Annotated in this window: 97 protein-coding genes, 1 riboswitch and 2 other annotated features (1 of these 100 only partly in view); of the genes, 61 read left to right on the top strand and 36 right to left on the bottom strand. The window is 37.4% G+C overall.

Translation table 11 applies throughout. The features are described 5' to 3' along the window. Positions 1 to 155 precede the first annotated feature (155 nt). From NY607_RS08195 to leuS, 4 genes are all read left to right on the top strand, one after another. A complete protein-coding gene (locus tag NY607_RS08195; RefSeq protein WP_048391096.1) occupies positions 156 to 1334 on the top strand; it encodes an MDR family MFS transporter in 1179 nt (392 codons plus the stop codon). A gap of 147 nt (positions 1335 to 1481) precedes the next feature. Further along, the gene (locus NY607_RS08190) at positions 1482 to 1829 is read left to right on the top strand and encodes an ArsR/SmtB family transcription factor (protein WP_131521271.1); all 348 of its coding nucleotides are present in this window, start codon (positions 1482 to 1484) and stop codon (positions 1827 to 1829) included. Positions 1830 to 1885: 56 nt separating this feature from the next. Beyond that, the gene (locus tag NY607_RS08185) at positions 1886 to 3628 is read left to right on the top strand and encodes a SulP family inorganic anion transporter (RefSeq protein ID WP_131521272.1); all 1743 of its coding nucleotides are present in this window, start codon (positions 1886 to 1888) and stop codon (positions 3626 to 3628) included. Between the two features lie 65 nt (positions 3629 to 3693). Next, positions 3694 to 3904 (top strand) — a binding site (T-box leader). An 86-nt stretch (positions 3905 to 3990) separates the two neighbouring features. After that, positions 3991 to 6408, top strand: coding sequence for a leucine--tRNA ligase (gene leuS / locus NY607_RS08180; protein ID WP_131521273.1), 2418 nt, complete (start codon positions 3991 to 3993; stop codon positions 6406 to 6408). A 140-nt stretch (positions 6409 to 6548) separates the two neighbouring features. Here the strand turns inward: leuS and NY607_RS08175 are convergent, their stop codons facing one another. Then, positions 6549 to 7730 carry a NupC/NupG family nucleoside CNT transporter gene (locus tag NY607_RS08175; protein WP_131521274.1) on the bottom strand — a complete coding sequence of 394 codons (1182 nt, stop codon included), beginning with the start codon at positions 7728 to 7730 and terminating at the stop codon, positions 6549 to 6551. A 348-nt stretch (positions 7731 to 8078) separates the two neighbouring features. Here NY607_RS08175 and NY607_RS08170 point away from each other — a divergent pair, with 348 nt between their 5' ends. Together NY607_RS08170 and NY607_RS08165 are read left to right on the top strand one after the other, a co-directional pair. Then, positions 8079 to 8600, top strand: a complete 522-nt coding sequence (locus NY607_RS08170; protein WP_131521275.1) for a sigma-70 family RNA polymerase sigma factor — start codon at positions 8079 to 8081, stop codon at positions 8598 to 8600. Continuing rightward, complete coding sequence (locus NY607_RS08165; protein ID WP_259419436.1) at positions 8587 to 9522, top strand: DUF4181 domain-containing protein; 936 nt, start codon at positions 8587 to 8589, stop codon at positions 9520 to 9522. The genes NY607_RS08170 and NY607_RS08165 overlap by 14 nt, the downstream gene beginning before the upstream one ends. Positions 9523 to 9557: 35 nt before the next feature. Here the strand turns inward: NY607_RS08165 and NY607_RS08160 are convergent, their stop codons facing one another. From NY607_RS08160 to NY607_RS08130, 7 genes are read right to left on the bottom strand one after another with little or no spacing between them, the layout of a single operon-like run. Then, positions 9558 to 10796 carry a permease gene (locus tag NY607_RS08160; RefSeq protein WP_259419435.1) on the bottom strand — a complete coding sequence of 413 codons (1239 nt, stop codon included), beginning with the start codon at positions 10794 to 10796 and terminating at the stop codon, positions 9558 to 9560. Positions 10797 to 10815: 19 nt separating this feature from the next. Next, the gene (locus NY607_RS08155) at positions 10816 to 11517 is read right to left on the bottom strand and encodes a response regulator transcription factor (RefSeq protein WP_131521278.1); all 702 of its coding nucleotides are present in this window, start codon (positions 11515 to 11517) and stop codon (positions 10816 to 10818) included. 38 nt (positions 11518 to 11555) lie between these two features. Then, a complete protein-coding gene (locus tag NY607_RS08150; protein WP_131521279.1) occupies positions 11556 to 12308 on the bottom strand; it encodes a sensor histidine kinase in 753 nt (250 codons plus the stop codon). Between the two features lie 37 nt (positions 12309 to 12345). Continuing rightward, positions 12346 to 13338 carry an ABC transporter ATP-binding protein gene (locus NY607_RS08145; RefSeq protein ID WP_259419434.1) on the bottom strand — a complete coding sequence of 331 codons (993 nt, stop codon included), beginning with the start codon at positions 13336 to 13338 and terminating at the stop codon, positions 12346 to 12348. Then, positions 13335 to 14348, bottom strand: coding sequence for an ABC transporter ATP-binding protein (locus tag NY607_RS08140; protein ID WP_259419433.1), 1014 nt, complete (start codon positions 14346 to 14348; stop codon positions 13335 to 13337). The genes NY607_RS08145 and NY607_RS08140 overlap by 4 nt, the downstream gene beginning before the upstream one ends. 15 nt (positions 14349 to 14363) lie before the next feature. Beyond that, entirely contained in the window at positions 14364 to 15284 is a 921-nt protein-coding gene (gene nikB, locus NY607_RS08135) for a nickel ABC transporter permease (RefSeq protein WP_131521282.1), read from the bottom strand. Positions 15285 to 15298: 14 nt separating this feature from the next. Further along, positions 15299 to 16201 carry an ABC transporter permease gene (locus tag NY607_RS08130; protein WP_131521283.1) on the bottom strand — a complete coding sequence of 301 codons (903 nt, stop codon included), beginning with the start codon at positions 16199 to 16201 and terminating at the stop codon, positions 15299 to 15301. A 181-nt stretch (positions 16202 to 16382) separates the two neighbouring features. Here NY607_RS08130 and NY607_RS08125 point away from each other — a divergent pair, with 181 nt between their 5' ends. From NY607_RS08125 to NY607_RS08110, 4 genes are all read left to right on the top strand, one after another. Further along, positions 16383 to 17942 carry a glutathione ABC transporter substrate-binding protein gene (locus tag NY607_RS08125; protein WP_131521284.1) on the top strand — a complete coding sequence of 520 codons (1560 nt, stop codon included), beginning with the start codon at positions 16383 to 16385 and terminating at the stop codon, positions 17940 to 17942. 43 nt (positions 17943 to 17985) lie between these two features. Continuing rightward, positions 17986 to 19236: an amidohydrolase family protein gene (locus tag NY607_RS08120; protein WP_131521285.1), complete on the top strand. Its 1251-nt coding sequence runs from the start codon at positions 17986 to 17988 to the stop codon at positions 19234 to 19236. Then, entirely contained in the window at positions 19233 to 20444 is a 1212-nt protein-coding gene (locus NY607_RS08115; protein ID WP_131521286.1) for an amidohydrolase, read from the top strand. Before NY607_RS08120 ends, NY607_RS08115 begins: the two co-directional genes overlap by 4 nt. A gap of 157 nt (positions 20445 to 20601) precedes the next feature. Further along, positions 20602 to 21501, top strand: a complete 900-nt coding sequence (locus NY607_RS08110; protein WP_259419432.1) for a DMT family transporter — start codon at positions 20602 to 20604, stop codon at positions 21499 to 21501. A 20-nt stretch (positions 21502 to 21521) separates the two neighbouring features. Here NY607_RS08110 and NY607_RS08105 read toward each other — a convergent pair whose 3' ends face one another. The 7 genes from NY607_RS08105 to NY607_RS08075 form a co-directional block, all read right to left on the bottom strand. Continuing rightward, a complete protein-coding gene (locus NY607_RS08105; protein ID WP_259419431.1) occupies positions 21522 to 22733 on the bottom strand; it encodes an MFS transporter in 1212 nt (403 codons plus the stop codon). A gap of 9 nt (positions 22734 to 22742) precedes the next feature. Further along, the gene (locus NY607_RS08100) at positions 22743 to 24011 is read right to left on the bottom strand and encodes a TRAP transporter large permease (protein ID WP_048391134.1); all 1269 of its coding nucleotides are present in this window, start codon (positions 24009 to 24011) and stop codon (positions 22743 to 22745) included. Next, positions 23992 to 24489: a TRAP transporter small permease gene (locus NY607_RS08095; protein ID WP_048391136.1), complete on the bottom strand. Its 498-nt coding sequence runs from the start codon at positions 24487 to 24489 to the stop codon at positions 23992 to 23994. Before NY607_RS08095 ends, NY607_RS08100 begins: the two co-directional genes overlap by 20 nt. Positions 24490 to 24734: 245 nt before the next feature. After that, on the bottom strand, positions 24735 to 25781 hold the full coding sequence (locus NY607_RS08090) for a DctP family TRAP transporter solute-binding subunit (protein ID WP_131521289.1): 1047 nt from the start codon (positions 25779 to 25781) through the stop codon (positions 24735 to 24737). A 57-nt stretch (positions 25782 to 25838) separates the two neighbouring features. Next, entirely contained in the window at positions 25839 to 26873 is a 1035-nt protein-coding gene (locus NY607_RS08085; protein WP_131521290.1) for a DctP family TRAP transporter solute-binding subunit, read from the bottom strand. Between the two features lie 280 nt (positions 26874 to 27153). Beyond that, positions 27154 to 27822, bottom strand: coding sequence for a response regulator (locus tag NY607_RS08080; RefSeq protein ID WP_131521291.1), 669 nt, complete (start codon positions 27820 to 27822; stop codon positions 27154 to 27156). Beyond that, positions 27819 to 29306, bottom strand: coding sequence for an ATP-binding protein (locus tag NY607_RS08075; RefSeq protein WP_131521292.1), 1488 nt, complete (start codon positions 29304 to 29306; stop codon positions 27819 to 27821). Before NY607_RS08075 ends, NY607_RS08080 begins: the two co-directional genes overlap by 4 nt. 915 nt (positions 29307 to 30221) lie before the next feature. Here NY607_RS08075 and NY607_RS08070 point away from each other — a divergent pair. Together NY607_RS08070 and NY607_RS08065 are read left to right on the top strand one after the other, a co-directional pair. Next, positions 30222 to 31490 carry an L-lactate MFS transporter gene (locus NY607_RS08070; RefSeq protein WP_004226054.1) on the top strand — a complete coding sequence of 423 codons (1269 nt, stop codon included), beginning with the start codon at positions 30222 to 30224 and terminating at the stop codon, positions 31488 to 31490. A gap of 269 nt (positions 31491 to 31759) precedes the next feature. Beyond that, positions 31760 to 32452 (top strand): AIM24 family protein, encoded by a 693-nt coding sequence (locus NY607_RS08065; protein WP_036118779.1) that lies wholly within the window; start codon positions 31760 to 31762, stop codon positions 32450 to 32452. A 41-nt stretch (positions 32453 to 32493) separates the two neighbouring features. Here the strand turns inward: NY607_RS08065 and NY607_RS08060 are convergent, their stop codons facing one another. After that, positions 32494 to 33744, bottom strand: a complete 1251-nt coding sequence (locus NY607_RS08060) for a BaiN/RdsA family NAD(P)/FAD-dependent oxidoreductase (RefSeq protein ID WP_259419430.1) — start codon at positions 33742 to 33744, stop codon at positions 32494 to 32496. A 287-nt stretch (positions 33745 to 34031) separates the two neighbouring features. Here NY607_RS08060 and asnB point away from each other — a divergent pair, with 287 nt between their 5' ends. The 4 genes from asnB (at position 34032) to NY607_RS08040 (ending at position 40167) form a co-directional block, all read left to right on the top strand. Further along, complete coding sequence (asnB, locus tag NY607_RS08055) at positions 34032 to 35882, top strand: asparagine synthase (glutamine-hydrolyzing) (RefSeq protein ID WP_131521294.1); 1851 nt, start codon at positions 34032 to 34034, stop codon at positions 35880 to 35882. Positions 35883 to 36144: 262 nt separating this feature from the next. After that, the gene (locus NY607_RS08050) at positions 36145 to 37758 is read left to right on the top strand and encodes a putative polysaccharide biosynthesis protein (protein WP_081011001.1); all 1614 of its coding nucleotides are present in this window, start codon (positions 36145 to 36147) and stop codon (positions 37756 to 37758) included. Between the two features lie 10 nt (positions 37759 to 37768). Beyond that, on the top strand, positions 37769 to 38482 hold the full coding sequence (locus NY607_RS08045) for a pseudouridine synthase (RefSeq protein ID WP_048393477.1): 714 nt from the start codon (positions 37769 to 37771) through the stop codon (positions 38480 to 38482). Positions 38483 to 38649: 167 nt separating this feature from the next. Then, a complete protein-coding gene (locus tag NY607_RS08040) occupies positions 38650 to 40167 on the top strand; it encodes a GGDEF domain-containing protein (protein WP_237898492.1) in 1518 nt (505 codons plus the stop codon). Between the two features lie 58 nt (positions 40168 to 40225). Here NY607_RS08040 and NY607_RS08035 read toward each other — a convergent pair whose 3' ends face one another. Both NY607_RS08035 and NY607_RS08030 read right to left on the bottom strand, forming a co-directional pair. Further along, on the bottom strand, positions 40226 to 41395 hold the full coding sequence (locus tag NY607_RS08035; RefSeq protein ID WP_004226066.1) for an MDR family MFS transporter: 1170 nt from the start codon (positions 41393 to 41395) through the stop codon (positions 40226 to 40228). Between the two features lie 394 nt (positions 41396 to 41789). Continuing rightward, complete coding sequence (locus NY607_RS08030) at positions 41790 to 42011, bottom strand: DeoR family transcriptional regulator (RefSeq protein ID WP_004226074.1); 222 nt, start codon at positions 42009 to 42011, stop codon at positions 41790 to 41792. Positions 42012 to 42368: 357 nt separating this feature from the next. Here NY607_RS08030 and pepV point away from each other — a divergent pair, with 357 nt between their 5' ends. The 7 genes from pepV (at position 42369) to NY607_RS07995 (ending at position 49794) form a co-directional block, all read left to right on the top strand. Then, positions 42369 to 43775 (top strand): dipeptidase PepV, encoded by a 1407-nt coding sequence (gene pepV, locus NY607_RS08025; protein WP_115674511.1) that lies wholly within the window; start codon positions 42369 to 42371, stop codon positions 43773 to 43775. A gap of 27 nt (positions 43776 to 43802) precedes the next feature. Continuing rightward, positions 43803 to 44657, top strand: a complete 855-nt coding sequence (gene dat, locus NY607_RS08020) for a D-amino-acid transaminase (protein ID WP_048393484.1) — start codon at positions 43803 to 43805, stop codon at positions 44655 to 44657. Between the two features lie 223 nt (positions 44658 to 44880). Then, complete coding sequence (locus NY607_RS08015) at positions 44881 to 45885, top strand: nuclease-related domain-containing protein (protein ID WP_054549930.1); 1005 nt, start codon at positions 44881 to 44883, stop codon at positions 45883 to 45885. A gap of 3 nt (positions 45886 to 45888) precedes the next feature. Continuing rightward, the gene (locus NY607_RS08010) at positions 45889 to 46818 is read left to right on the top strand and encodes a diacylglycerol/lipid kinase family protein (protein ID WP_259419429.1); all 930 of its coding nucleotides are present in this window, start codon (positions 45889 to 45891) and stop codon (positions 46816 to 46818) included. 96 nt (positions 46819 to 46914) lie between these two features. Next, positions 46915 to 47565 (top strand): tRNA (guanosine(46)-N7)-methyltransferase TrmB, encoded by a 651-nt coding sequence (gene trmB, locus NY607_RS08005; protein ID WP_016991781.1) that lies wholly within the window; start codon positions 46915 to 46917, stop codon positions 47563 to 47565. Between the two features lie 11 nt (positions 47566 to 47576). Continuing rightward, entirely contained in the window at positions 47577 to 48440 is an 864-nt protein-coding gene (locus NY607_RS08000; protein ID WP_048393489.1) for a YtnP family quorum-quenching lactonase, read from the top strand. A gap of 127 nt (positions 48441 to 48567) precedes the next feature. Next, positions 48568 to 49794, top strand: coding sequence for a carboxylate--amine ligase (locus NY607_RS07995; protein WP_259419428.1), 1227 nt, complete (start codon positions 48568 to 48570; stop codon positions 49792 to 49794). Between the two features lie 217 nt (positions 49795 to 50011). On the opposite strand, the gene NY607_RS07990 is transcribed toward NY607_RS07995, so the two are convergent. Then, on the bottom strand, positions 50012 to 50326 hold the full coding sequence (locus NY607_RS07990) for a hypothetical protein (protein ID WP_259419427.1): 315 nt from the start codon (positions 50324 to 50326) through the stop codon (positions 50012 to 50014). Positions 50327 to 50491: 165 nt separating this feature from the next. On the opposite strand from NY607_RS07990, the gene NY607_RS07985 reads away from it, so the two are divergent. The 9 genes from NY607_RS07985 (at position 50492) to NY607_RS07945 (ending at position 60472) form a co-directional block, all read left to right on the top strand. Beyond that, positions 50492 to 51568 carry a M42 family metallopeptidase gene (locus NY607_RS07985; RefSeq protein WP_004226091.1) on the top strand — a complete coding sequence of 359 codons (1077 nt, stop codon included), beginning with the start codon at positions 50492 to 50494 and terminating at the stop codon, positions 51566 to 51568. Positions 51569 to 51627: 59 nt separating this feature from the next. Then, positions 51628 to 52149, top strand: a complete 522-nt coding sequence (locus NY607_RS07980) for a DUF84 family protein (protein WP_131521304.1) — start codon at positions 51628 to 51630, stop codon at positions 52147 to 52149. Positions 52150 to 52243: 94 nt separating this feature from the next. Further along, on the top strand, positions 52244 to 52762 hold the full coding sequence (locus NY607_RS07975) for a hypothetical protein (protein WP_131521305.1): 519 nt from the start codon (positions 52244 to 52246) through the stop codon (positions 52760 to 52762). A gap of 70 nt (positions 52763 to 52832) precedes the next feature. Then, on the top strand, positions 52833 to 53651 hold the full coding sequence (locus NY607_RS07970; protein ID WP_237898482.1) for a DUF1444 domain-containing protein: 819 nt from the start codon (positions 52833 to 52835) through the stop codon (positions 53649 to 53651). 2 nt (positions 53652 to 53653) lie between these two features. Next, on the top strand, positions 53654 to 54268 hold the full coding sequence (gene ytpR, locus NY607_RS07965) for a YtpR family tRNA-binding protein (RefSeq protein ID WP_131521307.1): 615 nt from the start codon (positions 53654 to 53656) through the stop codon (positions 54266 to 54268). Between the two features lie 262 nt (positions 54269 to 54530). Next, positions 54531 to 57680, top strand: a complete 3150-nt coding sequence (locus NY607_RS07960) for a DNA translocase FtsK (protein WP_259419426.1) — start codon at positions 54531 to 54533, stop codon at positions 57678 to 57680. Between the two features lie 229 nt (positions 57681 to 57909). Next, positions 57910 to 59223 carry a UDP-N-acetylmuramate--L-alanine ligase gene (murC, locus tag NY607_RS07955; protein ID WP_004226102.1) on the top strand — a complete coding sequence of 438 codons (1314 nt, stop codon included), beginning with the start codon at positions 57910 to 57912 and terminating at the stop codon, positions 59221 to 59223. 109 nt (positions 59224 to 59332) lie between these two features. After that, positions 59333 to 59836, top strand: coding sequence for a DUF948 domain-containing protein (locus NY607_RS07950; RefSeq protein WP_115674508.1), 504 nt, complete (start codon positions 59333 to 59335; stop codon positions 59834 to 59836). Positions 59837 to 59971: 135 nt separating this feature from the next. After that, on the top strand, positions 59972 to 60472 hold the full coding sequence (locus NY607_RS07945) for a YtxH domain-containing protein (protein WP_259419425.1): 501 nt from the start codon (positions 59972 to 59974) through the stop codon (positions 60470 to 60472). A gap of 53 nt (positions 60473 to 60525) precedes the next feature. Here the strand turns inward: NY607_RS07945 and pilM are convergent, their stop codons facing one another. Continuing rightward, the gene (pilM, locus tag NY607_RS07940) at positions 60526 to 62679 is read right to left on the bottom strand and encodes a pilus assembly protein PilM (RefSeq protein ID WP_259419424.1); all 2154 of its coding nucleotides are present in this window, start codon (positions 62677 to 62679) and stop codon (positions 60526 to 60528) included. A gap of 173 nt (positions 62680 to 62852) precedes the next feature. On the opposite strand from pilM, the gene NY607_RS07935 reads away from it, so the two are divergent. Both NY607_RS07935 and ccpA read left to right on the top strand, forming a co-directional pair. After that, the gene (locus NY607_RS07935; protein WP_004226108.1) at positions 62853 to 63938 is read left to right on the top strand and encodes a bifunctional 3-deoxy-7-phosphoheptulonate synthase/chorismate mutase; all 1086 of its coding nucleotides are present in this window, start codon (positions 62853 to 62855) and stop codon (positions 63936 to 63938) included. A gap of 174 nt (positions 63939 to 64112) precedes the next feature. After that, a complete protein-coding gene (gene ccpA, locus NY607_RS07930) occupies positions 64113 to 65117 on the top strand; it encodes a catabolite control protein A (RefSeq protein WP_048393506.1) in 1005 nt (334 codons plus the stop codon). 179 nt (positions 65118 to 65296) lie between these two features. Here the strand turns inward: ccpA and NY607_RS07925 are convergent, their stop codons facing one another. The 3 genes from NY607_RS07925 to NY607_RS07915 are packed head-to-tail and all read right to left on the bottom strand — an operon-like array spanning position 65297 to position 67761. Continuing rightward, on the bottom strand, positions 65297 to 66457 hold the full coding sequence (locus tag NY607_RS07925) for an acetoin utilization protein AcuC (RefSeq protein ID WP_237898476.1): 1161 nt from the start codon (positions 66455 to 66457) through the stop codon (positions 65297 to 65299). Then, a complete protein-coding gene (locus NY607_RS07920; RefSeq protein ID WP_131521314.1) occupies positions 66457 to 67104 on the bottom strand; it encodes an acetoin utilization AcuB family protein in 648 nt (215 codons plus the stop codon). Before NY607_RS07920 ends, NY607_RS07925 begins: the two co-directional genes overlap by 1 nt. 24 nt (positions 67105 to 67128) lie before the next feature. Further along, a complete protein-coding gene (locus NY607_RS07915) occupies positions 67129 to 67761 on the bottom strand; it encodes a GNAT family N-acetyltransferase (protein ID WP_131521315.1) in 633 nt (210 codons plus the stop codon). 321 nt (positions 67762 to 68082) lie between these two features. On the opposite strand from NY607_RS07915, the gene acsA reads away from it, so the two are divergent. From acsA to NY607_RS07890, 5 genes are all read left to right on the top strand, one after another. Next, a complete protein-coding gene (gene acsA / locus NY607_RS07910) occupies positions 68083 to 69810 on the top strand; it encodes an acetate--CoA ligase (protein ID WP_371824157.1) in 1728 nt (575 codons plus the stop codon). 237 nt (positions 69811 to 70047) lie between these two features. After that, positions 70048 to 71082: an N-acetyl-gamma-glutamyl-phosphate reductase gene (argC, locus tag NY607_RS07905; protein WP_193767384.1), complete on the top strand. Its 1035-nt coding sequence runs from the start codon at positions 70048 to 70050 to the stop codon at positions 71080 to 71082. Positions 71083 to 71138: 56 nt separating this feature from the next. Further along, complete coding sequence (argJ, locus tag NY607_RS07900; protein WP_131521317.1) at positions 71139 to 72371, top strand: bifunctional glutamate N-acetyltransferase/amino-acid acetyltransferase ArgJ; 1233 nt, start codon at positions 71139 to 71141, stop codon at positions 72369 to 72371. After that, complete coding sequence (gene argB, locus NY607_RS07895) at positions 72334 to 73119, top strand: acetylglutamate kinase (RefSeq protein ID WP_131521318.1); 786 nt, start codon at positions 72334 to 72336, stop codon at positions 73117 to 73119. The genes argJ and argB overlap by 38 nt, the downstream gene beginning before the upstream one ends. Positions 73120 to 73191: 72 nt before the next feature. Continuing rightward, entirely contained in the window at positions 73192 to 74322 is a 1131-nt protein-coding gene (locus NY607_RS07890; RefSeq protein ID WP_259419423.1) for an acetylornithine transaminase, read from the top strand. A 109-nt stretch (positions 74323 to 74431) separates the two neighbouring features. Here NY607_RS07890 and NY607_RS07885 read toward each other — a convergent pair whose 3' ends face one another. Beyond that, positions 74432 to 75313 (bottom strand): NAD-dependent epimerase/dehydratase family protein, encoded by an 882-nt coding sequence (locus NY607_RS07885; RefSeq protein WP_066037564.1) that lies wholly within the window; start codon positions 75311 to 75313, stop codon positions 74432 to 74434. A gap of 135 nt (positions 75314 to 75448) precedes the next feature. After that, positions 75449 to 78481, bottom strand: coding sequence for a transglycosylase domain-containing protein (locus NY607_RS07880; protein WP_131521320.1), 3033 nt, complete (start codon positions 78479 to 78481; stop codon positions 75449 to 75451). A 102-nt stretch (positions 78482 to 78583) separates the two neighbouring features. Continuing rightward, positions 78584 to 78792, top strand: a binding site (T-box leader). An 83-nt stretch (positions 78793 to 78875) separates the two neighbouring features. On the opposite strand from NY607_RS07880, the gene tyrS reads away from it, so the two are divergent. Continuing rightward, a complete protein-coding gene (tyrS, locus tag NY607_RS07875) occupies positions 78876 to 80144 on the top strand; it encodes a tyrosine--tRNA ligase (protein ID WP_131521321.1) in 1269 nt (422 codons plus the stop codon). A 47-nt stretch (positions 80145 to 80191) separates the two neighbouring features. Here tyrS and NY607_RS07870 read toward each other — a convergent pair whose 3' ends face one another. Then, positions 80192 to 80995 carry a cobalamin-binding protein gene (locus NY607_RS07870; protein ID WP_131521322.1) on the bottom strand — a complete coding sequence of 268 codons (804 nt, stop codon included), beginning with the start codon at positions 80993 to 80995 and terminating at the stop codon, positions 80192 to 80194. A 139-nt stretch (positions 80996 to 81134) separates the two neighbouring features. Next, positions 81135 to 82340 (bottom strand): iron-containing alcohol dehydrogenase, encoded by a 1206-nt coding sequence (locus tag NY607_RS07865; protein WP_004226138.1) that lies wholly within the window; start codon positions 82338 to 82340, stop codon positions 81135 to 81137. A gap of 926 nt (positions 82341 to 83266) precedes the next feature. Between NY607_RS07865 and NY607_RS07860 the strand changes: the two genes are divergently transcribed. Together NY607_RS07860 and NY607_RS07855 are read left to right on the top strand one after the other, a co-directional pair. Beyond that, the gene (locus NY607_RS07860) at positions 83267 to 83854 is read left to right on the top strand and encodes a TetR/AcrR family transcriptional regulator (RefSeq protein ID WP_237898463.1); all 588 of its coding nucleotides are present in this window, start codon (positions 83267 to 83269) and stop codon (positions 83852 to 83854) included. 2 nt (positions 83855 to 83856) lie between these two features. Beyond that, positions 83857 to 84717 carry a CPBP family intramembrane glutamic endopeptidase gene (locus NY607_RS07855; protein WP_259419422.1) on the top strand — a complete coding sequence of 287 codons (861 nt, stop codon included), beginning with the start codon at positions 83857 to 83859 and terminating at the stop codon, positions 84715 to 84717. A 700-nt stretch (positions 84718 to 85417) separates the two neighbouring features. Here NY607_RS07855 and rpsD read toward each other — a convergent pair. After that, complete coding sequence (gene rpsD / locus NY607_RS07850) at positions 85418 to 86020, bottom strand: 30S ribosomal protein S4 (protein WP_016991579.1); 603 nt, start codon at positions 86018 to 86020, stop codon at positions 85418 to 85420. Positions 86021 to 86488: 468 nt separating this feature from the next. Between rpsD and NY607_RS07845 the strand changes: the two genes are divergently transcribed. Beyond that, a complete protein-coding gene (locus tag NY607_RS07845) occupies positions 86489 to 88372 on the top strand; it encodes a sensor domain-containing diguanylate cyclase (RefSeq protein WP_259419421.1) in 1884 nt (627 codons plus the stop codon). Between the two features lie 89 nt (positions 88373 to 88461). Here NY607_RS07845 and NY607_RS07840 read toward each other — a convergent pair whose 3' ends face one another. Then, positions 88462 to 88941: a GAF domain-containing protein gene (locus tag NY607_RS07840; protein ID WP_259419420.1), complete on the bottom strand. Its 480-nt coding sequence runs from the start codon at positions 88939 to 88941 to the stop codon at positions 88462 to 88464. Between the two features lie 25 nt (positions 88942 to 88966). Next, entirely contained in the window at positions 88967 to 89761 is a 795-nt protein-coding gene (gene hisJ / locus NY607_RS07835; protein ID WP_131521327.1) for a histidinol-phosphatase HisJ, read from the bottom strand. 163 nt (positions 89762 to 89924) lie between these two features. On the opposite strand from hisJ, the gene ezrA reads away from it, so the two are divergent. The 5 genes from ezrA to NY607_RS07810 all read left to right on the top strand — a co-directional run bounded on the left by ezrA (position 89925) and on the right by NY607_RS07810 (position 95013). Beyond that, entirely contained in the window at positions 89925 to 91625 is a 1701-nt protein-coding gene (gene ezrA, locus NY607_RS07830; RefSeq protein WP_054549944.1) for a septation ring formation regulator EzrA, read from the top strand. An 89-nt stretch (positions 91626 to 91714) separates the two neighbouring features. Next, positions 91715 to 92182 (top strand): GNAT family N-acetyltransferase, encoded by a 468-nt coding sequence (locus tag NY607_RS07825; protein WP_054549945.1) that lies wholly within the window; start codon positions 91715 to 91717, stop codon positions 92180 to 92182. A gap of 106 nt (positions 92183 to 92288) precedes the next feature. After that, positions 92289 to 93440: a cysteine desulfurase family protein gene (locus NY607_RS07820; RefSeq protein ID WP_066037557.1), complete on the top strand. Its 1152-nt coding sequence runs from the start codon at positions 92289 to 92291 to the stop codon at positions 93438 to 93440. Then, a complete protein-coding gene (thiI, locus tag NY607_RS07815; RefSeq protein WP_048393538.1) occupies positions 93441 to 94649 on the top strand; it encodes a tRNA uracil 4-sulfurtransferase ThiI in 1209 nt (402 codons plus the stop codon). A gap of 145 nt (positions 94650 to 94794) precedes the next feature. Then, entirely contained in the window at positions 94795 to 95013 is a 219-nt protein-coding gene (locus tag NY607_RS07810; RefSeq protein ID WP_004226165.1) for an alpha/beta-type small acid-soluble spore protein, read from the top strand. Between the two features lie 70 nt (positions 95014 to 95083). Here the strand turns inward: NY607_RS07810 and thiE are convergent, their stop codons facing one another. Genes thiE through thiM form a run of 3 tightly spaced genes read right to left on the bottom strand, consistent with a single transcriptional unit; the run spans position 95084 to position 97297 of the window. Beyond that, the gene (gene thiE / locus NY607_RS07805) at positions 95084 to 95728 is read right to left on the bottom strand and encodes a thiamine phosphate synthase (RefSeq protein WP_259419418.1); all 645 of its coding nucleotides are present in this window, start codon (positions 95726 to 95728) and stop codon (positions 95084 to 95086) included. Further along, positions 95718 to 96542 (bottom strand): bifunctional hydroxymethylpyrimidine kinase/phosphomethylpyrimidine kinase, encoded by an 825-nt coding sequence (thiD, locus tag NY607_RS07800; protein ID WP_054549947.1) that lies wholly within the window; start codon positions 96540 to 96542, stop codon positions 95718 to 95720. Before thiD ends, thiE begins: the two co-directional genes overlap by 11 nt. Next, positions 96530 to 97297: a hydroxyethylthiazole kinase gene (thiM, locus tag NY607_RS07795; RefSeq protein WP_048393544.1), complete on the bottom strand. Its 768-nt coding sequence runs from the start codon at positions 97295 to 97297 to the stop codon at positions 96530 to 96532. The genes thiD and thiM overlap by 13 nt, the downstream gene beginning before the upstream one ends. An 83-nt stretch (positions 97298 to 97380) precedes the next feature. Next, a riboswitch (TPP riboswitch) is annotated at positions 97381 to 97478 on the bottom strand. Between the two features lie 190 nt (positions 97479 to 97668). Between thiM and mbcS the strand changes: the two genes are divergently transcribed. From mbcS to NY607_RS07770, 5 genes are all read left to right on the top strand, one after another. Next, a complete protein-coding gene (gene mbcS, locus NY607_RS07790; RefSeq protein ID WP_054549948.1) occupies positions 97669 to 99252 on the top strand; it encodes an acyl-CoA synthetase MbcS in 1584 nt (527 codons plus the stop codon). Positions 99253 to 99437: 185 nt separating this feature from the next. Next, the gene (sppA, locus tag NY607_RS07785; protein ID WP_048393549.1) at positions 99438 to 100451 is read left to right on the top strand and encodes a signal peptide peptidase SppA; all 1014 of its coding nucleotides are present in this window, start codon (positions 99438 to 99440) and stop codon (positions 100449 to 100451) included. A 13-nt stretch (positions 100452 to 100464) separates the two neighbouring features. Then, entirely contained in the window at positions 100465 to 101091 is a 627-nt protein-coding gene (locus NY607_RS07780) for an RDD family protein (RefSeq protein WP_054549949.1), read from the top strand. Positions 101092 to 101215: 124 nt separating this feature from the next. Next, positions 101216 to 101719 (top strand): thiol peroxidase, encoded by a 504-nt coding sequence (gene tpx, locus NY607_RS07775; RefSeq protein ID WP_004226187.1) that lies wholly within the window; start codon positions 101216 to 101218, stop codon positions 101717 to 101719. Positions 101720 to 101808: 89 nt separating this feature from the next. Continuing rightward, on the top strand, positions 101809 to 102738 hold the full coding sequence (locus NY607_RS07770; RefSeq protein WP_259419417.1) for a class I SAM-dependent methyltransferase: 930 nt from the start codon (positions 101809 to 101811) through the stop codon (positions 102736 to 102738). Between the two features lie 61 nt (positions 102739 to 102799). Here the strand turns inward: NY607_RS07770 and NY607_RS07765 are convergent, their stop codons facing one another. After that, a complete protein-coding gene (locus NY607_RS07765; protein ID WP_004226191.1) occupies positions 102800 to 103249 on the bottom strand; it encodes a universal stress protein in 450 nt (149 codons plus the stop codon). Positions 103250 to 103670: 421 nt separating this feature from the next. On the opposite strand from NY607_RS07765, the gene ald reads away from it, so the two are divergent. Continuing rightward, entirely contained in the window at positions 103671 to 104786 is a 1116-nt protein-coding gene (gene ald / locus NY607_RS07760; protein ID WP_259419416.1) for an alanine dehydrogenase, read from the top strand. Positions 104787 to 104837: 51 nt separating this feature from the next. On the opposite strand, the gene NY607_RS07755 is transcribed toward ald, so the two are convergent. Then, positions 104838 to 105926 carry a M24 family metallopeptidase gene (locus NY607_RS07755; RefSeq protein ID WP_004226198.1) on the bottom strand — a complete coding sequence of 363 codons (1089 nt, stop codon included), beginning with the start codon at positions 105924 to 105926 and terminating at the stop codon, positions 104838 to 104840. A gap of 233 nt (positions 105927 to 106159) precedes the next feature. On the opposite strand from NY607_RS07755, the gene NY607_RS07750 reads away from it, so the two are divergent. Both NY607_RS07750 and NY607_RS07745 read left to right on the top strand, forming a co-directional pair. Beyond that, positions 106160 to 106843, top strand: coding sequence for a metal-dependent hydrolase (locus NY607_RS07750; protein WP_016994815.1), 684 nt, complete (start codon positions 106160 to 106162; stop codon positions 106841 to 106843). A 152-nt stretch (positions 106844 to 106995) separates the two neighbouring features. Beyond that, the gene (locus NY607_RS07745) at positions 106996 to 108303 is read left to right on the top strand and encodes a DRTGG domain-containing protein (protein WP_004226205.1); all 1308 of its coding nucleotides are present in this window, start codon (positions 106996 to 106998) and stop codon (positions 108301 to 108303) included. 55 nt (positions 108304 to 108358) lie between these two features. On the opposite strand, the gene NY607_RS07740 is transcribed toward NY607_RS07745, so the two are convergent. Beyond that, positions 108359 to 108664 carry a YtpI family protein gene (locus NY607_RS07740; RefSeq protein ID WP_048393558.1) on the bottom strand — a complete coding sequence of 102 codons (306 nt, stop codon included), beginning with the start codon at positions 108662 to 108664 and terminating at the stop codon, positions 108359 to 108361. Positions 108665 to 108754: 90 nt separating this feature from the next. Between NY607_RS07740 and NY607_RS07735 the strand changes: the two genes are divergently transcribed. From NY607_RS07735 to NY607_RS07715, 5 genes are all read left to right on the top strand, one after another. Further along, on the top strand, positions 108755 to 109699 hold the full coding sequence (locus NY607_RS07735; protein WP_259419415.1) for a DHH family phosphoesterase: 945 nt from the start codon (positions 108755 to 108757) through the stop codon (positions 109697 to 109699). Between the two features lie 22 nt (positions 109700 to 109721). Next, entirely contained in the window at positions 109722 to 112805 is a 3084-nt protein-coding gene (dnaE, locus tag NY607_RS07730; protein WP_259419414.1) for a DNA polymerase III subunit alpha, read from the top strand. Between the two features lie 132 nt (positions 112806 to 112937). Further along, complete coding sequence (locus NY607_RS07725) at positions 112938 to 113579, top strand: FadR/GntR family transcriptional regulator (RefSeq protein ID WP_259419413.1); 642 nt, start codon at positions 112938 to 112940, stop codon at positions 113577 to 113579. A gap of 24 nt (positions 113580 to 113603) precedes the next feature. Then, positions 113604 to 114461, top strand: coding sequence for an acetyl-CoA carboxylase, carboxyltransferase subunit beta (gene accD, locus NY607_RS07720; protein ID WP_048393568.1), 858 nt, complete (start codon positions 113604 to 113606; stop codon positions 114459 to 114461). After that, on the top strand, positions 114454 to 115343 hold the 5' portion of the coding sequence (locus NY607_RS07715) for an acetyl-CoA carboxylase carboxyltransferase subunit alpha (protein WP_004226227.1). The gene runs 67 nt beyond the window's last position; the window shows 890 of its 957 coding nt (coding positions 1–890); the start codon lies at positions 114454 to 114456; its stop codon lies off the right edge, out of view. Before accD ends, NY607_RS07715 begins: the two co-directional genes overlap by 8 nt.

Here is a 115343-nt window from a genome sequence, read left to right as displayed (position 1 = left end):
TGATTTGGATAAAGAAAAATGGAAAGGAACAAAACTAAATACGATTGAAAATAGGATAGAAGTCTTGTAAAAAAGGTAAAATTATTTTCCTTGTACTTTTAAGTATTTCAGCATACACTAACTATTTAGAGAAGCGAAATAATGGAGGTCATCCTATGCCAAAACGTGTTTGGTTTTTAATTATCGGAATGCTTGTGAACACAACAGGCAACTCTTTTTTATGGCCTTTGAATGCCATTTATATGCATGATTATTTAGGCAAATCTTTAGCTATGGCTGGTTTTGTCTTAATGCTGAATTCTGCTGCTGGAGTATTAGGTAATCTATTAGGTGGTTACTTATTTGATAGAATTGGTGGCTATAAAGCTATTATGCTTGGTATCCTGTTAACGATTGCTTCATTAATTGGCTTAACAATTTGGCACGGTTGGCCACATTATGTGTGGTTTTTAACGATACTAGGCTTTAGTGGGGGTATTGTTTTCCCAGGTATGTTTGCCTTAGCTGGGGCTGCCTGGCCAGAAGGTGGACGTAAGGCTTTTAATACTATCTATTTAGCACAAAATGTCGGTGTTGCCGTAGGTCCTGCCCTTGCCGGTATAGTGGCAGATTATCAATTTGACTATGTGTTTAAAGTGAATTTAGGTATGTATATTTTATTCTTTTTCATTGCCTTATTTACATTTAAGCGTTTGGAGGCGGGCAGTATTGCACCTAAAAATGTCTTGAGCGAAAGTAAGCGAATCGTAAACAAGGCACCTTTCTATGCTTTGTTAATAATTAGTGCATCCTCCGTTTTATGCTGGCTAGCATATTCTCAATGGAGTGCAACCATTTCATCTTATACACAAGATTTAGGATTGGGATTAAAGCAATATAGCTTACTTTGGACAATCAACGGTCTTCTAATTGTCATTGGGCAACCGCTCATTGCACCGCTCGTAAAGCGGTGGGAACACAATTTAAAACGTCAGTTAGTATTTGGTGTAACGCTGATTGCACTTTCCTTTGGTATTATTGCCTTTGCAAACGATTTTAAAATGTTTGGAGCAGCGATGCTTGTCTTAACATTTGGCGAAATGTTTTATACGCCAGCGTTACCAACGATTGCTAATCAACTGGCACCAAAAGGTCGACAAGGGTTCTATCAAGGCATTATCAATAGTGCTGCCACTGGAGGACGGATGATTGGTCCACTATTTGGCGGTATTATGGTGGATCAATTTGGCATGATTCCTCTTGTTTTAACATTAGTAGTTATTGTACTATTGGCGATTATTCCATGTTTAACATACGATTATCCTTTAAAGAAGAACAAAATAGTAGCAGATTAATAATGTCGCACTGAAAAGAGCAAAAACGAGTATTAAGTACTTGTTTTTGTTCTTTTTTTATAGCAGATATTGAAAAAATGTTGTGACAGGATTACAATCATACATATTCAAATATTTGAATATGTAGTTATATGGAGGGGTTTTTTTATGGAAGAGGGCTTACAACAGTTTAAAGCGGATTTTTTCAAAGCATTAGCACATCCGTTACGCATCCGAATACTTGAACTCCTTGTAGATGGACAGAAAAGTGTCAATGAGATTCAAGATTGCTTGGAGAAAGAGGGTTCTGCTGTTTCTCAGCAATTAAGTGTATTGCGTGCTAAAAATATTGTTTATGGCGTGAAGGAAGGGAAAAAAGTTTACTATTCTTTAAGTGACCCAATGATTGGTGCATTACTTGGGGTGGCAAAGGATATTTTTAATAACCATTTGGTTAATACCATTTCTAGATTAGAGGAAATGACGAGTAATGAAGGTGACGAAGAGAATAAGTAAATCAATGATGATGACAAATTGAGCTTTGCTTATTATTTCGAAGGGAAGATTTATCTATGAAGTCACTGTTTACAGGACGCTTTGAAGGATATTCAGTTCAACATGTAAAGAAGGATTTATTGTCAGGGATTATTGTGGGAATCGTTGCTATTCCACTTGCCATGTCCTTTGCCATAGCATCGGGTGTGAAACCTGAATATGGGATTTATACAGCTTGCATTGCAGGTATTCTTATTTCTCTCTTTGGAGGTTCCAAATATCAAATAGGTGGGCCTACGGGGGCGTTTGTGCCAATTCTATTGGGGATTGTTCTTACCTATGGCTATGAAGATTTATTACTAGCGGGTTTAATGGCAGGGGTATTGCTTTGTGTCATGGGCTTTTTTAAGTTAGGGACTTTAATTAAGTTTATTCCACGTCCTGTAACAGTTGGTTTTACAGCAGGGATAGCAGTGATTATTTTTACAGGTCAAATCGCTAACTTTCTAGGGCTCACAAATGTTAAAAGGCATGAATATTTTATCGCCAACATACAGGAAATTATTAAGCAGCTTGATACGACAAATACGTATAGTATTCTTACTGCCGCGGTATGCTTGGTGACAATCGTGATAACACCAAAGTTTTTTCCAAAGGTTCCTGGAGCATTAGCGGGTATCGTTGTCTCTACACTTATAGCAACCTTCTTCTTTTCAGGACAAGTTGCTACCATTGCAACGGCCTATGGGCAAATTCCTAATACATTACCTCATTTCGCCTTACCGAACATCACGCTCGAACGATTACAACAACTTATTGGTCCAGCGTTTGTCATTGCAATGCTAGGTGGTATTGAGTCTCTATTATCGGCAGTTGTGGCGGATGGGATGACAAATAGTAAGCATAACAGTAATCGTGAGTTAATTGGTCAGGGAATTGCTAATATTGTGACGCCTTTATTCGGTGGTATTCCAGCAACAGGTGCTATTGCACGCACAGCGACCAATATCAAAACAGGAGCAGTATCCCCTATGTCGGGTATCATTCATGGTGTGTTTGTTTTAATCACATTATTGTTATTAGCTCCATATGCATCTCATATTCCGTTAGCAAGCATGGCTCCGGTACTGATGGTCGTAGCTTGGAATATGAGTGAACGACATCATTTCTCACATATCGCAAAATTAAAATCAGGCGACTCACTGGTATTATTGATTACCTTTTTATTAACGGTATTCACTAGTCTTACGTTAGCAGTTGAGGTTGGGCTTGTGCTGGCTGTGCTATTATTTGCGAAACGCATGAGTGAAAAGCTTGTTGTTACAAAAGTACTTCCAGATCATTCAAATAAAAGTGAAAAGGTACAGCCACATGTAGTGCATCAGCAGCATGATTGCCCGCAAATTAGTATGTACACCATTGAAGGGCCGTTGTTTTTTGGTGCTGCACAAATGTTTGAGCAAACGATTGAAAGTACTCTGCATCAGCAACCAAGAGTTTTGATATTACGGATGGGGAAAGTGCCCTTTATGGATTCTACTGGAGAAGCATATTTTAGTAATATCATAGAAAATTATAAAGCACAGGGCGGTACTATTTTGGTAACGGGTGTGCAAGGTGATTTAAAGGGTGCTCTTCAGCACAATGGTCTTTACGATAAAATAGGCGCGCAACATTTTTTTCAGCATACAGGAGAAGCGATTACAAAAGCTTTCCATTATTTGAACGCCAATCAATGCATTGGTTGTCAGCATTTTGCTTTTCATGAATGTAAGGATTTATCAAAGTCTAAGGAAGAAAAGGATTTAATTGTTCAGTAATGGGTAAGCTGTAAACAAAGGCTTGTGCTTTTCAATACTTTCCATTAGAATAAATGCAATATCATGTAAAGACTGTGATGAGGAATAGTAAATTTGTGGTTCTTTTTAGAGAGCTAGCGGTTGGTGGAAGCTAGTAAGAATGCAAGTTGAACTCGCCTTCTGAGTCTGCCCGCGTGAAACAGCGTGTGTCGTTTCTTCCGCGTTAAGGAAGCTTGAGCCGAGTGTAATCACTAATTTGGGTGGTACCGCGGGAGTACAAATTCTCTCGTCCCTTCTATAAGATAGGGGCGAGTTTTTTTATTTTTTAAATATTTTGTCAATTATAATGGAGAGCAGCACGATCAATCGAAGGAGGAAAAAAAATGAGTTTTAATCATGAACAAATTGAAAAAAAGTGGCAGCAATACTGGGCTGATAACAAAACATTTAAAACTGAAAATGAAACAGCAAAGCCTAAATTTTATGCATTAGATATGTTCCCATATCCATCAGGCGCAGGACTTCATGTAGGCCATCCAGAGGGCTATACGGCAACTGATATTCTATCGCGCTTTAAACGTATGCAAGGCTATAATGTACTTCATCCAATGGGCTGGGATGCTTTTGGTTTACCAGCAGAACAATATGCACTTGATACAGGGAATGATCCAGCTGAATTTACAGCTAAAAATATTGCAACATTTAAACGTCAAATTCAAGAGCTAGGCTTCAGCTATGATTGGGATCGCGAAATTAACACAACTGATCCAGAATATTATAAATGGACACAATGGATTTTTATCCAGCTTTATAAGAAAGGTTTAGCCTATGTGGATGAAGTAGCTGTTAACTGGTGTCCAGCACTTGGCACGGTATTAGCTAACGAAGAAGTAATTGATGGGAAATCAGAGCGTGGTGGTCATCCAGTAGAACGCAGACCAATGAAGCAATGGATGCTTAAAATTACAGCCTATGCTGATCGTTTAATCGATGACCTAGAAGAAGTTGATTGGCCTGAATCTATTAAAGATATGCAACGCAATTGGATTGGCCGTTCAGAAGGGGCAGAAGTGACATTTGCCATTGACGGTTCAGATCAAAACTTCACAGTTTTCACAACGCGCCCTGATACATTATTTGGTGCTACATACTGTGTGCTTGCGCCAGAGCATAAATTAGTGGAACAAATAACAACAGCTGACCAACGCCAAGCTGTTGAGACTTATTTAGAGAAAGTTAAAATGAAATCTGACCTAGAGCGTACAGATTTAGCGAAAGAAAAAACAGGCGTATTTACAGGCGCTTATGCAGTGAATCCGATTAACGGTAAAAAAGTGCCAATTTGGATTGCTGACTATGTGTTAGTGTCTTATGGTACAGGTGCTATTATGGCGGTGCCAGCACATGATGAGCGTGACTATGAATTCGCGACTGAATTTGGCCTAGACATCGTTCCTGTACTTGAAGGTGGAGACATCAGTAAAGAAGCATTTACAGGTGATGGTCAACATATTAACTCTGAATTCCTGAATGGCTTAAATAAAGCAGATGGCATTGCGAAAGCCATTGAATGGTTAGCGGAAAAGGGTGTGGGAGAGAAGAAAATTTCTTACCGTCTACGTGACTGGTTATTCTCCCGTCAGCGTTATTGGGGTGAACCAATTCCAATGATTCATTGGGAAGATGGCACGATAACGCCAGTTCCAGAATCAGAATTACCTCTAATGCTACCAAAAACAGATAATATCCGTCCATCAGGTACTGGTGAATCACCATTAGCAAATATTGAAGAATGGGTAAATGTTGTCGATCCAGAAACAGGTAAAAAAGGGCGTCGTGAAACAAATACAATGCCGCAGTGGGCAGGTTCGAGCTGGTACTTCCTACGCTATATCGACCCTACAAATACAGAGGCGATTGCAGACCCAGAGTTACTAAAACGTTGGTTACCTGTTGATATTTATATTGGTGGTGCGGAGCATGCTGTATTACATTTACTATACGCTCGCTTCTGGCATAAAGTTCTCTATGATTTAGGCGTTGTCCATACAAAAGAACCATTCCAAAAGTTATTTAACCAGGGAATGATTCTAGGTGAAGGTAATGAGAAAATGTCTAAATCTAAGGGCAATGTTGTCAATCCAGATGAAATCATTACGTCACATGGTGCCGATACATTACGTTTATATGAAATGTTCATGGGCCCACTAGAGGCTTCTGTTGCATGGTCTACAAATGGTTTAGATGGAGCACGTCGCTTCTTAGACCGTATCTGGCGTCTATTTGTCAGTGAAGAAGACGGCGCAATTTCAGCAAAAATTCAAGTGTCTAACGATCAATCACTTGAAAAATCATACCACCAAACAGTGAAAAAAGTGACAGAGGATTATGAAGGCATCCGCTTTAACACAGCTATTTCACAAATGATGGTCTTTATTAATGATTGCTATAAAGCTGATGTGATACCAACGACTTATGCTGAAGGCTTTGTGAAAATGCTAGCTCCAATCGCTCCGCATATTGCAGAAGAATTATGGCAACTATTAGGACACGATTCCACTCTTTCATATGAGCAATGGCCAACATATGATGAAGCAAAGCTTGTGGATGATGAAGTAGAAATTGCTGTACAAGTTGCTGGTAAAGTACGTGCTAAGATCGTCGTAGCAAAAGATGCTTCAAAAGAGGATATTGAAAAAGTAGCACTTGCCGATGAAAAGGTTCAAGAATACATGGCAGGAAAGAGCTTAGTGAAAATCATCGTTATTCCAGGCAAACTTGTCAATATTGTCGTAAAATAAAGAGATATAAAGTAAAAATGTACATTACTAAATTCAATTTTAGTAATGTACATTTTTTAATTTGGAGTAATCTTAAGCGATAAAATAAGGACTGCACCCATCTAACTGAGTGCAGTTCATTAAATAGTTCCAGATACAATTTAAATAATCAATCCCACAATAATAGCTGTTAGGATACTTACGAGCGTAGCGCCGTACAACAACTTTAAACCAAATCGAGCAACGACATTCCCTTGCCTTTCATTCAAACCTTTTACAGCACCCGAAATAATCCCGATTGATGAAAAGTTGGCAAAAGATACGAGGAATACAGAAATAATACCTAATGTACGTTCACTCATGGACTCAGCAACATCGCCAAGATTAATCATAGCAACAAATTCGTTTGTTACTAATTTGGTTGCCATAATACCGCCAGCTGCCACAGCATCTGCCCATGGGATACCCATTAGGAAAGCGATTGGCGCAAAGATATAGCCTAATATTTCTTGGAAAGAGATGCCGATAATTATATCGAATAATGAATTGATTAAATCCATTAATGCTACGAAACCAATAAGCATCGCCCCAACAATGATGGCTACTTTAAAGCCATCCATAATATATTCACCAATCATTTGAAAGAACGCTTGCTTATGTTCATCTTCAATTGTTAAGATATCTTCTTTTTCATCTACAGTATATGGATTAATAATGGAAACAATAATAAATCCACCAAACAGGTTTAATACAATGGCCGTAACAACATACTTTGGCTCAATCATCGTCATATAAGCGCCAACTACTGACATCGAAACAGTCGACATAGCAGAAGCGCATAATGTATACATACGTTGTGGTGCAATCTTATCTAATTGCTTTTTAACAGTTATGAACACTTCGGATTGGCCTACCATAGCAGAGGCAACAGCATTATAGGATTCCAATTTCCCCATACCACTTACTTTACTTAAAAATAAACCTACCCATCTCATTAGAAAAGGAAGAATTTTGAAATGCTGCAAGATCCCAATCAGAACAGATATAAAGACGATTGGTAATAAAACGGCTAAAAAGAAGGGTGATTCTCCTTCATTTGCTAAGCCACCAAAAACAAATGATATACCTGCATTTGCATAGGACAATAAGTGATCAAACACTTTGGTGATTCCTTTGATTAGGACATAGCCGACCGTTGTATTAAGTAGTAAAGCTGCCAATAAAAATTGGATGATCAACATAATCACTATATATTTATATTTTATTTCTTTTTTGTTTTTACTCATTAATAAAGCTAAGGCAAAAACAAGTAACAATCCACAAAAGGATATTAAGTATCTCATAAGTTCCTCCATAAGTATCTGTGATATTTTGTCCTGATGTTCCAATTTCAGAAGAACAGCTAAAGATCTTAATTAGTCAGACGTCAGACAAACAATCTCACTATAACAGTTTTTTTGCTAGTTATTCAATAGATAATAGAAAAAAAGTATGCAACATGGCATACAAACAAATTCATTCTAAAAATGTAGGCTATTTCTTTAGGAGTTACTATTCATAAAAATACCCTCTTATTGTGTGAGGATTTTTTCTTTTTATGACCTTCATGTTAACGAAACTTTTTCGATTTTTTTGAAACCAACTAAGTTCCGATTACGACTATAGGGTGAATGTTTAGAGGAGGTGTTTAGATGAGTGAGCATTTGGTGGCCATTATGGAAGAACACGGAGAATATTGCTTACGAGTGGCTTATCTTTATGTAAAGGATTGGGCGATGGCAGAAGAAATAGTCCAGGATGTCTTTTTTTCTTATTATCGGCAGCAGGATCGCTTCGAACAAAGAGCATCTCTAAAGACCTATTTAGTTAAAATAACTGTACATAAAAGTCATGATTATTTGCGAAGCTGGAAAAATAAACGCCATCAACTGTTGGAAAAATTGCATATTGGTGCAAGTAAACGAACACCTGAAACGATGCTATTAGCACAGGATGAACGGACAACATTAACAAATGCTTTATTTGAATTACCTATTACTTATAGAGAAGTCGTCATCCTTTATTATTATCAGGAATTAAAGATTAGAGAAATTGCAGATATTCTTACATGTGCAGAAAATACAGTTAAAACCAGATTGCATCGAGCAAGGAAAATGTTACAGGAAAAATTAGCGAATAGTAAGTGGGAGGTGTTAATGAATGACAACTTTTAAAGAGAAATTGGATCAAGAACTTGGCGAAGCACCACGATTTACGAAATCCTTACAGGAGGATATTTTACGGCAAGTGCGGCAAACAAAAAAAACAAGACGCTGGTCTTACCCATTGATCATCATAGGCACGATTTTCATGTTTCTATTGATAATAGAAATCGGTCCATTGGGGCAGATAGAGCAAACGCAGCATGCTTCAATTGTTCAATTAGCACAGCAGCAATCTATAAAAAAATATACAATGATTTACAATTCAGATGAGGAGATCTTTAAGGCTGGTAGACCTGGGTGGGTCATTGGACAACGAGTAATGGAGCAAAGTTCAGAAAAGGAGTTATTACAACAACTATTACAGCAAGCTACAGTGACACAAATGAATGAGCGTATTTTTTTTAGATTACAACGTGATGTCTGGGTAGAGTTTGAAAAAGGTCAGGTTATGAAGCTGAAAATGTTCATAAACGAGGAGGATATCGGAATTGTTGATTATGACAGCAATTCATTTTATAAAGTAGATAATAAAGAGTTGGCCAAGGCTTATTTAGATCTTGCTCTCAAAGAAGATGCTAAATTTGGAATGTCAGGTTTAATCGTTATGCTAGTTTTTCTCATAGCTATCCAAATGCTTGTCGATAAACTAATGAGGAAAAAATTTACTATACCAAAGGAGTATGTCAATAGTCATCATAGACGTGCTGTTTGGGCTATTAAAATTTTGAATACCATGATGCTCATGGTGATCATAATTAAAGGGTGGATTTTATTTACTGTTATCATTGGAGGATATTTGGCTGTCAGCCTTTTCAGCTCTATTTTCATTGACTATTACTATGGTCGAGAGGAAAAAAGACATTATCTTTCCATTAGTTCGGCCATTGTTGGCTTGCTAGTACTAATCCTATTTTTATTTTATATCAGTTAAATAACTTATAAACCTGAACCCGAATAATATCGAGTTCAGGTATTTTTTTCAATTGTTTCAGTCTGAAGCATTAATTGATAAATACTTGAGATCATAAAGCTGGTAGCTAATCCGTAAAGCGTATTAAAGCTTAAACCAACACCAATTCCAATGATGATGGATAGTAGGATGACAAGCCAGCTATGCTTATGAATATGGCGATTCGTAAATAAAAGGATTAACAAAAACGGTAGCATGGTAATGTGCAGAAAGGCAAAAGAATAAATAACACCTAAAATCGTTAAATCGATAGATAAGAAACAGGTGAATAAAATAATCATCAGGCCAATCAAATAGAAATAATAGGGTCTTTTCGTCACAAAAAAACGTTTCGTTGCCCGCATGTCTACAAGCAAAGTTGTGACAATGGCTAATAGGACAATGACGAGAAAAGCAAATGTCAGAAAGCCTGGTTGTACTTCATATAAAAACGTAAAAATCAGTACTTGGAATTGGCCAAATGATCCGCTGTATAGGGCAATCATTAAAATTGCCGTAAATGATAGCGTTAATAACGCTAAAATTACACCTGAGGAAAACAGACTGCTACGTACTTTTTTAGGTTTTATAAAGGCAATTAAATACCATGTTGATTTATCAAAAAATACTTGTCCTAAAACGGCTAGTTGAATAATGACATAGAACAGCAGAATTTCGCTATTTTTAAAATAAAATAAATAAGGGTGATATAAGCGAATACCCTCATATACGGTGCTTGCCCCATTTAGTACAAAGTAATAAATAGGGATAAAAATAAGTAATGAAAAAAGAGCAATAATAAATAAAATTTCAAACCATAGTATACTTTTCACTGACATGATGCGGTCAAGAAGTAAGATGCCGATTAAAAAGAAAAAAAGTGTAATAGGGACTGGAATATTTAACATAATTTCAGACAATACACTAATGCTTATTAATTGAATAAGCCAAAGTTCAATACCTGTTAGCAGGTAAAATAGACGTATAACCTTTAAATTCATTCCAGACAATTTACGCTGTATGGTAAAGAGCAAAAAGCTTTGTGTATGCTGATTTTGTGTGTAATCGCTCTTCTTCAGCAATGAACCAAGTATGATAAATGAAATAGCTGTTGCTAATGTATAACAAATGCCCGCCATAAAACCAAAAGAAATAAGGGCTGAAGGAGAGGATAATAATAAATTACCATTAATCCATCTAGCTAAAAGAATAATGACTCCTGCTGCTGTGCTTAAACTTGCAAATGGAACAAGCAATGAAAACTTCCTTAGCATACTAGTAAAGACCTTTACTCATTTTAGAGGATTTATATTGTCTTGGTGATTGATTATATTTTTTCTTAAACGCAACGCTAAAATAGTGCTGACTATTAAAACCACAGCTCTCAGCAATTGCAGACATACTTGTGTCTAGATTTTCATTGATTTTCTTTACAGCCATTTCTAGGCGATAATTATTAATGTATTCATTAATGCCAATAGACTGCTCCTCCAAAAATTTACGACTTAAATAGCTCGGATTTAAATGAATTTTTTCAGCAATAATATTGAGACTCAGTTTTTCATAATAGTTTTCATGAATATAGGAAAGTGCGCTTTGAATCGCATCATGGTTAGAACTCCACACCTTATATTTCTCCACAATAGCATCTAATTCACTTGCAATGACTGGTTTTGTAAGATAATCCTTTACCCCGATACGCAATGCTTGTTGGGCATATTCAAAGGTTTGATAAGCTGTTACCATGATGATGTCTACCTCATAAAGCGCTTTTAATTCCTTGCTCAACGTGATTCCATCTTTCCCAGGCATTTGAATATCCAAAAAGGCGATAGTCATACGGTGCTTCTTAGCTAATTGCAGAGCTTGTGAGGCATCTTGGGCAGTATGGAAGGTCCAATTTGGAAAATGTGGCTTTAATAAATAAATCATTTGCTCAAGCTCTAATGGCTCATCATCTGCGATTAAAATATTCATGGTGAGTTTCTCCTTTCTCCTTCCAATTGATAGAAAGCCTAAGCGGGAACATGGATGGTAACAGTGTAATGCTGTTCATTGTTTTGAATCGAGAATAAAATATTTTCGAGCCCATAAATGAGCTCAAGCCGTTTTCTAATATTTTCGAGCCCATAACCTTGCTGCAGTTCGTCTACTACCTGTTCAGTAGTCATTTCTATTTTTTCTAAAGGCTGTGTATTTTTAATTTCAATTAATAAGCTATTAGCCATTTTTTTGATTGTAATGGATAGCTCTGCAGGTCCTATATGCTTTTCAAAGCTATGTTTATAGGCATTTTCAATAATAGTCTGCAGAATAAAAGGTGGTATTTGGACGGATAGTGCTTCATCATCAACATATTTATTTACAGTCAAACGATGGCCAAATCGTAATTGTTGAATATTTAAATAACTATCGACAAATTGTACCTCGTTCTTTAACGCAATTAACACCTCATGATTATTGTATTTAAATTTAAAAAATGTTGCCAAAGCCTCAATGCCCGCAACCAAATCTTCCTTCCGATTGATGCGAGCTAGGCTTAATAATGAATTTAATGCATTAAAAAAGAAATGTGGCTGTATTTGCTGATTCAACTGGAGAATATTTGCTCTTTGTAAATCCTGCTCAAGCTCTAAATTTCTTTTTTCCTCCTCAAGGCTATCGATTTGCTTTTCGAAAATAAATATAAAAGTAAGCAGAAAAGCTCCAATAATTGGAGCAATTACACATAGGAGAATATATATGTTGAAGGTTTCTGGTTGTAACATAATGACCTCTCCGTTTATTTTATAAGTGTAAGATACATTAAACTAAATTTTCTGCGAAATGGCAAGCTACCTTATGAGTTGCAGTGATCGCTCGTAGTGCTGGTACTTCTGCTTTACATTTATCTGTTGCGAATGGGCAACGTGTGTGAAAGCTACAGCCAGTAGGGGGACTAAGAGGTGATGGTAAGTCACCTTTTAAAATTATACGCTCCTTCCGATGCTGCTTATCAATGACAGGTATAGAAGAAAACAGTGCTTTTGTATAAGGATGATGTGGCTGAGTAAAAAGGGTATGCTTATCAGCAATTTCTACGACCTTTCCAAGATACATCACCATAATACGGTCTGAAATATGTCGAACAACACTTAAATCGTGTGAGATAAATAAAAAGGTTAAATCTAAATCTCTTTGTAGTTGTTTTAGTAAATTTAGTATTTGAGCTTGAATGGAAACGTCTAGTGCAGAAACAGACTCATCACAAATAATAATTTTAGGATTAACAGCAAGGGCTCTGGCAATACCAATCCGTTGACGCTGACCACCAGAAAATTCATGTGGATAACGCTCTAAGTATTCAGGACGTAACCCAACAAGGGACATTAATTCAATCATGCGTGCTTCTTGTTGCTCAGGTGGTACAATTTTTTGAATAGACATGGCCTCTGTTAACATTTTACGAATCGTTCTTCGTGGGTTAAGGGATGCATAGGGATCTTGGAAAATAATTTGAATGTCCTTGCGTGCAGCACGAAGCTCTTTTTTGTTCATATTCACTAAATTTTTACCGAATAACAATACCTCTCCAGCAGTAGGCTCATCTAATCTTAAAATAGAACGACCAGTTGTTGATTTTCCACAGCCAGATTCTCCGACAATACTGAGCGTCTCACCAGGCATGATATCGAAAGACACCCCATCCACAGCTTTTACAACCTGCTGTGGACCGAAGAGCTTTTCTTTTTTTAAGAAAAAATGCTGCTTTAAATCATTTACTTGTAATAGTGGTTGTGTGTGTTGTGCTGTTGTCATACTGTCAGCTCCTTCAAAAGTGTTTCTCCTTGCCATTCATTACTGTACATCCAGCACCTTACCTTTTTTCCTTGCTCAACAGTCAAAAGCTCAGGCTGTTGTTCACGACATAAATCTGTAGCAAATGGGCAGCGTTCTGCATAACGGCAGCCAATTGGGTAATTATAGGGACTTGGAACAGTTCCGTGAATAGTAGATAATTCTTCTTGATCTTCGTATAGCTTAGGTAATGATTGAATTAATCCATTTGTATAAGGGTGTAGCGGCTTTTCAAAAAGACTTTCTGTTGTGCCTTCTTCTACAACCTGCCCCGCATACATAACAGCAATTTTATCGCAGATTTCTGCTACAACACCAAGGTCATGGGTAATGAAGATAATGCTCATGCCTAGTTGTTTTTGCAGGTTTTGAATAATATCAATAATTTGAGCTTGAATGGTTACATCTAGAGCAGTCGTTGGTTCGTCAGCAATTAACACATCTGGTGTACACGCTAGTGCCATGGCAATCATAATACGCTGTCGCATCCCACCACTTAACTGATAAGGTTCCTGCTTCGCTCTTTTTTCGGGTGCAGGAATCCCAACTAGGCGAATCATATCGACAGCCTTTTGCCATGCTTCTTTACGTGATAAGCCTTGGTGCAATCGAATGGATTCAGCAATTTGCTCTCCAACGGATAATACAGGATTTAAGCTTGTCATAGGCTCTTGGAAAATCATCGAGATTTTATTGCCCCGAATTTTACGTAGCTCTTCATCTGAGAGCTTCAAAATGTCTGTATTATTTAATAAAATTTCGCCATTGATGATTTTACCTGGGGGCGATGGTACTAAACGAAGTAATGACAGGGAAGTCATGGATTTCCCACAACCAGATTCACCAACAATGCCCAGTGTTTCTCCTTTTTGAAGAGTAAAGGATACCCCATCGACAGCTTTGGCAACCCCTTCACTCGAATAAAAATAGGTTTGTAAATTTTTGACTTCCAACACGGTTTCTTGTTTCATCCGTTTTTCCCCTCCTTAGTTTAAATCCATTCGTTTATTAAAGAATCGGTACATTATGTCTACAAAAAGATTTATGAAAACAAATATTAATGAGGCAACAAGAACGCCACCTTGTACGACTGGTATATCCCGTGTTCGAATGGCATCTACAATCATTCGTCCTAATCCGTTTACAGCGAAAACAGATTCAACTAAAACTGTTCCGCCAAGTAAACTACCAAACTGTAAGCCTACTACTGTAATAACTGGAATCAAGGCATTGCGTAATGCGTGCTTTAAAATGATGATGTATCCCTTTAAGCCTTTTGCTTTCGCTGTTCGTATATAGTCTTGGTTTACAACCTCTAACATACTAGAGCGAGTCATACGAGCGACGATGGCAGCTCCACCAGCACCAAGTGTGACAGCTGGTAGAATAATATGTTTGGCACTATCCCAGCCTGCTACAGGAAGCCAGTGTAACTGTACAGAGAATACATACATTAATAAAATTCCTAACCAGAAGCTTGGAAGGGAAATCCCTAATAAAGCGACAACCATTAATCCTACATCCATCAACGAATAAGGACGGATAGCGGAGATAATACCCGCAATAAGCCCCAGAACGATGGTGATTAAAATACTATAAAAGGCTAGCTCGATGGTAATTGGTAATCGGGAGGTAATTTCCTCGAATACTGGTTGATTATTTTTTAAAGAGTGACCCATATCTCCTTGAAGAAGGTTTTTAATATAGTCTGTATATTGAACTGCTAATGGTTTATTGAGCCCTAAATTTTCACGTAATTCGGCAACTGTTTCTTGAGAAGCCCCTTCCCCTGCTAAAATAATCGCTGGGTCTCCAGGAATCATCTGCATAATGAGAAAAACAACAAGCGTTACACCAAGTGTTACAGGAATAATTTGAGCTAGTCGTTTTAAGATAAATAATGTCATGTGTCTTCTCTCCTTTAATTTTTCATTCTTGGATCAAGTGCATCACGTAAACCGTCACCAAATAAGTTAAAGCCTAATACAAGTATAGAAATCATAATACCTGGGAATAGCGCCATATAAGGAGCAGTAAATAGGAAATCTCGTCCATTAGAAAGCATGGCACCCCATTCAGGCGATGGTGGCTGAGCACCTAAACCTAAGAATGATAGACCTGCTGCAGATAGAATAGCAGTTGCTAAGCGCATAGATGCTTGTACAATAATGGGAGATAAAATATTTGGGAAAATATGCTTAATTAAAATTGTCATATCATTTGCTCCAAGTGTTTTGACAGCATCGATATATTCTAATTTTTTAACTTCCATTGTGGAGCCACGTACAATACGAGCAAACATAGGAATAGAGAAAAACCCAACAGCAATTGTGACATTGATAAGGCTTGGCCCCAATGCACTGACAATCGCTAAAGCTAGCAAAATACCTGGGAAGGCAAGCATGATATCTAACATTCGACTAATAATAGAATCAACCCATCTGCCATAATAGCCAGCAATAAGACCTAAGAAAGTGCCGATTGTACCACCGAATAAAACAGCTGAAATACCAACACCAATTGATAAACGTGACCCATATAAAATTCGACTTAAAATATCTCGCCCTTTGTCATCTGTTCCCATTAGATGTTCAACGCTTGGTCCTTGTAATTTTTGATCTAATTGTACGTCGTAGGGATCGTAAGGGGCTAAAATGGGCCCGATAAGAAACATCAATATATATAGAAGTATGATGATGCCTCCTACGACAGCTGCTTTATTTTTTTTGATTTTGTTGAGGAAAGAAACAAGATTCTTTTTTCTAGATGCCTTGCGTGCATTCACTAAAACAGAACGATCGATAGTAGTTGTTACTTTATTCATATCGAAACTCCTTTTCTATTTGATTTGATTTCAATTTAGTGAAAAGCGTAAAGAATGTAAATATTTTATGGTCTATTAGTCAGAAAATTTAAAAAACACGTAAAAATATTAAAAAACAAGTGAATTTTATTTCTTTATAATTCGAAATGTAAGGAACAAATCACATAAGGAGGAAATGTTGATGAAGAAAATGAAGTTGTTTTTATTCATGGCACTAATGACTGTACTTATTCTGCAAGCATGCTCTACTGCTAGCAATAATAGTACAGAAGGTTCCAAAGAGGGATCAAAAAGCGTAGGAGGAGAATTAGTTGTTCTAAGAGCAGCAGATGCGACAAGTCTTGATCCTCACTTTATTACAGATATTCCATCAGCAAATATTATTCATGGCAAGGTATATGAAACACTTGTCGCTTTCGATAGAGATCGTAAAATTGTTCCATTACTTGCAAAAGAGTGGGAGCAAAAAGATGAAATCACTTGGACATTTACATTGAATGAAGGCATTAAATTCCATGATGGAGCAGATTTTAATGCAGAGGCTGTAAAAGCGACATTTGACCGAATTCTAGATCCTGCAACTGGATCACCACAGCGTGATAAATTATCTATGATTAGTGAAGTAGTGGTAGATGATGAATATGTTGTAACGTTGAAATTAAAAGAACCATATGCTCCGCTTCTATCTATTTTAGCAAGTCAAGAGGGTAGTATGATGAGCCCGAAAGCGATAGCTGAAGCAGCGGACGAATTAGCAACTCATCCAGTAGGGACAGGCCCATTTGTATTTGAAACTTGGAAATCTGGTCAAGAAATTACTTTAATTTCCAACAAAGACTATTGGGGAACTGTACCAAAAGTAGATAAAGTAACATTTAAAGTTGTACCAGAGGATTCTACTCGTCTAGCAATGATTGAAAGTGGAGAAGCACATATTGCTGAACAAGTACCTGTGACAGAGATTGATCGAATTGAAAATTCTTCAACGATGAATTTATTCCGTGCAGAAGGACTAGCAGTAGAATTTATCGGATTCAACGTAAAAGATACATTATTATCGGATGTAAAAGTACGTCAAGCTATTAGCTATGCTGTTGACCGTGAAGCAATTATTAGCGGTATTTATGATAATGTAGGGACACTTGCAAATTCTGCAATGAGTCCAAAAATTATTGGATATTCTAGTGAAACGAAACCGTATGACTATGATGTAGTGAAGGCAAAAGAATTGTTAAAAGAAGCTGGCGTTCAAGAGGGAACAAAAGTTAAATTACTGACAAGTGATCGTAAAGAGCGTATTAATATGGCGGAGGTTATTCAATCTCAATTAAAAGGAATCGGATTAGATGTTGATATTCAAGTAATGGAGTATGGTGCATTTATTTCTGAAATTACGAAAGAACAGCACCAAATCTTTATTAGTGGCTGGGGTAATGCAACGGGGGATGCTGATTATAACCAATACAATCTATTCCACACTGCTTCTATGGGACCTCCAGGAAACCATTTCTACTATTCAAATCCAGAAGTAGACAAGCTAATTGAGCAAGGGCGTTCTGAAGCAAACCAAGAGGCACGTAATGAAATCTACAAAAAAGCAATGCAAATCGAGTTAGACGAAGCTGTCTATATTCCAGTGCGTAACTATGAGCATTTAGCAGTCTACAGCAATGCTGTAAAAGGTTTTTGGTTAGATGCATCTAACTACACGATGATCAGTGGCGTTGAAATTGTAGAGTAAATAAATTTGGGGATAGACGGAAAATACCAATTGGGAGGAAACTATGAGTAAACTATTGCTGAAAAATGTGAGATTAGAAGAAGCATATGAGCGCGAAAATGAACACATTGTTGCTACTCGTACAGGTATTTATGATGTTCTAATCGAAGATGGGCATGTTCAACAAGTAGATAAGGATATAGTGGCTGATAAAGATGTAGAAGTAATAGATGCACAACAGCAACTATTAGTCCCTTCATTCCGAGAGATGCATATTCATATTGATAAAACGTATTTCGGCGGAGAATGGCAGGCACCAAGACCCATTACTAAAGGGATTTTAACACGCATTGAAGAGGAAAGAACACTACTACCTAAACAATTGCCGACAGCTGCTTATCGAGCTGAGGAAATGGTGAAGTGGCTCATTTCCCAAGGACACACACATATTCGTTCACATTGTAATGTTGACCCACAAATTGGGACAAAGCATATTGAAATTACAAAGCAGGTTTTAGCAAACTATCAAGATCAAATCACCTATGATATTGTAGCCTTTCCACAGCATGGCTTATTACGCTCCAATGTAGAGGGACTCGTCCGTGAGGCAATGGCAATGGGAGCAACGCTTGTTGGAGGCGTTGACCCATCCATTGTAGATCGCAATATCGAAAAGTCATTGCAAGCAACAATGGGTATTGCACAAGACTATAATGCAGGGATCGATATTCATATTCACACAGCGAACACCCTAGGCGAATTTGAATTTTATAAACTGATAGAGTTAACGAAACAAGCGAAAAAAGAAGGACAAGTCACAATTAGCCATGCGATGGCACTTGCTGATTTAGAACAGTCACGTTTAGAAAATTTAGTTCAAGCAATGGCTGAGGTACAAATGGATGTAACAACAACTGTACCAATTGATTTGAACCGTTCGACAATTCCAATCCCTTATCTTTATAACAATGGTGTAAAGGTATCAGTCGGACATGATAGCTTAACAGATCATTGGTCACCATATGGTACTGGTAATACGATTATGAAATTAAATGTCATGGCGGAGAGATTCCGTTTTATTGATGAATACTCATTAAGTCGAGCTTGGAAATACGCCTCTGGTGGTATCACACCCTTAAATGATGCTGGAGAACGTGTTTGGCCACAAGTTGGTGATAAAGCGAATATGCTGTTAGTGGATGGCGTGAGCACTGCCCATGTGATAGCAAGAAGATGCCCAATTACTACGGTCATTTCACAAGGCAAAATGATTCACCAACAGGATGTAGGAGAGTTGAAAGGAGAATTCAGATGAAGCACTGGCTTACAAATGTTCTACTTGAAACAGGAGAATATCTAAAGGAAAATGATACAGTTGGAACGAAAGTGGAGCTTTTTCACCTTGAAATTACAGATGGCTTCATTTCGCAAATTGTACCCGCAACAGACGCAATTGATTCTCCAAACGAAGTCACAGATATGAAAGGGAAGCTGCTATTACCTGCCTTTAAGGAAATGCATAATCATTTAGATAAAACATACTTATCTTTACCGTGGAAGGCTTGTGTGCCCGTAAAGAATTTAAAGGAACGACTTGAACGTGAAGCACAAGAGTTATCCGTTCTTGCTACAACAGGAAAACAACGTGCGGCTGCAATGATTGAAAAAATCCTTAAGAATGGTGCGAATCATATTCGTACACATGTCAATATTGATCCATACATTGGATTAAAAAATTTAGAAGGTGTTCTAGCGGCATTGGACGATTATAAAGATGTCGTGACATCCGACGTCATTGCCTTTCCACAGCATGGTCTATTAAGAGATGATGTCCCTAAATTATTGCGTGAAGCTTTACGCAATGGAGCGACGATGATTGGTGGCCTAGATCCAGCAGGCATCGATAACTCAATCGAGCCTTCTCTTTATGAAGTGATGGATATTGCACAGGAATTTAATGTTGATGTCGATATTCATTTACATGATGGTGGCCATGTTGGGTATTATACAATCGATAAATGGATAGATATCGTGGAGGATGCCAAATATCAGGGTAGAACGGCAATAAGTCATGCGTTTTCACTTGGTGATGTATCGATCATGGAACAGCATAAAATTGCAGATCGTTTAGCACAACAACAAGTAAAAATAATGTCAACGGTGCCATTTGATTTGCGACGATTAATTCCACCGATTGAATTACTAACAGAGCACGGCGTGGATGTCCATTTTGGTTGTGACGGCTTTTATGATTCTTGGAGTCCTAATGGCTCAGGAGATATTTTAGAAAAAGCGACTACTTTTGCAGATATTTCTCGTAAACTTGACGAACGCTCTATTCGACGAACATTAAAATATATTACAGGTGGTGTCACGCCATTAGATGCAAATGGTCAGAAGGTTTGGCCGAATGTGAAGGACGAAGCAAGTTTTGTATTCTTTGACGCAGTATCAAGCGCGGAAGTTATTGCACGTAAACCATCCAACCGAGTGGTTATGTCTAAAGGAAAGTTTATCAACTAAGCATAAATCTAAATCCCCCTTATTTAGATAACATAGCAAACTAGAAATTTTCTAGTTTGCTATACTTATGTTTTAATAGAAAAGATGAATAAAGGAAAGGAAAGTAGATTTGCCATTACTTATGTAGAAATCTCTTTATTTGCGGGTGCGATAAAATATGAAACAACTAATGATCTATATGATTTTATTTAGCTGTGTATTTTTTTGGGCCAGTAACTTCATTATTGGCTCTATTTTAATTGACCATTGGGATCCTTTAACGGTCGCCATTTTTAGGTTAATTGTCATTGTTCTCTTTTTAGGGGGGATTAGTTGGAAAGCAATTTGCCGAACAACATTTACAAGAAAGGATCTATTGTTATTGATTCTGGCAGGAATACTGGGCGTTTCCATTAATCACTATAGCTTTTATGCTAGTCTTCAGCACACTTCTCCTATCACTGCGGCTTTAATATTAGCCTGTGCACCGATTGTTACATCTCTACTGAATAAAATGATCTATCATGAATCACGTAACGGCATATTTTGGCTAGGTGCGGTACTTTCATTTGTTGGTGTTGGCCTCATCATTACAAAAGGGGCACTTATCACCATTTCAATCGGTGTGGGTGAAGTGTTGAGCTTAATTACAATGCTAAGCTTTGCTTTGTTTCTCATTATTGTCAATCATCTTAGTAAGAAAATGTCAGCCCAGTCGATTACGTTCTATACAAATTTAATAGGTTTACTAGTGCTCGTACCGTTTTCATTTACTATTTTGCCACAGACGAATTGGCAAGTTGCAATGCCCTACTGGTTTTTGCTCATTTTATCAGCGATTATTATTCACGGAGTAAGCAATTTAATGTGGAATCAAAAAATGAAGGAGGTCGGCTCAACAAATGCGTCGCTGTTGTTAAACTTTGAGCCAGCTATAGCTATGCTATTGAGTGCGGTATTTTTAAAACAATTCCCTACAAGTGTTCAATTATATGGCTCTTTATTAATTTTAGTAGGAATTTTACTGTGCATATATTATAAAGAAATTAAAGCAATTGTCCTTGTAAAAAAACAATGAATTAGCAAAAAAAGAGATGCTCATTTTTTGAGTACATCTCTTTTTTGCTGTTTCTGTAGCGAATTTAAAATAAATAGGTATGTTATTGGCAGAAAAGCAGTAATGGTCACGATACCATGCCATTGAAATAATGACCAAACAGGGCTTAGTATTGTACTTCCAGAGGCCACCCCAAGGTAATAAGCGACCAGATATAGACTAGAGGCGCTTCCTTTTTGGTAAAGAGCTAGCCGACTTACCAATGAGGAAGTTAATGCATGAGCAGTAAAAAAACCTAAACATGCTAGACAAAGTCCCATGACAATAATGAAAAGTGACTTGCTTAATGTAAAAAGTATTCCCACAGTTAATAAACAAACACCAAATGTTCGAATGGTGTGTAATCCAACTTTTCCTGCGAGTGCATTAGCAAAAGGCGAACCAATAATACCTAAACCATACGCTAAAAAAATAAAAGAAATGCTTTGTAAAGATAATAGAAAAGGAGGGGCTGTTAAGTAATAGGGAATAAATGACCAAACTCCAGTAAAGGATAATTGTAAAATAACTCCTAATCCAAAAAGCATCAATAAATGAGGGTTTTTCAAATGAAACCAAAAGCCTTGTAAATCCTGTTGAATCGTACGCTGTTGTACCGAAAAATTTTTGGATTTAGGTAGCATCCACCAGACAATTACCATAACGATGCATCCCATAATGGCTAATGAAACAAATGCCATTTTCCATGAAAAATATTCAGTGACATACCCCATCATGAGTCTACCAATTGTTCCGCCTAGTGCATTACAAGAAATATACAATGCAGTGGCAAAGCCCATTGATTGTTGATCAATTTCTTCGCTAAGATAGGCAAGTGCTGCTGCAGGTACACCTGCAATAGCAAAGCCCTGAATAAAGCGTAATAAAATAATAGTAGAAAAAGAATCAGTTAGTGGCATGAAAAAAAAAGGTATGACAGTAAAAACTATGGATAAATGAATGAACAAAACTCTTCCATAACGATCTGATAAAAAACCTAGCACGATTAATCCAAGAATTACTGATAGAGTAGTCATAGATACGGATAGACTTGCCACGGATACAGAAATATGAAATTGTTCTGTAAAGAAGGGGAGCAGGGGCTGAACAGAATACATTGCTGCAAATACAAAAACAGAAGCCCCGCCCAAACTAATGACAATTGTCCAAAAAGAGCGATCTCTTATTGAATAACCCTTTGTATTTATACCCATCTTAAAACCTTATTTCATTTGCTCTGGTAACCAGAGAGAAAGTTGTGGGATTAAGACAACAAGTGCTAAGAAGATAATCATTAAAATGATAAACGGTATAACGCCTTTTACCACTTCCCCAAGTTTTTCTTTTGCAATACCGCTAACCACGAAGAGATTCAATCCAACTGGTGGAGTGATCATTCCTAATTCCATATTAATCGTCATAATAATGGCAAAGTGGATTAAATTTATATCGAAGTGTGCAAGGATTGGTAATAAAATTGGTAAAGTAATTAGAATAATGGAGACGGCTTCTAAGAACATACCCATGATAAAGAACAAAATATTGACAACTATCATAAAAATCCACTTATTTAAATCACTTTCTGCAATCCATGCACCCACTTGCTGTGGTACTTGTGCATTTGTTAAATAGAGTCCAAATAACGAAGCGGCACCTATTATTAAGAAAATCATAGCGGTAATATTAATAGATTCTACTAATACTTCGCGGAAATCCTTTAGCTTCATTTCACGATAGATAAACAAGGATACAATAAGACCATAGAAAACAGCTATCACCGCTGATTCAGTTGGTGTCACAACTCCTGAATAGATTGTTCCTAAAATTAAAAAAGGTAAAAATGCTCCCCAAATGGCTTTTAAAGATTTACGCCCACGTTCTTCCCAAGAAGCTGGTTGATCTCCATTAAATCCATTGCGTTTCGCATAAACGATAGCAGCAATAATTAAGATTCCTGTTAAAGCTAATCCAGGAAGAACCCCAGCCATAAATAATTCACCAATTGATTGCTCTGAGGTGATACCATAAATAATTAATGGAACACTCGGTGGAATTAAAATGCCTAATGTACCACCTGCTGCCACAAGTCCCATCGAATAACGTTTTTTATAGCCTGCTGAAATCATTGCTGGGATCATAATAGAGCCGATTGCTGCTGCTGTGGCAGGTGAAGAGCCTGAAATAGCGGCAAAAATAGCACAGGCAACAATTGTAACAACTGCAAGACCACCTGGCAGGTGACCAATCCATGCACGTAAAGCTTCAATTAAATATTTGGATATCCCCCCCCGCGCCATTAATACGCCAGCCAGCACGAATCCTGGGATGGCCATCATAGGGAAGGAATCTAATGCAGTAAAAATGCGCTGTGGAATCATATTCATATTAAAATCTATTTGGAAGAACACTAGAATTGTTGATAGTGCTAAGCTAATAGCAACAGGTACTCGTAGAAATAATAGCAAAAAGAAACTAAGTAAGAGGATTAGCATATTCTTCATCCTTTCCTCGTAGAATATTAACTAATCGTTCTACGAATCTTAGTAAAAATAAAATACCTGAAAGAGGTAGGACTAAATATACAATCCACATTGGAATCCCGATATCAAGTGAAACCATACCAGATGTATAGCGATTTTCCACTAAAACAAAACCATAGTACGTGTAAATTAAGCAAAAGGCGATGCTCAAGCCTGTTGCTACTAAATCTAATAGACGTTTTTTCGATGGCTTTAATTTGTCATATAGAATATCCACCTGTATATGCTGATTGTGGCGAAGAGCTAAGCCAAATCCCAAAAATGTACCCCAAATTATAGAATAGCGTGCTAATTCCTCTACCCATGCTTGTGGTTCATTGAATATGTAGCGCATAATAACCCCGTAAAAAATGAGTACAACACCTGCTACGAAAAAAATTCCAGCAAGAATTTCTTCTAAGTAGCCCCATATTTTATAAACGGCCTTCATGTTGATGCCTCCTTTATTTAAAGTTAAAAACGGATGCTTTTATTCCCACTGTAAATGTTGCAGTTTGAAGTGAGCTTCTTAGCACCCGTTTGTAAGTAAGCGATATACTAATAAAATTATTGATATTGACGATAACTCACTACTACGGGCAACTTCCTAACAAAGAATACCCAAGAAATTGTTGCAATTTCCTATTCCTTACATCAACTAATTGTTGGAATAGTAAGTTTTTTTAAGAACTCTGTTTATTTTAAATCACGAATACCATTAATTAGTTCTTCTGTGATAACATCAGTAAACTCTTCATAGACTGGTTCCAGTTGTTTTTTGATGGCTTCTTTTTCAGCATCTGATAGCTCAATGACCTCAATACCAGAGTTTTTAATGTTTTCGAATGATTTTCCGTTTTCTTCCGCAGCTAAATCCCAAGCTAACGTTGTTGCCTCATTCAATGATTCTTCAACTGCTGTCAATAGCTCTGAAGGTATTTTTTCCCAGAATGTTTTGTTTACAAAGATGGCATAGTCTAGACGACCATGTTCAGATACGGAGAAGTATTTTTGAACTTCTTGATATTTTTGAGTATCAAAGTTATTAAATGTGTTTTCTTGTCCATCTACTGTTCCTTGTTGTAGGGCAGCGTATGTTTCACCAAATGCAATTGTCGCAGAACCAGCATTCAAAGCTTTAAACTGCGATTCTAAAACTTTACCTGCTTGTGCTCTGAATTTTAGTCCTTTAAAATCGTCCACTGTCACAAGTGGGTGTTTGTTATTGGAAAAGTGTTTAAAGCCATTTTCCCAGAAAACGAGACCTTTAATATCGTTAGCTGCTAGTTGGTCAGATTCTAGAATCAGCTTTGCAACATCTGAATTAAAGAACTTACGAGCATGCTCTTGATTTTCAAAAAGGTAAGGCATATCAACATATTGCCAACGAGGATCGATTTTTACCATTTTCGTTACAGAAGGAGCAATCATATGCACATTTCCTGATACTAAGGCATCTAATTCATCATTATCTCCATATAGTTGTGAGGATGGATAAACCTCAACTTTCACTTTACCTTCTGTTTTTTCATCCACTAGTTTTGCAAATGCCTCAGCTGCTTTACCTTTAACACTATCAATTGAAGTTACATGAGAGAATTTAATAACAAGAGGTTTTTCTTTGGTGTAGCCACCATCTCCCTCAGCTGCTGGAGCAGAAGCTGCTTCTTTTTTTTCGCCACCACAAGCCGCAAGTACGACTAAAAGCAAAGCCATGAATGACATGAAAAGCCATTTTTTCATTCTATATCCCCCTAAAATTTATATTTATAGTTAAAAGGGCAACCTTTTAAACCTTAGTTAATGAAATTGATTTTTAGGAAGTGCCTCAATATATTTAAAACCATAATTTTCTGCATAATAGTCGTATACAGGTTTAAAGGCGTTCTCCCAATCCTCTATTTCTTCCTCCGTTAAATAATGAATTTGTATACATTGACATGCTTCCATTTCCTGAAGTCTTTCCGTACTTAAATTCTCTGCTTGTTGCCACTCCCATTTTTGTACTTCCTCAAGAGTATCAATCAAAAGCTCCTGTACATTTTTAGGGAGGGAATTCCAAAATTCATTATTCATTAATAACAAATAGCCTAGATAACCATGATTACTAATAGTTAAGTAATCTTGAAGTGAATGTAGATTTTTGCTTGTAATATTAGTGAGCGTATTTTCTTGCCCATCAACATTGCCTTTTTGTAGTTGATGGAAGACCGTATTAAAATCAATTCGTCTAGGATAGGCACCGGCAATGGAAAATTGCTCAGCTAAAATATCACTTGGCATTATTCTCATGCGTAAGCCTTGTAGATCAGTTAAGTTTTGGATGGGACGAATACTATTACTTAACTGTTTAAAGCCACTATCCCATACGCCCATCGAGATTAGATTGTGTTTATTTAATCTCTTCATTAATGATTGTCCAACTTCGCTTTCAACATATGTATGAACTTCTTTTGCATTTTTAAATGCATAAGGTAAATCCATGACAGACCATTCGGGTACAAACGTAGTTATTTTTGAAATGGCAGGGGCAATCATCTGAATATCTCCTCTTAAAAGAGCATTCATCTCCTCGCCATCCTTGTACAGTACGCCATTCGGGAAAACTTGAATTTCTACATGACCATTACTTCGTTCCTTAATAAGCTCTGCAAATTTAATTGCTGCCATTCCTTTAGGTGTGTTTTCACCTACAACATGTGAAAAGCGAATGACAATTTGTTCTTCATGACTTAATTGCTCATTGTCAGTTGGATAGGTCTGCTGTTGACAACCTATGAGGATGGTTAAAAAACATAAGTTTAAGAAAAGTACTTTTATAGGACTACGCCACATGTCTATTCACTCCTAACTGTATAAGATGTGAACGCTTTCTATTGTATTTTATACGAATAAATATTCAATATTATGGTTTTAATGAACATTTTGGTATTTATGGTATATAACAATTAGTTATATTGATAAATTGTTATAATACAAGATAATTGCTAGAGAAAAAAGAATCTGCTTACTTTTCTTTTATTAATGTGCATAGTAAAGCATCATAAAGCTATGCATAATAAGAAAAATAGCAGATTCTATATGAGTTTTTATTTTAATAACTATTTATGCTCAATTATTTTATGGAATAATATTTCGTTGGTCGTCCAACTGTTCCATATTGTAGTTCAATGCTAACAGTTCCTTTAGTTGCTAAAAAATCTAAATATTTCCGAACTGTAACCCTTGCCATTCCAACATTTTGGGCCAGCTGCTCGGAGGTTATAGCTACTCGATATGTTGTTAAATAATCTAATATTTGTTTCATCGTTAAATTGTTTAAGCCTTTAGGTAATTCATTTGACTCTTGTTGTATACCTAGCCAACTATCAATATCCTCTTGATTTAAGGCTGTGCAATTAGTAAACAATTTAGAGCTATTTTTATATTGCTGTAAAGCTTTTTCAAAACGTTCGAAGCGAAAGGGCTTAATGAGATAATCGCTTGCACCAAATCGTAAAGCCTCTTGAACAGTCGGTGCATCTCGCGCAGCAGTTATCAGAATAATATCTGAAGGAATTCTTTCTGAACGGAGTTTTAAAAATAAATCCATACCGGTCATATCTGGTAAAAACATGTCTAGTAAAATTAAATCTGGTTTTTTTACTTTAATTTTTTCGTAAGCATCACGACCAGTGATAGATTCGCCTACAAGCTGAAAACCAACCATTTTATTTAAAAAACCTTTATTTATTTCAAGCACCATTGGATCATCTTCTACAATAAAAACTGAAAGTTTACTCATTGTTCTTCTATCACCCCTACCTCAATAGTAATATTTGTACCAATATTGAACGTTGATTCAACTTGTATATTTCCGTTATTAGATTCTACAATTTGTTTAACAAGTGCAAGGCCAATACCATGTCCTTCCTTTTGTTTGGTAGTAAAACCATATTCGAAAATTCGTTTCGGTAAACCTATTATCCCCATGCCACTATCCTGTACTTCTATATATAGATAATGCTTATCGCCAATTAACGTTAATCGTACATCTTTATACGTACACTCAAAGCATGCTTCCATCGCGTTATCAAGCAAATTCCCAATTATAGTTACCAAATCACCACTAGAAAAACCGCTCATAATATCGTCTAGTTTTGAATCATCATCAATGGTCAGTTCCACGCCGAGTTCTTTTGCTCGCGAGTACTTCCCAAGTAGTAAACCTTGAATCGAGTAATCAAGTATTTTATCATGTAAAATTTGTATAATTTCCTCTTCATCCGTAATTTCATCAATAATAAGACTCAGAGCTTCATCATTACGGTCTAGTTGAATTAATCCTGCAATACTATGTAAACGGTTCATATATTCATGCTGTTGAGCTCGTAAGGAATCCACAAGCATTTTAATCCCTGTTAATTCTTCAGCTAACATATTTGCCTCTTTACGATCCGTTAACATTATAAGGTATCCGGCATTTTGATCTAAAATTCGAATAGGGAAGGTGCGTACTAAATACATCTGGTCATGTATAAGTAAAGGTCTATATATTTCATGCTGCTGTAAAATGTCTTCCGCAAGCCATGTCCCATTAAATAATTCTTTGCGAGAAATTCTCTGTTCAAAGAAATGAGTATATTGCCTTGCGAGGCGGTTAATAAATGATACATTACCGCTTTCGTCGGTTGCTAATATACCAATATCCATTGCCTGTATAATGCCAGATCGCTCTTCCACTAAGCGAGCGATTTCGTATGGCTCTAAATTAAATGTTTGACGCTTTAGGTGATTAGCTACCCAGACTGAACCACCTAATCCAATAGCTAGTCCCCAAAAAAGAGAAATCAATATATCAAATTGATATTCATCTAGTAGGTTGTACCATTTTGGGGTAAGTAACCCAACTGTAATAACACCAACTTGTTGTGTACCTTCTTCATTCATGATAGGAACGAATGCACGGATGGAATAGCCAAGCACTCCCTGAGCTTTTGATATGTATTCATGCTGTGAAAAAGCTTCTATTTCGTCTCCACCCTCAAAAACTGTGCCGAGTTTGCTCTCAGAAGGGTGAGAATAGCGGATTTTCTTCATATCAATAATCACGATATAATCAACATCAGTTGTTAAACGAATTCTCTCTGCAATGGGTTGAATAACTTCAAATCCATTCGGCTTCCCAACATTATTTTGTACCTCTGTCAGTTGTGAAACGGTTCTCGCGATAGCAATGGCTCGTGCTCCAAATTCTTTCTCAAATGCACCCGAAAGGTTATGGATCATGATAGCACCACTTGTTGCTATAGAAAAAAGGACAATAATAAATGAAAAAATAAACATTTTTAGACGTAAAGATATATTTTTCATAGACATATAAAAGAGCGATAGCTATTAGCTTTCTTTTATACATTCATCACCCCTATTCTACAAAATAAGCATGTTTACCTTAAAACATACTAAAAATTCTTAGTTTATACTAAATTACCATAAATAACATAGCTGTTGTAATACAAGATTTGTTGAAGAGCATTTTTATTATTGTGTAGTATAACAAAACGAATGATAAATATGATTTATCTTGTTGTAGTGGCGTATATATGCCAGAAAATTGCACTCTAATATATATATTTGAATAATAAAAAATAGTTCACTTTCAATAAATAATTTGAAATATACATTGATTGTATTGTTGATTTTTTGAATAAGATAAAAAATATGGAAATAAAAGACGGGAATCAGCTTTTCATTCATACATATAAAAGTGAAAATCTTGTAGAAAATAGTTCCGAATTTCTCTTCTGTTCTTAAAAATTCTAGCGTAAATAAACTAAAGAAAACGTTCTTTCTGTAGATAAATAATAGAATTAATATTCTAATTAAGATTTTATTCATAAACAGTATGTGAATATATACACAAAATTAATTATTCAAGAATAATTAATATATAACGATAAAGTAGAGTAGAAAAATAATAAAATCTAGTATATGTAGATTTTTTAGTTTGTAAAACTTTATTTTTCTTAGAGGCTGTAAGGTTTGTTTGATTTTAATTTTTAAGAAAAGAATAAAAAACTTTTTGGAGAAATAATATTTTTTAGAAAAACATCTTGCATTTGAATAATTCTAAGTGGTAAATTGTTTTACATGGACGTTCATAGAATTTTCACAGGTAGCAAAAGAGGGGAGAAATGAGAATTTATGAATAAAAATAGATGGTTAATTGCATTATCTGCAATCGCTATTCACCTTTCAATCGGTGGAGCCTATGCATACAGTGTATACAAGCTACCGATTGTCACAGAAATGGGATGGAGTGAAACAAAGGTAACGATTGCCTTTACCATTATGATGGGATTAGCTGGTTTCTCAGCTGCATTATTTGGTAGTTTAGTAGAAAAAATGGGACCACGTAAATCGGCGATGGTAGCAGCTGTCTTATTTGGAGCAGGACAAGCTGGTGCTGGTGTAGCCATTTCAATGGATTCTGTTGTCATGTATTGGTTAACATATGGTGTTCTTAGTGGATTAGGAATGGGGATTGGCTATATTGCACCTGTATCAACACTTGTAAAATGGTTCCCAGACCGTCGTGGTCTAGCAACAGGTATGGCCGTACTTGGTTTTGGATCGGGTGCACTTATTACAGCACCAGTCGCAGCCAACTTAATGGAGGCAGTTGGCATTTCTACAACATACTTTATTCTAGGGGCAAGTTACTTCACGTTAATGATTTTAGGGGCTTCATATATAGCACCACCTAAGCCAGGTTATATGCCTGCTAATATGAAAGCAGCTGCCAATAATGGTAAGGACGTAGTGAAGAAAGATTTAGCTGTTATGTCAGCACGAGAAGCTGTTAAAACAAAGCACTTCTGGATGCTTTGGTCCATGCACTTAGTTAATGTAACAGCAGGGATTATGATGATTTCTGTTGCTTCACCAATGGCACAGGAAATTGTCGGTCTATCAGTAGCAGGTGCTGCCGCAATGGTAGGAATTATGGGGTTATTTAATGGTGGTGGTCGTTTAATCTGGGCCGCTGTGTCTGATTATATCGGTCGTTCTAACGTTTTCGTTATTTTCTTTACTGCACAGCTAATCACATTTATCGTTTTACCACATACAACTAACGTAATTATTTTCCAAGCACTTATCTTCTTAGTTGTTAGTTGCTATGGTGGTGGGTTCTCAAATCTACCTGCATTTGCAAGTGATTTATTTGGCACAAAGCAACTTGGTGTGATTCATGGCTATTTATTAACAACATGGTCATTGGGTGGAGTTTTTGGACCATTGTTAGTAAGTGCAATCAAAAATGCGTATGGAAGCTATATTCCTGTATTCTATGTATTCGCAGGTTTAATCGCAGCTTCATTGATTATTTCCTTAACGTTACGTGCAGATGTACGTAAGCAAACAGCTTTAAAAGCAGCACAAAATGTTGGAGATGTATCTGCTACACAATAATATGAACTTTCAATTTACTATATAGGTGTCATTTCGTGGATGGCACTTATATAGTTATTTTTTCGAAGTGCTTGTTATATAACAAGCGTATTTTCTTTGTTTAATGTATAACAGCACATGTCTGATGTCAATAACATTACTGGAAATAAAGTGATTTCGTTATTAAAAGAGATATTTTGTAACGAAATGTACAGTGAGGAACAATCCATTAAAAATTGAATCTTTTCTCAAAGATCAACGTATATAAAGTAATTAGGGAGGGATCAATCATGGGGAAATTTTCTTTAGATGAATTTGTTCATAAAACACAGCAGGACGATAATGAGAATGATTATTTTGAATTGGAAACTGAACGTGTATTAGAGGTTAATCTAAACGGTGAAGTGTGGTCAAAAATGGGCGCTATGATTTCCTACACAGGTGATATTAAATTTGAACGTGAGCGTGTGTTAGAGCATGGTCTTGGCAAAATGTTTAAAAAGGCTTTAACGGGTGAAGGTACGCAATTGATGAAAGCTAGCGGAAAGGGCAGACTCTATTTAGCGGACCAAGGGAAGAAAGTAACTGTTTTTGATTTGAAAAACGACAGTATTTGTGTCAATGGCAATGATTTACTTGCCTTTGAGCCTAGCATCGAATGGGATATACGTTTGATGCGTAAAATGGCTGGCATCATGTCAGGTGGCTTATTTAATGTAACCCTTCAAGGAACAGGGAAGGTTGCGATTACAACTCATTTTGAGCCACTGACATTATTAGTGAAACCAGGTGAAACTGTATATACAGATCCACATGCTACTGTCGCATGGTCAGGCAACTTAACACCTGAATTTAAAACAGATATTAGCTTCCGTACATTTATCGGCCGAGGCAGTGGAGAATCCATCCAAATGGCGTTTTCTGGTGAGGGCTTTGTTATTATCCAACCATTTGAAGAAGTTTATATGTCTAGTGAAAGCTAAAAAAGCGTGTCCGTTGTTCCACGGACACGCTTTTTCTCCTATTATAATGCCGCATGCATTCCTGCAATACGTCCCGTTACGAGGGCTGAAGTGATGTTATAGCCGCCTGTATAGCCATGAATATCAAGAATTTCTCCACAAAAGAACAGTCCTTCTTTTTTCTTTGAGGCCATTGTTTTTGGCTCGATTTCTTTTACAGAGACACCGCCACCTGTTACAAACGCCTTATCAAGTGACTGTGTGCCACTCACTGTTAACGTGAAGTTTACTAGTAAACGTGCTAGCTGACGAATTTTCTCTTGGGATAATTCAACGCCCGTCAATTGAACATCAATATGTGCTCGCTCACATAAGAACAAGAGCCATCGTTCAGGTGCTATGCCTTTCCAAACATTTTTCACAGCCTTTTTCGGATCTTCTTTTATTAATTTATTTAAATATTGTAGACATGTTTCTTCATTATAATGTACCAGTGTTTGAATACGCATTGTCACGGGCTCATAGCCTGTTTTCATTAATTCTTTCACAACGAATTGACTACAACGCAAAATAGCAGGACCACTTAAACCAAAATGGGTAAAGAGCATATCCATTTGATGGGTGACGAGTATCTTGCCTTTTTTATTTAGCACGGAGACAGCAACATCACGCAATGCTAGTCCTTGTAGCTCACGTGCTTGAATAAAATCTTCTTTTGAAATAACAGGAACTTCTGTTGGGAATAAGGTAGTGATTGTATGACCCGCACGTTCAGCCCAAGGATAGCCATCACCTGTTGAGCCTGTTTGTGGAACCGCCTTGCCCCCAACGGCTACAACGACTGCTTGACTACGGACTTCGGTGCCATCAGCAAGACGTACACCCAAAATTTTATCTTCATCCATTAGAAGCTTACTGACAGCTGTGTGTAAACGAACTTCAATATGAAGACGTTGTAGCTGTCTAATCAGCGCATCAACGACATCTTGTGCGCGATTGGATACAGGGAACATTCTACCGTGGTCCTCTTCCTTTAGGGCGACACCAAGCCCTTCAAAAAATGCAATTATATCTTCATTATTATAAACGGTAAATGGACTATAGAGAAAACGGCCATTACCGGGTATATGCTTCACAATTTCTTCAACAGGCAAACGATTTGTAACATTACAGCGTCCTCCGCCAGAAATGGCCAATTTCTTGCCTAGTTTTGTGCCTTTTTCTAACAATAACACCTTCTTTTTGCGCTCTCCAGCAGCAATCGCCGCCATTAAACCAGATGGGCCACCACCAATCACGATTACATCATACATAGTTAGAAACTCACTTTCTGTTCAAATTAGGAATCTTTCCTATTATACATGAAGTCTATATAGAGAGGGACTTTCTTTGACATTGAAAATAATAGAAAAGTGTTTTATAATTCTTTATCTCTTCTTTTGGGATGAAGAGCTTATACAGTAGAATGAAACACAATATTCTTTGTTATACAATTGGATGAATGAAAGTTTTCCTTTATTAGCATTGTCAGCATGAAATGAATGTCTTTTCGTGCTATTATGGTAAAGGTTATGCACTAAATTATGAGGTGAAAAATAGAATGTGCGGATTTATAGGTTATATTAATGGAACAAATGTGATTGATCATCATCAGACGATAGAAAATATGATGAATACAATTATTCACCGTGGACCAGATAGCGGTGGTATTCATAGTGACGATAAAGTAACGTTAGGTTTCCGTCGATTAAGTATTATTGACTTATCAGACGTAGCAAATCAACCATTATATAGTGCAGATGGTAATATTGTGCTTGTATTTAATGGAGAAATTTTTAACTTCCAAGAGCTGCGTGCAGATCTTATTGAAAAAGGTCATACGTTTAAAACGCAGTCGGATAGTGAAGTCATTATTTATGGCTATGTAGAATATGGCGTAGATTTTGTGAAGAAACTGCGTGGGATGTTCGCCTTCTGTATTTGGGATAAAAAGAATGATTTACAATTCATTGCGCGCGATGGCTTTGGGATCAAACCATTGTATTATTCTGAGCATACAACAGACGGTACGTTTATCTTTGGCTCTGAGATTAAATCGTTTTTACCACACCCATCATTTATTAAAGAGTTAAATAAACAGGCACTTCGCCCATATTTAACATTCCAGTATTCATCTATGGATGAAACATTCTTTAAAGGTGTCTTTAAATTACCACCAGCACACTATATGCTGATTCAAAATGGACAAAAGCAAATCGTGCAATATTGGGATAAAAAATTCCATGCAAAAGAAGCACCAATCGAAAAATATATTGAAGAAATTCGTTCAACTGTTAAAGAATCTGTAGAGGCCCATCAAATCAGTGATGTAAAAGTAGGTTCATTCTTATCGGGTGGTATTGACTCTAGTTATATTACGTCTTTATTACGCCCAGATAAATCCTTCTCAGTCGGGTTTGCGGACTATGAAGATATGTTCAATGAGACAAATCTTGCAAAAGATTTATCAGATACGTTGAATATTCAAAATGAACGTAGATACATTACCGCAGATGAGTGCTTTGAAGCGCTACCTAAAATTCAATGGCATATGGATGAACCACAATCCAATCCATCCTCAGTGCCACTTTACTTCCTTTCGGAGCTTGCTTCAAAAGATGTAACGGTTGTCCTATCAGGTGAAGGTGCTGATGAAATTTTTGGTGGGTATGCTTGGTATCAAAACTCTGGAAGAATGCAAAAATATGAAAAATTACCATTAGGTCTTCGTAAAACATTACGTGGAATGGCAGAAGCCCTACCGAAAAATCAATACACGAATTTCCTTATCAAAGGTGCTCAAACAGTAGAAGAGCGCTTTATTGGGGAAGCGGTAGTTTGGGATGAAGTGGATGCTATTAATGTTTTAAAGCCAGCTTATAAAAATGCGCCATCTGTAAAATCGATTACAAAACGTATTTATGATGAAGTACCTGGCGATGATGATGTGACAAAAATGCAGTATCTAGATCTAAATCTTTGGATGCCTGGTGATATTTTATTAAAGGCAGATAAAATGAGTATGGCACACTCAATTGAATTACGTGTACCATTTTTAGATAAAGAAGTAATGGAGTTAGCGAAAAATATTCCATCACGATACCGTGTGAATGATATCGATACAAAATATGTTCTACGTCAAGCTGCGCATCAGGAATTGCCAGAAGAATGGGCAAAGCGTCCGAAGCTTGGATTCCCAGTGCCAATTCGTCACTGGTTACGTGAAGAAAAGTATTACAGTATGGTAAAAGAAATGTTTACAACTGACTTTGCAAATGAATTTTTTGATACAAAACAATTAGTTGGCTATCTAGATGAGCACTACGAAGGGAAAGCAAATCGCGGTCGTTATATTTGGACAGTTTATGTATTCCTAGTATGGTACAAAAAGTTCTTTGTGGACATGGTATAAGAAATACCTAATCGGTGGGGATGTTCAATTCCTCACCGATTATTTTAAGGCCTTTTTTCATCAAGTTTCTTTATGAATGAACTTTTTGGTGTTTTTATGCGTCTCATTTCCTATAAATATGTTAAGATTACAGTTGGTTTACTTTATTGCTTTTAGAGTGACAGCGCTTGCATATCGTTTGTTTTAAAACGAAAAAGTTTTATAAGTATGCTTTGAAGTGTTACGATAATAATATTGATTTTACAATGAATGGATGGGTATGATGTCCAATTTAATGAAAGGTACTGCGATATTAACAATGGGGATGTTTTTATCGAAGGTACTCGGATTAATTTATATTTTTCCGTTTTATGCAATTGTTGGCGAGAAGAACATTGCGCTTTACCAATATGCATATATTCCCTATTCAATTATGCTGGCAATCGCCATTTCAGGTGCGCCAATAGCCGTCTCTAAATTTGTATCCAAATATAACGCAATGGGAGATTATCAATCGGGTCGCAAGCTGATGAAATCTGGCATTCTTATTATGATGATGACTGGCTTTGCAGCATTTATTGCCCTCTTTCTACTTGCTACGCCAATTGCAGGGCTAGTTATTAAGAGTGAGGAACAGGTCTTTACAGTTGAACAAATTGCTTCAGTAATACGATGGGTTAGTTTTGCCTTAATCGTAGTGCCATTTATGAGTCTATGGCGGGGCTTCTTCCAAGGCTACGACAAAATGGAGCCTACTGCCGTTTCACAATTGGTGGAACAAATTGTGCGAATTGTTGTGTTACTTGGTGGATCTTTCCTAGTGGTGATTGTGTTTAAAGGAAAACCAGAGACAGCCATCTCCTTTGCTGTGTTTGCTGCATTTATCGGAGCAATCGGTGGATTAGGTGTTCTTTATTACTACTGGAAAAAATATCAGCCTGAATTTAATCTACTACGTAGCCAAAGTGTGACTTCCACACAGCTACCAATGTCCAATATTTATAAAGAAGTGATTACCTATTCCATCCCAATGGTGTTTGTAGGGGTGGCGAATCCATTGTTCCAATTAGTCGACATGCTTACGTTTAATGGAGCAATGACGTCCATTGGTTTAGCAGAAGTAACAGATACTTATTTATCAATGATTAACTTTATGACACATAAAGTTGTTATCATCCCTGTTATGCTAGCGACTGGATTTTCGATGGCGCTTGTACCAACAATTACAAAGTATTTTACACAGGGGGAGTATTTAGCGCTCCGCCATGCAATGGATAAGACCTATCAAATTTTAATCTTTATTACATTGCCAGCTGTGGTTGGTATTTCTTTATTAGCCAATGAAATTTATTTTATGCTTTATTCAGAAAGCGAAATGGGGGCAACCATTTTAGCGCATTATGCACCTGTCGCGATTTTATTCGCGTTATTTCAAGTCACAGCAGCCTTACTTCAAGGAATTGATTTTCAAAAGTGGATTGTTTTCAGCTTATTATCTGGAATTTTCGTAAAGCTAGCATTAAATATTCCTTTAATTCGCTGGTTAGAGGCTGATGGTGCTATAGTAGCTACAGCTATTGGCTACAGTGTTTCGATTATCATTAATATGCTTGTTTTACGAAAAACGTTGAATTATCGATCAGAAATGGTTGTGCGTCGTGTCATGCTAATTGCTTTATTGACAATGGCGATGGCCATTAGCGTGCTGATTGTGCATAAATTATTGGAATTACTAATGGGACCAGTTGATAGTAAATTCTCAGCATTACTATTCTCAATTATTTGTGCGGGTGTTGGTGCGGCTGTTTATGGCTTTTTATCATTACGCCTAGGTTTAGCCCAAAAGCTATTAGGTGAACGATTAACCCGTATTATGAGTAAACTGGGATTGAAATAGGAGTGGAACGATGCGTTTAGATAAATTACTAGCAAATATGGGGTACGGCTCTCGTAAGGAAGTGAAGCAGCTATTAAAGCAAAAAGCTGTCACAGTAGACGGTGATTATGTCAAGGATGCAGCTTTACACGTAGACCCAGAAAAGCAAATTGTATCAGTGTTTGGAGAGCGCGTTGTTTATACAGAATTTGTTTATTTTATAATGAATAAACCGCCTGGTGTTATTTCTGCCACTGAAGATTTAAGAGATGAAACAGTCATTGATTTATTAGAGCCATTACACCAGCATTTTCAACCGTTTCCTGTTGGTCGATTAGATAAAGACACAGAAGGGTTGCTCTTATTAACAAACGATGGTCAATTAGCTCATAATTTATTGTCTCCCAAAAAGCATGTGCCAAAAGTTTATTACGCACAGATTGAAGGCGTTGTGACAGAAGAAGATGCCGAGAAATTTGCAAATGGTGTTGAGCTAGATGATGGCTATGTTACAAAACCTGGAAAGCTTGTGATCTTAAAGTCTGCACAGCAATCTGAAATAGAGCTAACGATTCAAGAAGGCAAGTTTCATCAGGTAAAGCGAATGTTTGAGGCTGTAGGAAAACGTGTAACATATTTAAAGCGTATTTCCATGGGAAGCCTGAAATTAGATGAAAATCTAGCGTTAGGTGAATATCGTGAGCTCACTGCTGAAGAGCTAAACGGTCTACAAAACAATCATTAAACATATTATTCCTCGATGCCTCACATAGCATCGGGGATTTTTATATACAGTAATATGACTGTAACTGTATAATATGAAATGAGTTATTGTGATATAGTCATAGAATGTATCATATTTTGAAATATTCCCCAAAAGACGATGGTATAAAATAAGTAGAGGACAATTAAATGAAGAACCTGCGTATTAAATTATTACTATCTCTAATAGCATTTGCAGTCATACTTGTTGCTGTTATTTCATATGTGAACCGGCAAATACTGGTAACAGAGATAGAGAAACAAGTGAGCATGAATAAAATATTAATTGAAAATCATATTTTGACAGATATGCAAACTGTTGATAACGCCCATTTTTATTTTGATAATAATATGTCAGACAAAATGGAACAGGAGCTTAGACAGTTAAAAAACTATTACCATGAAAACCCTAATGTAGCTACTTGGGATTTGCAGCAAATGAAAAAGAAGCATGGTATGGATATTTACATAGTGGATCAATCCAATACAGTGGTTTACACGACTTTTGCCAAAGATATTGGCTTGGATTTCTCGCTTTGCTGTCAACGTTTTTCTACTTTATTGGATGAAAGGCGCGCTAGCGGCGAATTTTTTACAGATGGAATTGATATTTCAACATCAACAGGCGAATATCGAAAATTTGGCTATCTAGCAACACATGATAAGAAATATTTGTTTGAGTTAGGTATAGACCTACTAAATGATCCTGTCTTCCAAACCTTTAATTTTGAGAAAACTGCACAGTACTTAATTGGTAAGTATATTGATTTAGTGGATGTGCAAGCCATTAATGCAGGTGGCGTTTTCTTTAATGATTCGAGATCAAAGAAAATCACTGTACAGGAGCAATCTAAGAAATTTCAAGAATACTTCGAGCTAGCAAAGAAAACAATGGAGCCAGTTGAGTATGAAAAGGCATTAGACAATGGTTATATAGAAACACATCGTTTTCTGCCCTATGAAGCAGAGACAGTCAGAGGGGAGTCATCCAAAAGAATTGTCTATGTGAAATTTATCAATTTCACTAAAATGGAAGCTCTCCAAAAAAATACGAAACAATTTTGGATTCTACTGTTTATCGCCCTACTAACATCCTTTATTATGCTGTTAGTTATTAATAAAATTTTATCTAAAACAATACACCTAGCTACCTTCGATCCGTTAACTGGTGTCTATAACCGTGCTACATATATTAGGAAAATTGATAATTTATTAAGAAAAAGAAAATTGAATGTGCCAGGTTTATTGTTAATTGATTTAGATAACTTTAAACAAGTAAACGATCAATTTGGTCATGTAGAAGGAGATCATATCCTCATTCAAACAGCAAAGATTTTAAAGCATGTTGTGAAACAAAGTGGCTTTGTCGTACGCTTCGGTGGGGATGAATTTGCCATTGTTTTATACGATACAACAGAGGAACAGATGCAACACATGGCAGAGGCCATTTTGACTCAAATAAGGTCAGTTAGATATGATGGCCAAGCTAGCGAGAAATGGTCTGTGTTGTCTGTGAGTATGGGCGGAGCCATTTATAACCATGCTGAGGATACAGAAATGAGCTTATTTGAACGGGCCGATAAAGCGCTTTATCAATCCAAAAATGCTGGTAAGGATCAATATTCTAGTTTTGCAGAGGTCGCTGCTGACGAGGGTTATAATAGTTAAAAAACGCCCCATTCTATCGATAGCATAATTAGCTATTTTGATAGCAATGGGGCGTTTATTAATGAGCAGCTATTTTTGTTCTATAAAAGATACAACTACATAAAACAAGAACAGCGATGACTGGAAACATAGCGTTCATATAATGCGTCAAGAGCCAACCGCCTATTATTGGGCCAATAAAGCCACCTAAATTTTTAAATTGTGCAGCACCTAAATAGGTTGCCTTTTGAGTATCTGGCGCAATTTCATCAATCATGACATTCATTGTAGGGAAGGCAAAGATTTCACCTATGGTAAAAATAATCATGGCAATGATATAGAGTGTATAATTATTGGAGAATCCAAACATACATAATCCAATAGCAAAGAACAGTACACCTACTAATAATGTTGCTGTAGATGAAAAACGCTCTGATACTATACTAATAGGTAATTGTAGTAATAACACCACTGCTGCATTAAGAGAGATTAATAACGAATAAAGTTTTGCGCCTTCATCAATCTTTAATTCGATAATTTGTGGTAGCGTTGAGTCAAATTGCGAGTAACCAATATTGATTAAAATGGCTCCCAATATGAAGCTAAGTAGCACACGATTTGTCAAAAGAATTGTGAATGTACTGAGTATTTTTGTTTGTGTAACCGCTTTGGGTTGCTGCATTTGATAGCGATTTAAGACAAAAAATAAAAAGACTGCGTAAATAATATACATCATCCCTGTCAGCATAAAAGGGATACTGGGACTGGAGAGCTGTGAGATATACACGCCAATAATAGGACCAATAACCGCCGCAATATTAATGGCCGTATAACGTAAGGAAAATAGTCTTTTTCGCTTATCGGCAGGTGTAAAGTCAATCATCAATGCCTGTGTGGAAGGTTCAAAAAATGATCGACAAAGACCATTCAAAGCATTGAATAGAATAAAAAGCCAAACAGCATGAACCGTTGCGAAGCCAAAGAACACAAGACTCCAAACGATAATTGTTAATAGAATAACGCTTTTTCTACCAAAGCGATCTGTTAAATAACCCCCGAAAAATCCACCTACTGTGGAAATGAGCGGCGCGATGCCAATTGTCAATCCAATTTGTAAGGGAGAGGCTTGAATTTCATTATGTAAATAAATTGCTAAAAAAGGCATTGCCATAAAGCTTGCAATACGTGTAAAAATTGTTCCACCTAAAATAATCCAAACTAATGGATGAAACAACTTTGACAAAGTCATATAAAATCCTCCTCTCAACATTTAGAATGTTTCGAGTTTAACGGATTGTTAAGCAACTGTAAATAGTTAAAATAATCTTGAAAGAGCACAGAGCAGATAATGGCGCGCAAATTTATGTTGCTATGCTAAGATGTGAGGCTCAGATTGAAGGGTAAAGGAGCAATGTAAATAATCGTTTTATATAGATGAATGGAAGTAAGATAAAAATCATTGCTTTGCATAGATAGATGACTGAAAAAGTGATGAAAATAATTACTTTACACAGAAAGCAAGCTGGAGAAGTCAGTAAGCAAAGTGGGAAAAAATCTAAAAATCTTCTAACGACAAAAAAGAATGACCCCGACGAAAGGTCATTCTTTTTCCATACACAATGCTTTACGTACAAAACGTAAAACTAAGACGTTAATTTTACTTTTTTCTTCGTCGTTGTCCATCTGCCTCGACTTGGACTCGTCACCAAATCGTTAAAGGCTAACACGTTCAAATCTCTTTGAACGGTGCGAGGAGTGATACTAAACTCTTCGACTAAATCCTGTGTAGACACGGTTCCTTTGTCTAAAATAAACATGTACACGTCTTTAATACGATTAAGCATTCGATCAGTAGTTGGTTTCATTAAATGAACCACTCCTTCATCTTAATTCTCTTGGCAAAGACTAGCGGACGACAATATGTGCGGAGTGCACTTAGGCTAATAAGTAGCTGCCTTAGACATCCCCTTTTCTAATTTTATAGTCAGAACAATTATTCTGATAACTTTATTATATAGAAAAACTACTTAATTTTCTAGTGAATGCAAGAGAAATTTACAATTAATATATAAAATTTATACTGTATTTTGTGGGAATACGTGAAAAACGTGCTATATATGGTAGTGACAGTAGAAGTTACTGAAAATAGTTGTCAGAAAGCTGATTGTCATATATGTTGTAAGGTGTAGAATAATGTTAATACTTTGAAGGAGGTACATGGTATGGATTGGTTACAAGCTGCAAAAGAAAGGCAAGACGAATTAATACAAGAGTTACAGGAGCTTGTGCAAATAAATAGTGTGCTCGATGAGGATACAATAACTACTGAAGTACCTTTTGGAGATGGTCCACTTCAAGCGCTTGAATGGTTACTAGCAAAAGGTCAAAGTGAAGGCCTGCTCACGAAAAATGTTAATAATTATGCTGGACATATTGAAATGGGAACTGGTGAAGATTTACTTGGTATTTTATGTCATGTTGATGTTGTCCCAATTGGAGAAGAAGCAGATTGGACTTACCCTCCTTTCAGCGGCACAGTAGCTGATGGTAAATTATTTGCACGTGGTGCGATTGACGATAAAGGGCCTACGATTGCGGCATGGATGGCCATGAAACTTGTGAAAGATGCAGGTATTCCGTTAGAAAAAAGAGTACGAATGATTATTGGTACAGACGAAGAAACAGGATTCCGCTGTGTCGACCACTATTTTAAACAGGAGGAAATGCCGACAATTGGTTTTGCACCAGATGCGGATTTCCCGCTCATCAATGCAGAAAAAGGCATTGCAGAGCTTGTGTTCTCTCAAAATAAAGTGGGTGATGCAACGAAAGAACAACTACTACTATTTAATGCAGGAAAGCGCCCAAATATGGTACCTGATTTTGCAAAAGCAATAATTCAGCACGTAACAGCATCATTCGAACAGAATTTTCAAACATTTTTAAGTAAAAATCAGCTAGAAGGCTCTTTATTAATGGAGGAGTCTCGCTATATAATAACTATCAAAGGTAAAGCAGCCCATGCAATGGAACCAGATAAAGGTATCAATGCAGCTGTTTATCTTGCAGCATTTTTACAACAAGAGTTGACGACAGAAGCAAGTAAACAATTTGTCGACTTTATTGCAGATGTTTTTTATCAGGATCATTATGGTAGTCAGCTCGATCTGCAGTTTGAGGATACAATGTCAGGACAAACAACATTAAATCCAGGGATCGTAAGCTATGATGTCCATAAAGGCGGCAGTTTAGTAATTAGTATGCGCTATTCAGTTTCCTATCCATTCGATGAAAAAATAACAGCAGCACAACGCTTAACGGTAGAAAAAGGGTTTTCTCTAGACATACAAGACGACTCCAAGCCACATTATGTCAGCGAAGATGATCCATTCATCCAGACATTAGCAGCTATCTATAGACGTCAAACGGGAGATACAGAAACACCTTTATTATCAACTGGTGGTGGGACGTATGCACGTGTGATGAAAAAAGGCGTGGCATTTGGCATGCTCTTCCCAGGGGAGCCAGATGTAGCGCATCGAGCGGATGAGTTTGTTGTCGTTGAAAACCTTGTAAAAGCAGCGGCAATTTATGCTGAAGCAATTGTTGAACTTGCAGGAAAAAAATAACTCAAAGACGAAAAGGATGAACAAAACATGGCATATTCATTATGGAATGATCAAATTGTTGAAGAAGGATCCATTGCAGTATCACCAGAAGATAGAGGCTATCAATTTGGTGACGGTATTTATGAAGTAATCAAAGTTTATAACGGAAATATGTTTACAGCACAAGAGCATATTGATCGTTTCTATGCAAGCGCCGAAAAAATTCGTCTTGTTATTCCTTATACAAAAGACGTTTTACACAAATTATTACATGAGCTGATTGAAAAAAATAATCTTGATACAGGGCATGTTTATTTCCAAATTACACGTGGTGCCAATTCACGTAATCACGTTTTCCCAGATGCAAGTGTTCCAGCTGTATTAACGGGTAATGTGAAAGCTGGTGAACGTGCATATGAAAACTTTGAAAAAGGGGTTAAGGCTACGTTTGTAGAGGATATTCGTTGGTTGCGCTGTGATATCAAATCTTTAAACTTACTTGGTGCAGTATTAGCAAAACAAGAGGCAGCTGAAAAGGGCTGCTACGAAGCAATTTTACATCGCGGGGATATCGTAACAGAATGTTCATCAGCAAATGTTTATGGGATTAAAGACGGTAAGCTTTATACACACCCAGCAAATAACTTCATTTTAAACGGTATTACTCGTCAAGTCATTTTAAAATGTGCAGAAGAGATTAGTTTACCTGTAGTTGAAGAACCAATGACAAAAGCTGATTTATTAACAATGGATGAAATTATTGTATCCTCTGTATCTTCAGAAGTTACTCCTGTTATTGATGTGGATGGAAACCAAATCGGTACTGGTGTGCCAGGTGAATGGACGCGTAAATTGCAACAAGCTTTTGAGGCGAAATTACCACTTTCTTTGAATACAAAATAAAAGAACCGTTTAAGAGAACTATCGATAAGGGTAGTTCTCTTTTTTATGGATGTAATGTTTGGTATCGTCATGTAAAATAAAAAGGATAGTAATGAATAATTTTACAGATTGAAATTTGTAGAATAATTGTCGATGTATTGAATACAATGCCTCTTTTCTACCAAAGCAATCTAGATAAAAAGAGAACTATAGATATGGTGAGTAAGAATGGAGTGACCTTTACATGGCACAATTGGTGAAATTACAAGATTACATTTCACGCTATCAAATTGATTTAGCGAGATACCCAACACAATTTGTGCGCTTGAAGAAAAACCAATGGGAGCGCATTAAGCGACAGTGGGAATTGGGAGAAGATATTAGCGAGTGGCAACATGTCGACAATGAGGTGGAAGCGGAGGCTTACGAGGAAAAAGAACGTTTTACCTTCATAAAAAAATGGTTTGCTGGACGGCAAAAGGAAACAACAGAGGATGTTGAAGAAGTAGAAATATCAAATGAGCTTGTCAGCGATGAGGATATAATTCCAGAAGAAGAAACGACACTCACATTTGAACCTAAAATTGTGTATGCACCACAATCCATCCATGAGTTGAAACGAATGTTTATTGATCAGTTCTTTCATTTTCAAATGAAATGGGCCAGTTCAACATTACGGGAGAAATCATATGTAGATCCTCGCTTCATGCGTGACTCATTGCTCCGTATGCTATTGCAAACATTGCCAGATAATTATCTATTATTTTATTATCCAATACTACAAATTAGAAAAGCACCTATAGAGCTAGATGTAGTGTTAATGTCGCCGACAGAGTGTATCTGTATCACGGTCTTAGAGGCTGAAAATCAAGCTGTATATGTAGGTGGCAGTGATCGCTTCTGGATTAAAAAAGTAGGGACGAAGGATTCTAAAGTTTTAAATCCAACGATTAACTTAGGGCGGATGGAATCGGTACTGTCGCAATTATTTAAACAAGAGGATATTGATATGCCCATCCGTAAGGTTGTGCTATCACGTAATGGGTATTTTGATTATCCAGGTTCACCATTTGGGGTTCGCTTTGTTGATCGCCGAAATTACCATGAATGGATAGAGCATTTAAGAAAAGTTTCCTCTCCTATGAAGCATATGCAAATCCGAGCTGCACAGACAATTTTGAATACGGTCCAAACCACATCCTTTAACCGAGATATATGGCAGCAAGCATCTCAGCCAACAGAGGAATGATGTATGAACGTTCAATTTATTGTCAATGAGGCCGCTGGGAATGGAAAAGGAAAAAAAGTCTGGCTCCAACTTCAAGAGCAACTAACGATTTCCTATCAAGTGGCTTTTACTGAATATGCAGGACATGGACAGGAAATCGCTCAACAATGGGCACACCAGCAACAAGAGAAAAAATTGCTTGTCGTTGTTGGTGGGGATGGCACCATCCATGAAGTGGTTAGTGGTATTATACATAATAAATACATCATAATTGGTGTAGTTCGTGCTGGCTCTGGTAATGACTTTGCACGTTATTTTCATACCTTTTCCAATGCCCAGCAAATTGAGGATTATGTAAAGACTACCTTGGCTAATGTAAGAATGGATGCAGGGATCGTTCAGATTGGTAATCAACGAAAAGAAATATTTGTTAATAATGCTGGCATAGGCTTTGATGCCTTTGTGACAAAATCAATTAACACTTCTCGTCTTAAGTTTTATCTCAATAAGATTGGACTAGGGAAACTTTCGTATGCTGTCGCTGTAATTAGGGGGTTATTTCGCTTTGAACGCTTTGACATAACGATACGTTCAGGGGAACAGGAATGGCAATTTCAGCAGACGTGGTTTGTGGCGATGAGTAATCAACCTTTTTTTGGAGGCGGCATGAAAATATCACCTGCCGCCAAAGCAGATGATGGGCAAGTGGATATCACGATTGTACATGGTATTTCTCGTATCAAATTATTACTTGTATTTGTCACCGTGTTTTTTGAAAAGCATACAACATTTAAGGAAGTTACTTTTTTACAGGGGCAGGTCTTTGATCTTATCGTAGCAGATAAGGTTGACTGCCATACGGATGGTAATTATATTGGCATTGTCAATCAAGAGACCAATATCCACTGTACAATACAACAAAATGCTTGGCAGGTTATGGTGAAGGATTCATAAAAATATCATTGTGCAATAATATCATGCGAATTATAGGGGAATACGTTATACTATAAAAAAATCAATAATTTCACAAGAAAGAAATGAGGAACAACATTGAGATTAAGAAATAAGCCTTGGGCAGAGGAAATGATTACAGATCACCCAGAGGTGATTATTCCAAATCCTGAAGACTTTAAAGGAAATTGGCAGGCTGTTTTCGGCAATGACAACCCTATTCATATTGAAGTAGGGTCTGGAAAAGGACAATTTGTAACCGGTATGGCTTTGCAAAATCCAACAATCAATTATATTGGCATTGAACTTTACGATAGTGTGATTGTTTGTGCACTAGAAAAAGTGCTAGAGGCAAAATCTCCAGCGAATTTACGTTTACTAAAAGTAAATGGCGCAGATTTATATAAATTCTTTGACAAAAACGATGTATCACGTGTATACCTGAATTTCTCAGATCCTTGGCCAAAAACACGACATGCAAAAAGACGTTTAACGCACGGGGATTTTTTGAAATTATATGAGTCGATTTTAGTGGATAATGGGGAAGTCCATTTTAAAACGGATAACCGAGGTCTTTTCGAGTATTCTTTAATCAGTATGTCTGAATATGGGATGTTATTAAAGTATGTATCTCTCGACCTGCATGCAAATATGCCAGAGGATAATGTGATGACAGAATATGAAGAGAAGTTTTCTGCCAAGGGGCAGCCGATTTATCGCTTAGAATCGCAATTTATCACTAAATTGTAGGGGGAATATGGATGGATCAGTTACAGTTTCACAATATGTCATTATCATGGCTAAACGGGGGTGTTACGTGCCTAGATGGTGGTGCGATGTTTGGGGTTGTACCAAAGCCTCTTTGGTCCCGCAAATATCCAGTCAATGAAAAAAACCAAATTGAATTACCAACAGAACCTATCCTTATTCAATTTGGGGGCAAAAACTACCTTATTGATACGGGTGTTGGCTTTAACAAATTAAATGAAAAGCAGCTACGAAACTTTGGTGTAACAGAAGAATCTTCGTTAGCTGATAGCTTACAAGAGTTAGGATTAACGACAGCAGATATTGATGCAGTGTTAATGACGCATTTACATTTTGATCACGCTGGGGGGTTAACGCAGTGGGAAGGGGATGTACTTGTACCAACTTTCCCAAATGCCAAGATTTTTGTAACGAAAATTGAATGGGATGAAATGCGTAACCCCAATATCCGTTCTAAAAATACTTATTGGAAAGAAAATTGGGAGCCAGTTCAGCATTTAGTTGAAACCTACGAAGAGTCATTGGAAGTAGTACCTGGAATCGAAATGCTTCATACTGGTGGTCATAGTGAGGGACATGCTGTCATCAAGCTAACGCAAAATGATGAAGTGTTATTGCATATGGCAGATATTATGCCGACTCATGCTCATCAAAATCCATTATGGGTATTAGCCTATGACGATTATCCAATGACAAGTGTATTTGCAAAAGAGCGACTGATGAAAGAAGCCCTTGCAAATAACTATGGCTTTATTTTCTATCACGATGCTTATTACCGTATGATTCGATGGGATGAGTCAGGCAAAGAGATTGTGGATAAACTAGAGCGTAGTAGACAAGCTGTTATTACATTTTAATCGAGCAAGCAAAGGCGAGGTATTTGGCATATAAAATGTCAATACCTCGCGTTTTTGTTCGTGAACAGGATAGAAAATATGATACACTTAACACGATACTAAAATACAAAAGAGAGTTGAAATAAACATGGCAACTGAACAACCATTTTTACCCGTTTTACTTGGATCAGATATGAATGCATATGGTATGGCACGTGCGTTTTATGAAGCATATGGTATTAAACCACTTGTCTTAGGACGTTCTCATTTAACAGCAACACAAGATAGCCATATCCTACAATTTCAAGAAATAGACCGTTTAAATGAACAAGATGTTTTTGCACCTGCCCTTGCAGAAGTTGCAAAAAAATATGCTGATAAAAAACTATTACTTTTAGCATGTGGGGACGATTATGCCAAGCTGATCATCAAAAATAAGCCAGCATTACAAGAGCATTTTACCGTACCTTATATCGATGAATCGTTGATGGATGAAATTTTATTGAAAGAAAATTTCTATAAAATGTGTGATCAATATAATTTTAAATATCCAGGTACAACAACGGTGACAGCTGACAACTATGAAAACTTTACACCACCATTTGCTTACCCTATTATTTTAAAGGCTTCAAACTCTGTAGAATATTGGGCTTGTAAATTCCCTGGGAAGAAAAAAGTATTTGTGGCACATGATGAAGCGGAAAAAACGGCTATATTAAAAGCTATTTATAGCTCTACTTATCAGGATACAATGATTATTCAAGAATTTATTCCTGGGGACGATTCCTATATGCGTGTGTTAAATGCCTATGTAGGGAAGGATGGAAAAGTGAAGCTGATGTGTCTAGGTAACCCTATTCTAGAAGAACATTCTCCTGAAGGAATCGGAAGTTATGCAGCCATCGTGACAACCTATGATAAAGAATTAATGGATCAAGTACGTTTCTTCCTAGAGGACATTGGCTATACAGGTTTTGCGAATTTTGATATGAAATATGATATTCGAGACAAGCAATATAAACTTTTTGAAATCAATTTACGTAATGGGCGTTCTAGCTATTATGTAACAGCAAGTGGGCATAATTTAATGAAGTATGTTGCGGATGACCATATGTTAAATATCGAGCAAGAAGTCACATATGTGCAGGACAAGCATTTATGGATGGTTATTCCTAAAGGTGTATTATTCAAATATGCATCGAATGAAAAGCTCAAACTAGAAGCAAGAAAATTAATTAGTGAGGGTAAATACACAAATTCTCTTTACTTTAACGAGGATATGAATGCGAAGCGTTGGGTGAAACTAACACTTAATAATTTAAATTATTACCGTAAGTATAAAAAATACTTTAATAATAAAGGTTTATCCGAATAATATAGAGAAGCCATTTTCATTTTATGAGATGGCTTCTTATGTTGTTGAATTAGATATGATGAGTAGCAGCAAAGCCCTTTTAGCAAGGTGAGGGGGTAATTTCCGTTCCGCCAGCGCAGTGGAAATCTCTTTTCACCTTTCGCAAAAATGTTTTGTTTTTCAACATTATAAGAAGCCATCTCCAATTTATGAGATGGCTTCTACCGTATATACATAATTAAACTTCTGTTAGTTCCACGACAACACCAGAGCGTGCATCGGCAGCAAATTCGAATGTCTGCATCTCACCTTCATGCATACGCGAGATCCCCCCACGATATACTGGGATGGTAATAATACCATTTGTGAAATCTTCAGTTTTCATGAAAATCCAAGAACCATCAATCGGTGAATCCTTTTTAAATTCTTTTTTTATGTTTTCAAGTACTTGTCCTGCAGGTACGAACGGAGAAACTTTTTCACTAGCTTCTTTAATAATGACTGCGGCAGCTAAGCCAGTTGCGACACCAATTAAAAAATCACGTAATTTCATACTTTTTTCCTCCTTTTTCTATACCTTTATTTTAGCATAGCCTATAGAGTGAATGCACGTTCACAATTAAGCGGATTTAGGAAATGTATCAATATTTCGAATTCGGAAATAATTGTGTTACAATAGGCAAGGAAGAATATTCTACTTCGTGGGGAGAGAGTCATCATGAATGAGGAAACATTACAATTATTTAAAACATTAACAGAATTACCAGGCGCTCCGGGTAATGAACACGCAGTACGTGCGTTCATGCGTTCTGAATTAGAAAAGTACTCGGATGAAATCGTTCAAGATAATTTAGGGGGTATTTTTGGTGTTAAGCACAGTGATGTTACGGATGCACCGAAAATATTAGTTGCTGGTCATATGGATGAGGTAGCATTTATGGTTACTTCTATCACAGATAATGGAATGATCCGTTTTCAAACATTAGGCGGCTGGTGGAACCAGGTTATGCTTGCACAGCGAGTAGAAGTATATACGAAAAATGGGGCAATTCCTGGTGTCGTTTCATCCATCCCACCACATTTATTAACGGATGCAGAACGAGCGAAGCCAATGGATATAAAAAATATGCTTATCGATGTCGGTGCTGATAATAAAGAAGATGCTATGTCTATGGGTGTTCGTCCTGGACAATCCATTATACCGATTTGTCCATTCACACCAATGGCAAATCCGAAGAAAATTATGGCTAAAGCTTGGGATAACCGCTATGGCTGTGGTCTAGCGATTGAATTAATGAAAGAAGTACAGCATGAAAAATTAGGTTCACATTTATACTCAGGTGCAAACGTAATGGAGGAAGTTGGCTTGCGCGGTGCACAAGTATCAGCAAACATGATTAAGCCTGATTTATTCTTTGCACTAGATGCTTCTCCTGCTAATGATATGTCAGGTGAAAAAAGTCAATTTGGACAGCTTGGCAAAGGTACTTTACTTCGTATTTTAGATCGTACAATGGTAACACATCGTGGTATGCGTGAATTTATTTTAGATACAGCCGAATCCAATCATATCCCTTATCAGTACTTTGTCTCCCAAGGAGGAACAGATGCTGGTCGAGTGCATACGGCAAACGATGGCGTTCCAAGTGCAGTTATTGGTGTATGCTCACGTTATATTCATACATCAGCGTCAATTATTCACATTGATGATTATGCAGCTGCCAAAGCATTAATTGTTGAATTAGTGAAAAAAGCAGATCGTTCGACATTAGAGACAATTCACGCTAATGTATAAGAAGCTAGGAAGATGCCTTTTAGAGGCATCTTTTTCTATGGAAAGAAAGTGGGGATTAAATGAAGATAGCAATTGGCACAACTAATAAAGCCAAAACAGAAGCAGTTGAAGTAATTGTTCGAAAATACTTTGAGGACTCACTCTTTACTCATGTCAAAGCTGCTTCTGAAGTATCAGATCAACCAATAAGTAATGAAGAAACGAGATTAGGAGCAATGAATCGTGCTAAAAACGCCTTGATTTTAACGGATGCAGAATTATCATTTGGTTTAGAAGGTGGCGTAACTGAAATCGATGATGAAATGTATGTTTGTAACTGGGGTGCATTAACTGTGTCAGACGGAACAATGATTACAGCGGCTGGCGCACAAATTATACTGCCAAAAGAAATTGCCCAGGAAATACGAACTGGTGGAGAACTTGGACCGATTATGGAGCAATATACAAAACGTCGAGATATTCGTCAGGGTGCTGGTGCTGTAGGTATTTTTACGCAAGGTTTAGTTAGTAGGCAGATGATGTTTGAGCATATTGTCTCACTTTTGCTTGGTCAATATTTGTTCACATTTTCACGAAAATAGTTAAAAAGAATTAGTGGTAAGAGGATAGTTAGGTTGCATCTTATGAATAATTTTTTTAAAATAGAAAAAAGTTAGTAGTGAAAGGAAGAGAGACATGTTGTTTTCATGGCTAAGAGCAATTGGCCTAATGCTTTTACTCCTTGTCCTTTCTGGCTGCAATCAATCTATTGATGATCAAATTGCTAATGGGCTCCAATTAACGGAGAAGGTTTTTGCTGAAGAGCCAGAAGAACATACAGTAGAAATTGGGGATATCAAATTATACTTACCTTCAAACTTTAAAATTGAAGACAGTTCAGATGCTTATAATATTGTGATTTCAAAAGGAAAAGAAAGCTACATTCTTTTTATCAATGATCGTGAAGCACAAGACAGTAAACTTTATTATAATCTTTTAAAAGAAAATGAAGCGGACAAAATTATTGAGGAATCAACTTTTGATAAGGATGGTCGTTTTGGCTTCACAGCGGTTCTAAAAACAGACGAAGAAAATGAAATGGAGCTCATTGTTAGCAGTGGTGGTGTGAAGATGACAACCATTTCAAAGGCTAAACAAATTGAAAATAATTTACGTGAGATGACGAAAATCGTTCATTCGGTTAAGATGAAGTAAATAGAAGGTATGAACAGAACGGTTCACAAACATGTGAGCCGTTTCATTTTGAAGTTAGGATGTGAAAAAGATGAAGCAAATGAAGTCTGAACAACTAGTCGAGCTATTAAAAAAGCAATTAACTGAAGAGAAATATGAATTTCATTTTGATAAAAAGTACGATAAATTACGCTTGAATCATAAGATGATTGAAAAAGGGATGGAGCTCTCCTTACCTGGAATCTTAGCAAAATATAATGAGAAGCAAGAGTCAGCGATTGAAGAAGTTGTATATACAATTGAGCAAACCTTTAATGCGATGGTACAAGAAAAAGAACAGGGTTTCCAAACGACTACACAGATTTATCCCGTGATTCGTGCCACTTCTTATCCACAGGCATCGAAAGAAGGGCATGCCTTTATTGCAACTGAGCATACAGCTGAAACGCGCATTTTTTATGCACTCGATTTAGGTAAAACGTATCGCTTTATTGATGAATCTATGCTAGAAGCCTTACAATTAACCGTAGAACAAATTCGAGAAATGGCACGCTTTTCGGTGAAACAACTACCAACCGCCTATAAAAAAGATGAGGTAGCAGGAAATATTTTTTATTTTGTCAATGTGAATGATGGCTATGATGCTAGCCGTATTTTAAATGAGAGCTTTTTAAAAGAAATGCAGGCACAAGTAGAGGGCGATATGACATTATCCGTGCCTCATCAAGATGTATTAATTATAGGTGATATTCGTAATGAAACAGGGTATGATGTATTAGCACAGATGACGATGCATTTCTTTGCAGTTGGTACTGTACCGATTACGTCATTATCTTTTATTTATGAAGATGGGGAACTAGAACCAATCTTTATCTTAGCAAAAAACAGAGTGAAAAAGGAGCAAGAATAACAATGAACGTATTTTACAACAAAGAGCATGTAGGAGATGTCTTACTAGTTCAACTAGCAACAGAGGCCATTGTGAAAACAGAAGTAGAGCGTGCTGGTGATATTGCTATTTTAAAGGAAGCTCAAACGGGAGAAATTAAAGCCTTCAATTTATTTAATGCGAGCAGTTACATCCAAACAGATGCAAAAGGATTAGTAGAAGTGACACCAGAATTAGTAGCACAGCTAGCAGTGGCAATCGAAAAAAATGGAGCTAATATTAATCTTGATGTAGATTTTTCACCAAAATTTGTGGTTGGCTATGTAGAAACAAAGGACAAGCATCCAAATGCTGACAAATTGAGTATCTGTTCAGTCAATGTAGGAGAGGAGATACTACAAATTGTATGTGGTGCCCCGAATGTAGAAGCAGGACAGAAGGTAGTTGTTGCGAAAATAGGTGCCGTAATGCCTTCAGGAATGCTTATTAAAGAAGGGAATTTACGTGGTGTTGAGTCTTACGGCATGCTTTGTTCAGCGCGTGAATTAGCGATTCCTAATGCACCATCTGAAAAAGGAATTTTAGTATTACCAGAGGATGCTATAGTAGGTAGTGCTTTTGAAGCACCAACTAAATAAAAATCCCCCTATTAAAAAAAGAAATTATTAAAATTTAAATGTTTTATCATGATATTATTCCTTGTATCAAGGTGAAATGCCCTAAATCGTTATGTTACTAATATGCTAGTAGCATAACGATTTTTTTGTTTAGAATGAGCCTCTAAATGCAAGTTTCAAGACCGTTTTTATGGTATGCTTTTTGATGTAGACATTGAGCTATTGATAAATTTAAAACTAGACAATGCTATAAATGAAGTGTAAGAGAAATGAGTGAAACGAAGTGAACTGGTTTAAAAAACAAATTAGTAAATTTATTAATAAAGAAGATGAAGACTATGAGTATGAGGAATATTATGAGGATTATGGAGAAGTTCAGTCGGAGCAATTACATACACAAAAAGAACCACCAATCGCTAAGCAAAAGACTTTCCGTTTCCCTTTGATTGACGATAATGAAGGTGAGGCATCCTATACGTCCTCAAACGAAATGTATGATCAAATGGAAGATGATGATTATGGACAAATTGGGGATTTATCGTTACCAAAACATTTAAATCATCATATTGTCGATTCAAGTGTTTATGATGTAGAGGTTTCAGGAATACGAGATTTACTCGCAAATCGCTCTAAACGTACAGGTAGAAAAACAATGATGAAAAGTCAGCCTCCAGAACAAGAATTTCGTTCAAGAGCAAGCTTAGTGTTTCGAGATGCACAAAATGAAACAGCTACTATAAGCCCTATGACTGCACCTGAACCAAAAGAAAAGAGTCAGCGAAAAGAACAAAAAGTTGAAAATATTATGCCTGAGAATCGCAAACGATTTGTTCCAACAGATGTGCCTTCACCTGTCTATGGTTTTGCAAAACCAAGTCCCATCAAAGAATTATTAGATAAAAGAAAAGAGGAATACGAGAAGCAAGAAACCGATGTACAGGCAGTTGAAGCGGTTACTGTTGTAAAGCCTTTAAAAGAAGCGACAACAAATGAGGTCAATGAAAATATACTAGAAGAAAAAGAGCCGGCTAGCACAAACCAAACGGTTGTAACGGAACATCATGAGATCATTCAATCGAAAGAACTTTCGACAGTAAGTGAACCAATTATTTTTGAGGAAGAACTGTTGGTTGAAGAGAACGATGACAAGGAAAATTTGTCATCAAATGTAGCTGTGCCTCAAACGACTTCTTTTGCTATGGATTTTGAAGGGCAAGAGAAGGAGGCTGTGGTTCAAGATCAAACAGTTCAACAACTTTCAGCAGATCAATCCGAAATCCATGTCAAAGAAATGATTGTGGAACAAGTACAAATTGAAAATTCTACGATCCATATTGGAGAAGTTACTGTCGTTCAACCGTCAATGGATGACCAATCTCCTGATACTGCATCGAGGGAAGAAAAAAGTCGAATTCCATTTAATGTACTAATGTTAAAAACAGATAAAGAAAAATGGAGAATCCAACAGCAATTGAAGATGGCTCAGCAGCCTCTACGTGTAGAGAGAAAGCCAGAAACAGAGAAAAACAAACTAGTGGATGTGATGTCAGAAAAATCATCGTCCTTAGACAGTATGACAACAAATGAAATGTCCGTTTCACCACCAGAAGATGACAACGATTTCTATATGACAGAGAATGTTCAATTGCAAGTAGATGGTCCAGTGCAACTTGATATAAAAGATGAAGTAGATAGTGTCACTACAAAAAGCAGTGCTGAAGAGCCTATTGCTGTAATTAAAATGGCTCCTGTTACATCAATGTCAAGTATCTCAACAAATGAAAGAATAGAAATTGAAAAAGCAACTGCTGATGAAATTTCTGCAACTATTGAGCCAGAGCTTGAGTTACAACCAGAACCAGAACTAGCTTCAGAACAGGAACAAGTGTCAGAACCAGAACAAGCTATTGAACCTGAAGTAGTTTCAGAAATTGTAGAGTATGCTCCAGTAGAATCTGTTGAGAATCAAGTAGCACCACAAGTAGTAGAAGTAGAAGCTGAGATACCAGCAAAGCCTGTACACGTCTATCAAAAGCCTACTGATGAATACCTAGAGCCACCAGAGGAAAAAACACAGGATACGGATTGGATGGAGCAACAGGGAGAAACATTAGTCGAAGCGCTATCTTATTTCCAAGTTTCTGCGCAAATTGAATCGATTATGCAAGGTCCTGCTGTTACTCAATTTGAAATAACCGTGAGCCATGGTACAAAGGTGAGTAAAATTCGAAACTTAGCAGATGATTTAAAACTGGCCTTAGCAGCAAAAGATATTCGTATTCAAGCACCAATTCCTGGGAAAAGTTCAATCGGTATTGAAATCCCAAATCGAGTATCACGAGCTGTTCGCTTATCTGAGGTAACAAATAGTGCCTCCTTCGTTGAGTCGGATTCACCATTAGAGGCAGCATTAGGACTTGATTTGACTGGAAAGCCTGTTACGTTAGATCTACGTAAAATGCCACATGGCTTAATCGCTGGTGCAACAGGTTCGGGTAAATCTGTTTGTATTAATTCTATTTTGGTTAGTTTATTATATAAAGCTGCACCACACGAGCTAAAACTCATGCTGATCGACCCTAAAATGGTAGAGCTGGCGCCATTTAACCATATTCCACATTTAGTTAGTCCTGTCATTACAGATGTAAAGGCGGCAACGGCTGCACTAAAATGGGCAGTTGAAGAAATGGAGCGCCGCTATCAACTATTTGCTCATGCAGGTGCACGTGATATTACACGTTTTAACGCCATAGCGGATAAAAATAATGAACATAGCCTGAAGTTGCCTTACATTTTAATTGTCATTGATGAGTTAGCTGATTTAATGATGATGTCTCCAGCAGATGTAGAGGAGGCCATTTGCCGTATTGCTCAAAAGGCACGTGCATGTGGTATTCATTTAATTGTTGCAACGCAAAGACCTTCAGTGGATGTTATTACTGGGTTAATCAAATCAAACATTCCTACACGTATTGCCTTTGCAGTTTCCTCTCAAATTGATTCTCGTACCATTTTAGATGGGCAGGGAGCAGAAAGGTTACTTGGTCGAGGGGATATGCTATATTTAGGTAATGGTATGTCAGCGCCCGTGCGTTTACAGGGAACTTTTGTTACAGATGATGAAATTGAATCGATTATTGAGCATGTTCGTGAACAGGGTGAGCCTGATTATATTTTCGATCAAGAGGAATTATTAAAGAAAACAGAGGTGTCCGCAGAACAGGACGATTTATTTGAAGATGTTTGTCGATTTGTCTATGAGCAAGGTGGCGCTTCTACCTCATTGATTCAACGAAAGTATCATATTGGCTATAATCGTGCTGCTCGTTTAATTGACATGTTAGAATCACATGGTTTTGTTTCGGAAGCAAGAGGAAGTAAGCCACGTGAAAGTTACATTACAGAAGAAGATTTAATTACTATGTTTGAATAAGAATTGCATTGTTTTCGTCTAGATTATCTAATTTACGTCGAATTTAGTTTTTTTAGAAAAGTTACACATCTATCCTTGTGCATAAAAAGTGCTATAATAGACAAGATGTGTTGAATAGTACGTATTTTTTAACACTTGTGAAGGTATTAATACCTAACCATTCGTGAAATAATACGATACACCTAATAGATGATAGATGGGATATTGAAATTCCCGGGGGGTTTAATTAATGACAGTTTTTCATTTCACAGGCATTAAAGGTTCTGGCATGAGTTCGCTTGCACAAATCTTATTTGATGCTGGTGAACAAGTACAGGGCTCAGATGTCGACAAATATTTCTTCACGGAGCAACCGTTACGTGAACGTAATATTCCAATTTTTACATTTAATGCAGATAATATTAAAGAAGGTATGACAGTGATCGCAGGTAATGCATTTTCCGATGATCACCCTGAATTAGTACGTGCTCGAGAAATAGGTGTAGAAGTCATTCGTTACCATAAATTTTTAGGTGAATATATTGGCAACTATACATCTATTGCCATCACAGGTGCACATGGTAAAACATCTACGACTGGTTTAATGGCACATGTGGTAGGTGGCTATAAACCGACATCTTATTTAATTGGTGATGGTACTGGGGCAGGTCATGAAAATGCTGATTTCTTTGTAATGGAGGCGTGTGAATACCGCCGTCACTTTTTAGCATATAATCCTGATTATGCTGTGATGACGAACATCGATTTTGATCATCCAGATTACTTCGCTAATATAGAGGACGTATATTCTGCATTTCAATCATTAGCATTACAAGTGAAAAAAGCAATTATAGCATGTGGTGATGATGAACAGCTTCAACGTATTCAAGCAAAAGTACCAGTTGTGTATTATGGATTTGGTGCTGAAAATGACTTTGAAGCTCGTAATGTTGAAAAAACAACTGAGGGTACAAAATTTGATGTTTTTGTACGTAATGAATTTTATAGCACTTTCTTTATCCCATTATTTGGGGATCATGCTGTTTTAAATACATTGGCGGTTATAACGCTATGTGAATATGAAGGCATTTCTCCAGATATTATTCAGGAGCGTTTACACACGTATAAAGGTGTAAAAAGACGTTTTACTGAGACGGATATAGGGGATAATGTTTTAATAGATGACTATGCACACCATCCAACGGAAATTCGCGCGACAATTCAATCAGCACGACAAAAATTTCCTGAACGTGAGCTAGTTGCGATTTTCCAACCACATACATTTACACGTACACAAGCTTTTTTACAAGATTTTGCGGATAGTTTGAGCCTTGCAGATACAGCCTATTTATGTGATATATTTGGCTCTGCGAGAGAAACGCAAGGCGCGCTTTCTATTCATGATTTAGCGTCACTTATTGAAGGCAGTGCAGTGATTACCACTGAAGGAATTGATATATTAACAAAACATAATGGCGCAGTATTTTTATTTATGGGCGCTGGTGATGTTCACAAGTTCCAAGATGCTTTTGAAGACGTGCTTAAAAACAATGAAACAGCTTAGTCCGTAGGGGTTAAGCTGTTTTTTCTCAAATTTAAGCAGGAATTCCGTTTTTTTTGTCGAAGATAGGGAAAGTAATAGTAAAGACAATTTACTAGCAGGAGGTCAACTTATGGAAGTGATTTTGTATATTGCAGCCATTATTGCTGCAATCGGTTTTTTAATTTTATGTGTGAGCGTGGGTATGACATTATTCTCGCTTAAATCCATCCTAAACAGCTTAGCAGGGACATTATCTGGGATTGAAGGCCAAATGGAAGGCATTACACGCGAAACAACTTCTTTATTATCAAAAACAAATAGCTTAGCAGAGGATATTCAACATAAATCTGAACAATTAAATTCAGTTGTTCAAGCTGTTAAAGGTATTGGTGACTCCGTTAATGGTTTAAATAATTCTGTTCAGCAGATCACTTCTTCTGTTTCTAAAAGCGTAGAACAAAATGAAGAAAAAATTGCACAAGTTGTACAATGGAGTAATGTTGCGATGGGTATTGCTGATAAATGGAAAAAGCGAAAAATCATCGAGCAGGAAACGGTATCACCTGATGCCTATGCATTTGAAACTGTGCAAGTAGAAGAAACACCAAAAAGAAAATGGGGTCGTAAAAAATGATAATTATTCAGTGAGTATTCTATGCTGGCTGAATAAAAATAAAGTCTTAGACATATAAGTTGAAGATGCATCTGTGAAAATAGATGGACAACCAGTCTAGACAAACTTGATAATTAGATGGGGAGGAATTGTTGCATGACAACTCAAAAGCCAAATTTTAACGAAGTAAAGGAACAGCAGCTTGAAAGTTCTTTGCCTCAGCTTTATCATCCGCAAGACTCGATTTATGAAGAGGAGCGTGTAAACATGAAAGATTTTGTGATTGGCGCATTAGTTGGTGGAATCGTAGGGGCTGCTGCAGGTCTACTGTTAGCTCCAAAATCAGGAAAAGATTTACGCAGTGATGTGGCTGTACAAGCTGTTCAGCTAAAAGATAAGAGTGCAGACTTCTCGACAACTGCAAAAGATAAAACAGTTCAACTTTCTAAACAAATTCAAGAGCAATCTACACAATTAGTAGAGAAAGTAAAAACACTAAAAACAGCAAAAGCACCAACTGTTTTTGATGATGGTACGGTTTCCTTTGAAGGGGAAGAACCATTAGAGGATTATATTCCAAGTGAGGAACCAAAAGCCAAAGAAACGACAGAAAAAGCAGATCAAAAAGAAGAAACAAATGAAGAAGTTCGTGCATAATGCATAATATAAAGGGATACGTTACAAGATAAAGTTGTAACGTATCCCTTTTTTTAAATGATAGGTGTAGCTTCTAATATTATTTCTAATTGATCACCACCAAATATCTCTGTATCAAAGCTCGCTGGCTGACCATTTCTTAAAATCGTAAAATTCCCCTTAAAGGCACTTGGCAGCTGCCAATTAGAGAATCGGAAAACATCTTGATAAATCCAACGACTACGATCCTTTTCTTTAAATACTAAAGTCGCTCCATTGGGTACAGTGGATTGTGGTGACACAACCATTTTATTAACAATCGCTTCATTTGCAGTCTTCTTTAGTTCCAAAACTTCCTGTTGGAAATGAATAATGATTTTATCCTCTAGCAAAAGATTCATTTGGTCTGCGATATGCTGTACTGTTGGTAGAGATGGTTGTTGGAAGCTTATCACATCTCCATTTTGTACAGCATAGCTCAATTTGGCTACTTTTCCATTAATCATTAGCTGAGAAGAGAACTCTGGTAAATATAAAGGTTGTCCATCTACTTGAATCGTATAGGACTCAAATTGCTTTAACAAATGCCAATTATTAGTGATTTTGAATACATCCTCAATTGTTTCGGCAATATCAAAAACGACGATATCACGATCATTTAAAACGGTATCGAGTGATGCAGAAGAGTTATTGACAGAAATTTTGGGCTCAATCACATATTTGGTGTTTTGGATTGTCACAGTCTTTATTGCTGCATCATCTATAAGATCTCTTACTGTAGCCGTCGCCTGTTGCCCATCTTGGCCTTCTATTAACTGAATGGCATCTCCAGTTTTAATCAGGCTTTTTGTTGATGCCTGTTGCCCGTTTACCAATATTTCAGCAGGCTGACCATGTCCACCTGGTATAAATATGTCCTGTCCGTTGACACTGATAGATAGTCCATGTCCTGGTTTTCCATATAATTGCTTTGCACGAATATTTGCAGCTAGAAAGGCATCTGCAACAGTCATTTCTTTTAGTTCAAAAAGGCGTACCACTTGGTTATTGACTGTTAAACTCATATATTGAATCGGCATTTTTTTAGCAGCAATGGCAATACCAATAGGTGTGACTAATTCAGGTGAGGCTTTTATGTGTTCTTCTTTTGTCAAGTTTTGAATAGCATCAATGCCTCGAACAGCAATACGATTAGCTGGTAAATCTAGAACTTGACCTAGTTCTATCGTAAGGTTGGGTGTTAAACTACCGCCACCAACCAGCATAACGGCTTTGGGTGCTACTCGATTATTGAGTCGTAAAATTTCTTCTCCAATAGACTTCGCCAACTGTTTCACTGCAGGCTCAATTGCTAAAAAAACCTCTTCCTTTGGATAGAACTGATCAAAACCTAGAATATCTTGAATCAATATCTCTTCAGCTGTTTGTAGCTGACGTTTAGCCTCTTCAGCTACAGGGAAGTCTAGCAAATAGTGGTCGCTTAAAGCCTCTGTTATTTCATCGCCAGCTGTAGGGACCATGCCATAAGCTACAACTGTACTTTTATCCGTAATGGCAATATCTGATGTCCCTGCCCCTATATCAACAAGGGCCACATTTAAGCGACGCATCGTTGGAGGAATCAGCACATTAATAGCAGCAATCGGTTCTAACGTCAATGCTTCCATCTCTAAATCAGCTCGTTTAAGAGCGGCAATCAATGATTCCACCACTACCCGAGGTAGAAACGTTGCTATCACTTCGATTTGGGCTTCATCCCCTTGTTGATCCAACAGGCTTCCAATCTCCTCGCCATCCAAGCGATAATACAGGACTGAGTAGCCTACACAATAATAGTGGCTAATTTTTGCATCCTCTTTTTGTTGCAAGAGTTGCTGCTGTGCTTGTTGAACAGCCTGAAGTTCCAAGCGACTAATATCTTCTTCAGTAAAAATGGGTCGATTACGTATATGGATGGTCACACTAGCTTGTTCAGTTTTCAAAGATCGACCTGCTGCAGCAACACTTACCTTTGTAAGAGGCCCATGTTTCTCTTCAAGTTCACGTTTTATTTCATTAATTAAATCTGCCACATACATGACATTATGTATTTGTCCATCTACCATGGCACGTTCTTTATGCTCTTTTACCAAAATATCTTCCACATGAAAATGGTCATTTTCTTCTTGTAGAATAATCCCGACCACTGAGCGAGTGCCAATATCAAGTGCGAATAGTTTAGAACTCAATGTAATCGCTTCCTTTCGCGTCATACTTGAAAATAATTTAGCGAGTTGAAGCGCTAAATTAAAAATGCGTGACATTCTGAACAACATTGATTATAATAATGCTATTATCTAAAAATGTAACATACATTTCAGAGTTCTGAAAGTGTCTGTCATGAGGAGAGGAGCAAGAAAGCATGAGCCAAAAAGATTTAGAAAGCTTACGTAGTCAAATAGACGGTTTAAACTTAGAAATTCTTCGTCTAATTAATGAACGTGCAGCTGTAGTTGATGAAATCGGTAAAATTAAAGAAAAACAAGGTGTGAATCGCTATGATCCGCTGCGTGAAAGACACATGCTTGATCTTATTAAAGAACACAATCAAGGTCCATTAAACCAAATGACGGTTGATTATATATTTAAGCAAATCTTTAAAACAGCTTTAAAACAACTTGAAGCTGATAAGAAGAAAGAGTTGCTTGTATCTCGTAAGAAGAAGTCAGAAGATACAATTATTAATATCAATGGTGAATTAATTGGTCAAGGAAAACCTTCTTTCGTATTCGGTCCTTGTGCGGTTGAGTCTTATGAGCAAGTAGCAGCAGTTGCCGCTTCTATTAAAGCAAAAGGTGAAAAGTTAATTCGTGGTGGTGCTTATAAGCCACGTACTTCTCCTTATGACTTCCAAGGTCTTGGATTAGAAGGTCTGAAAATCTTAAAACGTGTGTCTGAGGAATATGGTTTAGGTGTTATTACCGAAATCGTGACACCAGGTCATTTAGAGGAAGCATTGGATTATATTGATGTCATTCAAATTGGTGCACGTAATATGCAAAACTTTGAATTATTAAAAGCAGCAGGTGCAACAAATAAACCTGTCTTATTAAAACGAGGTTTAGCTGCAACAATTGATGAATTCATTCATGCTGCAGAATACATTATGTCTAAAGGAAATGAAAATATTATCCTTTGTGAACGTGGTATTCGTACTTATGAAAAAGCAACACGTAATACATTAGATATTTCAGCCGTACCAGTTTTAAAACAAGAAACGCATTTGCCAGTATTCGTAGATGTTACACACTCAACAGGGCGTCGTGATTTATTATTACCATGTGCAAAAGCAGCTATTGCAATTGGTGCTGATGGCGTTATGGCAGAGGTGCATCCAGATCCATCTGTGGCATTGTCTGACTCACAACAACAAATGGACATCCCAACATTTGACGCATTCTATGAAACGCTACAAAAATTCATGAAAAATCATGAAATTCATGCTTAATTGTTAACAGCGAACACCGCTTGCTTACTTCGGCAGGCGGTGTTTGTTATATCGTGACAAAATAATGTCTAGAATAGGACTATTAGTACTTGGTTTTCACGTAGTTCTTCTTGAAAATAATATGAAAATTATCGTATGATAAGGCTATAATAGGAAAAAAGGGAGGCACGTACGATGACTGTTACAATTTATGATGTTGCAAGAGAAGCAAATGTTTCCATGGCAACGGTCTCTCGTGTAGTCAATGGTAATCAAAACGTAAAACCAGCAACACGAAAAAAAGTACTAGAAGTAATTGAACGATTAGAATACCGTCCAAACGCAGTAGCGCGAGGTTTAGCAAGTAAGAAAACAACAACAGTTGGCGTGATTATCCCAGATATTGCAAACAATGTTTATGCGGAGCTGGCTCGTGGTGTAGAGGATATTGCCACAATGTATCGTTACAATATTATTTTAGCCAACTCAGATCAACATGAAGATAAAGAGCTACAGCTACTGGATACAATGCTTGGAAAACAGGTTGATGGTATTGTCATGATGAGTGATGAGGTTACAGAAAAGATGCAGCAAACGATGGATCATTCGCCAGTACCAATTGTGCTTGCAGGCTCTGTGGATGAATCCCAAACAATTGCAACTGTGAATATCGATTATTTCCAGGCGGCTTATGAAGCTATTTCATTACTTATTCAAAATGGCCATACACGGATTGGTTTTGTAACTGGCCCACTTTCGTATACAATTAACGGAAAATTCAAGCTAGCAGCCTATAAGAAGGCATTGCAGGATGCTGGTTTACCAATAGATGAAGCATTAATTGCTGCAGAAGAGTCCAGCTATGATATGGGCTTAGAGGCTTGGGAGATTTTATCTGCTCTTGAACAGCCACCAACAGCTTATTTTGCAGGAAGTGATGAATTGGCCATCGGTTTAATTCATGGCGCACAAGATGCGGGCAAAAATGTTCCAGAAGATATTGAAGTTATCAGCTTTGAGAACTCAAAGTTAGCACGAATGGTTCGTCCACAGTTAACAAGTGTCGCGCTACCGCTTTACGATATTGGAGCTGTTGCAATGCGCCTGCTGACAAAATTAATGAGCAAGGAAACTGTCGAGGACGAAGCGGTTATTTTACCACACCGTATTGAGCATCGACAATCTGTCAAAAGTAAATAATGATACCTAACACGTAAATCGCTTATGAAGGATTTGCGTGTTTTTCTTTGCTGGATGGAACGTCAAAAATAGCGGATAGCGTTTCAAAAGTGAGGGATAGAACAATAGAATTGATGGATATACGACCAAAAGCAATCATCGAATTTAAAAAGCCCCACGAATATCGTGAGGCCAACAAATTAATCCCGTCTTTCATTCCGAATAATATGTAGCGATTTGGCTAACATTTGAGCATTCTTTTCCTCTATTTCTGCTTTACGAGGAATGGGCTCATATAAAGGAATCGGGTCCTCCCATGTTGGAATAAAAGGAACGGGGGCTTCTGGTTGCCAGCGATCCAGCCATGCATGAGGGAGTGGTCCTATTGGTAACGCTTGGTCAGTCATTTCCAACCATAACATGGACCAGGCACGGGGTACCACTCGCCAAATATCGTAGCCACCGCCACCCACTGCAATCCATCGACCATCACAATATTCATGTGCTAATTGATGAGCTAGCTTAGGAATTTCGCGATAAATATTCATTGTTCCATGTAAATGTGTTAATGGATCAAAATAATGTGCATCTGCACCATTTTGCGTTAATACAACATCTGGCTTGAAAAATTCAAAAATCTCTCGCATGGACTGTTCATAGATCTCTAGGAAACTTTCATCCTCAGTAAATGCATCCATGGGAAAATTAAACGAGGTCCCATAGCCTTGACCATTGCCGCGTTCAGTAATATTTCCGGTTCCAGGGAATAGATAACGACCAGTTTCATGTATGGACAGTGTACAAACATTAGGATCCTCATAAAAGCTCCATTGGACACCATCTCCATGATGAGCATCTGTATCTACATAAAGTACACGCGCGTTGTACTTTTCCTGCAAGTAACGAATAGCTACTGTGCTATCATTGTAAATACAAAAACCGGATGCACGACCACGGAAACCGTGATGGAGTCCTCCACCAAGGTTAAGGGCGTGTTCGGCTTTTCCTTCCATTACATAATCAACAGCGGTTAAAGTTCCACCAACTAGCTGTGCACTTGCTTCATGCATATTTTCAAAAATGGGGGTATCTTCAGTACCAATTCCATAGCTTTCACATTGAGCTTCTGATAATTCACCATGTCCTGCTTTTTTTACGATATCTATATATTTTGAATCATGTGCAAGCAATAGCTCTTCTTCTGTTGCAACACGTGCTGGTACAATATCTACATCATCGAGAGCATTTATATTTTTTAGTAGATCCATAGTTAGCGTCAAGCGTTTATGATTGAAAGGATGTGTATCTGAAAATTTATATCCGAGTTGTTCTGGCGAGTATACGAATACGGCCTTTTTCATTATAGCGAAACACCCGGTAAATTTGGCCATAGGACATCAAAGCCCTCTTTGCGTAGATCTTCAATCATTGCTAAAGGATTTAGTGTTTTTACTCGGACGCTTAAAATTTTGTTTTGTGTATTTTCAGAGTCAGGATAAACTAAGACGCTTTGAACATTGGCATGATGTTGATGAAATATTTTTGTAATTTCAAATAAAACTCCCGGTGTATCGGATACCCGAATCTCGATTTTTGACCCAGGCTCTGTAGCACCAGTCAGCTCTATATATGTATAGAGTAAATCTGTTGTCGTAACAATGCCTACCAATTTTCCTCCAGAGACGATAGGTAAACAGCCTATTTTTGATTCGTAAAAAGTAAGTGCTACCTCTTCAACAAAATCTAGTGGATGACCTATAAGTGGGTCTTTCACCATAATATCCTCTACTTTTGCATTAAAAATAGGAGAGTTTGGTTCATCCTGCAAAGATGAGGGCAAGACCTCTTTAATATCTCGTTCAGTAATTACACCTAAAACGTGATGTTCTTCATCTACAACTGGTAAATGACGAACCTTCTTTTCACGCATTAACTTTAGTGCCTCCTGCACTGTATTGGTAGGAGCTAATGTATAAGGCTTATCATTCATAATTTCTTCTACAATCATATATGCATCCCCTTTGTATTAGTTTTAATACATGAAACGATTTCTAAAACGAAGTCTATCAAATCTTTCCATTGTCTCAGGAGGCACCCGTTTTCCTTCGCGTGCCATCAGGCAATTGGCTGGATGTGATGTAATTTCAGGATCATCTGTTGCAAAATATTCGAAACCAGCAGAACTCATCATTCTTTCCATCATTTTACGATAATCCCAAACATTTAAACCAGTTCCTTTTAAATCCCAATGCCAATAGTACTCGGTAGTAATCACAAGATAATCTTCCATTTCATCCCCCATAAATGAAACGGCTAATAGTGCTTTCCCTGCACCAGTACCACGGTAGTCTGGAATGACTTCAATGGCACCTAATTCGATCATGTCATCGATACGATCTTCTGCCCATCGTTCAAGTGGATCAGGGTAAAGATAGGTAACATAGCCTACAATAATATCTTCGTTTCGAATAATAATAATTCGGCCTTCGGGTAGTCCAGCAATTTCTATAATGGCCTGCTGTTGCTGTTTTGGAGGTCTGAAGGCAACCAAGCCTTCATGGAATGAATATGTAGCTAATTTTTCTGGAGGCACAGGTCCTTCCACATACACAGTACCATGCTTTGTTTCCTTTGTGACAGAAAAAAAAGTTTTTTTATGTTCCATAATTACACCACCTGAGTTTAATAATTCCATTATAGCTGATTTCTTGCGTAAAAACGCTTATTTTTGCAAAATATACCTGTATTTTTGGAAAAATAAAAATATTAAGACAATCTATCCGAATTCGTGTAAAATAGGATTATATTGCTTCTGTTATTTAACAGATAAAAGTAGTGCTATTAGGGATTCGAACATTAATACTATGGGTATCTGTTATATAACAAATGCTACATATCAATTTTGCTTTTGGAAAATTCTCTGAATTTCCACAGGGGGGATTGTTGAAATTTAGTCAAAAACAAAAGCAAAGAAAGGGGTATTTTCATGGGGATGAAAATGAAGGAGAAGTTAATGGCTTTACCTGGTCAACACCATTTAACGAATTATGAAGAAGTGGCAGAATCTCATAATTGGGCAGATACGGAAAAGGCATTTAGTTGGAGCGAAACAGGTTTAGTGAATATGGCATATGAGGCTATTGATCGCCATACAGAAACACATCGCAAAAATAAGGTGGCATTGTATTTTAATGATGGTAAACGGAAAGAGGCATATTCATTTAATGAAATGAAAAGGTTAACAAACAAAGCAGCAAATGTTTTTAAAGCGACTACTAATCTGCAGAAAGGTGATCGTTTATTTATTTTTATGCCTCGTTCACCTGAGCTCTATTTTTCATTATTAGGTGCGTTGAAAATGGGGGTTATTGTTGGACCATTGTTTGAAGCTTTTATGGAAGGTGCTGTGTATGATCGACTTGCTGATAGTGAGGCGAAAGTATTAGTCACGACACCTGCTTTACTTGAACGTGTACCTTTAGCTAAATTACCTAAATTGGAGCATATCTTTTTAGTAGGGGAGGGCGTTGAGGAAACAGATAAAATCCTGGACTTTACTAAACATTTAAAAGAAGCTTCAGCTCATTTTGATATAGAGTGGGTAGACAGAGAAGATGGGATGATTCTTCACTATACCTCTGGATCAACAGGTGCTCCAAAGGGTGTATTGCATGTTCATAATGCTATGATTCAGCAATATCAATCGACACAATGGGTACTTGATTTACGTGAAGATGATATTTATTGGTGTACAGCTGATCCTGGATGGGTTACAGGAACAGCCTATGGCATCTTTGGTCCGTGGTTAAACGGTGTAACAATGCTAATCGTCGGAGGGAGATTTTCACCACAAGCATGGTATCAGGCTATTGAAGATTATAGTGTGACAGTGTGGTATAGTGCGCCAACAGCATTCCGTATGCTGATGGGTGCAGGTAGTGGCTTGCTTGAAAGCTATGATCTAACATCTTTACGCCATGTGCTGTCTGTTGGTGAGCCTTTGAATCCAGAAGTTATTCGCTGGGGAGTAGAGGAACTAGGTCATCGTATACATGATACATGGTGGATGACAGAGACTGGAGCGCATATGATTTGTAATTATCCATCGATGGATATTAAGCCAGGTTCAATGGGGAAACCTCTTCCTGGTATTCATGCGACGATTGTAGATGATGCAGGCAATGAGGTTCCACCATTTACAATGGGGAATCTAGCTATTCGTCGTGGTTGGCCTGCCATGATGCGCCAAATTTGGGGCAATCCAGAGCGCTATGAATCTTATTTCCTAAAAGGAGAATGGTACGTTTCTGGAGATTCAGCCTATATGGATGATGAGGGTTACTTCTGGTTCCAGGGGCGTGTGGATGATGTTATTATGACGGCTGGTGAACGTGTAGGACCTTTTGAAGTAGAAAGTAAGCTACTTGAGCATCCAGATGTAATTGAAGCAGGTGTTATCGGCAAACCAGATCCAGTGCGAGGTGAAATCATTAAAGCCTTTGTATCCTTACGAGAAGGGGTAGAACCTTCTGATGCATTAATTGAAGATATACGTGATTTTGTTAAAAAAGGTTTATCTGCACATGCAGCACCACGTGAAATAGAATTTAAAGATAAATTGCCAAAAACACGTAGTGGTAAAATTATGCGTCGCGTTTTGAAAGCTTGGGAATTGAATTTACCGACTGGTGATTTATCAACCATGGAAGATTAATTAATTATCTAAAACATCAATTGATATTTATACAACATGTGCATAAAAAGAAGGCAAGGATTCATTCGATGGGCGAAAGGATTCTTGCCTTCTTTTTTCTGGATTTACAATAGTATAGAGGTGAGAGTAAGTGAAATATTATCTATTTCAAAAAAACAATGAATTAAATAAAAATTCAGTTGACTTAATAAATATGCAGACGTATACTATTTTTAACTTATTTCAGAGGTGAGTGCAGTGAAAGTAGGTATTGTTGGAGCAACTGGATATGGCGGTCTAGAACTTATTCGATTTTTACATAATCATCCAGCTGTGGAACGAATTGATTTATTTACTTCTTCAGAAGAGGGTGTCCAATTTTCTTCCAAATTTGGCCATCTTGTTAGGATAGCTGATACACCGTTACAAAAGATTGCGTATGACACTTTAGAAAAATTCGATGTTATTTTTACGAGTACACCATCTGGGGTGACAAGTGAGCTATTACCGCCTTTGGTTGGGAAAGGACCAAAGCTAATCGATTTATCTGGTGATTTTCGGTTAAAAGATCTAGCAAGCTATGAAACCTGGTATGGCAAAAAAGCTGCACCGTTCCATAGTGTTCAACAAAGTGTATATGGTTTAACAGAATGGAATGAAGAGCTTATACGTCAAGCAACACTTGTTGCTAATCCGGGTTGCTACCCAACAGCAGTTTTATTATCCTTACTACCACTTGTAAAAGAACGTTTAATTGATCCTAGTTTTCTAGTTATTGATGCAAAGAGTGGTATTTCAGGAGCAGGCAATAAGCCCTCACAAACTACCCATTTTAGTGAGACAAATGAGAATTTTTCAATCTATAAAGTAAATACACATCAACATATTCCCGAAATTGAACAGGCACTTTCCATGTTTGCTCAAGCAGATACAAAGGTTACTTTTAATACGCATCTGGTTCCAATGACCAGGGGAATTTTGGCGACATCCTATGCACCAGTAATGCAGGGAATTACAGAGTCGCAATTGATCACTTGCTTACAGGCAACCTATGAGAATCATCCATTTGTTCGAATCGTTACAGATGCATCTAGTTTAGGGACAAATCGTGTCAAGGGATCAAATTATTGTGACATTCTAGTGAAAGTAGATTCCCGTACAAATCGCGCCACAATTGTTAGTGTAATTGATAACCTTGTCAAAGGAGCAGCGGGGCAAGCAATCCAAAATATGAATGTGCAATTTGACTTACCACAAACGACAGGGCTAGATGTCGTACCATTCTTTATTTAACAGCATGCAGGAAACTGTATGCTTCTCTTATTTATTAATCTAAGGAGGAATTTCGGATGACAGTTACCACTTCAACGAATGTAATGAAAAAATTATCAAGTAAAAATATTGTTTCACCAAAAGGCTTTAAGGCAGCCGGATTACACTGTGGTTTAAAACATAAGAAAAAGGATTTAGCCCTTTTAGTAAGTGAAGTCCCAGCAAGTGTTGCAGGTGTTTTTACTACAAACGCTGTGCAAGCAGCACCATTAAAAGTCACGAAGGAAGTTGTTTATGCAACTAAGAAAATGCAAGCGATGATCGTCAATTCAGGCAATGCGAATGCTTGTACAGGTAAACAAGGTGTAAAAGATGCCCAAACAATGCAAGCGCTAGCTGCTGAAAAATTAGGGATTGCACCAAATTTGGTGGGAGTTTGCTCGACGGGTGTTATTGGAGAAATGATGAAATTAGAGCCAGTAGCAAACGGTATTCTACAGTTAGAGCCAAAGGACAATTTAGAAAGTGCGATTGACTTTGCACAGGCTATTTTGACAACAGATACTGTCATGAAAAACACAAGCTATAGTACAACTGTGGATGGCAAGGAAGTTATTATTGCAGGTGTAGCAAAAGGTTCAGGTATGATCGAACCTAATATGGCAACAATGCTAGGCTTTATTACAACAGATGCCAACATTGAATCTGAGGTGTTGCAAGCAGCATTAACAACTATTACTAATTTAACATTTAATGCTATTACAGTTGATGGGGATACGTCTACTAATGACACAGTGGTAATATTGGCTAATGGCTTGGCAGGGAATGATTCATTAACACCAGAGCATCCAGATTGGCAAAATTTCTTTTACACTTTGCAAACAGTAGCGGAAGATTTAGCAAAAATGATTGCCAAAGATGGTGAAGGAGCAACGAAGCTTATCGAAGTAGAAGTTGTTGGTGCAATTTCAGACGAGGAGGCACGTAAAATTGCAAAAACAGTCGTTGGTTCACCACTTGTAAAGACTGCTGTTTTCGGCTGTGATGCTAACTGGGGGCGTATTATTGCAGCAGTAGGGTATAGTGGCGCAACAGTTGATCCAGATAAAATTACCATCCAAATCGGTGGTGCTACTATGGTAGAAAACGGTGAACCAATTCCCTTTTCTGAGAATGAGTTAATTCAAATATTAAAAATGCATGAAGTAAAAATCTATGTGTCTCTTGGTGTGGGTGATGGTAAGGGGCATGCTTGGGGATGTGACTTAACATATGACTATGTCCAAATCAATGCATCATACCGCTCATAAACGTGTGGTCATTAAGCTTGGGGGCAGTACACTGGAAGGTTTAAATGATACTTTCTTTGATAATTTTAAAAGATTACAAGAGAGTGGGGTAGAGCTGATTATTACCCACGGAGGTGGGCCAGCCATAAATCGAGAACTAGCTGCTCAAGGCATACAATCACATACATTAAATGGAATACGCGTCACGAATGATTCTGCAATTAAAGTTGTCCAATCCACTCTAATAGGACAAGTAAACACTGCATTAGTTCATGAGTTAACAACAGCTGGTATAACAGCCATCGGATTAAATGGCTTTGATGGACAGTTGATGGTCGTAGACTTTTTAGATCAAGAGGCTTATGGCTATGTCGGAGCTATTAAAAATATCAATACATCCTTATTGGAAGCTTTAATGGGTGTAGGGATTGTACCTGTTATTGCCTGCGTAGGTACGACCGAAGCAGGTCAGGCTCTTAATATTAATGGCGATACGGTAGCAAGTGAAATTGCTTTAGCCATCGGAGCAGATAGCTTACTACTCGTGACAGATGTGAGTGGTATCCGTATTGAAGATGAATATCAAGCAATAGCTACACCTAGTCTTATAGATCAATGGACAGAGCAGGGCCATATTTATGGTGGAATGATTCCGAAAGTGCAGGGAGCGATTGACTGTTTACGGGCAGGGATTCCTTCTGTACAAATCGTAGGCGCAACTTTAATTGGTACAACAATTGTAGCCACAAGTGAACTTCTTTCTTCCTAGTGTTCTAAATAGGATAGCTTGAGAAGTATAGTTGTTGAAAGAAACTATTTTAAATATAGTGGAGATGATAACATGAGTGTTTTATTTGAGAATTACGGCAAGCGTCGTGCACAAATTGTTAAAGGTCAGGGGACAATTGTTGAGGATTCAACAGGGAAGCAATACTTGGATTTTACTAGTGGCATTGCTGTAGTGAGTCTTGGTCATGCCCATCCAGCCGTTGTACAGGCACTTCAAGAGCAAAGCCAAAAGCTATGGCATATTTCAAATCTTTTTGAAATACCAGGTCAGGAAAAGGTGGCAGAAAAATTAATTGCTAATACACACTTTTCACATGCCTTTTTTTGTAATAGCGGCGCTGAGGCTAATGAAGCGGCCATTAAATTAGCTCGTAAGCATACAGGCAAACATCATATTATTACATTTGAAAAATCATTCCACGGTCGTACTTTTGGAGCAATGTCTGCAACAGGTCAAGGCAAAGTACATAATGGCTTTGGACCACTCGTAGAAAAATTTTCGATTTTGCCATTTAATGATGCTGCTACACTTGAAGCAACCGTTGATGATTCAGTTGCAGCTATAATGCTAGAAATGATTCAGGGAGAGGGTGGCGTCAATAGTGTATCAGCAGAATTTGCCGCAGCTATTGCAAAAGTCTGTGAGGAGCAAGGTGTACTACTAATTGTTGATGAAGTGCAAACGGGCATTGGACGAACAGGAACACGCTATGCATTTGAACAAACGGTATTAAAGCCACATATCGTAACTTTGGCAAAAGGCTTAGGTGGTGGTTTCCCTGTTGGTGCAATGCTCGGAACTGCTGAGCTTCATGCTACATTTAGTCCAGGAACACATGGTACAACATTTGGTGGAAACCCTCTTGCGATGAATGTGGCACAAGCTGTTTTAAATCATGTGTTTGAGCCAGATTTTTTACAGCAGGTACGAGAAATATCTGCCTATTTTGTGGCACAACTAAGGGCTCATTTACCTTCTAGCTATACGGTTCAAGGTCAGGGTCTCTTGTTAGGGATTGGCTGTGGGGACACGGAAGTTGTGCCTTATATCGTGGCAGCGGAAGAAAGTGGTCTTTTATTAGTAGGGGCAGGGCCAACAGTTATTCGTCTTTTGCCTCCATTAACGGTCACAAAGGAAGAGATTGACAAAGCAGTAGCTATTTTAAAGAACATATTACCGTGAAAATACACTTTCGTTCAGCAGAAAGTGAGGCATTAGCGGCAAAAATGACTAGACATTAGGATGAACAAAGAATCTGCTAGATATTAGCAGATTCTTTGCGCTATAAATGCTATTGTAGTTGTTTTACTAATGTTGTCACTAATTTTGGTAACCAATCTTCAAGCTGACTAAACGTAAATCCTGCCTTCTCAGCCTTAGCATTGGACATATACCAATCAGCAGGCACCCCATAAGGAGACTGTGATTCCTCATCACCACCAATGAGGGAAATTTTTGCGCGCTGACCACTTGCTTCTTCAATTAGAGCAATTAGATCTTTGAGAGATATGGCCCCTGATGCGGTAGCGTTGTATGGTCCCTCAATAGGAGTAACACCCGCAAAGTATAAAAATTCAGCAGCTTCCTCATCTGTAATATAACTCATCTTTGCATCAATGTTCGGTAAAGTAATCGGCTGATTCTGTAAAATATGTTCAACGTGAAAATGTAAACGTCGAGTATAATCATCTTCGCCCATCACAATTGGGAAACGTACAGCTACGACTGGGAATGAAGCTTCTTTGAATAAGACTGCCTCCGCTTGTCGTTTTCCTTCTCCATAAGAAAATTCCTCTTGATGTCCCATACGAATTTGATACTGGTATGGATCAAAGTCTTCTTCCTTTTTCATCTTACCATCTACCTCATATGTTGAAAGAGTAGAAGTAAAGACGAGCTTTTTCGTTTTTCCCTTTAATATCTCGCAAATCGCTTGTGCCTCGTTGGGCGAATAGCAAATATTATCATAGACAATGTCCCATGTTGTATTGGCTAGTGCCTGCTCTAAAGCATCACGATCATTACGATTTACTACTAATTGCTTAACATGTGTACCAAAGGGATTGCCACTTTGACCACGTGTTAAAATCGTTACATTATGTCCATTTTGAATACAAAGATCAACTAGCTTTTTTCCAAAAAAACGTGTGCCTCCTAAAATCAATATGTTCATATATTTTCACCCCTTCAAAATAGTAGTCCTCTTAATAATGACAAAAAAACAGACTTACTACAATTCATAAGGAATATGCAGTAAGTCTGTTTAATTGATTATCTAATACAAATGCTTTTGCTAAGGCAAAATGGATTAGCGCCTTGACGTTTCAGTTGGAGTAGTGGTATTACCATTGTCTCCTCCGTTTGTGCCATCTCCGGGGTTATCAGTTCCATCGCCATTGCTTCCATCGCCATCCCCGTTATTGGAGCCATTGCCATTGTTACCAGAACCATCCCCGTTATTGGAGCCATTGCCGTTATTACCAGACCCGTTCCCGTTATTGGAGCCATTGCCGTTACTACCCGAACCATTACCATTGCCATTAGTAGGTGGCGTTGTAGGTGGTATTGGTTCTTGGTCGTTTTCCTCAGGGTCAGGTTCATTTTCACTACCGCCAGTAGACACAACATTGGAGTGCGGTGATGTTAAACCTGTAATATCTACAGCGACCACTACATAAGCTTGTCCACTAGCAACCGTAATGCTTTGTGTTGACTCTAGTACGGACGTTACAAGTGTATTACCGCCATTCGTAACGTTGTAGATACGATAACCAACAACATCATTCGATGACTCTGACCATGATAATGTAGAGCCATTTACTGAAGCTGAAACAGCTGCTGGAGGGCTACCATCCGCTGGGAAATCAACTGCTGATACAGATGAATTCGACAATGTAGAATTCTTTGGTAACAGACTAGCAGGATTCCCGCCAAGTCTACCTAACATTCGTTTAATAAAGTCTTGATTAATGCCTGCGCCACCTGCTTTTACAAACTCTGCTGGTGTATTTGGCAACGCATTATAAGTTTTTCCTTTAATCGTCACAACACTTGAAGAGGCTAAGCTATCATCAGGTTGTGATGGTAAAAATACTTTCGCATTAAATAAATCTGAGCGTACAAGACCTGCGCTAGCACAAGCTGCAGAAGGGGCCATGCCGGAAATGCCACAGAATGACGCAGTCACAACATTTTTAGGCGCCTTAAAACTTGTTGGTGGGTCGATTAGCTGAGGATCCGCATCGTAAACGGCATTCATTAAAGTACCCCATAGCTTATTCACCCGAACGCTTGGCTGTAAATAGGTGTTGTTAAATGCATAAAGTGTACGAGGTTGATCGTAACCCATCCAAACACCAAGAGATACATTAGGGTTATAACCAACTAACCAAACATCTTTATATTCTTGAGAAGTCCCTGTTTTTGCAGCGAAATCAGAAGAGAATTTTAATGTATTTCGTGCCATTGTCCCTGTTCCTTTAGTGAGAACATCACGTAACATATCTGTCACGATATAAGATGTTTCAGGGCTAAATACTTGAACAGGTTCTACTTCATGTTGGTAAACAATATTTCCTTCTTGGTCTTCAATTCGATCAATCATATAAGCGTCAATGAATTGGCCACCATTTGCAAAGGTAGCAAAGGCATTTGTATTTTCTTCAACAGTAGTTCCTTCGCTTAAAGCACCGATCCCAGTTGCTAGGTTAGTAAAATCATCAGGATGTAATTTTGAGAATCCCATTTTTACTAATAAATCTGCAGGGCGTCTACTAATAATATCATTATATAAACGTAGTGCTGAAATGTTTTGAGAATCTGCTAAAGCTTCACGTGCTGGGATAAGACCTCGCTCATCACTCGTAATATAGTTACTTGGACTCCAAGAACCGATTGAGAATTTCACGTCAACTAAGGGGCTACCCGCACCGATTACGCCATACTCAATGGCAGGTCCATAAACAAGTAATGGTTTCATTGTAGAACCGTTAGAACGATAAGCTTGTGTTGCATGGTTTACTTGAGTGGTTTTAAAGTCTCGACCTCCGACAAAGCTTAAAATGCGACCTGTCGTATTTTCTATTAAAATACTACCTACTTGTACCGGCATCTCAATATCAATTTCTTCACCAGTAACAGGGTCTTTCCCTTTACCAGTATACGTATGACCATAATACTGGAAGTCTTTTGCTGCTTTTTGCATCGCATCATACATATCTTTATTAATGGTTGAATAAATACGATAGCCTTTTGAACGAACATCACGATCTGCTAAAATTGTATATTTATCCTTTAATTTTTTTTCTGACTTTAAGCGCTCTGGGTCAACCCCATCATCTTTTGCTAGTTTTTCAGCAATAATATCTTTTGCACGAGCTTCAAGCTCATAAGTCAACCAAGGATAACGATCTTCCGCGCGCATTTCTGGTCCACGGAAATCGGCAGCAATATTATAGTTTAACGCTTCATTATACTGTGCATCATCAATATAACCAGCTTCTTTCATACGATAAAGTACTGTTTTCATACGATCAATACCAGGTTTCAAAGCTTCTTCACTTTTCAGTTCACCTGTATTTGTAAATGGTGTATAAGCAAATGGTGCCTGTGGTATACCAGCTATGTACGCAGCTTGAGGAAGAGACAATTCTTTTGCTTTTACGCCAAAAATTCCTTCCGCAGCTGTTTCAACACCTGCAATATTTCGTCCTGAAGAGTTACGACCATAGGGAATGATATTTAAATAAGCCTCTAATATTTCTTCCTTCGTCATAAAATGTTCTAAACGCATCGCCAGTAAAATTTCCTTAGCTTTACGCTCGTATGATACTTCATTAGTTAGTACTTGGTTTTTAATAAGTTGCTGGGTAAGTGTAGAACCACCTGTCTGCGTTGCAGAGTTTGTGACATCTTGTAATAACCCACGAATAACCGCTTTAGGAACAATTCCGTTATGCTCTCGGAAATATTCATCTTCTGTTGCCAGAACAGCATTCACGACCTCTGGTGCAACATTGCTAAGCGAAGTTTCACGTCGATCTAAATCTGTTCTTAATTTCCCAATATAAATCTCGTTGGCAAAATAAATCTCACTGGTTTCTTCATAGCTAAAAATCTGATCCCTTAACTCTTGTTTTGAGCGTAACGGTTCTTCTTTTACAAGAGAAGCAAAATAACCAGCACCAACTGAACCGACAAATACAGTGCCAACCAATGCAAAGACTAAAAATAGTAAAAATAAGTTCCAGGTAACACTACCTGAAATACGTAATTTCTTCATCCATTTTTGTTCAAGTAATTCATCGATCTTTGCATTGATTTTTTCAATCCAATCTTTCAATGTATCGACCTCCTAAAATCTTGTCTATTATAGCACATATTGTTTTAGCACGAACATAGTTATTGACTTTGAAAAAGAATCGTATAGAATTATGTTTATAGTTTTCTGGTGATGAAGAGTTTGCAGTAGTGTCTATATTCCCTGTTTAGAGAGCCAGTGGTTGGTGAAAGCTGGTCATAATGTAGAGACGAATTACGTGCTTGGAGCTTAGACGTGCGCGCCTGCGATAAAGGCGGCTGAATGAAGTGGAAGGTGGATGACATCTTCAAGCTGGGTGGTACCGCGTTAGTTTGTAACTTAACGTCCCTGCATGCAATTGTTTGCGTGTAGGGACTTTTTTTATTTAAACATGTCCATGCACGTAACGAATTTAACCATTTTAGGAGGAATGAACATGACAAACGAATTATTACAAGATTTAGAATGGCGTGGTTTGCTATACCAACAAACAGATGCTGATGGCATGGCAAAATTATTAGAAGAACAATCCGTATCTTTATACTGTGGGGTAGATCCAACAGCTGACTCCATGCATATTGGACATATTGTTCCATTGTTAACACTTCGTCGATTCCAAAAAGCGGGCCACCGTCCAATTTTACTTGTTGGTGGTGCGACAGGGATGATCGGTGACCCATCTGGCCGTTCAGAAGAGCGCCAATTACAAACAGTAGAGCAGATCGATAAAAACGTTCAAGGAATCCGTCGTCAATTAGAACGTATTTTCGAATTTGCGGAAGATGGCAATGGTGCTCAGCTTGTGAACAATCGTGACTGGATTGGTAATATCAATACAATTGAATTTTTACGTGATTATGGGAAACTAATTAACGTAAACTACATGTTAGCAAAGGATACGATTGCTTCTCGTCTTGACACAGGAATCTCATTTACAGAGTTTGCCTATACGTTAATTCAAGGTATTGATTACAATCATTTATACAATCACTACAATTGCCGTATTCAAGTAGGTGGCTCTGACCAATGGGGTAATATTACAACCGGGTTAGAGGTTATTCGTAAAACACACGAGGAAGAAACGAAAGCCTTTGGAATTACGATTCCATTAGTAACAAAGGCAGATGGCACGAAGTTTGGTAAAACAGCAGGTGGTGCTGTTTGGCTAGATGGTAAGAAAACCTCTCCATATGAGTTCTACCAATTCTGGATCAATGCAGCTGATGCAGATGTCATAAAATACTTAAAAATCTTTACGTTCCTATCTCGTGAAGAAATTGAAGCTTTAGCCGTTTCTGTAGAGGAGGAGCCACATTTACGTAAGGCACAAAAGGCGCTAGCTGAAGAAATGACTCGTTTAATACATGGTCAAGAGGCATTAGAGCAAGCCATCCGTATTACAGCTGCTTTGTTCTCAGGAGATCTAAAAGCACTTTCAGCTGAAGAAATGAAGGACGCTTTTAAAGATGTTCCTTCTATTGAAATGACTAAAGATGATAAAAACATTGTGGATCTACTTGTGGAGGCTGGCATTTCCTCTTCCAAACGTCAAGCACGTGAAGATGTATCAAATGGTGCTATTAGTGTAAACGGTGAAAAGGTAACAGATTTAGAATATGTAGTCGATGCGAAGGATCGTTTAGAGGATGCATTTAGTATTGTCCGTCGAGGTAAGAAAAAATATCATATGGTGAAATTTATATAATTTCTATTTGCAAAACCACATCCAAAACACTGGATGTGGTTTTTTAATCATAAGAAACTTGGAGGTTTTATTTGTTCATATTCTTTAGGATGCAGTATTTTTGCAAGCTTTATAGCACCCTCAACAAGTCGTGGAGAAGGGCGACAATACAGCCATTCTTCCATTACATGAAGCTGTTCCGATTGAACGGCATGTAGCTCTTTGGCATATGGACGTTTTAATAAATTAGCAGGCTGGATACGCTCAAATGCGACACCAACCCAAGCCATCATGATATAGTCAGGCTGTCGTTTAACAACATCTGTCCAATCTGTTTGAACACTAGCAAGCTCAACATCTTGAAAAAGATTAATGCCACCAGCAAGAGCGCTAATTTCTGTTAGCCAATTTATTTTCCCAGGAGTGAAAATAGGGTTTGGCCACCATTCCCAATAAAGGGTAGGTTTCTTTGGAATTGTTCGTGCAATGGAATACATTTTTTCGATGGAATGCATGTACTCTTCAGCGATTGTCTTTGCTTGTTCCTCCACTTGACAAGCTTTCCCAAGTGTCAGAAGATCTTGCGCAATTTCTTCTAAGGAGTTTGCATTAAAAATAATATGAGGAATATTTCTTTCTTTTAGTGCCTCAATGTTTTTTTCCATACCCGGTACACTCAAGGAAGCCAGAACAAGATCAGGCTGTAATGCCTCTAATGCCTCCATGTTAATTGATAAATCAGGCCCAAGCTGTGGTAGATTTTTAACTGAGGCTGGCCAATCGGAATAATCATCTACTCCAACGAGCTGGTCTGTCAGCCCTAAATAGGCGACTAATTCTGTATTGCTAGGACAAATTGAAATTAAACGCATATTGTTTTCTCCTATTCTTTTTAAGAAAAGTATAGCGAGAGTTCCCACGATAGACAATGTGTGTGTATCGAGCCCATAAAAAAGTGGAGAAAACATTTGTTTTCTCCACCCTTTGTATAGGCTTATAGGAAACCGTCGATTAAGAAAGGGCAACTGCCTCGAGTGACTCTTCTTTTTTCACAATAGGACCCATTGCATTTGTGATGATTTGTTTGATATCCTCTAGTGTTGCTTTACGAGGGTTCGTCTCAGCACACACATCTAACAATGCATTTTTTGCTAAGATCTCGATATCCTCATCTTTTGCCCCTAATTCACGGAAGCCACTAGGGATATTTAAATCTTGAGATAACTTCTCAATAGCTGTAATAGCCTTTTCAGCGGCATCGCGCTTACTTAAACCTTCTACATTTTCTCCTAATAATTCAGCGATACGAGCAAAGCGCTCTGTACGTGCTGTGACATTAAATCGACAAACATGTGGCAATAAAATAGCGTTGCACACGCCATGTGGTAGGTTATAGAAACCACCCAATTGATGAGCAATTGCATGAACATAACCAAGTGATGCATTATTAAAGGCCATTCCCGCTAAAAATTGTGCATATACCATTTGTTCACGGGCTTCTATATCAGCTCCATTTGCATAGGCACGTGGTAGATATTCAGGGATTAGTTGAAGTACCTTTTCAGCACATGCGTCCGTGATTGGTGTAGCATTCGTAGAAACGAATGATTCAATAGCATGTGTTAATGCATCAACCCCAGTAGCCGCCGTAAGAGCAGGAGGTAAACCAATCATTAATTCAGGATCGTTTATAGAAAGTAACGGTGTCACATGCTTATCAACAATGGCCATTTTTACTTTGCGTGCTGTATCCGTGATAATAGTGAAACGAGTCATTTCACTGGCAGTACCAGCAGTTGTATTAATTGCAATTAATGGCACAAGTGGATTTTGTGATTTATCAACGCCTTCATAATCATGAATACGTCCACCATTCGAAGCAATAAGTCCGATACCTTTTGCTGCATCGTGTGCGCTGCCTCCTCCAAGAGAAACAATAGAATCGCAGTTTTCCGCATGATACACGGAAATGCCATCTTCAATGTTTTGATCTGTTGGATTTGGTTCTGCTTTCGGGAAAATTGCTACATCAATTCCAGCAGCTGTAATGATGTTAGCAATTTGTTCTGAGAGACCTAATTTGTGTAGACCCTCATCTGTTACGATTAATGTCTTTTTCACTTCTAAATCATTTAAGCGTTTACCAACTTCTTGAATTGCTCCAGGTCCAAATAAGTTTGTTTTCGGCATAACAAATTGCTTTAGAACGTCTGACATATTTCCAACCCCTTTTAAAAAATTATTATTGCTTGAATGATGGTGAACCACCTTTCGCAATTCATCGTATTCTATTTTTTGTGAAAGTTCAACTCATATTTTTGTTAAAATATTCCCTTTTTACCAAGTTATTATTTTACAAAAAAGATGAACCTTTTTATTGATGGCTGTACGATTGGATTGCCTAGGAATATTGATTTTAATACACTTTTTAAATGTTTTTTTATAAAAGTAAAATATATTTTTTAGGAATTGGTTCTAAAATCAAGCTGGAATACATAGTAAATAACTGATATTTTATATTGATTATAATGATAGTGTTTAAGTTGTTTTTCCCTATGCAATTACTATTTTAATGTACATAAAATTGTCATTATTTAGATGAATTAATGGTTGTTTTTTGAGCTTTGAAAGTTGTAGTCAATGCAAGTAGTAAATAAAGAACAATTGTATAGAGGAATAATCCACATATATATAATTGCTGTTGTATTTGTGTGAATAGGGGGATTTCCACTATGAGCGTTGATATGGTATTCCTGTTGTTTAAAGCCAAACCAAATACCTGTTAATAGGAGAATCCATAATATAACCGCAAATAGCGTCTTTTTATGGAAAATGAGCCGCATTAGATTTTCTCTGAAAAGCGTTGATAAAGTGCAGGGATGTTCAAAAGGATTATTCCTATCAAATGGAACAATGAAAAATGTTATTAGTCCACTTAAATTAAGATCAGCATAACTAATTCATCAAGCTTCATATTATCCTCCTCTTACTTTGAATATTTCCTACATTTGACTTATTCCAAACAGAAAAGTTCCATTAGCTTCTTAAAAAATTTTACGTTTAGTAGGTATTTTTGCAGGGATTTTTAAATATTCATTGAATATTATTTCAATGAATATATTTTTAATGAAGGGGTGCTTACAATGTCATTACGACATGAACAAAAGGAGCAACGAAAGGCCGTTATTTTAACATCTGCACTGGATTTGTTTATACGGAAGGGATATGGGGAAACAAAGGTTGCCGATATTGCCAAAGCTGCTGATATGAGTATGGGATTGCTTTTTCATTATTTCGACTCAAAGGAAAAACTTTATGAAGAGCTTATTCGAATAGGCTGTGAACGACTTAAAATGGATTTTCACTTTACTGATGAATCACCATTGGACACGTTTAAGGTAGTTGTTGAGGAGTTATTTAATATGATTTGTACAAATCCATCTGCTGCAAAAATGTTTGTATTGATGGAAAATGCCCAGCATCTTGAACATTTGTCAGAGGATTTAAAAGAAATGCTTGCTGAAGCAGACAAATTAATAAAAAGGAGTATCCCTTTAATTGAAAAGGGACAATTGCTAGGTGAAATCAGGCAAGGGAATCCAGAAGCCCTTGCAGTGTCATTTTGGTGTTCTATACAAGGAATTGCTCAATATATTGCGCTACATCCAGAAACACCTTGTCCTAATATTATGTGGATTCTTTCGATACTTGAAAACAAGGAGGTTAATTGAAGATGAAAACATCCCGGAGAAACATAATGATCTTTATTGTTGTTGTGTTACTGTGTGGTTGGTTTGGTGTGTTAGTGGATAAATTGATTCCAGAGCAGCCTCAGGGAGATACTCTTGGTATGGGAATTTGGCTCATATCTCCGCTGCTTGCAACCATCCTGTTACGTTCCTTCGCAGGAGATGGTTGGCGGGATATAGGTTTATTGCCTAATTTTAAGGGCAATTTAAAATGGTATGTCATTGCACTTTTCATTTATCCAGCAGTCACAACTTTAGTACTTTTAATTAGCTATGTTTTCAACTGGATGGACTTTTCAGCCTTTAATCTAAGCACTGTATTATCTGTGTTTTTTAGTGGATTACTTATTCAATTCGTTAAAAACTTTTTCGAGGAATCCGTATGGAGAGGTTATCTGACAAGTAAGCTTTCAAATTTAAAGTTGGATGATTTTTGGCTCTATCTAATTGTTGGTGGTGTTTGGGGTGCATGGCATATCCCGTACTTTCTTGTGTTTTTATCAGAGAGTGATATCATCAGTGTACTTCCTGTCAATAGATGGCTATTTACAATAATAGGTATCGTCACGATGATTTGCTGGACAGTGATGTACACAGAAATTTACTTAATGACAAGGAGTATATGGCCGCTTGTCCTTATGCATATGACTGAGGATGCACTTGTTAATCCACTTATTCTCGATGGCTATATCAAACTTGCTCAGGGAAAAGAATTTCTCGTTTCCCCATCTGCAGGGATTTTAACTACTTGTCTATATCTCGTAGTTGGATGGCTATTGCGGGTGAAACGGAAAAAAATGAGGAGCGGGTATGGAGTAAAATCTACGGTAATAGGTAATGATTAATTTTCAAAACAGTAATTAATTAAATTACTTATAATACACATTGATGTTGTGATGAGCAAAAAACTAAATAAGCAATAAAAGCCCAAAATAAATTTTTGAACTGCATCTCGAAAGTTTTACATCTAAGATGCAGTTCAAAGGTAAAAGTTGGTTATAATGGTACAGTTCAAGATACAGCACCACTTGCGATTACTACACTTAGTGTAGAATTAGTTGAGTAATTTCTAAAAATAATAGTTGTATATAGTGTTGCTCTTTGAATAAAAGGACCACTCCTGATGGATGGGGAAAGAGGGAATGAATTGAAAACACCATACCATCTATTGAAACTCAACAACGTATGCATGCTTTCTTTATGAAAACGTATGCTCCACGTATCTATAAAAACAACTAGAAGAAGAGCAAAAACGTAAAGAAATGGAATCTCAAAACAAGATACGAATAAAGAAAAGTAATAAAAATTAACACTTGCTACGGCGGGTGTTTTTTGGGGGAGGCAAAATAAAAAAGGAATAGGATATTATTCCCAACCTACTTGAACATCTTTACAAATATGCCCACCAAAAACATTAATAATTAGCCCCAAATATAATAATTAATACATGATTGAGCATGGTTGATAAAAAGCAAAAACCCTAGAGAGCCTTGATATAAAAGGCTTTCTAGGGTTTTCTAAACTACTCTTTGCAGAGCAATTTAATTAACGAGAGTAGAACTCTACGATGAATGCTTCGTTGATTTCAGCTGATAATTCAGAACGCTCTGGAAGGCGAGTGAATGTACCTTCTTTTTTGTCAGCATCGAATGTTAAGTAGTCAGGTACGAAGTTGTTTACTTCAATTGCTTCTACTACTACAGCAAGGTTTTGAGATTTTTCACGAAGAGAAATCGTTTGACCTGGTTTTACGCTGTATGATGGGATATCAACGCGTTTGCCATCTACTAAGATGTGACCGTGGTTAACTAATTGACGAGCTCCACGACGAGTACGAGCTAAACCTAAACGGTAAACTAAGTTGTCAAGGCGAGTTTCAAGAAGGATCATGAAGTTTTCACCGTGAACACCTTTCATTTTACCAGCGCGGTTAAATAGAGTACGGAATTGACGTTCGTTCATACCATACATATGACGAAGTTTTTGTTTTTCTTGAAGTTGTAAACCGTATTCTGATAATTTTTTACGTTGGTTTGGACCGTGTTGTCCTGGTGCGTAAGGACGTTTTTCGATTTCTTTACCTGTACCGCTTAGTGAGATACCAAGACGACGTGATAATTTCCAAGATGGACCTGTATAACGAGACATATTGTTGTCTCCTCCTTTAAATTTGGTTTTTTTGTTGTAAAACAAAAACCAGTAGTACCCATTCTTACACGCATTTTATTTTCATGTACTTTCGCCTATGCAGCCGTTAGGTTACACAATACACCATCTAATTTTCATTGCTGATCATCTAAGTAGTTGTACATCAGAAAATAGAGGAATAAAATACAATCATAAGCTTATACCACTGCTGCGTTTATTTTACACAACCTTCATTGTAACTGCTTTGGACAAGGACGTCAATTATTAGCTAGTAAAAAAATATAAAAGAACATAGTAGGAAATTCCTCACTATCTATTTTAAATAATATGGGAATAGTTAATGATACGCTGTGTTATGTAAATTGTAAAAGTAAGGGATAATTACATAGTCAAAATGACACAAATTATGTATAATATATTATAAGTTAATAGTAATTGATTTGGACGTTATATAGAAAAGGTGATTTCATGACAGACCATTTACAAACGCTAAAATATATAAAATCTGATGTTTTGAGCTTTTGGGTGAGTTCTTATGAAGAACAAACTAGTTTTAATGGGTATTTTTGTTCATTGAAACAGTTTCTAAAGAAGCGCTTGAAAATTGATAATGCTGCTTTTCTTAGTTTTGAAGGTAATTCCTTAATCCCAATCGAAGAGATGGCTTCATTAACAATTGAAACAAAGCTAAATGCTGTGTCATGGCTGATGATTGAAGCTAGTTTTTATCAACAAAAAGTAGTGAAAATTCCTTATATATTGAAAGCAAGACAGGCCTATTCAATGATGACAGATATGGTGCTTTTCCAAGCAGAGGGCAAAAATCCCATTGGTATATTACTTGTGGAGGCAACAGAGTCTTGGACAGACTTTATGACCTCGGAGTATGGTGAAGAGTGTATAGAAATACTTTCAAAGGTTCTTCAAATGATTAGAGACAATTTAGATGTCAAAATAAATGAAGACCAATATAGAAAACTATATAACATGACTGATTTGTTTCATTCAACAATGGATATTGATTTAATTTTAGAAAATGTATTAAAAAATATACGGGATAATTTTCCAGAGTTTAATGTGGAGCTTATTTTATCGAATGATCAAGATCGACACACGACCATCGATATTAAGCTTTTTGATTATTTATCAGAAAGACCTGCTACAATTGAAGCCTTTGTATCAGGAGAGTTAACGACAGAGTTAGCGAGCGATTTAAATTGTCGGTTGTTAAATGCACCGATTAAGGGCAGGCAAGCTATTTATGGCATCTTGCAAGTAAGTGCTCCCACCACTTATCTTTTTTCAACAACCGAAAAAGATTTTGTACGGATGCTGGCACAAGCTTCAGGAAATGCACTTGAAAATGCAAAATTATATCATCAATCGCATCGCCTCGTAAGTGACTTACAACTCATCAATGAAACTTCGCATCGTTTAAATATGCGAATTGACATTCATGAAATGTTACTTTTCCTACAAAAGCAGTTACTGAAATCCTTTCAGCCAATGGAAGTATGTTTCGCATTTAAAAAACACGAGACATTTGAAATAACAGGTGCAAGTACCTCCTTGTTCCATTCAGAAAACGGTCAAAGTTATATAAAACATGTTGAACAACACTTTGCTCAAACGAATGATCCACTATTTGTTGCCGATTTCAGCCGTCTAACTCCTAATCAAATTGAGTATCGCTCTATTATGGTGATTCCTATACTTATGGAGGAAAAGATTAATGGTTTTAGTATCGTCTTACATAAAGAGCCATATTTCTTTTCATTCGATAGTTTCAAATTAATGCAATCTTTAATTCACCATTCATCGTTAGCCATTGCAAACTCAATTTTACGAACACAGCTTCAGGAAATGGTCGATTTGGATCATTTAACGAAACTGTATGCCCGCAGTTACCTCGATCAGTTTGTAGAAAAATCACTTGAATATGATCAATCGGGTATGTTCTTGTTAATTGATATTGATAATTTTAAACGCATTAATGATACGTATGGTCACCAAGTTGGAGATAAAATTCTTGTTCAGATTGCGGTTCAATTAAAAGAGACTATTGGAAGCCGGGGGATTTGTGCAAGATGGGGTGGAGAAGAAATGTCTGTCTATGTCCCCAACATCGATGAAAAAGAAGCTTTGGAATTAGCATCAACCATTGTGGAAGTCATCCCAAATGCCACAGATCCACAAGTAACCATTTCTGCGGGTCTTATAACATGGGATGAGCGAGATCGACCAGCATTCCAATCTGTGTTTTTACATGCAGATACAGCCTTGTATGAAGCAAAAAACAGCGGGAAAAATCGCTTTTGTACTCACAATGGATCGTTCCAAACGAATTCATAGGATTGATAAAGCAAAACGTAAATGGTTGTTTAAATAAATTGCCCTGAAATGACAATATAAAACATTTCAGGGCAATTTTTAATATTGTATTATAAATGATTAAGGAGTGTTTTAACAAAAGCCTCTAGGCCATTACGATCTTGCTCTGAAAATCGATTCACGATAGGGCTATCGATATCTAACACACCAATAATTTCACCTTGCTTCATTAGCGGTATAACAATTTCAGACTGCGATGCAGCATCACAGGCAATATGCCCTGGAAAATCATGTACATCTTTTACAACAACGGTTTCTCTTGTTGCCACAGCTGTACCACAAACACCACGCCCAATAGGAATTCTAACACAGGCAGGAAGACCCTGGAATGGCCCTAACACAAGTTCATTATCCTGCAAGAGATAAAAACCAACCCAGTTAATGTTCGTTAAAAATTGATTTAACAGGGCAGAGGCATTACTTAAATTGGCGATTTGGTTGGTTTCACCAGTTAATAGTGCATCCAATTGTTTTGATAATGTCAGATATTGGTCAGCAATTGATCCTTCGTAATTAATTTGTGTAAACATATTAAGCACCTCGTTTAAAAGTTATTTATATTGGTAATATAACATTATAGTGTTGATGTAAATCTTCTGTGCAATGTGCATCTGAACCAAATACATATGGTAGTTTAATAGTTTGACTATAATTGATAAGAGCAAATGGTGGATAAGGCTCCTGACAATATTGTTTACTTAAACCAGCACTATTTAAATCTAATTCATAGCCCGCGAATTTCATGCTGTCTAATACTTCTTTGATACGTGGGGTGTCATTGATTTTTTCGTTGTGCGCTAGTTGGAATTTATGAATAAGTGATGGGTGCCCAATCCGTTTTGGTTTGTATGGACCAAGATCTGCTCTAATCGATTGTAGGACAGTATCATAATATAAATCATATACCTGTTCAACAGAGCCAACTTTTTTAGAAAAATCAATAAAGCATTCAGAAGAAAAGTCGATACATACAAAGGTATCTTGCCATTTTAAAAAATGGACTGATAAAATAGCGTCATCTAAAAGATGTCCATAGGTATCAAGGAATTGACGAGTTTCTTGTTCGTAGCCTTGGATGTAGTCAACTTCTAGTCCGATGCGGATACGAATATCTTGTGCATACTGTTGTTGCAGATGTTGCAATTCTTCAATGTAAGACATGAGATCATCAGGATTCATGCCACTATCTTGTTGCGGGGTTGGATCGACAAAACTTTTGGGCAATGGGGCGTGTTCTGTAAATGTTATATCTGTGAAATGTTGAGAAATTGCTTTTTCAATATATTGCTTGAATGAGTCCGTAGTGCCATGTGGACAAAAAGGACTATGTATATGCCCATCACGTTTCATAATTTACCACTCCTTTAGCTCTATAGATACGCTATTTAAATATTTCACAATAGCGAAAATACAGTTTTCTGAAAAACACTTAAATTTTAGTACAAAAGGCGAAAACATAGTATATAATAAATACAACTAGCCAATTCGTTTATTGTAGAATAGGAGGCTTACGATGGAGTATATCATCATTCCGATTATCCTACTATTAATTTTAGCCATAGTAGGATTTATGATGCGAAGAAAACATGTTGCAATTATTGCAAAACTAGAAAATGAAAAATTACAAATACAACATAATCCTATAAATGAAGAAATTTCAAAAGTAAAATCTTTAAACATGAACGGTGAAACGGAAGAAATGTTTGAACGATGGCGCAATACTTGGGATGAAGTCATCGACGTACATATGACTAAAATCGATTCTCTCCTATTTGATGCTGAGGATCAAATTAATCGACTTCGTTTTAAAAGGGCAACTTTAATAGAACGTGAAATTGAAGATTACATTGAGAAATGCGACCAAGATAAAAATAAAATTTTAGAAGAACTGAATGAATTAATTGGCAGCGAAGAAAAAAATCGAATTGAAATCGAACAATTAAAAGAATACTATCGCTCTGCAAGAAAGACATTGCTGGCTCATCAGCATTCATTCGGTGTAGCATTACCTGCATTAGAGAAGAAGCTAGAGACATTTGTTCAAAAATTTGAAGAGTTCGATGTCCTAACAAATGAAGGTAATTATTTGCAAGCGCGAGAAATTGTCATTAGCTTAAATCAAGAATCGCAGCAGACATTCGAATATATTAATGATGTTCCAACCATCTTAACGGAAATTCAAGTAAAGCTACCAGGTGCGGTTCAGGAATTGCGTAATGGTCAGCGTGAAATGGAAGACCAATCTTACTATTTACAGCATTTAGAATTGACAGATGCACTTAATAAATATGAAAAAGAATTTGAGGCATTAAAACTCGAACTTGCAGAGCTGAATTTAAAAGTTGTTAAACCGCGTGTGACAGAAATAAATGAAGAAATCGACCATTTTTATGATTTACTTGAAAAAGAGGTTATTGCTAAAAATTATGTAGATCAAAATTGTGATCGTTTATTAAGTTCTATTACCAATGTCATTTCTTCAACAAAATTAGTGAATGACGAGGCAACGTATGTACAGCAAAGTTATCATTTAAATGAAAAAGATGCTGAAATTCCAAAAGCCGCTTTAAAACAATTGGAAGCACTGCAACGTCGCTATGATCTATTAGCTATGCGAGTTAGGGAAGAAAAATCAGCTTATTCTAGCTTACAGGAAGAGTTAATCGAAATTAGTGAAGAGCTTGAACGAATTCACGAAGAACAAGGTCATCTGTCGAATACAATGAAGAAACTTCGAATAGATGAAAATAAGGCACGCGCTCAAGTCGAAAACTTAAAGAAAATATTACAGGATACTGATCGTTTATTGAACAAGGCAAATATTCCAGGAATTCCTGAGGAGATGGATGCACGGCTTGATGAGGCAGCAGAGCACATCTATGTTGTCATGCAAAGCTTGCAAGAAGTACCACTTAATATGGGTACTGTTCATAATAATCTAAATGCAGCAACACTCTGTGTAGAGGATGTTAAAGTAAAGGCACATGAGTTAATAGAAAATGTGATGCTCATTGAGCGTATTATTCAGTACGGTAATCGCCATCGCGCATCGAACCCAAAATTGAACGGACGTTTAAGAGAAGCAGAAGAGGCTTTCCATCAATTCCGTTATGCAAAGGCTTTAGAAGAAGCAGGTACAGCAGTGGAAGAAATGGAGCCAGGTGCCTTAAAGCGTATTCAAGAAATGGTTGCCGAAGAATTCATAGCAAAATAATTCAAATAACATTTTGAGCTGTCTAAAAAGTATAGCGATTACTTTTTAGACAGCTTTCTATTTATGCTTAGATTAGGATGTGATTCAGTATGAAATTGTCAATCAAAGAAATGAATGAACATTTCGCAAGTGAAATTTTACAATGGCAATATGTAGCACCTTACGATTTTTACAATAATGAATTATCGGGTGAAAATGTACAAGAAATGCTTGATAATCCTTACTTTGCGATCTTTAATAATCATAGTGAACTAATTGGCTATTATTGTACAGGTAAAGCAGCCCAAGTGCCAAAAGGGCAAGGTTTTGGGGCGTATGAAGGACACTGTATAGATATTGGGATTGGGTTGAAGCCAAATCTAACGGGTCAAGGATTAGGAACGGCATTTTTTTCGTTTATTGTTCAAACAGTTCAAGAAGAATATCAGCTGCCATTACGTTTAACAGTTGCACTATTTAATAAGAGAGCAATCCATCTTTATGAAAAATTTGGTTTTGTTAAAGCAATTGAATTTAGAACACCAACAGAGTTTGTCACGATGGTGAAAAAAATGTAGGATATCAATTAAAATTTAAATAATTGTTAAAGTTAGTGGTCAATCGCCAAAGATTGCGTTATGATAAATACCGTTAAATCAACGTTTTGAAAGTGTGTGAAAAGTTATGGTTAATACAATTTATTTGGATAATAGTGCAACAACTAAGCCTTTAAAAGAGGTTATGCAGGCTTTTATGGTTGTAAATGAGCAGTATTATGCCAACCCTGCTTCCATCCATGCTATGGGTGTTGAAGCAAATGATTTATTAATACGTGCGCGTGAGCAAGTAGCAGATATTTTGCAGACAGAGGCAAAAAATGTGCTATTTACTTCAGGTGGTACAGAATCAAATAATGCAGCTATTTTTGGAATAGCACGTAGTAATACGCATATAGGAAAGCACATTTTAACGACTGAAATTGAACATCCATCAGTGCTAGAAACAATGAAACAACTTGAAAAAGAGGGCTATGATGTTGAATATCTTCGTGTCGATCGAAGAGGGGTGATTTCTCTAGATGAGCTTCGTACTAAAATACGAAAAGAAACAATTTTAGTTAGCATCATGCATGTGAATAATGAAATGGGTGCAATTCAGCCTATTAAGGAAGCAGCAAAAATGATTCATGAAATGAGTCGTGCTGCCTTTCATGTTGATGCTGTGCAAAGCTTTGGGAAATTAGCAATATCCTTTAAAGAAGAAGGACCTGACTGTATTTCTATCTCTGGTCATAAAATTCATGGCTTTAAAGGCTCAGGAGTGTTAGCATTCCGTAAACCCATAAGATGGCAGCCCTTTGCTCTTGGTGGAGGTCAGGAATTTGGTATGCGTAGTGGTACTGTAGCAGTTCCGCAAGCTGTTGCTTTAGCGAAAGCGGCTCGACTTGCTGTTGAAACAATGAACGAACGCACAAATAAATACCGTCAATGGCACGATGAAATCCGAACTCAGCTAGAAAGTTATGGCGAAGCAGTCCATGTTTTATCAACCCCACAGGGAGCTGCGCATATTGTGTCATTTAGTGTTCGTGATTTAAAAGGGGAAGTCATTATTAATGCTATGCAAAAACGTGGTGTCATTGTGTCGACATCAAGTGCATGTTCTTCCAAGCAAACGAAAACAAGTCATGTCGTCGAGGCGCTTCACCTTGATGAGCATTATAAAAAAGGCGTGATTCGCCTTAGCTTTGGCGCACATAACACAATAGAAGATATAGAAAACTTTAAACAAGTACTAGCAGAAGTAATGTTGGAACTCAAAGGAGAAAATAAGTAAATGATTTGGAAAGAAATTTTAATTAGATATGGTGAGCTTTCTACAAAAGGTCGCAACAAAATGGATTTTATCCGCCGTTTACGTGAAAATATTCGTCATGCCTTTGCAGATTTAGGACAACTGCATATTCGCACAGAACGTGACCGTATGTTTATTGCCATAGAAGACGAAGCACAAATGCAAATGCTAATTACAGGTTTACCTAAAATTTTTGGTATTCAATCATTTAGCCCTGTCGCTGCATGCGAAAAAGATATGGACAGTATGAAAAAGCTCGCTATCACTATTATGGAGACATTTAAAGATGAGCCACATACATTTAAAGTAGAGGTAAAACGTACTGATAAAACATTTCCTTTAGAATCTCATGCCATCCAACGTGAGATCGGTGGCTATGTTTTACCACAATTTCAAAATTTATCTGTTAAAGTGAAGCAGCCTGATATTGAGCTACGTGTAGAAGTTCGCCATGATGCAACTTATATGATGGCACAAGTCATTCCTGGTGCAGGTGGAATGCCTGTAGGATCAAATGGCAAGTCTTTATTAATGCTATCTGGCGGTATTGATAGCCCTGTCGCAGGTTATTTAATGATGAAGCGTGGTGTGCGATTAGAGGCAATTCACTTCTTTAGTCCACCTTATACAAGCCAAAATTCATTGGAAAAAGTTAAAGTGCTTGCCAATGAATTAACAAAATTTGGTGCTAGTATTCGTTTGCATGTCATTCCTTTTACTGAAATACAAGTTCTTATTAAAGAAAAAGTACCTTCTAATGTATCGATGACGACAACACGCCGAATGATGTTGAAGGTTGCTGATCAGGTGCGTGAGGAAATTGGTGCACTTGCTATTGTAACGGGCGAAAGTCTTGGACAAGTGGCGAGTCAAACGCTTGAAAGTTTAACAGCAATAAACGCAGTAACAAATACACCTATCCTTCGTCCGCTGATTTCAACTGATAAATTAGAGATTATTGATATTGCAGAAAAAATCGGCACATACGAAACATCTATTCAGCCATTTGAAGATTGCTGCACGATTTTTACACCAGCAAGTCCAAAAACAAAACCGAAGCTTGAAAAGGTTGAGCATTATGAAAGCTTCTCTGACTTTGATGAATTGATCGAGCGAGCAGTGAAGAATCGCGAGGTCTATATTTTCCCTAAGAAAGAAGAACAACAAGATAAATTTGCAGATCTACTATAAGGATTCAAAAGCCGTCTCAAAGCCCAATTTGAGACGGCTTTTTTGTATGGATATTGTTATTCCAATAGAGGTACAATTTACCTCTAAATTTTTTGTATTAAAAATCTAATATCGCACATTCTATATTCACAAGGAGGTGAGAAACATGGCTTCAAACAACAACCGTAGTTCAAACCAGCTTGCAGTACCTGGTGTACAACAAGCACTAGATCAAATGAAATACGAAATTGCACAAGAATTTGGTGTTCAATTAGGAGCTGAAGCTTCAGCTCGTGCCAACGGTTCCGTTGGTGGTGAAATCACTAAACGTCTTGTACAAATGGCAGAATCTCAATTAAAAGGTATGCCAAACAACAACCAATAAATGCTGATTAAGCATTTATAAACTTAAAACCAGTGACCGTAAAAGGCACTGGTTTTAGTTTGTTTATTGATCATTTATTTATACGAGATAAGGATCTAAATGTAGCTACTGTATGATCAACATCTTTGCTTTGACAAATAGCTGAAATAACAGCAACACCATCAACCCCCGTTTGAAATACAGAATGTGCATTTGTGAAATTTATTCCACCAATTGCTACAATTGGTAATTCAGGATGTAATGAATGTGCCTCCTGTAAAAAAGATGTACCACATGGTGGTTGTGCATCACTTTTAGAGGATGTTGGAAAGATTGGACCGATACCAACATAATCAGCTTGATGGTTAATAGCTATTTGCAATTCTTCCTCGCAATGGACAGATACACCAAGAATCATATTCCCGATTCTTTTACGTGCTACACTTACAGGTAAATCATCTTGTCCGATATGAACACCATCAGCCCCTAGTCGTATCGCTAGATCAACATCGTCATTAATGATAAAGGGCACATTATAGTGATGACATAGTTTTTGACATTGGCGTGCAAATTGTTCATACGCAAGTCCAGTTAACGCGTGAGGACCTTTTTCACGAAATTGAAACATTGTAATGCCTGCTTGCAAGGCTTTTTCTAGGATATAGATAGGTTGTTCTTGAGGAGGAACATTGCTCGTACCCATAATAAAATAAAGCTCCAAATCCTCACGTTTCATGAATAATCACCTCACAGCCTTCCTTATACTGTTGATAAGCAAAATGATTAGTGGGTCCATGACCATTTCCAATCGATAAATTAAACATAATAGCTAATTGGATAAATTTTTTAGCTTCTATAATGGCATTTTCCAGAGCAAATCCTTGTCCAAGAAAAGCAGTAAGTGCTGCGGAAAATGTACATCCAGTACCATGCGTATTTTTTGTTTGGATTCGTGGAGACTGCAAAGAAAAAGAACGTCCATTTTTGCAAAATACATAATCAATGGCATAAAGTGGATCTGCTAAATGACCACCTTTAATGATGACACATTGTACACCTAGCTGTAACAAGCTTTGAGCTACTTCTTTCATATCTTCAAAATGATGAATAGATCTCCCAGTAAGTGTCTCTGCCTCGGGTATATTGGGCGTAACAACCGTAGCAAGTGGTAATAAAGTTGAGCGTAAGGCATCGATAGCTTCTTGCTGTAATAGGCTTTCCCCACCTTTTGCAATCATCACCGGATCAACAATCAGTGGAATGTTTAGCTCCCTGATCTTGTGTGCAATTGCTTTGATAATTTCTGAGGAATAAAGCATTCCTGTTTTAATCGCAGCGATTGGAAAATCTTCTACTAAGGCCTCGAATTGTTTTTTTATAAAGGAAACGTCAATAGGGTAAACACCTGTTACACCCAAAGTATTTTGAGCAGTTAGAGCAGTAATAACAGAAGTACCAAACACTTCTAATTCCTGAAATGTTTTTAAATCAGCCTGTATACCCGCGCCACCACCACTATCTGAGCCAGCGATTGTTGTTACAATATGCATGAAGCTGCACCATCCTTTGATAAGCGATGTATAGCATTGAGTAAGGCTATTTGAAAATCACCAATGTCTGCAGTAAATGCGGATGCCAGTACACCTGCTTTTTTATAGTAAGTAAGTGTTTCCGTTAATTGTTGGTAAGGATTATGGCTTACACTATAGGCTGCGCCACAAATTGCGCTAAGTAAACAACCTGTACCCGTTACTTCCGTCATTTGTGGATGACCACCAGCGATCCATTGGCTATGCTTGCCATCAGTTATAAAATCGCGTTCTCCTGTGACAATAACAATGCATTGATAGCGTTGAGCCAATGATGTGGCTTCTAATTCCATAGCGATAGTGCCATGACCACTATCGACACCTTTTTGTTGCCAATTTACACCAACTATTGCTGCTAGCTCGCCGAGATTACAGCGAATCACGGCAAAGTGTATGTTTTCCAGTAAGTATCTTACGGTTTCCTTACGATAAGTTGTGGCTCCAACTCCGACAGGATCTAAAATAACAGGAATACCAAGTTTATTGGCTTTTTCACCTGCTAATAACATGGCACTTTTTGTGCGATCATTAAGTGTTCCAATATTAATTAATAATGCTTGAGCAATGGCCACCATCTCCTCTACCTCTTGGTAGTCATCGGCCATTACTGGTGAAGCACCTATCGCTAATAAACCATTTGCTTGAAAATTTGCCACTACATAATTGGTAATACAATGGATAAGTGGTTGCTGTTGACGAATTGTTTGAAAAATCATTGTAGTCCTCCTTTAGGGATGGACGTAAGCATGCAAAAAAGGCTCTTTTTGTGTAAAAATGCACGAAAAGAGCCTTTCATCTGAAAACGATGTTTATTGCTCCCTACGTCAGTATTAACTAACAGGTTCAAAGGGTCAGGTTTTACCTTCTCAACTCTTACGAGTCCCCCTGCAATCTTGCTTTTAGTTGACCAAAATGTACCATACTTTTCATTTGTATTCAATAGCAAGTTTTCCTATAGATAAAATGTGACCGATGCCATATAGGAGGGTATGATAGTTGTCATGACTTTACCGAAATTAAGCACAAACCATTGAAAATGCTGAAAAAAGAGTTTTATAATGTGTCATAACAAAAGGGGGCAATTGCCATGAAAAGACAAGATTTAGTTGCACCAGAATGGTATAACATAGTAGAGGAAATTGAAAAATATGCTCAGGATGCAGCCAAAAATGCTTTAATCATTTGTGAAGAAAACCAAGACATCCAATGTATTACATATGCACATTTATTGGAAAAAGCGAATCAAGCAGCACATGTATTCACCAAGCAAGGTTTAAAGAAAGGTGATGTCATTTTAGTAATGGTACCACGTTCGGTTGAAGCATATATTGTGTATATTGCTGCATTGAAAGCGGGTTTAACTATTATTCCAAGTTCTGAGATGTTAAGAACAAAGGATATTGAGTATCGAATTCATCATGCAAATGCTAAAGCAGTTATTGCATTTGAACCCTATATTGAACAGTTCGATAAAGTAGGAAATTTACAAGACATACTGCAATTTGTCATAGGGAATGCACATGAACCTTGGCAGAACATACTTGAAAAAATGAATAATCAACCTACAACCTACATAAATCCTATCCCAACAAAAAGCACAGACAATGCATTTTTAGCCTATACAAGCGGAACAACAGGAAATCCAAAAGCAGCAGTGCATACGCATAGTTGGGGCTATGCTCATTTACGAACAACAGCACCACATTGGTTGGGTGTACAAGAAAATGATATTGTTTGGGCGACTGCAGCACCAGGGTGGCAAAAATGGATTTGGAGTCCATTTCTAGCTACTTTAGGCAGTGGTGCTACTGCATTTGTCTACAAAGGTAAATTTGAAGCAGCTTCTTATTTAGCATTGCTTGAGAGATTCAAAATCAATGTACTATGCTGTACACCAACTGAATATCGTTTTATGGCAGCGCTTGAAAATTTACATGAATATGATTTAAGTGCAATTCGCCAAGCTGTATCAGCTGGTGAGCCATTAAATAGTGAGGTTATTAGAGTATTCTTGGAAACATTCAAATTACAAGTGCGAGATGGCTATGGACAAACGGAAAATACATTATTGGTAGGCACAATGGTAGGGATGGAAGCGAGAGTTGGCTCTATGGGAAAACCTACTCCTGGCAACACTGTTGAAATTATTAATGATTTGGGCAAACCTGTTACAATCGGAGAAGTTGGTGATATTGCTGTTCATCGCGAAACGCCAGCACTCTTTAAAAAATATTTAAATGATCCTGAACGTACAAATTTACAATTTCGTGGGGATTGGTATATTACAGGAGATCGTGCTTATAAAGATGAAGATGGCTACTTTTGGTTTGACGGACGAGGAGACGATGTTATTATTTCCTCAGGCTATACAATTGGCCCTTTTGAAGTAGAGGATGCTTTAATGAAACATCCAACTGTAAAAGAGGCTGCTGTTATAGCGAGCCCTGATAAAGTAAGAGGAAATATTGTCAAAGCATTTATTGTTCTGCGCAATGGTGAAAAAGGTGATGGAGCGCTTATTCAAACACTCCAAAGTCATGTTAAATCATTGACTGCTCCTTATAAATATCCACGTGCTATTGAATTTGTAGAGGAACTACCAAAAACATCTTCTGGGAAAATTAGACGTGTCGAATTACGACAACAAGAAATCAAACACCTCCAATTATAATATTTCCTAGGAAATAATGTCGAAAATCAAAGTTCATCAAAGGTATGGACTTTGATTTTTTTATTTTTTTTAGGTAAGGTAATATGAGGAAATACATAGCTTAAAGCTTTTTGTGTTTAATTATTGCAAAAAAATGAAACAAATTGGCAAGTCATACGTATTACGTGTTGAGGAGGCGGAAAGACATGAATGTAAAAAGGTGGGTTGCTTTAGTAGTGGCTGGTGTTCTTTTACTATTTTCGTTAGGAATTAATACCATTTTTGCGCTATTTAAAGCAGATTTCCTAGGTAATTTTGATAGCTTAATGGCAGGTAATAGCTTAGATGTATATGAAAATGTCATTGAAGGGGAGAATTTTGATAAGCGAATTGCTTATTTAAAGGTAGATGGAACGATTCAAGATATCGGCTCAAGTACATTGTGGCAACCAGTTGCCTATGATCATCAATTTTTCTTAGAACAATTGGATAATATTTTATATGATGAGTCCATACAGGGGGTTGTTTTAAGCGTTAATTCACCAGGTGGTGGTGTAAAGGAATCTGCAGATATCTATAAAAAGCTACTAAAAATAAAAGAAGAACGACAAATTCCAATTTATGTATCAATGGATTCTATGGCAGCTTCAGGTGGTTATTATATTTCTGCACCAGCAGATAAAATATTTGCCCATCGTGATACAATAACAGGCTCTATTGGTGTCATCATGCAATCAATTAACTATCAAGAGCTGGCTGAAAAAGTAGGGGTCAAATTTGAAACGTTTAAATCGGGAGAGCATAAAGATATGCTAAGTCCAATGCGTGAAGTGACAGCAGAGGAACGTGCAATGATGCAAGATATGATTAATGAAACGTACGAAGAATTTGTAGATATTGTAGAGCAGGGGCGTAATATGTCTGAAGCAGAAGTGAAGAAGGTTGCAGATGGTCGTATTCTTGGCGGTACAAAAGCACTTGAAGCAGGGTTAATTGATGAAATTGGTGATGAAGAAGCGGCCATTGCAGCTCTTCGTGAGGATTATGGACTTGAAGATGCGGCTTTATTTGAGTATTCATACGATATGGGTGGCTGGCAATCATACGTAGGTATGAAAATTGGCTCCATGTTCGGTCCCTCTGCCGAAGAAAAAATGCTAATGAAAATCATGACGGACTATAGCGCTCCGAAAATGATGTATCTATATGGGGAATACTAAGGGGGAGAGCACAATGACAAACAATGAAATTGTTATGCAAGGTTCACCCTCATTGGAAAATGGCTTCTATATAAACACTTCAGGAGAATCAGCACATGAAAAAAACTATGCATTAAAAACTGCTGGTTTTTGGGTACGATTTTGGGCATTTTTATTAGATGGATTCATCATTTCTGCTGTAGGTGGAATACTCGTCAATCCTATCTTCTATTTAATGGATTGGTCTTTATCTGATTCGGTTTGGTATGCGCCAATTTCTATTATTACAGCAATTTTCTACTATAGCTATTTTGTGCTGATGACCAAGTTCTTTGGGCAAACACTAGGGAAAATGGTGTTCGGATTACGTGTAATTTCATTAAAGCACGATCAGCTAACTTGGTCAGATGTGTTATTCCGTGATTGGATTGGTCGTATCATCAATAATATTTTTATGCCACTGTATATTTTGGTAGTGATTTTGCCAGAAAATCAAGGCTTACATGATTATTTTGCCGATACAACAGTGGTGCACGAAAAAATCTTTATTGAAAAGGCTTCAACACCGACTACTTTACCAAAACAAGAAGAACATATAGAAATTACTGTGCAAGAAGAAAAAATAGACTTAGCCAAGCTAGAGGAAAAAAATGAACAATAAACATAAGACTGTCTCAAATTAGGAGACAGTCTTATCTATTTCTATGTATGTAAGCTATCATAGTTGCAATTAATTCCCTTCATTTAGTAATATTATGTACATATGATGATTAGGAGGCGTTTAGATGGCACAAGTAACATTTAAAAATGGTCCAGTGACACTAGTAGGAAATGAAGTAAAGGTGGGCGATCAAGCTCCAGATTTTACGGTATTAGCGAATGACCTATCACCTGTAACATTAAATGATTCAGAAGGAAAAATTCGTTTATTTAGTGTTGTACCATCATTAGATACTGGTGTATGTGATGCGCAAACACGTCGATTCAATGAGGAAGCAGCGAACTTAGGTGATAATGTAGTCATTTATACAGTATCTGTGGATCTTCCATTCGCTCAAAAGCGTTGGTGTGGTGCAGCAGGTATAGATGCAGTCCAAACTGTATCAGATCACCGCGACCTTTCATTTGGTGAGGCATATGGCGTATACATTCAAGAATTACGTCTTCTGACACGTGCAGTATTCGTTGTGGATGCAAACAATAAAGTAACATATGTTGAATATGTACCTGAAGCTACAGATCATCCAAACTATGAAGCGGCCATTGCAGCTGTCAAAGCACTAGCATAATAAGCTGCTTTTAGGCTAAGATAATACTAGACAAAGGGGCTGTGACAAGTGTTTGTCACGGCTCTTTTCTGCGTGAAAGGAAGTTAGATATGGAAAATATCGAAAAGTTATTTGGTTTGCTAAATGAGCATGCCGAAAAAATCGAAAAAGAACACAATATAACGTTACTAGAAGGATTATTAGATGGGTTAGAGGCATGGCTTGATGGCGAAGTTGATTTTTCTCAAAAAGATGCAACAAAAGAGGATATTCGTAAAGCTATTCAAATTGCTATTTTAAAAGGGATGCGCAAAGGCTCACAGCCGAATCATCAAATGACTCCTGACACGTTAGGGCTATTAGTGGGCTACTTTGTGGAGCAGATTTTTGCAGAGCGTCTTGAAAATGAAAAGATCTCGATCATGGACCCAGCAGTAGGCACGGGCAATTTATTACTGACGGTTATGAATTTATTAGATGGAAAAGTGGAAGCAACAGGTGTAGAGGTGGATGAGCTACTTATTCGTCTTGCTGCGGCAACTGCTGACTTAACAGAACAACCTATTTCTTTATACCGTCAAGATGCCTTAGAAGATTTATTGGTCAATCCAGTGGATGCCGTTGTTTGTGATCTACCTGTAGGTTATTATCCAAATGAAGAAGTGGCGCTCGATTATGAATTATGTCCAGCGGAGGGGATGAGTTATGCCCATCATTTATTCATCGAGCAATCAATGAATTATACAAAGGATGGCGGCTATTTATTTTTCCTTGCACCATCTCATCTGTTTGAGTCAGAGCAGTCTAAGCAATTACACAAATACATTCAAAAACATGCGTGGATTCAAGCGATTATTCAATTACCTGACTCGATGTTTGCAAATAAATCATTAGAGAAGAGCATTGTGATTTTACAAAAACAATCGAAGGAATTGAAAGCACCTAAAGAAGTCCTATTAGCTAAAGTACCAAATATGCAGAATAAGCAGGCACTTGCGCTATTCTTTGAAAAAGTGAAGATGTGGAAAGAGGGCAAGTAATTGCTCTTGAGTGCAAGTAAAAAGGTATCCTATACAAGGATACCTTTTTATGTATTACAAATTAGTTTTCAGGCGTACGGATAACTAGTACGTCACATTTAGCTGAACGTACAATAGCTTCAGATACAGAACCGATTAGGAAGCGTTCTACTGCATTTAGACCAGTTGCACCACAAATGATTAAATCTGCGTCTACGATGTTAGAAAGCTCTTTTGTTATGATATTTTTTGGAGAGCCATACTCGATGATAAGATTAACATTCGTTAAACCTTCATCTTCAGCTTGCTTTTTGTAACCATTTAATAGTTCTTCAGAAAATGCTTGAGCACGCTCTGCAATGGAACGGTCATATGCTTCGATAGCAGCAAATGAACGAGTATCGATTACATTTACTAGATTTAACACTGCACCTTCGTTTCGTTTTGCAACATCAATTGATTTACGAAACGCGTATTCAGCTTCTTTTGAACCGTCTACTGCAACAACAATGCTTTTATAATGATTAGCCATTTGAAAAACCTCCCTGATTTGTATATGTTGATTATACCAAATGATTTTCTAAAGGAAATACTTTCCGCAAGAAAAATTATGAAAATGTGAAGGCATTTCATGTAGAAATGTTAATTAATTATAAATATCTAATTCCCACTATTTGCAGTGTGTAAACGTCTTTTGATTGGTTTCAACTACACATGAATCAGCTCCATTAACTGCTACCTATACTCCTTTTTAGTTTTTAAATATAGTAATTTATAATGATATACAACGTTTGAATATTTGTTATTTTGGAAATCTTATAAATTTTATCTGTATTTGCATTAGTTAAAGCTTTTTTTGCAATTGTTTGGTAATATGGAAGTGCAAGGGGTGCATCAAGTTTAGTTACATAAATGATGCTTATTTCTTACGTTATGGAAGGGGATAGGAAACAATGAAGATTGGTATTCCAAAGGAAATTAAAAACAATGAAAACCGTGTAGCAATGACACCAGCAGGAGTTGTCACTTTAACACATGCAGGGCATGAAGTGTACATTGAAACAGGAGCGGGGCTAGGTTCAAGCTTTACGGATGCTGATTACATTGCAGCAGGTGCTCATATTGTTCAAACAGCTAAAGAAGCTTGGTCCCAAGAAATGATTATGAAGGTAAAAGAACCTGTAGCTTCTGAGTATGATTACTTCTACGAGGGTCAAATTTTATTCACTTATTTACACTTAGCGCCAGAGGTTGAATTAACTCAGGCACTTTTAAATAAAAAAGTTGTAGGAATTGCCTACGAAACAGTACAATTAGCAAATGGTTCATTACCTTTGTTAACACCAATGAGTGAAGTCGCTGGTAAAATGGCTACACAAATTGGTGCACAGTTCTTAGAGAGAAACCATGCTGGTAAAGGTATTTTATTAGGTGGTGTATCGGGTGTACAACGTGGAAAAGTGACAGTAATTGGCGGTGGTATTGCGGGTACAAATGCTGCAAAAATTGCTGTTGGCATGGGTGCTGATGTGACAGTTATCGATTTAAGCCCAGAACGTTTACGTCAATTAGAAGATATGTTTGGACGCGATGTTCAAACATTAATGTCTAATCCATATAATATTGCAGAATCAGTGAAAGATTCAGATTTAGTTATTGGTGCTGTATTAATTCCAGGCGCAAAAGCACCGAAACTTGTATCGGACGAAATGATTCAATCAATGCAAGCCGGCTCTGTTGTAGTGGATATTGCAATTGACCAAGGTGGTATTTTTGCAACATCTGATCGTGTGACAACACATGATGATCCAACATATGTGAAGCATGGCGTTGTACACTATGCAGTTGCAAATATGCCAGGTGCGGTACCACGTACTTCTACAATTGCATTAACAAATAATACAATCCCATATGCACTTCAAATTGCCAACAAAGGCTACAAACAAGCTTGCCTTGATAATGCAGCACTGAAAAAAGGTGTGAATACATTAGATGGACAACTTGTTTATAAAGCAGTGGCAGATTCGCAAGGACTACCATTTGTCAATGTGGATGAATTAATTCAATAAACTTTGCTGGACAGAGAAAAAGGAAGCACACTAGTTGCTTCCTTTTTTGCATTATAGAATGATTAAATCTTTCGGGAATTTTGTTAATACTTCAACGCCATCTTTTGTAACGACAACATCATCCTCAATACGTACGCCTGTTACATCTGATTTATAAATGCCAGGCTCAATCGTAAAGACCATACCTTCTTCCATCGTCATCTCATTGGCACCTGTAACAGATGGGAATTCATGCACAGAAATACCAAGACCATGTCCAAGGCGGTGCGTGAAATATTCACCATAACCAGCCTCTGTAATTGTATCACGCGCAATTTTGTCTAAGTCCATCGCACGAACACCTGGTTTTACTGCTGCGACAGCATTTGTATTGGCAGCTAAAACAGTTTGATAAATTTCTTTTTGTGCTTCACTAGGCTCCCCAAAAGCTACAGTACGTGTAATATCTGAGCAATAGCCATCGTAAATAACGCCAAGGTCAAATAGTACCATATCACCTTTTTCAATTTTACGTGCACCTGGCTTCCCATGAGGAGAGGCAGTTTTTGGACCACTCAATACCATTGTTTCAAAAGACATTTTACAGCCTTTATCTTGAATGGCACTTTCGATCGCTGTTAGGATTTCCATTTCTGTTTTACCTTCAGCAATTTCCTTGCAACCGATTTCAATTGCATAATCGGCCAATTCAGCAGCTTTACGTAATTTTTCTAATTCACTTTCATCTTTGATTACGCGCATCGCATTAATTTTTTCGTCAAGACGCACAAAGCTAGCTTGAGGGAAAGATTGCTGTAAAGCTTCCAAGCGCTCAACAATGAGTTGTGCTTTTTCAATAGCAAATGTAGCTGGGGTGATTTGGCGTGCTACAATCGCTTGAGCAAGAACTTCCATCGAATTTTCTGTATCTTGATGACCAATTACCTCATAAGACCAACCAGCAGCCTTTGCATCTGGAATCTCCATTTGTGGACAAATTAGAAAAGGCTCCGCATCTTTAAAAATCATGACTCCTAGTAATCTTTCATGTGGATTACTTTTAAAGCCTGAAACGTAAAAAACATTGTCAGGTGTTGTTACGAACGCTGCATCGATATGATTTTGCTGCAAGTAACGTTGGATTTCTTCAACCTTTGACATTAATATGTCCTCCTTTTAGTGCATTGAAAATTTTACGTAAGAAAGCTTCGACTGCCGAAAAAAGTAGCGAGGTTTCTTATAGAGTACTGAATAATTATGCTCTAACAGGGTATAAAGCTGTTAGAGAATACTACCATTATTCTCTGTACAAGCATATCAAAAAAAGGGAAAAAGCGCATGGGTAGCGAATTAAAATGTTGGACGGTACTTTGTTAATCGAGGAGGATGTTAAGATGAAAATAAGTTATCATGGACATTCAGTTGTCAAAATTCAAACAAATGGAAAAACGATATTAATTGACCCTTTTATTAATGGCAATGGGCAAACAGACTTAAAAGTGGCTGACGAAGCGCCAGATATTATTTTACTTACACACGGCCATAATGATCATGTTGGAGATACAGTAGAATTAGCGAAGAAAAAAGATGCGCTAGTCATTGCGCCAAATGAACTGGCTAATTGGATTTCTTGGCAAGGTGTAAAAACACACCCAATGCATATAGGTGGTGCAAAGGAATTTGACTTCGGTAAAGTAAAGTTTACACAAGCCTTTCATGGCTCTTCTTATGTAACAGAAAATAACGAAATAATTTATATGGGCATGCCTGCTGGAATTTTATTATTTATTGAAGGATTAACAATTTATCATGCGGGCGATACAGCTCTTTTTGGTGATATGAAACTAATTGGTGAACGACATCCAATTGATATTGCATTCTTACCAATTGGTGATAATTTTACAATGGGGCCAGAGGATGCAGCGTGTGCAGTTTCGTTTTTAAAGCCGAAAATTGTCGTACCGATTCATTACAATACATTCCCACCAATCGAGCAAGATCCACAGATTTTTGCAGATTTAGTACAAAATACAGAAGTTCAAATTTTGAAAGCTGGCGAAAAAGTAAACTGTTTCTAGTCGTTGGTAATGCTGTACTATATGAATTGACACCACGCTGGTAGTTGAAATGATGGGGAAAGTTAAACAATTTCATCACTTTATATTAAATATTTTCATAAAAAATATGGTACACTAAGAGCAGAATTGAAGCTTAGGAAATAGGTGATATTTTGTCTACAAAACATGAGAAAATTTTACAATACATCGAATCACTACCGGTGGGCGATAAAATTTCAGTACGGCAAATAGCAAAGGAAATGCAAGTGAGTGAAGGAACAGCTTACCGTGCAATTAAGGAAGCTGAAAATCGTCGCTTAGTAAGTTCTATTGAACGTGTTGGAACAATTCGTATTGAGAAAAAAAAGAAAGAAAATATTGAGCGCTTAACTTTTGCAGAAATTGTTAATATTGTAGATGGCCAAGTTTTAGGTGGTAAATCAGGTCTACATAAAACACTAACAAAATTTGTTATTGGGGCTATGCAATTAGAGGACATGATGCGTTACACTGATGCAGGTAGCTTATTAATTGTTGGTAACCGTATTAAAGCACATGAGAATGCCCTTCGAGCGGGGGCAGCTGTTTTAATCACCGGCGGTTTCGATACTACGGAAGATAATAAGTTGCTTGCAGATTCATTAGATTTACCAATTATTTCAACAAGCTACGATACGTTTACAGTAGCAACAATGATTAACCGGGCAATCTATGACCAATTGATTAAAAAAGATATTCTTTTTATCGAAGACATTTATGTACCGATGACTGACACTGCAGCATTAAAAAATGATGAAACAATTCATCATTTCCAGAAGCTGAATGAACGTACAACCCATGGTGCATTTCCTGTAGTTACCCACCAAAATAAATTGGTCGGTATGATTACCGTAAAAGACGTCATTGGTCGTGAAGAAAACGAGCTTATTGAAAAAGTAATGACGAAAAACCCAATTGCAGGCTCCATGAAAATGAGTGTCGCTTCGGCAGGGCATCGAATGATTTGGGAGGGGATTGATCTCTTACCAATTGTAGATGACGACAATATTTTACAGGGTGTTATTAGCCGTCAAGATGTACTGAAGGCGTTGCAATTAGCACAAAGACAGCCACAGCATGGTGAAACGATTGATGATTTAGTGAAAAATGAAATGAAGGTATTAGGTGATGAAGAACTCATCGTTGAATTTAAAGTCACACCACAAATGACTAATCAATATGGAGCAATTTCATACGGTGCTTTTACAACTTTACTAGCTGAGGTCGGTTCATTCGCATTAAAACGACGTAAACGTGGAGATGCAGTGGCAGAGAATATGACTATTTACTTTATTAAACCAGTCCAAATGGAAAGTACGCTAACTGTTAAGCCTCGGATTTTAGATATGAGTCGTAAGTTTGTGAAGATGGATTTTGAAGTGTATAATCAACAAATGCTTGTTGGTAAGGCAATGATGATGTTCCAACTATTAGAACGTTAAGTATTGAAAAGGGATGGCCTAGCGCAATTGCTTGGTCATCCCTTTGTTACATATATTATTGATTAATGCGGAATTCTTCCTCAACAAATTGTCCATAATGACGTGCTTTTTTTATATTTTCTACAATAACTAAGATGCCGAGCGCGGCAAGAATTGCTACAATAATAAATGTAAATAAGCTCGGGAATAAATAAGCTTGATTTAAAGCAAATGACAATATTAAGGAACCTAAGCCGATGTTCGCTTTGCTTTTATACCAATTTTTAGCAATAGGTAATGGAGAACGGAATTGTTTTGTTTTAAAATAAAAATAAAAAACAAAAGATATGATAATCGCAAACACAAATATTAAATTGAGCATAGTAAACCTCCTAGCATAACTAGACATTATTGTAACGATAATTATGTAAAAATGCTAACGGTTCTTACTATCATTTTGGGGGAAATTATTGTGAAAAGACAAATCATCGACACAATTGAGGCCAATGAAACCATTATTATCCATCGTCATGTACGTCCTGATCCTGATGCTTATGGCTCACAGCAAGGCTTAAAAGAGATTATTTTAGCCAATTATCCTGAGAAAAAGGTTTTTGCTGTAGGGGAACATGATGCTTCTTTATCTTTTATGGCACAGCCTGATGAAATAGCGGATGAAGTGTATGAAAATGCTTTAGTTATTGTCACTGACACGGCTAATACAGAGCGTGTTGACGACCAACGCTACACAAAAGGAAAAATGGTGATAAAAATTGATCATCATCCAAATGATGATGCTTATGGTGATCTTTTATGGGTGGACACGACAGCAAGCTCTTGTAGCGAAATGATCTATGAATTATATGAAGAAGGCAAGGAAGTAGCAAACTGGAAACTTTCAGATGCTGCTGCACGCTTATTATTTGCAGGAATAGTGGGCGATACAGGCAGATTCCAATTCCCAAGTACAACAGCTAAAACATTTAAAGTTGCTGCGGATCTGATTACATATGATTTTGATCGAAACCAACTATTTGATGGCATGTACGAAATGGAGCAAAAATTACTTAATTTACAGGGATATATTTATCAAAACTTTACAATGGATGAGCATGGAGCTGCCTATGTGAAGCTAACAAAAGAATTACTGGCAGAGCATGACACTGTGCCATCTGAGGCTTCTTTATTAGTAGGCTGCCTAGGCAGTGTTAAAGATATATGCGCTTGGGTTGTTTTCATTGAAGAGGGGGATCAGATCCGTGTACGATTACGTTCGAAGGGTCCCGTTATCAATACATTAGCAAAAGAATTTAACGGTGGCGGACATCCGCTTGCATCTGGTGCTACTGCCTATTCATGGGAAGAAGCAGACCTCGTTATTGCAAGATTAAAAGAGATTTGTAAAGCGTATCATTAACAGAGAAAAGGAAGGGATTCATTTGACACATGTATATACAAAGATGCATACGAGCGCGGATTTATTGAAAAGCACAATTCGGCTTGAGCAATTGATTCCTTTTTTACAAGAACAAAAGACACAGGCCTGTGCAATCGTTAATACGAAATTGTACGGGCTTTTGCCTTTTTGTAAAGCATTGCAGCAAGTAAATATCCATGCGGTTATAGGGCTTTCGGTTAACGTTCAGTGGCATGATAAAACGCTTCCCCTCGTCCTGTATGCGCAGACACAGGAGGGCTATCAACATTTATTAAAGATTAGTAGTGCGATTTCAATTAGACAAGATGATATGCTGCCTTGGAAATGGCTTGAGGGATATTCAGCAGGTTGTATAGCGCTACTTTCTTCAGACGATTTAACAGATGTAGATGACTGGCAGGCAATGGTTTCTGCTTTGGTCCAACTGTTTAACCATCACCTCTATATGGGGATTGCTAGACCTGGAGGGATAAAAGCTGAACAAGAAGATGATTTCGTTTCTTGGTGTGAAGAACATGCTATTGCACTTGTAGCCTCTCAAAGCTGTTATTTCTTGCGTCCAGAAGATCATTTTGCTTATGAAGTAGCAAGAGCAATTGATACAGGAGAAAAGCTTGGTAATACTATGCAAACAGCTGATGTACAGGGCTATTTTGCCCCAACAGCATTCGAATGGCAAAATTGGTTTGCGGATCGTCCAGATTGGCTTGATGCCAGTACGAAAATGCTTGCTTGCTGTAAAGCTGATTTACCAAAAATGCCTGTGCAAATGCCTAAATTTCCTGTACCTGAAGGTGAAACAGCTGAAAGCTTGCTTGTTAAAGAAGCATTTACTGGATTAGAAGAGCGATTCAAGCAACTGGCAATACCCGGTGCTTACCATGAACGATTACAGTATGAACTAGAAATTATTTGCTCTATGGGCTTTGCTGACTATTTTTTGGTTGTGGCGGATTTTATGCGATATGCAAAAGAAAATCGAATTTTGACGGGACCTGGACGTGGTTCCTCAGCAGGTTCGCTTGTGGCATATAGTCTTTCGATTACCCAAGTAGATCCACTTGCCTATGGTTTATTATTCGAACGTTTTTTAAATCCTGAAAGAATTACCTTACCTGATATTGATATCGATTTTGTTGATAGTAAAAGGCATCAAGTCATTCAGTATGTTGCCCAAAAGTATGGCAAAGCAAATGTCGCACAAATTATTACATTTGGTACATTGTCTGCAAAAGCAGTTGCCAGGGATGTTGCACGGGTATTTGGCTTTGATGCGGAAATGCTAGAAAAAATTTCGAAGATGATTCCAAATAAGCCGGGAATTACATTACAAAGAGCTGTAGCAGAGTCACAGGACTTTCAAGGCTGGTTAGCGGAGAATGATAAGCATTTGCGTTGGTACGAGGTGGCGTTAAAATTGGAGGGCCTACCAAGAAACTCGTCTATACATGCAGCTGGTATTGTCATCGCTCCATCGCCTTTAGTGAATACTGTACCGATTGAAGAAGGGCATGATGGTATTTATAGTACGCAATGGCCAATGGGAGATATTGAAGCATGTGGTCTCGTCAAAATGGATTTTTTAGGCTTGCGCAATCTCACTATTTTAGAGCAAATACGTTGGTCAATTTATAAAGCTGGTGGTCCTTGGATAGAATTTGAGCGAATCCCACTGCATGATGACAAGACGTTTCAACTATTACAAAGAGGGGATACGCTGGGGATTTTTCAATTAGAATCAGACGGTATGAAGCAAGCCTTGCGTGATATCTGCCCTACAACCTTTTTAGATATTGTGGCTGTAAATGCACTTTATCGCCCAGGTCCAATGGATTTTATTCCTGTCTATGCAAAACGGAAGGCTGGCAGAGAAATGGTAACGATGCCACATCCAGTGCTAGAGCCTATTTTACAAGAGACCTTTGGTGTGATCGTTTATCAAGAACAAATTATTAAAATTGCATCAGTACTGGCCGGCTTTACAATGGGACAGGCAGATTTGCTTCGCCGAGCAGTGAGTAAAAAAAATCGACAAGTTTTAGAGGAGCAACGCACAGCATTTGTTCAGGGGGCGCTACGCCAAGGCTTTGATCAGCGTTTAGCTGAAGAAGTATACGAACTGATTGTACGCTTTGCGGATTATGGTTTCCCTAAAAGTCATGCTGTGGCCTATAGTGTTATTTCCTATCAAATGGCTTATTTAAAGGCGCATTTCCCTCAAAACTTTTATGCAGCGTTATTATCAAATGCCACGGGAAATGTAGAAAAGATTCAACAATTTGTCCATGAGGCAAAAGATAAGGGCATCCCATTTTATCCACCTTCATTAAAAAGTAGTACGAAATATTTTACGGTGGAAAAGGAAGGCATTCGCTACAGCTTATCAGGAATTAAAGGTGTGCCTCATACATTTATAGAAAAAATACATGGACTCCGTCAAACAAATCCAGAGGTATTAAATAACCTATTTGATCTAGCTGTTGCCTTAAGTGCGCAGCATTTTAAGCCAAGAGTGTTGGAATCATTGATATATGCTGGGGCGCTTGATTATCTAGAAAAAGATAGAGCCGTCCTCATCATGACAGTTGAGGCAGCTTTGAAACACGCAGAACTTTTAAGGCCAACTGAAGATATTGATTTAGCATCAGCAATGGCATTTAGTTTTGGTAAACCAAAATATATGCAGGCAGAAGCAATGTCCCAGAAGGAAAAATTGATGCATGAAAAAGAGAGCTTGGGCTTTTATATTTCTACCCATCCAGTTGCACAGGAAAGACTCTTCTGGGCGGATATCAATAGTACCTGTCGAGAGTTGAAGCAGAAGCGTGATGGTACCTCCATAAAAATGATTGGTCTGATTGAAGAAGTGAAGAAAATCCGTACGAAAAAAGGTGAGCAAATGGCTTTTGTTCAGCTACAGGATGAGTTTGGAACAGTTTCCACTACATTTTTTCCACAAACCTTTCAGTTGGTCCAAGACCTGCTGGTAGAGGAGGAAATGTTATGGATTGAAGGTGTTTTAGAAAGACGTTTTGGCAAGCCGCAAATCAAAGTAAAACATGCGCAAACGACGAAAAAGATATAAAATGAAACAAGAAATTAGAAACTGCATTAAATTTTATGCAGTTTTTTCTTTACTTTTGCACAGTTATTTTGTAAGCTAGAGTCAACGTTAAAAAGTGGTCAGACCACTTTTTTGATAAGGGGAGTTAGTCGTATGGATAAAAAAACCGAACAAAAAAAAGTGTTTTTAGAAATCGTCCAACAACTACGTCAACTCATTAAAATGGAAAAAATTCAAGCAGGTGAGAAGCTACCTTCCGAACGAGTTCTATCAGAGCGTCTAGGTGTCGGGCGATCCTCTGTGAGAGAGGCTTTGCGAAGCTTAGAGTTGCTAGGGCTTATTGAAACGAGACATGGTGGTGGTACTTTTCTTGCGTCCACACATAAGCATCAGCTCGTAGAAATACTGTCGATGTTTATATTAGAAGATGAAAAATCAAAAAAAGATGTCGAATTAACGCGACAAATTCATGAAATGGAAGCAATCCGCGTAATAAGTTGTACAGAGATTCTTCGCACACTACCTGTGTGGGATAGTTTTTTTGTGAAACTAGAAATAGAAGGTACAATTAATTGTCGAGATATTTTAAGAGAACTATTAATTACGACAGGTAATCGTCTTTCATTAAAAATCTGGTTTCAATTAGCAGCTTATGATGGCGACCGTTTAAATCGAAACTCAACAGAAGATGAAAAATTAAACATTCAAACGATGTTGAAATCGATGCAGCTGGGTTACGAAAAAGAAGCATTAAAAGCTTATGAGCAGTGGATGAGTACTGTACAGAGCATTTAGACAACAACAAAGGGGGAGTCGAACATGGCAATACGTAGCTTATTTAGTGGTAATCGAAAAAAGAAAGAGGACGGGCAAGAAAAGGCATTTCCAGAAGGGTTAATGACAAAATGTCCTGAATGTCGTCACATTCAATTAACAAAAGAATTAGAAAAAAATCATAAAGTATGTACAAAATGTAGTCATCATTTCAAAATGACTGCTCAAGAACGTGTGGACTATTTCTTAGATGAAGGCTCATTCGAATCCATGGATGATCATTTACAAACAAGTAATCCTCTTAATTTCCCAGCGTATGTTGAAAAAATTGCAGCAGACCAAGAGAAAACAGGCTTGAATGAGGCTGTCCTAACAGGCGTTGGTACAATAGATGGGGAAGAAATTGTCGTAGCGATTATGGATTCGCACTTCCGTATGGGGTCAATGGGCTCTGTAGTCGGTGAAAAAATTACGCGAGCAGTAGAGAAGGCAACTGAACTAGGTGTACCATTTATTATCTTTACCGCTAGTGGTGGTGCTCGTATGCAAGAGGGCGTATTATCATTAATGCAAATGGCGAAAACTAGTGTCGCATTAAAACGCCACAGTGATCAAGGCTTATTGTTCATCTCCATCTTAACGCATCCAACAACAGGCGGAGTTTCAGCAAGCTTTGCTTCTGTTGGTGATATAAATATTGCAGAGCCACAGGCTTTGATTGGCTTTGCAGGGCGACGTGTAATTGAAGAAACTGTACGAGAAAAACTACCAAGTGATTTCCAAACAGCAGAATTTTTATTAGAGCATGGTCAGCTTGATGCCATTTTCCATCGCAAAGATTTACGTAAACAAGTTTCTTTACTTGTAAAAATGCATACGAAAGGCGGCGTACAACATGTCTAAAAATTTAGCATTTGAAGAACCAGTCGTACAATTACGTGAGAAAATTGATGAATTAAAAACAATTGCTGCTGAAGCAGAAGTTGATATGTCTGGTGAAATCGAGAAGCTTGAAACACGTTTATCACAATTAGAGCAATCGATTTATGCCAATATGAAGCCGTGGGATCGTGTGCAAGTAGCAAGGCATCCAGAAAGACCTACAACGCTTCAATATATTGAAGCAATGTGTGAAGATTTTATTGAATTACATGGTGATCGTACATTTGGTGATGATGCAGCCATTCTTGGTGGGATTGCCATTTTCGAAGGGCAACCAGTAACAATAATTGGACATCAACGTGGTAAGTCTACTAAGGAAAATATCCGTCGTAATTTTGGTATGCCTCATCCAGAGGGGTATCGAAAAGCACTACGCTTGATGAAGCAAGCTGAAAAATTCAAACGACCAATTATTTGTTTTATTGATACAAAAGGTGCTTACCCAGGGAAAGCTGCTGAGGAACGTGGTCAAAGTGAAGCAATCGCTAGAAACCTTGTAGAAATGGCTGGCTTAACTGTGCCTGTAATTAGTATCGTTATTGGTGAAGGAGGAAGTGGTGGTGCATTAGCATTAGGTGTAGCAAACCGTGTCTTTATGCTTGAGAACTCGACTTACTCTGTTATTTCGCCAGAGGGAGCGGCATCTATTTTATGGCGTGATGGTAGTCTGGCTAAGCAGGCAGCAGAAGCCATGCGTATCACAGCACCTGATTTGAAAGAACTTGGTGTAATTGATGGCATTATTCCTGAAATTATTGGTGGAGCACATCGCAATGTAGCAAAACAGGCCCTTTCTATTAAAGAATGCATTAGTGACACACTTCATGCATTAAATTCTTTAAA

It is taken from the genome of Lysinibacillus sp. A4, from assembly GCF_024919535.1.
GTDB classification, from domain to species: domain Bacteria; phylum Bacillota; class Bacilli; order Bacillales_A; family Planococcaceae; genus Lysinibacillus; species Lysinibacillus capsici.
Note: the sequence above shows the minus strand (reverse complement) of the source record. Positions and strands in the feature narration are given on the sequence as shown.

Excerpts from the sequence above, each read along its gene's own strand:
- NY607_RS08170 (WP_131521275.1), top strand. The coding sequence starts at position 8,079 with ATGAGTGAGCATTTGGTGGCCATTATGGAAGAACACGGAGAATATTGC.
- NY607_RS07860 (WP_237898463.1), top strand. The coding sequence starts at position 83,267 with ATGTCATTACGACATGAACAAAAGGAGCAACGAAAGGCCGTTATTTTA.
- NY607_RS08125 (WP_131521284.1), top strand. The coding sequence starts at position 16,383 with ATGAAGAAAATGAAGTTGTTTTTATTCATGGCACTAATGACTGTACTT.
- NY607_RS07765 (WP_004226191.1), bottom strand. The coding sequence starts at position 103,249 with ATGGCTAATCATTATAAAAGCATTGTTGTTGCAGTAGACGGTTCAAAA.
- NY607_RS08015 (WP_054549930.1), top strand. The coding sequence starts at position 44,881 with ATGGCACAATTGGTGAAATTACAAGATTACATTTCACGCTATCAAATT.
- NY607_RS07945 (WP_259419425.1), top strand. The coding sequence starts at position 59,972 with ATGACAACTCAAAAGCCAAATTTTAACGAAGTAAAGGAACAGCAGCTT.
- NY607_RS07825 (WP_054549945.1), top strand. The coding sequence starts at position 91,715 with ATGAAATTGTCAATCAAAGAAATGAATGAACATTTCGCAAGTGAAATT.
- NY607_RS07915 (WP_131521315.1), bottom strand. The coding sequence starts at position 67,761 with ATGGAACATAAAAAAACTTTTTTTTCTGTCACAAAGGAAACAAAGCAT.
- NY607_RS08090 (WP_131521289.1), bottom strand. The coding sequence starts at position 25,781 with ATGAAAAAATGGCTTTTCATGTCATTCATGGCTTTGCTTTTAGTCGTA.
- NY607_RS08035 (WP_004226066.1), bottom strand. The coding sequence starts at position 41,395 with ATGACTTTGTCAAAGTTGTTTCATCCATTAGTTTGGATTATTTTAGGT.
- rpsD (WP_016991579.1), bottom strand. The coding sequence starts at position 86,020 with ATGTCTCGTTATACAGGTCCATCTTGGAAATTATCACGTCGTCTTGGT.
- nikB (WP_131521282.1), bottom strand. The coding sequence starts at position 15,284 with ATGACATTATTTATCTTAAAACGACTAGCTCAAATTATTCCTGTAACA.
- ytpR (WP_131521307.1), top strand. The coding sequence starts at position 53,654 with ATGAACGTATTTTACAACAAAGAGCATGTAGGAGATGTCTTACTAGTT.
- NY607_RS07925 (WP_237898476.1), bottom strand. The coding sequence starts at position 66,457 with ATGAAAAAGGCCGTATTCGTATACTCGCCAGAACAACTCGGATATAAA.
- thiD (WP_054549947.1), bottom strand. The coding sequence starts at position 96,542 with ATGCATATTGTAACAACAATCGCTGGCTCAGATAGTGGTGGTGGCGCG.
- NY607_RS08120 (WP_131521285.1), top strand. The coding sequence starts at position 17,986 with ATGAGTAAACTATTGCTGAAAAATGTGAGATTAGAAGAAGCATATGAG.
- NY607_RS07840 (WP_259419420.1), bottom strand. The coding sequence starts at position 88,941 with ATGTTTACACAAATTAATTACGAAGGATCAATTGCTGACCAATATCTG.
- NY607_RS07810 (WP_004226165.1), top strand. The coding sequence starts at position 94,795 with ATGGCTTCAAACAACAACCGTAGTTCAAACCAGCTTGCAGTACCTGGT.
- acsA (WP_371824157.1), top strand. The coding sequence starts at position 68,083 with ATGGGGATGAAAATGAAGGAGAAGTTAATGGCTTTACCTGGTCAACAC.
- NY607_RS08190 (WP_131521271.1), top strand. The coding sequence starts at position 1,482 with ATGGAAGAGGGCTTACAACAGTTTAAAGCGGATTTTTTCAAAGCATTA.
- NY607_RS07870 (WP_131521322.1), bottom strand. The coding sequence starts at position 80,995 with ATGCGTTTAATTTCAATTTGTCCTAGCAATACAGAATTAGTCGCCTAT.
- NY607_RS07935 (WP_004226108.1), top strand. The coding sequence starts at position 62,853 with ATGAGCCAAAAAGATTTAGAAAGCTTACGTAGTCAAATAGACGGTTTA.
- NY607_RS08080 (WP_131521291.1), bottom strand. The coding sequence starts at position 27,822 with ATGAGTAAACTTTCAGTTTTTATTGTAGAAGATGATCCAATGGTGCTT.
- NY607_RS08110 (WP_259419432.1), top strand. The coding sequence starts at position 20,602 with ATGAAACAACTAATGATCTATATGATTTTATTTAGCTGTGTATTTTTT.
- NY607_RS08010 (WP_259419429.1), top strand. The coding sequence starts at position 45,889 with ATGAACGTTCAATTTATTGTCAATGAGGCCGCTGGGAATGGAAAAGGA.
- NY607_RS07770 (WP_259419417.1), top strand. The coding sequence starts at position 101,809 with ATGGAAAATATCGAAAAGTTATTTGGTTTGCTAAATGAGCATGCCGAA.
- ccpA (WP_048393506.1), top strand. The coding sequence starts at position 64,113 with ATGACTGTTACAATTTATGATGTTGCAAGAGAAGCAAATGTTTCCATG.
- NY607_RS08150 (WP_131521279.1), bottom strand. The coding sequence starts at position 12,308 with ATGTTACAACCAGAAACCTTCAACATATATATTCTCCTATGTGTAATT.
- mbcS (WP_054549948.1), top strand. The coding sequence starts at position 97,669 with ATGAAAAGACAAGATTTAGTTGCACCAGAATGGTATAACATAGTAGAG.
- accD (WP_048393568.1), top strand. The coding sequence starts at position 113,604 with ATGGCAATACGTAGCTTATTTAGTGGTAATCGAAAAAAGAAAGAGGAC.
- NY607_RS07865 (WP_004226138.1), bottom strand. The coding sequence starts at position 82,340 with ATGTCAGACGTTCTAAAGCAATTTGTTATGCCGAAAACAAACTTATTT.
- NY607_RS08165 (WP_259419436.1), top strand. The coding sequence starts at position 8,587 with ATGACAACTTTTAAAGAGAAATTGGATCAAGAACTTGGCGAAGCACCA.
- thiM (WP_048393544.1), bottom strand. The coding sequence starts at position 97,297 with ATGATTTTTCAAACAATTCGTCAACAGCAACCACTTATCCATTGTATT.
- NY607_RS08000 (WP_048393489.1), top strand. The coding sequence starts at position 47,577 with ATGGATCAGTTACAGTTTCACAATATGTCATTATCATGGCTAAACGGG.
- thiE (WP_259419418.1), bottom strand. The coding sequence starts at position 95,728 with ATGAAACGTGAGGATTTGGAGCTTTATTTTATTATGGGTACGAGCAAT.
- NY607_RS08105 (WP_259419431.1), bottom strand. The coding sequence starts at position 22,733 with ATGGGTATAAATACAAAGGGTTATTCAATAAGAGATCGCTCTTTTTGG.
- NY607_RS08050 (WP_081011001.1), top strand. The coding sequence starts at position 36,145 with ATGTCCAATTTAATGAAAGGTACTGCGATATTAACAATGGGGATGTTT.
- NY607_RS08030 (WP_004226074.1), bottom strand. The coding sequence starts at position 42,011 with ATGAAACCAACTACTGATCGAATGCTTAATCGTATTAAAGACGTGTAC.
- NY607_RS07985 (WP_004226091.1), top strand. The coding sequence starts at position 50,492 with ATGAATGAGGAAACATTACAATTATTTAAAACATTAACAGAATTACCA.
- NY607_RS08175 (WP_131521274.1), bottom strand. The coding sequence starts at position 7,730 with ATGAGATACTTAATATCCTTTTGTGGATTGTTACTTGTTTTTGCCTTA.
- argJ (WP_131521317.1), top strand. The coding sequence starts at position 71,139 with ATGACAGTTACCACTTCAACGAATGTAATGAAAAAATTATCAAGTAAA.
- sppA (WP_048393549.1), top strand. The coding sequence starts at position 99,438 with ATGAATGTAAAAAGGTGGGTTGCTTTAGTAGTGGCTGGTGTTCTTTTA.
- argB (WP_131521318.1), top strand. The coding sequence starts at position 72,334 with ATGACTATGTCCAAATCAATGCATCATACCGCTCATAAACGTGTGGTC.
- asnB (WP_131521294.1), top strand. The coding sequence starts at position 34,032 with ATGTGCGGATTTATAGGTTATATTAATGGAACAAATGTGATTGATCAT.
- NY607_RS07970 (WP_237898482.1), top strand. The coding sequence starts at position 52,833 with ATGAAGCAAATGAAGTCTGAACAACTAGTCGAGCTATTAAAAAAGCAA.
- tpx (WP_004226187.1), top strand. The coding sequence starts at position 101,216 with ATGGCACAAGTAACATTTAAAAATGGTCCAGTGACACTAGTAGGAAAT.
- NY607_RS07920 (WP_131521314.1), bottom strand. The coding sequence starts at position 67,104 with ATGATTGTAGAAGAAATTATGAATGATAAGCCTTATACATTAGCTCCT.
- NY607_RS08095 (WP_048391136.1), bottom strand. The coding sequence starts at position 24,489 with ATGAAGGCCGTTTATAAAATATGGGGCTACTTAGAAGAAATTCTTGCT.
- NY607_RS07845 (WP_259419421.1), top strand. The coding sequence starts at position 86,489 with ATGACAGACCATTTACAAACGCTAAAATATATAAAATCTGATGTTTTG.
- thiI (WP_048393538.1), top strand. The coding sequence starts at position 93,441 with ATGATTTGGAAAGAAATTTTAATTAGATATGGTGAGCTTTCTACAAAA.
- dat (WP_048393484.1), top strand. The coding sequence starts at position 43,803 with ATGGCATATTCATTATGGAATGATCAAATTGTTGAAGAAGGATCCATT.
- NY607_RS08065 (WP_036118779.1), top strand. The coding sequence starts at position 31,760 with ATGGGGAAATTTTCTTTAGATGAATTTGTTCATAAAACACAGCAGGAC.
- NY607_RS07990 (WP_259419427.1), bottom strand. The coding sequence starts at position 50,326 with ATGAAATTACGTGATTTTTTAATTGGTGTCGCAACTGGCTTAGCTGCC.
- leuS (WP_131521273.1), top strand. The coding sequence starts at position 3,991 with ATGAGTTTTAATCATGAACAAATTGAAAAAAAGTGGCAGCAATACTGG.
- NY607_RS08060 (WP_259419430.1), bottom strand. The coding sequence starts at position 33,744 with ATGTATGATGTAATCGTGATTGGTGGTGGCCCATCTGGTTTAATGGCG.
- ezrA (WP_054549944.1), top strand. The coding sequence starts at position 89,925 with ATGGAGTATATCATCATTCCGATTATCCTACTATTAATTTTAGCCATA.
- NY607_RS07950 (WP_115674508.1), top strand. The coding sequence starts at position 59,333 with ATGGAAGTGATTTTGTATATTGCAGCCATTATTGCTGCAATCGGTTTT.
- NY607_RS07740 (WP_048393558.1), bottom strand. The coding sequence starts at position 108,664 with ATGCTCAATTTAATATTTGTGTTTGCGATTATCATATCTTTTGTTTTT.
- hisJ (WP_131521327.1), bottom strand. The coding sequence starts at position 89,761 with ATGAAACGTGATGGGCATATACATAGTCCTTTTTGTCCACATGGCACT.
- NY607_RS07750 (WP_016994815.1), top strand. The coding sequence starts at position 106,160 with ATGAAAATAAGTTATCATGGACATTCAGTTGTCAAAATTCAAACAAAT.
- NY607_RS07755 (WP_004226198.1), bottom strand. The coding sequence starts at position 105,926 with ATGTCAAAGGTTGAAGAAATCCAACGTTACTTGCAGCAAAATCATATC.
- NY607_RS08075 (WP_131521292.1), bottom strand. The coding sequence starts at position 29,306 with ATGATCCATAACCTTTCGGGTGCATTTGAGAAAGAATTTGGAGCACGA.
- NY607_RS08045 (WP_048393477.1), top strand. The coding sequence starts at position 37,769 with ATGCGTTTAGATAAATTACTAGCAAATATGGGGTACGGCTCTCGTAAG.
- NY607_RS08085 (WP_131521290.1), bottom strand. The coding sequence starts at position 26,873 with ATGTGGCGTAGTCCTATAAAAGTACTTTTCTTAAACTTATGTTTTTTA.
- NY607_RS08130 (WP_131521283.1), bottom strand. The coding sequence starts at position 16,201 with ATGAATAAAGTAACAACTACTATCGATCGTTCTGTTTTAGTGAATGCA.
- NY607_RS07995 (WP_259419428.1), top strand. The coding sequence starts at position 48,568 with ATGGCAACTGAACAACCATTTTTACCCGTTTTACTTGGATCAGATATG.
- NY607_RS07725 (WP_259419413.1), top strand. The coding sequence starts at position 112,938 with ATGGATAAAAAAACCGAACAAAAAAAAGTGTTTTTAGAAATCGTCCAA.
- NY607_RS08115 (WP_131521286.1), top strand. The coding sequence starts at position 19,233 with ATGAAGCACTGGCTTACAAATGTTCTACTTGAAACAGGAGAATATCTA.
- NY607_RS07855 (WP_259419422.1), top strand. The coding sequence starts at position 83,857 with ATGAAAACATCCCGGAGAAACATAATGATCTTTATTGTTGTTGTGTTA.
- NY607_RS07885 (WP_066037564.1), bottom strand. The coding sequence starts at position 75,313 with ATGAACATATTGATTTTAGGAGGCACACGTTTTTTTGGAAAAAAGCTA.
- ald (WP_259419416.1), top strand. The coding sequence starts at position 103,671 with ATGAAGATTGGTATTCCAAAGGAAATTAAAAACAATGAAAACCGTGTA.
- NY607_RS08140 (WP_259419433.1), bottom strand. The coding sequence starts at position 14,348 with ATGAAACAAGAAACCGTGTTGGAAGTCAAAAATTTACAAACCTATTTT.
- NY607_RS08040 (WP_237898492.1), top strand. The coding sequence starts at position 38,650 with ATGAAGAACCTGCGTATTAAATTATTACTATCTCTAATAGCATTTGCA.
- NY607_RS07890 (WP_259419423.1), top strand. The coding sequence starts at position 73,192 with ATGAGTGTTTTATTTGAGAATTACGGCAAGCGTCGTGCACAAATTGTT.
- NY607_RS08185 (WP_131521272.1), top strand. The coding sequence starts at position 1,886 with ATGAAGTCACTGTTTACAGGACGCTTTGAAGGATATTCAGTTCAACAT.
- NY607_RS07780 (WP_054549949.1), top strand. The coding sequence starts at position 100,465 with ATGACAAACAATGAAATTGTTATGCAAGGTTCACCCTCATTGGAAAAT.
- NY607_RS08100 (WP_048391134.1), bottom strand. The coding sequence starts at position 24,011 with ATGCTAATCCTCTTACTTAGTTTCTTTTTGCTATTATTTCTACGAGTA.
- NY607_RS08155 (WP_131521278.1), bottom strand. The coding sequence starts at position 11,517 with ATGAATATTTTAATCGCAGATGATGAGCCATTAGAGCTTGAGCAAATG.
- NY607_RS07975 (WP_131521305.1), top strand. The coding sequence starts at position 52,244 with ATGTTGTTTTCATGGCTAAGAGCAATTGGCCTAATGCTTTTACTCCTT.
- NY607_RS07820 (WP_066037557.1), top strand. The coding sequence starts at position 92,289 with ATGGTTAATACAATTTATTTGGATAATAGTGCAACAACTAAGCCTTTA.
- NY607_RS07980 (WP_131521304.1), top strand. The coding sequence starts at position 51,628 with ATGAAGATAGCAATTGGCACAACTAATAAAGCCAAAACAGAAGCAGTT.
- pepV (WP_115674511.1), top strand. The coding sequence starts at position 42,369 with ATGGATTGGTTACAAGCTGCAAAAGAAAGGCAAGACGAATTAATACAA.
- murC (WP_004226102.1), top strand. The coding sequence starts at position 57,910 with ATGACAGTTTTTCATTTCACAGGCATTAAAGGTTCTGGCATGAGTTCG.
- tyrS (WP_131521321.1), top strand. The coding sequence starts at position 78,876 with ATGACAAACGAATTATTACAAGATTTAGAATGGCGTGGTTTGCTATAC.
- NY607_RS08145 (WP_259419434.1), bottom strand. The coding sequence starts at position 13,338 with ATGACAACAGCACAACACACACAACCACTATTACAAGTAAATGATTTA.
- NY607_RS08070 (WP_004226054.1), top strand. The coding sequence starts at position 30,222 with ATGAATAAAAATAGATGGTTAATTGCATTATCTGCAATCGCTATTCAC.
- NY607_RS08195 (WP_048391096.1), top strand. The coding sequence starts at position 156 with ATGCCAAAACGTGTTTGGTTTTTAATTATCGGAATGCTTGTGAACACA.